84 protein-coding genes and 1 pseudogene (1 of these 85 cut by a window edge) are annotated in these 107140 nt (G+C 47.6%); 43 read left to right on the plus strand and 42 right to left on the minus strand.

Annotated features, from left to right (window positions below):
- From AAC052_RS07915 to AAC052_RS07930, 4 genes are all read right to left on the minus strand, one after another.
- Positions 1-398: the beginning of an SDR family NAD(P)-dependent oxidoreductase gene (locus tag AAC052_RS07915; RefSeq protein WP_339812338.1), read on the minus strand. It extends 565 nt beyond the left edge of the window; the window shows 398 of its 963 coding nt (coding positions 1-398); its start codon is at positions 396-398; its stop codon lies beyond the left edge, outside the window.
- On the minus strand, positions 395-1612 hold the full coding sequence (locus tag AAC052_RS07920; RefSeq protein WP_317491212.1) for a pyridoxal phosphate-dependent aminotransferase family protein: 1218 nt from the start codon (positions 1610-1612) through the stop codon (positions 395-397). The genes AAC052_RS07915 and AAC052_RS07920 overlap by 4 nt, the downstream gene beginning before the upstream one ends.
- Positions 1613-1773: 161 nt before the next feature.
- The gene (locus tag AAC052_RS07925; protein WP_339812340.1) at positions 1774-2175 is read right to left on the minus strand and encodes a hypothetical protein; all 402 of its coding nucleotides are present in this window, start codon (positions 2173-2175) and stop codon (positions 1774-1776) included.
- Positions 2176-2260: 85 nt separating this feature from the next.
- Entirely contained in the window at positions 2261-3871 is a 1611-nt protein-coding gene (locus AAC052_RS07930) for a capsule assembly Wzi family protein (RefSeq protein ID WP_339812341.1), read from the minus strand.
- A 492-nt stretch (positions 3872-4363) separates the two neighbouring features.
- On the opposite strand from AAC052_RS07930, the gene AAC052_RS07935 reads away from it, so the two are divergent.
- Complete coding sequence (locus tag AAC052_RS07935; protein ID WP_339812343.1) at positions 4364-5986, plus strand: cyclic peptide export ABC transporter; 1623 nt, start codon at positions 4364-4366, stop codon at positions 5984-5986.
- An 8-nt stretch (positions 5987-5994) separates the two neighbouring features.
- Here AAC052_RS07935 and AAC052_RS07940 read toward each other — a convergent pair whose 3' ends face one another.
- On the minus strand, positions 5995-7752 hold the full coding sequence (locus AAC052_RS07940) for a glycosyltransferase domain-containing protein (protein WP_339812345.1): 1758 nt from the start codon (positions 7750-7752) through the stop codon (positions 5995-5997).
- A gap of 70 nt (positions 7753-7822) precedes the next feature.
- Between AAC052_RS07940 and AAC052_RS07945 the strand changes: the two genes are divergently transcribed.
- The gene (locus tag AAC052_RS07945; RefSeq protein ID WP_339812348.1) at positions 7823-8734 is read left to right on the plus strand and encodes a hypothetical protein; all 912 of its coding nucleotides are present in this window, start codon (positions 7823-7825) and stop codon (positions 8732-8734) included.
- Between the two features lie 8 nt (positions 8735-8742).
- Complete coding sequence (locus tag AAC052_RS07950; protein ID WP_339812350.1) at positions 8743-9609, plus strand: hypothetical protein; 867 nt, start codon at positions 8743-8745, stop codon at positions 9607-9609.
- Here AAC052_RS07950 and AAC052_RS07955 read toward each other — a convergent pair.
- On the minus strand, positions 9606-10457 hold the full coding sequence (locus AAC052_RS07955; protein ID WP_317491218.1) for a sulfotransferase: 852 nt from the start codon (positions 10455-10457) through the stop codon (positions 9606-9608). The genes AAC052_RS07950 and AAC052_RS07955 overlap by 4 nt on opposite strands.
- Positions 10454-11650: a glycosyltransferase family 4 protein gene (locus AAC052_RS07960; RefSeq protein ID WP_339812353.1), complete on the minus strand. Its 1197-nt coding sequence runs from the start codon at positions 11648-11650 to the stop codon at positions 10454-10456. The genes AAC052_RS07955 and AAC052_RS07960 overlap by 4 nt, the downstream gene beginning before the upstream one ends.
- Before the next feature lie 17 nt (positions 11651-11667).
- On the opposite strand from AAC052_RS07960, the gene AAC052_RS07965 reads away from it, so the two are divergent.
- The 3 genes from AAC052_RS07965 (at position 11668) to AAC052_RS07975 (ending at position 14555) form a co-directional block, all read left to right on the plus strand.
- A complete protein-coding gene (locus AAC052_RS07965) occupies positions 11668-12813 on the plus strand; it encodes a glycosyltransferase family 1 protein (RefSeq protein ID WP_339812355.1) in 1146 nt (381 codons plus the stop codon).
- The gene (locus AAC052_RS07970; protein WP_339812358.1) at positions 12810-13532 is read left to right on the plus strand and encodes a hypothetical protein; all 723 of its coding nucleotides are present in this window, start codon (positions 12810-12812) and stop codon (positions 13530-13532) included. The genes AAC052_RS07965 and AAC052_RS07970 overlap by 4 nt, the downstream gene beginning before the upstream one ends.
- Before the next feature lie 72 nt (positions 13533-13604).
- Positions 13605-14555, plus strand: coding sequence for a fatty acid desaturase (locus tag AAC052_RS07975; RefSeq protein WP_339812473.1), 951 nt, complete (start codon positions 13605-13607; stop codon positions 14553-14555).
- Here the strand turns inward: AAC052_RS07975 and AAC052_RS07980 are convergent.
- The 3 genes from AAC052_RS07980 to AAC052_RS07990 form a co-directional block, all read right to left on the minus strand.
- A complete protein-coding gene (locus AAC052_RS07980) occupies positions 14552-15538 on the minus strand; it encodes an alpha/beta hydrolase (RefSeq protein WP_339812360.1) in 987 nt (328 codons plus the stop codon). The two genes, AAC052_RS07975 and AAC052_RS07980, sit on opposite strands and share 4 nt — an antisense overlap.
- Entirely contained in the window at positions 15535-16107 is a 573-nt protein-coding gene (locus AAC052_RS07985; RefSeq protein ID WP_339812361.1) for a hypothetical protein, read from the minus strand. The genes AAC052_RS07980 and AAC052_RS07985 overlap by 4 nt, the downstream gene beginning before the upstream one ends.
- Positions 16108-16251: 144 nt before the next feature.
- Entirely contained in the window at positions 16252-17070 is an 819-nt protein-coding gene (locus tag AAC052_RS07990; protein ID WP_339812364.1) for a LytTR family transcriptional regulator DNA-binding domain-containing protein, read from the minus strand.
- Between the two features lie 224 nt (positions 17071-17294).
- On the opposite strand from AAC052_RS07990, the gene AAC052_RS07995 reads away from it, so the two are divergent.
- Both AAC052_RS07995 and AAC052_RS08000 read left to right on the plus strand, forming a co-directional pair.
- The gene (locus AAC052_RS07995; RefSeq protein WP_317491226.1) at positions 17295-17945 is read left to right on the plus strand and encodes a Crp/Fnr family transcriptional regulator; all 651 of its coding nucleotides are present in this window, start codon (positions 17295-17297) and stop codon (positions 17943-17945) included.
- Between the two features lie 81 nt (positions 17946-18026).
- Positions 18027-19439 (plus strand): MBL fold metallo-hydrolase, encoded by a 1413-nt coding sequence (locus tag AAC052_RS08000; protein WP_339812366.1) that lies wholly within the window; start codon positions 18027-18029, stop codon positions 19437-19439.
- 182 nt (positions 19440-19621) lie between these two features.
- Here the strand turns inward: AAC052_RS08000 and AAC052_RS08005 are convergent, their stop codons facing one another.
- On the minus strand, positions 19622-20374 hold the full coding sequence (locus tag AAC052_RS08005; protein ID WP_152000291.1) for a GntR family transcriptional regulator: 753 nt from the start codon (positions 20372-20374) through the stop codon (positions 19622-19624).
- A 100-nt stretch (positions 20375-20474) separates the two neighbouring features.
- Here AAC052_RS08005 and AAC052_RS08010 point away from each other — a divergent pair, with 100 nt between their 5' ends.
- The 13 genes and pseudogenes from AAC052_RS08010 to AAC052_RS08070 all read left to right on the plus strand — a co-directional run bounded on the left by AAC052_RS08010 (position 20475) and on the right by AAC052_RS08070 (position 47288).
- A complete protein-coding gene (locus AAC052_RS08010; RefSeq protein WP_152000292.1) occupies positions 20475-21701 on the plus strand; it encodes an MFS transporter in 1227 nt (408 codons plus the stop codon).
- Between the two features lie 69 nt (positions 21702-21770).
- Positions 21771-23201 (plus strand): L-fucose/L-arabinose isomerase family protein, encoded by a 1431-nt coding sequence (locus AAC052_RS08015; RefSeq protein WP_339812368.1) that lies wholly within the window; start codon positions 21771-21773, stop codon positions 23199-23201.
- A gap of 30 nt (positions 23202-23231) precedes the next feature.
- Positions 23232-26456 (plus strand): TonB-dependent receptor, encoded by a 3225-nt coding sequence (locus tag AAC052_RS08020; RefSeq protein ID WP_339812371.1) that lies wholly within the window; start codon positions 23232-23234, stop codon positions 26454-26456.
- A 32-nt stretch (positions 26457-26488) separates the two neighbouring features.
- A complete protein-coding gene (locus AAC052_RS08025) occupies positions 26489-27922 on the plus strand; it encodes a RagB/SusD family nutrient uptake outer membrane protein (RefSeq protein ID WP_339812372.1) in 1434 nt (477 codons plus the stop codon).
- A gap of 163 nt (positions 27923-28085) precedes the next feature.
- Complete coding sequence (locus tag AAC052_RS08030; protein ID WP_339812373.1) at positions 28086-30629, plus strand: hypothetical protein; 2544 nt, start codon at positions 28086-28088, stop codon at positions 30627-30629.
- A complete protein-coding gene (locus tag AAC052_RS08035; protein WP_339812376.1) occupies positions 30623-32071 on the plus strand; it encodes a sulfatase-like hydrolase/transferase in 1449 nt (482 codons plus the stop codon). The genes AAC052_RS08030 and AAC052_RS08035 overlap by 7 nt, the downstream gene beginning before the upstream one ends.
- 31 nt (positions 32072-32102) lie before the next feature.
- Entirely contained in the window at positions 32103-34985 is a 2883-nt protein-coding gene (locus AAC052_RS08040) for a glycosyl hydrolase (protein ID WP_339812379.1), read from the plus strand.
- A 17-nt stretch (positions 34986-35002) separates the two neighbouring features.
- Positions 35003-36217 carry a glycoside hydrolase family 99-like domain-containing protein gene (locus tag AAC052_RS08045; RefSeq protein WP_339812381.1) on the plus strand — a complete coding sequence of 405 codons (1215 nt, stop codon included), beginning with the start codon at positions 35003-35005 and terminating at the stop codon, positions 36215-36217.
- 65 nt (positions 36218-36282) lie between these two features.
- Complete coding sequence (locus AAC052_RS08050) at positions 36283-39210, plus strand: glycosyl hydrolase (RefSeq protein ID WP_339812383.1); 2928 nt, start codon at positions 36283-36285, stop codon at positions 39208-39210.
- A 67-nt stretch (positions 39211-39277) separates the two neighbouring features.
- Positions 39278-42205, plus strand: a complete 2928-nt coding sequence (locus AAC052_RS08055) for a glycosyl hydrolase (RefSeq protein WP_339812385.1) — start codon at positions 39278-39280, stop codon at positions 42203-42205.
- A gap of 267 nt (positions 42206-42472) precedes the next feature.
- Positions 42473-44638, plus strand: a pseudogene (locus AAC052_RS08060) (glycosyl hydrolase); the annotation flags it as partial.
- Positions 44639-44641: 3 nt separating this feature from the next.
- Positions 44642-45328: a glycosylhydrolase-like jelly roll fold domain-containing protein gene (locus tag AAC052_RS08065; RefSeq protein WP_339812475.1), complete on the plus strand. Its 687-nt coding sequence runs from the start codon at positions 44642-44644 to the stop codon at positions 45326-45328.
- Between the two features lie 4 nt (positions 45329-45332).
- A complete protein-coding gene (locus AAC052_RS08070) occupies positions 45333-47288 on the plus strand; it encodes a sialate O-acetylesterase (RefSeq protein WP_339812387.1) in 1956 nt (651 codons plus the stop codon).
- A gap of 187 nt (positions 47289-47475) precedes the next feature.
- Here the strand turns inward: AAC052_RS08070 and AAC052_RS08075 are convergent, their stop codons facing one another.
- From AAC052_RS08075 to AAC052_RS08095, 5 genes are all read right to left on the minus strand, one after another.
- Complete coding sequence (locus AAC052_RS08075; protein WP_339812388.1) at positions 47476-47847, minus strand: VOC family protein; 372 nt, start codon at positions 47845-47847, stop codon at positions 47476-47478.
- A gap of 27 nt (positions 47848-47874) precedes the next feature.
- Entirely contained in the window at positions 47875-48408 is a 534-nt protein-coding gene (locus AAC052_RS08080; protein WP_317491240.1) for a DUF4199 domain-containing protein, read from the minus strand.
- A gap of 113 nt (positions 48409-48521) precedes the next feature.
- A complete protein-coding gene (locus tag AAC052_RS08085; RefSeq protein ID WP_339812391.1) occupies positions 48522-48950 on the minus strand; it encodes a LuxR C-terminal-related transcriptional regulator in 429 nt (142 codons plus the stop codon).
- Between the two features lie 29 nt (positions 48951-48979).
- Positions 48980-49396 carry a putative toxin-antitoxin system toxin component, PIN family gene (locus tag AAC052_RS08090; protein WP_339812394.1) on the minus strand — a complete coding sequence of 139 codons (417 nt, stop codon included), beginning with the start codon at positions 49394-49396 and terminating at the stop codon, positions 48980-48982.
- A 6-nt stretch (positions 49397-49402) separates the two neighbouring features.
- The gene (locus tag AAC052_RS08095; protein ID WP_339812396.1) at positions 49403-49627 is read right to left on the minus strand and encodes a hypothetical protein; all 225 of its coding nucleotides are present in this window, start codon (positions 49625-49627) and stop codon (positions 49403-49405) included.
- 158 nt (positions 49628-49785) lie between these two features.
- Here AAC052_RS08095 and AAC052_RS08100 point away from each other — a divergent pair, with 158 nt between their 5' ends.
- The 4 genes from AAC052_RS08100 (at position 49786) to AAC052_RS08115 (ending at position 56104) form a co-directional block, all read left to right on the plus strand.
- On the plus strand, positions 49786-50412 hold the full coding sequence (locus tag AAC052_RS08100) for a TetR/AcrR family transcriptional regulator (RefSeq protein WP_339812397.1): 627 nt from the start codon (positions 49786-49788) through the stop codon (positions 50410-50412).
- A gap of 86 nt (positions 50413-50498) precedes the next feature.
- Positions 50499-51890 carry a TolC family protein gene (locus AAC052_RS08105; protein WP_317491243.1) on the plus strand — a complete coding sequence of 464 codons (1392 nt, stop codon included), beginning with the start codon at positions 50499-50501 and terminating at the stop codon, positions 51888-51890.
- Positions 51891-51931: 41 nt separating this feature from the next.
- On the plus strand, positions 51932-52981 hold the full coding sequence (locus AAC052_RS08110) for an efflux RND transporter periplasmic adaptor subunit (protein ID WP_339812398.1): 1050 nt from the start codon (positions 51932-51934) through the stop codon (positions 52979-52981).
- 30 nt (positions 52982-53011) lie between these two features.
- Positions 53012-56104 carry an efflux RND transporter permease subunit gene (locus AAC052_RS08115; RefSeq protein ID WP_339812400.1) on the plus strand — a complete coding sequence of 1031 codons (3093 nt, stop codon included), beginning with the start codon at positions 53012-53014 and terminating at the stop codon, positions 56102-56104.
- Between the two features lie 43 nt (positions 56105-56147).
- Here AAC052_RS08115 and AAC052_RS08120 read toward each other — a convergent pair whose 3' ends face one another.
- The 4 genes from AAC052_RS08120 to AAC052_RS08135 form a co-directional block, all read right to left on the minus strand.
- The gene (locus AAC052_RS08120; RefSeq protein WP_339812402.1) at positions 56148-57980 is read right to left on the minus strand and encodes an STN domain-containing protein; all 1833 of its coding nucleotides are present in this window, start codon (positions 57978-57980) and stop codon (positions 56148-56150) included.
- Between the two features lie 58 nt (positions 57981-58038).
- Positions 58039-58983 (minus strand): FecR domain-containing protein, encoded by a 945-nt coding sequence (locus AAC052_RS08125; RefSeq protein ID WP_339812405.1) that lies wholly within the window; start codon positions 58981-58983, stop codon positions 58039-58041.
- Positions 58967-59458, minus strand: coding sequence for an RNA polymerase sigma factor (locus AAC052_RS08130; RefSeq protein ID WP_317491248.1), 492 nt, complete (start codon positions 59456-59458; stop codon positions 58967-58969). Before AAC052_RS08130 ends, AAC052_RS08125 begins: the two co-directional genes overlap by 17 nt.
- A gap of 75 nt (positions 59459-59533) precedes the next feature.
- Positions 59534-60712, minus strand: coding sequence for a DUF3179 domain-containing (seleno)protein (locus AAC052_RS08135; RefSeq protein WP_339812406.1), 1179 nt, complete (start codon positions 60710-60712; stop codon positions 59534-59536).
- Positions 60713-60776: 64 nt separating this feature from the next.
- Here AAC052_RS08135 and AAC052_RS08140 point away from each other — a divergent pair, with 64 nt between their 5' ends.
- The gene (locus AAC052_RS08140; RefSeq protein WP_317491250.1) at positions 60777-61361 is read left to right on the plus strand and encodes a Uma2 family endonuclease; all 585 of its coding nucleotides are present in this window, start codon (positions 60777-60779) and stop codon (positions 61359-61361) included.
- Between the two features lie 50 nt (positions 61362-61411).
- Here AAC052_RS08140 and uxuA read toward each other — a convergent pair whose 3' ends face one another.
- The 6 genes from uxuA to AAC052_RS08170 form a co-directional block, all read right to left on the minus strand.
- A complete protein-coding gene (gene uxuA / locus AAC052_RS08145; protein WP_339812408.1) occupies positions 61412-62584 on the minus strand; it encodes a mannonate dehydratase in 1173 nt (390 codons plus the stop codon).
- A gap of 147 nt (positions 62585-62731) precedes the next feature.
- Entirely contained in the window at positions 62732-63025 is a 294-nt protein-coding gene (locus AAC052_RS08150; protein WP_339812411.1) for a GIY-YIG nuclease family protein, read from the minus strand.
- 188 nt (positions 63026-63213) lie between these two features.
- Positions 63214-65478 (minus strand): alpha-glucuronidase family glycosyl hydrolase, encoded by a 2265-nt coding sequence (locus tag AAC052_RS08155; RefSeq protein WP_339812412.1) that lies wholly within the window; start codon positions 65476-65478, stop codon positions 63214-63216.
- Position 65479: 1 nt separating this feature from the next.
- Positions 65480-67480 carry a sialate O-acetylesterase gene (locus AAC052_RS08160; protein ID WP_339812413.1) on the minus strand — a complete coding sequence of 667 codons (2001 nt, stop codon included), beginning with the start codon at positions 67478-67480 and terminating at the stop codon, positions 65480-65482.
- Positions 67481-67725: 245 nt separating this feature from the next.
- A complete protein-coding gene (locus tag AAC052_RS08165) occupies positions 67726-70839 on the minus strand; it encodes an efflux RND transporter permease subunit (protein ID WP_339812415.1) in 3114 nt (1037 codons plus the stop codon).
- 4 nt (positions 70840-70843) lie between these two features.
- Entirely contained in the window at positions 70844-71902 is a 1059-nt protein-coding gene (locus AAC052_RS08170; RefSeq protein WP_339812417.1) for an efflux RND transporter periplasmic adaptor subunit, read from the minus strand.
- Between the two features lie 358 nt (positions 71903-72260).
- On the opposite strand from AAC052_RS08170, the gene AAC052_RS08175 reads away from it, so the two are divergent.
- From AAC052_RS08175 to AAC052_RS08205, 7 genes are all read left to right on the plus strand, one after another.
- Positions 72261-75608, plus strand: coding sequence for a transglutaminase family protein (locus AAC052_RS08175; RefSeq protein WP_339812418.1), 3348 nt, complete (start codon positions 72261-72263; stop codon positions 75606-75608).
- A gap of 73 nt (positions 75609-75681) precedes the next feature.
- The gene (locus AAC052_RS08180; protein ID WP_339812419.1) at positions 75682-78219 is read left to right on the plus strand and encodes a circularly permuted type 2 ATP-grasp protein; all 2538 of its coding nucleotides are present in this window, start codon (positions 75682-75684) and stop codon (positions 78217-78219) included.
- A 24-nt stretch (positions 78220-78243) separates the two neighbouring features.
- Positions 78244-79119, plus strand: coding sequence for a transglutaminase family protein (locus AAC052_RS08185; protein ID WP_339812421.1), 876 nt, complete (start codon positions 78244-78246; stop codon positions 79117-79119).
- Between the two features lie 70 nt (positions 79120-79189).
- On the plus strand, positions 79190-80038 hold the full coding sequence (locus AAC052_RS08190; protein WP_339812422.1) for a methylated-DNA--[protein]-cysteine S-methyltransferase: 849 nt from the start codon (positions 79190-79192) through the stop codon (positions 80036-80038).
- A complete protein-coding gene (locus AAC052_RS08195; protein ID WP_339812423.1) occupies positions 80028-80912 on the plus strand; it encodes a DNA glycosylase in 885 nt (294 codons plus the stop codon). The genes AAC052_RS08190 and AAC052_RS08195 overlap by 11 nt, the downstream gene beginning before the upstream one ends.
- An 85-nt stretch (positions 80913-80997) precedes the next feature.
- Positions 80998-81567, plus strand: coding sequence for a hypothetical protein (locus tag AAC052_RS08200; RefSeq protein ID WP_339812425.1), 570 nt, complete (start codon positions 80998-81000; stop codon positions 81565-81567).
- 817 nt (positions 81568-82384) lie between these two features.
- On the plus strand, positions 82385-83257 hold the full coding sequence (locus AAC052_RS08205; RefSeq protein ID WP_339812426.1) for a hypothetical protein: 873 nt from the start codon (positions 82385-82387) through the stop codon (positions 83255-83257).
- Positions 83258-83318: 61 nt separating this feature from the next.
- Here AAC052_RS08205 and AAC052_RS08210 read toward each other — a convergent pair whose 3' ends face one another.
- The 5 genes from AAC052_RS08210 to AAC052_RS08230 all read right to left on the minus strand — a co-directional run bounded on the left by AAC052_RS08210 (position 83319) and on the right by AAC052_RS08230 (position 86196).
- Positions 83319-83927, minus strand: a complete 609-nt coding sequence (locus tag AAC052_RS08210; RefSeq protein ID WP_339812428.1) for a pentapeptide repeat-containing protein — start codon at positions 83925-83927, stop codon at positions 83319-83321.
- 168 nt (positions 83928-84095) lie between these two features.
- The gene (locus AAC052_RS08215; protein WP_339812430.1) at positions 84096-84434 is read right to left on the minus strand and encodes a HepT-like ribonuclease domain-containing protein; all 339 of its coding nucleotides are present in this window, start codon (positions 84432-84434) and stop codon (positions 84096-84098) included.
- Complete coding sequence (locus AAC052_RS08220) at positions 84403-84732, minus strand: nucleotidyltransferase domain-containing protein (RefSeq protein ID WP_339812431.1); 330 nt, start codon at positions 84730-84732, stop codon at positions 84403-84405. The genes AAC052_RS08215 and AAC052_RS08220 overlap by 32 nt, the downstream gene beginning before the upstream one ends.
- A gap of 505 nt (positions 84733-85237) precedes the next feature.
- A complete protein-coding gene (locus tag AAC052_RS08225; RefSeq protein ID WP_339812432.1) occupies positions 85238-85507 on the minus strand; it encodes an Ada metal-binding domain-containing protein in 270 nt (89 codons plus the stop codon).
- A complete protein-coding gene (locus tag AAC052_RS08230) occupies positions 85504-86196 on the minus strand; it encodes a 2OG-Fe(II) oxygenase (RefSeq protein WP_339812433.1) in 693 nt (230 codons plus the stop codon). Before AAC052_RS08230 ends, AAC052_RS08225 begins: the two co-directional genes overlap by 4 nt.
- Before the next feature lie 198 nt (positions 86197-86394).
- Between AAC052_RS08230 and AAC052_RS08235 the strand changes: the two genes are divergently transcribed.
- The 10 genes from AAC052_RS08235 to AAC052_RS08280 all read left to right on the plus strand — a co-directional run bounded on the left by AAC052_RS08235 (position 86395) and on the right by AAC052_RS08280 (position 96241).
- A complete protein-coding gene (locus AAC052_RS08235) occupies positions 86395-87690 on the plus strand; it encodes an acetylxylan esterase (protein ID WP_339812435.1) in 1296 nt (431 codons plus the stop codon).
- Between the two features lie 225 nt (positions 87691-87915).
- A complete protein-coding gene (locus AAC052_RS08240) occupies positions 87916-88839 on the plus strand; it encodes an EamA family transporter (RefSeq protein WP_339812437.1) in 924 nt (307 codons plus the stop codon).
- Positions 88840-89265: 426 nt separating this feature from the next.
- Positions 89266-89706, plus strand: a complete 441-nt coding sequence (locus AAC052_RS08245; RefSeq protein WP_339812439.1) for a GNAT family N-acetyltransferase — start codon at positions 89266-89268, stop codon at positions 89704-89706.
- 31 nt (positions 89707-89737) lie between these two features.
- Positions 89738-90256 carry a DUF1572 family protein gene (locus AAC052_RS08250; RefSeq protein WP_339812440.1) on the plus strand — a complete coding sequence of 173 codons (519 nt, stop codon included), beginning with the start codon at positions 89738-89740 and terminating at the stop codon, positions 90254-90256.
- A 101-nt stretch (positions 90257-90357) separates the two neighbouring features.
- Positions 90358-91233 (plus strand): hypothetical protein, encoded by an 876-nt coding sequence (locus AAC052_RS08255; RefSeq protein WP_339812442.1) that lies wholly within the window; start codon positions 90358-90360, stop codon positions 91231-91233.
- Between the two features lie 255 nt (positions 91234-91488).
- On the plus strand, positions 91489-92034 hold the full coding sequence (locus AAC052_RS08260; RefSeq protein ID WP_317491273.1) for a gluconate 2-dehydrogenase subunit 3 family protein: 546 nt from the start codon (positions 91489-91491) through the stop codon (positions 92032-92034).
- A gap of 138 nt (positions 92035-92172) precedes the next feature.
- On the plus strand, positions 92173-93867 hold the full coding sequence (locus AAC052_RS08265; protein ID WP_339812445.1) for a GMC family oxidoreductase: 1695 nt from the start codon (positions 92173-92175) through the stop codon (positions 93865-93867).
- Positions 93868-94020: 153 nt separating this feature from the next.
- Positions 94021-94887, plus strand: a complete 867-nt coding sequence (locus AAC052_RS08270; RefSeq protein ID WP_339812446.1) for a sugar phosphate isomerase/epimerase — start codon at positions 94021-94023, stop codon at positions 94885-94887.
- A 231-nt stretch (positions 94888-95118) separates the two neighbouring features.
- The gene (locus AAC052_RS08275; protein WP_339812447.1) at positions 95119-95535 is read left to right on the plus strand and encodes a hypothetical protein; all 417 of its coding nucleotides are present in this window, start codon (positions 95119-95121) and stop codon (positions 95533-95535) included.
- An 88-nt stretch (positions 95536-95623) separates the two neighbouring features.
- Complete coding sequence (locus AAC052_RS08280; RefSeq protein ID WP_339812448.1) at positions 95624-96241, plus strand: class I SAM-dependent methyltransferase; 618 nt, start codon at positions 95624-95626, stop codon at positions 96239-96241.
- Between the two features lie 66 nt (positions 96242-96307).
- Here AAC052_RS08280 and floA read toward each other — a convergent pair whose 3' ends face one another.
- From floA to AAC052_RS08335, 11 genes are all read right to left on the minus strand, one after another.
- Positions 96308-97252 carry a flotillin-like protein FloA gene (floA, locus tag AAC052_RS08285; RefSeq protein WP_339812449.1) on the minus strand — a complete coding sequence of 315 codons (945 nt, stop codon included), beginning with the start codon at positions 97250-97252 and terminating at the stop codon, positions 96308-96310.
- Between the two features lie 220 nt (positions 97253-97472).
- On the minus strand, positions 97473-99752 hold the full coding sequence (gene bglX / locus AAC052_RS08290) for a beta-glucosidase BglX (RefSeq protein WP_339812450.1): 2280 nt from the start codon (positions 99750-99752) through the stop codon (positions 97473-97475).
- A 138-nt stretch (positions 99753-99890) separates the two neighbouring features.
- Entirely contained in the window at positions 99891-101147 is a 1257-nt protein-coding gene (locus tag AAC052_RS08295; RefSeq protein WP_339812451.1) for a hypothetical protein, read from the minus strand.
- Between the two features lie 130 nt (positions 101148-101277).
- Entirely contained in the window at positions 101278-101661 is a 384-nt protein-coding gene (locus tag AAC052_RS08300) for a VOC family protein (RefSeq protein WP_339812453.1), read from the minus strand.
- Between the two features lie 247 nt (positions 101662-101908).
- A complete protein-coding gene (locus AAC052_RS08305) occupies positions 101909-102295 on the minus strand; it encodes a type II toxin-antitoxin system VapC family toxin (protein ID WP_339812454.1) in 387 nt (128 codons plus the stop codon).
- The gene (locus AAC052_RS08310; protein WP_339812457.1) at positions 102295-102507 is read right to left on the minus strand and encodes a DUF2281 domain-containing protein; all 213 of its coding nucleotides are present in this window, start codon (positions 102505-102507) and stop codon (positions 102295-102297) included. Before AAC052_RS08310 ends, AAC052_RS08305 begins: the two co-directional genes overlap by 1 nt.
- 215 nt (positions 102508-102722) lie before the next feature.
- Complete coding sequence (locus tag AAC052_RS08315) at positions 102723-103469, minus strand: NYN domain-containing protein (protein ID WP_339812459.1); 747 nt, start codon at positions 103467-103469, stop codon at positions 102723-102725.
- A complete protein-coding gene (locus tag AAC052_RS08320) occupies positions 103438-103707 on the minus strand; it encodes a hypothetical protein (protein WP_339812462.1) in 270 nt (89 codons plus the stop codon). The genes AAC052_RS08315 and AAC052_RS08320 overlap by 32 nt, the downstream gene beginning before the upstream one ends.
- A complete protein-coding gene (locus AAC052_RS08325; protein ID WP_339812465.1) occupies positions 103704-105233 on the minus strand; it encodes a serine hydrolase in 1530 nt (509 codons plus the stop codon). Before AAC052_RS08325 ends, AAC052_RS08320 begins: the two co-directional genes overlap by 4 nt.
- A gap of 106 nt (positions 105234-105339) precedes the next feature.
- Positions 105340-106260: a beta galactosidase jelly roll domain-containing protein gene (locus tag AAC052_RS08330; RefSeq protein ID WP_339812468.1), complete on the minus strand. Its 921-nt coding sequence runs from the start codon at positions 106258-106260 to the stop codon at positions 105340-105342.
- Positions 106261-106540: 280 nt separating this feature from the next.
- Positions 106541-107107 carry a hypothetical protein gene (locus AAC052_RS08335; protein WP_317491286.1) on the minus strand — a complete coding sequence of 189 codons (567 nt, stop codon included), beginning with the start codon at positions 107105-107107 and terminating at the stop codon, positions 106541-106543.
- Positions 107108-107140 lie beyond the last annotated feature (33 nt).

Raw genomic sequence — 107140 nt, forward strand, 5'->3', positions numbered from 1 at the left:
TTTAACACACCGGAGGGGCCTCTGGCGGCCAGGGAGGATACATAGACAAACTTGCCTTTTGCTGAGAGCAGCCCTTGCTTTTCAATCAGCTTTGCAAACTTTACAGTAAGCACCTGATTCGTTTCGAAGAGCTTTTTAGGATCGAAGGCCTTTGTGAGCCCTGCGTTATGGATGATGAGGTCGAAAGTGCCATAGAGTTGTTTCAACTCCTCCATTTCTTTTTGCAGCAACTCTCCGGAGTGGTAGCTGAAAACGGTAGAAGGAACCTGCAGATTTTGCAGCTGGCTGGTGTCCGACGACTTCCGCACGCCAGCCACTACCTGATGCTTTTGACTAACAGCATATTTGACGATATGGGTTCCGATGAAGCCACTGGCTCCTATGACGAGGACTTTCAATGGGCAGCCATGTTCTTGTCCTGCAACGTTTCGATGCCAAGCTTTTTCATGGTGTTGTAGATTTTTTCGACTGCAATATCAATTTGTTCTTTGGAGTGAGACGCCATCAGGCTAAAGCGTATCATGGTGTCTTCGGGGCCTACAGCTGGTGGAATAACAGGATTGACGAAAAGCCCGGCTTTGAAGAGTTCGGTGGTGAGCTCAAACGTCTTCATGAAATTTCGGACGTAGATAGGTATGATGGGCGTTTCTGTCTTGCCAATATCGATACCGTAATCTCTGAAAAGTCTGTGAGCATGGTGTGTGTTTTCCCACAGCTTGGCTATCAGGGAATCGTCGCTTTCGAGCAAGTCCAGCACGGCAAGCACCGATGCCACTGTAGAAGCTGGCATACTCGCACTGAAGATGAGGGCCCTGGAGTGGTGCTTCAGGTAGTTGATGGTGTCGGCGTCTGAGGCCACAAAACCGCCAATAGATGCCAGCGACTTGCTGAAAGTACCGCCAATCAGATCGACTTCGTTGTCGAGACCGAAATGGCTGGAGGTGCCGGCACCGTTTTTCCCCAGCACACCAATGGCGTGGGCGCAATCGGTCATGATGGTGGCTCCGTATTTGTTGGCCAGCCGCACAATTTCAGGCAGGTTGGCAATGTCACCTTCCATGCTGAACACACCGTCGACGACGATGAGTTTCAGTTGCGAATCATCGCACATCTGGAGTTTTTTCTCCAGTGCGTCCATGTCGTTGTGCCTGAATTTCAGTTTTCTGGCAAACGATAATCTGCTGCCCTCTATGATGGAGGCATGGTCAAACTCATCGAGAATGATGGTGTCTTCTTTGGTGGTGAGGCAGGGGATAACCCCCAGATTTACCTGAAAGCCCGTGGTGTAAACCAATACCGCTTCTTTATTCAGGAACTTCGCCAGCCTGTTCTCAAGCTCCACATGGAGATCGAGTGTGCCGTTCAAAAACCTTGAACCCGCACAGCCGGTACCATACTTTTTTATGGCCGCCGCCGAGGCTTCCATGACTTTGGGGTGGTTAGTCAGGCCCAGGTAGCTGTTCGATCCGAACATAAGCACCTGATGACCGTCGATGGTTACTTCTGTGCCCTGCTCTGACTCAATAGGGCGGAAAAAAGGATACTGACCAAGTCTTTTTACCTTTTGAGGCTCCTGGTAAGTACTCGTACGTTTTCTCAATTTGTCATTCATAGTCTACAACAAACATTGTCACGGCTGGGCCTGTGAAGTAACACAATTAACCTACATCTTCCAATCAAAGGGTGTTGGGAGAACGAGAATAAACTGCATTTATAATCAGAAGAATGTTCATTTAAGGGTGCAGGCTCAAAGTTAGCAAAAAGTATTTACTCTTACTTTTTATAAATTTCATGTTTGTATTCGAAGGCGAGGCCCGCCGCCCCATTGCTGGAAAACTGGTGCATGTAGTCGATGCTTTCGTTGTTGTTAAACATTTCATACCGAATCTCCCAGAATCTGTCTTCTTTATAATCGTTGTTTTCGTACCCATTATAAAGCTCAACTTTTATAGTGTTCCGGCCTTTGGCCAGGTGCGGCGCCAAATCCACGTCAAGGCTAAGGTCTGGGTTGCCGTCAAACACTTTGCTGGTGAATAGTAGGGAGTCATTTAAGTATACCTTCACCTGGTTGTCTGCCTTATAAAACCGTATAAAATGACCCTTTGCCGCCTGCGGTGGTTGTGAGAAAACGAGCTGAGAGATCAGGCAGAAAAAGACAAAAGAAAATATTTTCATAATTCAAATTTATGAAAACATACAAGCATACGAAGTGCCAAACTATTTTGGCGCTGGCAAAAAAGGAGTTCTTAGCGCTATCTTATTAATTGTTAATGCGATACCTGAGGTTTAAAAGTGCCTGGAAATTTCTATCGCTGATGCCGTCGATAAAATACCGGTGGTAGTGTTTTGCATACTGTAGCTGGGCTTCTACTGTAAATTGGTCAAACAGCCGGTAGTACCTGGCCGAGTAGGCAAATTCAAACTCCGATGGGTATTTCAAGGCCCCGGCATACTCTCTGAGGATGTAGTCATCATTAAATCTTATTGCCTGTGCCGTGAGGCCGAACATGCTCTTGGTAGTGAAATACTGCGCCTGGAGCACATTCGTATTTGAGCCGGGGCCTATGCCTGCACCAATGATTTGGCCGTTTTGGGTATAGCCATGAGCGATGGAGTAGTGCACATAATAGGTAGGCGACGAGAATATGCTGACAATCTGGAGCTGGTTGGCGCTGAGTTTGGTGTTTTCGTAGTGGAGCTTAACGATATTTCCGTTGCTGAGTTCAAAAGCCTCGGTGATACCAAGCACAAAGGCGGAGGAGCGATCAGGGTTGCGGCCAAATTCTTTGAAGTTGCCCGGAAAATCATTTCTCGCATACTCGGTGTAGATTTCCAGCCCCAGTTCCGGACGATTCCAGCGGATGGTGACAGATGCCATTTGGTCGTATTCATCGTTGGTGATGATGCCGTTTAACGGGGTGTCGTATTGCCTTGAAGTATGCGCAAAAGCTGCAAAAACATCTTTCGCTCCCATGCTGCTTCTTTCCCAAAGCCGGTACATGACCCGATGGAGCCCCAGGTTCAATCCCTTCACGAAGCTCGGCTCATAACCGCCGGTGAAGCCGGTGATGTAACGGTGGTTATTGTTGGGATTGCTGTCATAGTAATCGGATTCCTGCAGCATACCCCAGAAAGCTTTGCCCTCCAGTCGTCCGATTTTGGTATCTATAGGCCTGTTGAAGCCGAGGTTGAATCGAGGTATGCCCGCCGCCTGCTGACTCATTAGAATGGGGTTGAAGGTGGCTGGGCCCCAAACTTCATTTTGGGTAGTGAAACCTGCTGCAATGCCCCGGTAAACGTATTTGACCTCTGACTGCCCCGGATCAATCTTGAAAAGGCTTTCGTCTCCATACCGTTCCACCTGGTCCAGCCTTTCGTAGAAAGGATACGAATATTGACTTTTGTTGTAAATAGGTTGCGGGATATCGATGGCGGCGTTCTGACTATAATGCACGATGGGCGACAAGGTGTAGCTAAAGTACCCATTTTCGCCGGTAGGAAGTTTGCCCATCACACCGGTAGTAAACCATGAATTAAGCCCTTTTCCATTCCAAACGGCGCCGTCGTTGTAGCTTCGGGGTGCGGTAGAATTGAATAAAGTGCCGAAAGAGGGATCGACCACAGAAAATTTGTCCGAACTGGTTGAAGGTACCAGGTAGTTATTCCATGGGTTCCAGCTAAGGGAGCTGTCAGGAGCGAAGTCTGTAATAATGGAAGGAAAGGTACCGATGGCCTCCTTGTCGAAATCATTTTTTAAGAGGAGTAGCCTATGGTACTCAAAATCCAGCGTGCCTGGCTGGAGTACCTGGCTGAAAAGGCTGGAGGAAGATAGAATGAAAAGTGAAAAGAGGCAGGTTTTTCCTTTATTCATGTGTCGTTTAGCTTAAGGTATAGCTTGGTAAAATGCAGGGTTACTTAGGTGTAATTTGTTTGGTTACTGGACTTTTTTGGCGATTTTTTTGACAACCATGGTTCCTGAATATGTTCTCAAACGTAGCAATTTATAAGCAATAATGAGCGTTTAAAATTTATGAAATTCACCTTATTTTTTAAGGTAATCTCTTTTGACAGAGCAAATGAATTCTCCGGTTTCTCAGCTATTGTTGCCATTTTTCAAAAATGAATACAAGATGCAAAGTACAGCCTTTGAGTTGGAATAAGTGACCCTTTTTTTGTCGCTTTTGTACCGCTGCGGCGAAATTTGCGCCTTTTCTGGGGCATCGTTTGTATGCCCCATTTCTAATTGGATGAATAACCTGGTGAGCTTCTGGCTGCCGGTTTTTTTGAGAAAAGGAAATTTTCTTGCCTACTTTGCTGCCTTGCTGCTGAGCGATAAGCGGCGTGTAGAACGAAAAGCCACTTAGTGAAACTAATCTACTCTTTACTTCTGACAAGCTGGAAAAAGCTGTTTTTTGCCATGCTGATGAGCATTGTGGCCGGAGGGTTGTATGCTTTGTCGATCAAGTTTCTTCACGAAATCATTACCAGCGATTCCGGGTTGATGCTGGTGTTTTATAAGCTCAATATCTGCATCATCGCATCCACTGCCATGTCCGTGTTCGCCGGACATTACCTCACCAAAGTGTATGAGGGCCAGGTATCTGACCTCCGTCTTTCCATATCAAAGAAAATCCTGAAGGCCGATTTTTTTCATGTGGAGCAGAACTCTCTTCAAATAATGCCTGTGCTGAATAACGACATCAATACCATTGGTGCGTTCATAAAAACGGTGCCTGATTTTTTTGTTTCAATTTCAAAAGTGGTGGCCTGTGTGGCTTATATGTTCTGGCTCTCATGGCAGCTTACGGCCTATGTGATGAGCATTTACGCCCTGGTGTTTCTGGTTTCGATGATTGTTTTTCCAAGGGTACATAAGCAGGAGAGGATGATCAGAGAGCTGAAGAATGACATTTTCGAGCATATCAATGGCCTGGTGAGAGGGCTCAAGGAACTGTCGCTCAATAAAAAGCACAAGTCTATTTACGTGCAGGATATTATGGGTCCCACGAGCCGCAAACACAGCGACAGTTTGACGATTCTTGGGACGCTGCACATATTCGTGACCAAGATTGGAGAGCTTATCGTCATTGTTTCGCTTTCGGTGCTGCTGATTAAATACAACGACATTGTGGTGATGGACAGCGGCTTGCTGTTAGAGTTTTTGACGGTGGTTATGTTCGTTTTGCCGGCACTGATTATTACGACGACTTTTCTTAATAACATAAAAAAGGTGGAGGTTGCCCTCAATGCGATCGGCAAGCTGGGAATTGAGTATCAGCCAGACAGTGAGGCAAAGCAGCAGCCGTTGAGCCCGATCGGGTCTCAACCGGATCCATTGATTGTTCTTGAAGATGTGGGGTTTGAATATGGTTCGGAAAGGGAAGCAAATGGGTTTCATATCGGGCCGTTTAATCTGACGATCAACCGTGGGGAAATAGTTTATCTCAGTGGGGGGAACGGTAGCGGTAAAACAACACTGGGTAAGCTGATTGTGGGACTTTATCGACCAAGCTCTGGGAAGATTTTATTTCAGGGACAGGAAATAGACGAACGGAAAAATGAAGACTATCGCAACCAATTCGCAGCGCTGTTCCCCGATTCCCATGTGTTTAGAGGGCTGCAGTACATTGACGATGGCTACCTTCAACAGCATGGCGAGCGACTTATCAAGATGCTCAATATTGAAGAGATTGTAAATATCAAGGATAAATCGCTGTCTACCATACGGGTGTCATCGGGGCAGCAGGGCAGATTGTCACTGTTGAGGTCGCTCCTGGAAGACAAAGAAATTTACCTGTTCGATGAGTGGGCGGCTAACCAGGATCCGCTTTTTAAACTGAAATTTTACGGTTCAATTATCCCGGATTTGAAGAAAGAAGGAAAGACTGTTATTGTGATTACCCACGATGAGTCCTATTTCCATATGGCCGATAGAATTATCAAGCTTGAAGATGGTCATGTGGTCAGACAGCACTCCGGCAAATAGGCGTTTGGCTAACTCACATCTCTGAGATCGAAGCATTCAGGGCATGGTTTTTTCAGCCCAAAGAGAAACGACCGGTAGGGGAATATGTTTCTGGTGTAGGGAAATTCCGATGGATAAAGTTTGTATTTGATGTTGTCCGTTTGGATCAAATCGTCCATACTGGACCCAAAGGCCAAAAATGTGCAGGTCGGATTATTTTCGAACCAAACGGGGCTGACGATTTTAGCCAGCATCCCACACATCATCATCACTACTGTGCCGTCTTCAAACCTTTGTTCAGCAAGTTCTTCGTAAAGCTCGTAGGAGTTCCTGAAGGGAACCCTCATGATGCGGGGCTCGTCCACTTCCAGTCCCAGCTTTTTGAGTACTGCCAGGTCCTGAAACTCGTTAAGGACAAAGAACAGCTTCCTGCCTCTCAATGCTCCCAGGATAGCTGGAAGCAGCGAGAGGTTATGGTGGATGGTCATCGCCGGCACAGTGAATTCGTCGGCTTGTCTGAGCTCCAGAGCCAGTGTTTTCAGCTCAGGATAGCAGGTGCCGCATGGAACTCCCACAAAGTAATTGTGCCTTTTGACTTTCAGGGCTGTCATCAGTCGCTCAGCCAGCACTGTAGAGTATATCTGCTGTTTTCTGCCGTACCATTTCGCTTCATTGTCTTTGTTAAGGTACTTTCTGATAAAAGTGATTTCTCCATCATTGAGATGAGAAAAACAGAAAGGCACTTTCTTTTCCAGGAGATCTCTCAAACGTGACGCACTTTCGTGGTAGCCGGGGCCATAATTCTTGCTGTATCTGAAAATCTGCGGCTGCGTCGACCTGCCTTTGTTGTACCGGTTGATCTGCAACAGGGTCACCAGCGATTGCAGGTAGGCCGCAAATGAAACAACAGCAGCCAGCGGCTTAAGAAGGCTCGTGGTATTGAATGTGTATTTGCCCTTTAATTGTTGCAGTAGCCTGCGAAAGTGTTCTCTCGATGCCGGGATGTGAACCACCAGTGGATGGGTGCCTGTGGCGGTGTTGTGCAGTTGATCCTTTTTCCAAACCAGGTCCCGGAAGATGGTTTGCTGCGATGCCAGTCCAAAGGTCTTCAGCAGCTTCCGCTCGTATTGGAAGAAGAGGAAGCTGTGCCTCTTTGACAGGAGGGGCCAGCTAACAGCGGTGGCTCGCCCGCCTGTGCAGGCAAAGAGCTGTTGCTTACGGTCAACTGCAATAGTGTAATCAGGCCTGAACGATTGGGAGCTGCAGTCGGCAAAAAAACGACTGAAGAGAGATTGATCGGATCTGATGGATGAAAGGACATCCTCATCTGAGAAGTCGATGCCATACAGCGCCTGTATATCCCCCAGCATTTGCTTCACATGTTGTGCCAGGCCAATGAAAGAACCAGAATTGAGGTAATCGTAGTGGGTGTTTCCACGGAAATAGTGTTTCCAGTAATAGTGCCTCAGTGTAGGCTCTCTAAAGTAAAAGTTGGCCTCTGCCGAAAAAATCACGTCAGTATTGAACTGTTCGTAAGCTTTTATCAGGCTTGCTTCTCCGTCCATGATGTCCACATCAAAAGCATCTACGATTAGCAGGCATTGTTTGTCATCAACATTGGTTTGGGAGAGATACTCTGACAGGTATTTTAATTTGATCGCATTTCGATCCCACTTTCCTCGCTGGCCCAACACTTCTAAAGGCAGACCTAATCTCTCACACGAATCCTTAAGTACACTTATTCTTTCATCTATTGTATCTGCAAAAGTCACTACCTTTAGACTCATCCTTTCTGCTCTTTTGCGGACAAAGTAAATGAACTTTAAGACATTTACCCGATGTAAATATTAGAAGCTGATGAGCAACTTAAAAGCCAGACGATTACGCAAATTTTGGAAAGCTCCTATAAACAGGAGGCTGGACGTCTTCGAATACAGGTATAAATCATCATATCCTTACCTTTCTGGTGACACTTTTCGTCAATTGGGTGAAGTGGTGATAGATAAGTCTAACAGGAATTCTGGCTTGATCCAGAGAACCGGGCCTGTAATAGTGTATGCTATGCAGACGAGACGAGGTGAGTTTCTTGACCAGTTTTTCGATAGTGTGCTGCCAGCGTTACGCCAACCATTTGTTTTGGTGACACACAATGGCATGACGCCAGATTGGGGGAAGTATGAACGGTGGCTGGAAAGTGAGCAGACGCTGGCCTGGTTTGGCAAAAACATGATTTATGATCACCCTAAAGCATATACGCTGCCATTGGGGGTTGTCAATCTACGTGACCCGCATGAAAGAGGCCGGACTAATCAGTTTTGGAACGAATTGCGGTCAAAAAAAACGGAGAAGGATATACTCTGTTACGTCAATATAGGGGTTGGCCATAAAAAGCAAGCGAGATATGAGAGCAGGTTGAGTGCCATGGAATTTTTTGCAGATAGGCAATTCGCTACAACCGTTGGGGAGCGCTCATGGAACCTGTATGCCGCCGAAATGAAGAGATCGAAGTTTGTGGTGGCACCTCCCGGCGAGGCGCTTGACACTTTCAGGCTGTGGGAGGCACTCTATCTTGGAGCGATACCGATTGTTACTTCCACGGCGCTTGACGCTTTTTACAGTAATTTTCCTGTGTGGATTGTAGATAGCTGGGAGGAAGTGACTGAGCAAGCACTTGAGAAAAAATGGGCAGAGCTTTCTCCCGGATTTGACAGTTGCCCGCAATTGTGGGCAAGTCATTGGTTTAAAAAGATCACGAGTTTTGTTGACTGATGGGGGCGGTGACAGAGGTTTTCAGATACCTTAAGCTGCATCTGGCAGGCTCAAAGGCCAGGGTACAAGGCGAAAGAGATGTGTCGGCAGGTGAAAATCGCCCACCAGTGTATATTTCTCTTTCTACCACACCTGAGCGCATCGCTAAAATCGGCCCTGCCATAGCGTCCGTAATGGACCAGACCTTGATGCCTGACAAGATATTCCTTTGCATCGCCAAAAAAAGCAAGAAAGGGCAGGCTTATAGAATTCCAGCCTTTTTATCGGGCAACCCCTTGGTGGAAATAAGTTGGGTAGAAAAAGACCTCGGGCCCGCCACCAAATGGTTTTATACCTGCAACGCTGATCATATCGCCAAAGGCAGCAACATCATCGTGCTGGACGATGATCAGGTGTATCCGAAGCAACTGGTGGAACACTATCTGCATTGCAGAAGGCAGTTTCCCGGAGCGGCTTTCACATTGCTGGGCTGGCCAGTGCCAACTACCGGGCGGCACACCGACAGGAAGTGTGTGAGTGCAGGGAAAGTTAGAATTCTGGGCGCCGACAATAGGATTGAAGTGACTGAGAGCCCCCGGCAGGTGCATTGCATGCAGGGGGCCTCCAGCTACATGATTACAAAGGGGATGCTTAAACCCACGGCCGATTACTTCGAGAAATATGAGGCAGCCAATTTTGCCGACGACATCCTGATCAGCGGGCTTTTGGCAGCCAGCCATGTGCCTGTGTATGTGCTGCCAGGCCCATTTCAGTTTATTCGGCTTCATTCTTTACGGATGATGAGGGCAGCTAGCTTGTACAATAACACCAATCGGAGTAGCGATTACAACGATCAGCTTTACATGCTTTTCGAAAAAAACTGGCCCGCTGTTTAGTAAATGTACGGGCTCAGCCGGTTTGATCGGTTGACAACAATCCTTAGCCCAAGGCAGCCAACCACCCGGGCAAATTTAAAGATATGCGTGAGGCTTGTTCGGTAGGTTTTTAGGTGGCTCCATCCATTAATCTTCCCAGCTGCTTTTATGTTTTTCACAAGGTGCCTCTCCCTGATAAAGTCCTTTCTCAACACCTCCATTGCGTATAGAAACAAGCGATCCCGTATGGATTGTTGAGACACCTCCGGATATACGACGCTTGCATGCTTTGCCTTGTTTTCTGCTTCCGTTACAATTTTCGACACCCACTCGGGATTTGATTTCTTGTCTTGCTTGTTGTCCCACTTGATTTCTAGCTGGATGTCGAGGTGTCGCATTAGCCGTTTCCATTCGTTAGGCCCGTCCTCGATGCTGATATGAATAAACCTGGGGTCATCCTTGAAAAAGTGTAGTACTCTTTTTCTGTAAATGAGCCAGTCAATCAATATTTGGCGGTAGACTGTTTTGCCCATGATCAATCTCGAAAGACGAACGATCGCTTTGTCATCCGACATGTGCCGCTCGTCGATATGACTGAACCAGTTAAACATGCTGAGAATCCAGCGGGATGGCTCCCGATCCAGCAGAACTATTTTTGCATCGGGAAACCAGGTGGTGAGGTGATGGAAATTGTGTAGGCTGCCATCGAGAAAGTAGTCAAACTTCGAAAAAAAGGCTTCGTTTGGCTCGGTTAGGTGAGAGTACACCCCGAAGTGAGGCGTATGGGTAACCCGAAGACCTTTTTCCTTCAAGGCATTGGTGATGCTGGTGGTGCCCATTTTTGAGGAGCCGATGAAGAATACTTTCATAGACTGTCAGGTGCCGGTTTGTGGAAAAGCTCGAAATAGGCTTGTGCCATGCTGTCCCATGTGAACATTTCCTTCTCGGTATTGCTTTTGAACAACTGACCAAGGTTTTTGAGCGCTTCTTTGTCGGCCAGCAGTTTGTCAACCGTCATGCCCCACGCTTCTGCATCGCCGGACGGCAGCAGCAAGCCATTGAAGTTGTCTTTTACTGCCGATGGAATGCCGTCTACTCTTGCTGCCAGGCAAACCAGCCCACTGATGGCCGCTTCCAGAGCTACGAGCCCAAACCCCTCGTAGTCACCGTCAACGTGCAAGTTGGGCATCACAAACAAATCGGCTTGCAAAAGCAGCTGATCAAGTTCAGCTTGGGGTAATTTTCCTGTAAATAACACTTTGTCTCTATAGGTCGGCTCTATCATAAGCTGGTCGAGTTCAAGGGCTTCCAGGCCAAAGCCAAAAAGGTGAGCGAGTTTCCTAAAGACAGATGCCGGAAGTAGTTTTGAAAACCACAATATGAGCTTAATGTTCTTTTCTCTGGGCCCAGCAATTACATAAAAGACTGGTGTTTGGGTTTGCGTCAGCACATTTTTTATGAACCAAACAAAGCCCTTCCGTTTAATAGGCCGGCCAATAGATACGATCAAAGATTTGCCGCTGAGATCCGTTTCACATCTTTCTTTGAACTGTGAGTAGATGGCTTCATTTTTTTGTGGGCTTGGCAGCGGCTCAAATCCATTGGGGATATAGTGCGCCCTGGCTGAGGGGATGCCTGCCTTGATGCATTCAAGCCTCGTCTCGTCACTCACTGCAATGACCCAGGCAAATTTTGATAGGTATTTTCGCAGCCAAAACTGGTATAAGGTCGACTTGAAGATGACATCGAGGCCATGGACTGTGGCAGCCATTTTTTTTCGGGTGAGCCAAAGCAGGGGGGTTAAAAACAGTGCCATGAGGCCGTCGTTGGCATGAATGACGGCTATGCGGGGGTTGCTCCAAACCTTGAATAAGCACCACGGAACAACCGAGATGAAAAATAGCGCTTTAGGGTATTTTCCACTAAAGATAATTTTGTGGACTCTTGTATATGATTGCAGATTTTTGATCAACTCATAGCTTTGCTTTTGCATGCCGCCAATGGATGGAGGATATTTGTGCGTAACAACAAGAACTTCGGAATCGCTTCGGCCTGCCAGCATGTGAGGTTTGTGGAAATATGAGCAAAGTTAAGATTGTATTTTTTATTGATGTACTCAAAAAGGATTTTGATGGAGTGTCTAACACCACCAACCAAATTGCCTATCGCCTGCCGAGGGACCTATTTGACGCCATCTTTATCACTCCTCTGCCGCCGGAAGACCCGGAGTTTCCCTTTCCTGTGTACAAGTGCCCATCGATAGACCTACCGCTTTATAAGCAATATAAATTGGCGCTACCCAAGCGAATGAAGGGATTGGAAGCGAAGCTCGACGATTTTGGCCCTGATATTGTGCATTGGAGTACCCCATCGGCACTGGGCTGGTATGCTGTTAACTATGCAAAAAAACGCAAGATTCCTGTGGCAACTATATATCACACGCACTTCACTTCCTATGTAGAATACTTCTTAAGGTTTGTACCTGGTATCGATAAGATTTCACCTCCGATAGCCCGGCGGCTGCTTTCGTTATACAAAGATTGCTCACTGGTGTTGGCGCCCACCGAAAGCATGAAAGCGTACCTGAATGTGTTGAGGGTAGATACTAGAAAAATAAGGGTTTGGGGAAGAGGGGTAAACCAGCATCTGTTCTCGCCTGATTTTAGAGACGAAACCTTTTTTACCCCATATGGCATCACCAACGAAAAGAAAATTCTTTTTGTCAGCCGACTGGTTAGTTACAAATCCACTGACAGCCTGATTGAGCTCTATAAGTTGCTTGGCAAAGGCCACAAGCTGATTATCACTGGCGATGGCCCTGATATGGAAAGACTTCAAAGTAAGATGCCAAAGGCGGTGTTTACCGGAAAACTCACCGGTGAAGCGCTTTCCAGGGTATTTGCCTCGGCCGATGTGTTCGTGTTTCCGTCGGTTACGGAAACGTTTGGTAACGTGATTCTTGAGGCGATGGCTTCCGGGCTTCCGGTGGTGGCGGCCAGGGCTGGTGGCCCGGCAGATATTATTGAAGATGGCATTACCGGTTTTTTGGCCGAACCAGGCAACACCAAAGAAATGTATGACCGGATAAAAGCATTGCTGGCGGATGATGAACTCCATGCAAGAATCCGGGAAAAGGCGATTTACTATGCCAGCCAGCAAAACTGGGACGTGTTGTGTCAGCGGTTGTTCGATTACTACAAAGATTTAGCGACAATCACCTCATGAGTCTGACCTTTAAGATACTTCAGCTAGCTACGCCAAACATCGATTCTTACGCTGGTTATAGTATTGCCTCTGTGCGGGGCTATGCAAAAAAACATGGTTATCAGCACTTGGTGCAACGCAGCCGGTTGGTTGACGATATGCATATCAACTGGACAAAAATTGCACTGTTGCAAAACGGCCTGGCCGAAAAAGACGTCGATTACGTGGTGCTTTTAGATGCGGATATTGTCCTCACAACTACCGCCCTGCCCCTGGAAGATTTTGTGAAGATGGGGAATGAAACAACCCACATACTGATGCCTGGCGACACGCCTTTGCTGGGAGGTAAAAAGCCTAACGCAGGGATGATCATTGTTAAAAACAGTCCCGAGGGGAGAGGCATTATTGACTATTGGCTGCATGCTGCCCGCCACGAAGGCAAGCACCTGGCAGATACCCACCCGAGAAATCAGCTGGTGTACTGGAATTTCGTGATGCCCAGATTCAAACCCCTTCAGTTTATTATTCCCAGGTCATTTGCCAGGAAGTATTACCCTGTTTACGATTACCTGCGACAGCGTGGAGGGTTTTTGTGGCACGTGACCCAAACCAACGAGGGGGTAAGAGAAAAGTATATGAAGAGGCTTTACGAGCAACATAGTCCCGAAATAAGCGACTTTCAGATCACTTTAGAAGCGCTGAAAGGAGCAACCGAAGGGGTGGTTAAGTTGGTTGGGTAACTAATAGTGCTTTTAGGCGCAGTTAAAAAAATGATTGTTTAGCTTTAGGAAACGTTAATTGAAGTTTCATTGGTGGAGATTGCCGGTTTGAAAAACACTCAATCATTTTACTGGGAAGAAAGCAGAGAACCTCACTTTCAGCGCAGAAAGCAAATATTGAATGAGGTGCCTGAGGTGAAGAAGCTTTTTGGGATCGATCCTCTCTTGAAATATAAAGCCATCTTCGTGCTGTTGTTGCAGTTGGCCATTCCCGTGTTTTTTCTACCAGAAAATCCATACCTGTTTGCCTTGTTGGTTGTTGTTGTCGGTGCCACACTTAGTCAAATTCTTTTTTTGGCTATTCACGAAATCACCCATGACCTGGCGTTTAAAAACCCGGCGCTCAACAATGTTTTGGCCATCATCGTCAACTTTCCTATTGTGTTTCCATTTAGTATGGCATTTAAGGTGTACCACGCCAAGCATCACTGGCACCAGGGCAAAGAAGGTGTAGATACCGATTTGCCCACCGATGGGGAGGCCCTTCTTTTCAAAGGCTTTTTCGGTAAGCTCATCTGGCTGGTGAATCAAATCCTGTTTTATGCTGTCAGGCCTCTTATGGTACACCCTATTAAACCCGACAAGTGGCAAGTCATTAACCTGATTGCTCAACTGGTGTTCGTGGTGGCGTTTTACCAACTGGCAGGTATTGCCGGTTTTGTTTATCTCATTTCCTCGCTGTTTGTAGCCGGCGGGCTTCACCCCATAGCCGGCCATTTTATTGCAGAGCACTATGTTTTCAAGGAAGGTCAGGAAACCTATTCGTACTACGGTTTCCTGAACAAGATTACTTTCAATGTAGGCTTTCATAACGAGCACCACGACTTCCCTAACATTCCCGGTAGTCGGCTGCCAAAGTTGAAGAAACTTGCCCCCAACCACTACGATCACCTCTATTCGCACACCTCATGGTCAAAGGTGCTTTGGCGTTTTGTGTCTGAAGAATCGATGACGCTTTACGCAAGGGTGAAGCGCAATAGCTAGTTGCTTTTCACGAAACTAAGGGCCGCTTCAATGAATTTGTCCTTCTCTGAAACAAATGGCTCATGCCAGGAGTCGTCGAACATGGTCCAGTCGACCGTAGTTTCTGTAAGCAGCGCTTCTGTCTCGTAGCCCACTTCAATAGGCACCACGCCGTCTTTTTTGCCCCAAAGAAACTTAACTGGCAAAGTGATTTTTGAAAGCTCGTCTGTCTTATCGAAAGTGAAAAGCACCTTTTCGCTGTAGTCTTTATAAGCCTTTCCATGGGCAAACTGTGACATCGCTGTGTTGGGTGAAAACAGCACGTAGTTCAACACAAACTTCTTGTTTTCGTAAAGAGACAAAGGGTTTCCGTTCAACTCAAGCATTTTGCGGTAGTAGTCCACCCAAACATCGTTCACAGTTGTGGCGTTGACGGGGTGGGTTTCAGCGAATTCTAATGTTTTATTGTCTTCCTGGGCAGCAGCTTCTCTAACCACCCATTCTCTCATAATTTCCATCCAGTGCAGGTTGCTAAAAGTACCGTTCACGACTAACAGCCCATCCACCATTTTCTGATTCTCGCCCGTGGTCAAAAACTGCCAGGCCAGCTCCACGCCGAAGCTGTGCGCCATGATGTAGATTTTCTTACCGGGATACTGTTGCCGGAGCAAACTCACTGCGAAGAATGCATCTTCGCCAAACTGCTCATAGGTGAGCGACGCAGGATCGGCATTGCCGGCGGAGGAGCCTGCAATGCGCTGATCCCAGTAGGCCACAGCTATTTCGCTTTCCATCCCCTTCAGGTAATAGCGGTAGCACATGGCACAATCACCAGGGCCACCGTGGAAAAAAATGACAATCTTGTCAGCATCGAGGTTGCCCCGTACCCAAATGGGCATGTCGGCTCCCTCGTTGCGGAGATAGAAGGTGTCTTTAACGTCAGTCGTATCGTCGCTACAGGCAAAAAGCGCCGAGCAAATCATAAGTATGAGTATCTTTTTCATTTTCTAACAGTGAGGGGTTTGCTGATGCCCGCTTCAAAGGCAATGCGAGTAAGGGAGGATTTGTTGTAGGGGACTTGTTTGAGTATGTGGAAGCGACAGAACCAGGCGAGCTTGGTCTGCTTCTGTACAGAGAGATCTTTTCCAAAGCCAACAAAGAGTGACGGCATAAAGGCTGTCCTTCCCGCAAGGTGCTTTCTTTCCAGTGTGCCTTCTTCCGACACTTCAAAAGTTTGGCCTTCGTAAAACGACCTGAAAAGCCCCGGACTAATGCCTGTTTCAAACAAGCTGCCTTTCTGGTTGACTGTTTTGTAAGAAACCTCCGGCATCACTATCACGCCAATGTGGTTGCCGGTATGGCGATATATGGCCAGCCCGGGTGAGAAAACCAAAGCACTATTTCTGGTTTTCTCCCTTCTGTTCGTTTTCTCCCAGGAATACAGCGGAAGGGAATAGGCCCCCTTTACACCATAATGAGTAAATGTTTCGCCGAAATACGAGAGCTTTGCTTCCTGAGCCCGAGCGGAAGAAAAAAATAAGAGGGCTACAGGCAAAAAAATGATTTTATGCATTGTAGTTGAGTTTTTGACTCAGATCAATACGGCGAATCTGCTGTAAGGGTACAGGGGATAAGTAGAATTTTCAGTGAAGTAGGGGGATTTGGGGCTGATATATGGAAATAATGGCGTGAAATAATGAGCTGTAAGGCGCCTGGGTCAATTGGCACCAATCCACTTTTTAAACTCTGAGGCCTTGAGTTGGCTGACTGCCAAAGATGCATCGGCCGCAGGATCAAGCTCTATGAGCAGTTTTCCGTTGGCTTCATTTACGAACGACCTGCACGACTTGCGATGAAGGATGAGCTGCCGGTTGGCCCTGAAATAATCAGTCTCGCTCAGGAACACGGATATCTCATCCAGCGTGTAGTTGACCGATAGCCGGGTGTTGTTGAAGGTGGTGATGTAAACAACGGAGTTTTTGATGAACACATTGGCAATATCCTGCAGGTCAATCGGGACATTTTTTCTTCCAATCATTCCTACAATAGACTTTTTCGATTCAAAAGAAGTGTTGCCTGCCGCCTGCGTTTTTGTTTTGCGGTAGAAGTAGTAAATAAGATAGTAGAGGTTGAATTGGGTGATGACAATTATTGTGAAGGGGAACTCGTAAGCGGGGAAAGAGGTGGCAGAGAGAGGTACCTGGTATTGTGCATAGAAATAGATCGCCACAAAGAAAATGCAGGCGACAGATGGAAGCGCAATGCCAAAAAAGACCTGAGTGAGAATGCGTGGAAGGGGCTTTTCGAACCAATCAAATTTTTGCTGAAGGAGCACTGTAACCATTCTGACATAGAGCCACAATGTGGACGTAAGCGTAAACACAAAAAGGGTGTCCGGCGCAAATGAGCTGTCCTGAAAAAGCTCGAACCAATCCTTTTCTGCTCCAATAGAAATGAACAGTTGAGAGACAAAAAGACTTACACCTAAAATATTCCAAACGTCGTGGCGAAGCGGGAGTATGTAGAGTGGTGTCATAGCAAGCAAAAATCGAACAAAAATCGCAACTTTAGAAAAATGTTAGTCAGGCCAGACCTGCGGTGCTTTATAGACTATCTTCCATTGAAGAATGCAAGTGTATTGTTTGCGCTCATTGGGAACGATTCACCTGATTACGATGGTTGTGTTGTGCAGTAAGTGCCGTCGCTTTTAGTATAAAGAAAAAAGACCGGGAGCATTGCTTTAGAAAAATAATAGTGTTGATGGATATAACTACAGAAAAACTTACCACGCTGTTTCCTGAAATGGAATCAGGCCTAAAAGAAGCCATATTGAGTGAAGGGCATGTGAAAAATGTTAAAGAAGGAGAATTACTCGTTAGCTCAGGCCAGTATATAAAGTCGGCAATGCTGGTGGTAGACGGCCTGGTGAAGGTGTCGAGAGAAGATGATGACGGTAAGGAGTTTCTCATGTACTATCTTGAGCCGGGGTCAGCTTGTGCGCTTTCACTCTTATGTGCCGCCCGAAGTGAAAAGAGTGCCATATCAGCCAAGGCTGTTTCCGATGTCACTATTATTACGGTTCCTTTTGTTTTGACCGAAACATGGCAAACCAGGTACAGAACATGGCATGAGTTTGTGGTAGCAACGTACAGAAAGCGATTTGAAGAGCTGCTTATTACCCTCGACAGTGTGGCATTCAAATCAATGGATGAACGCCTTGTTTTTTATTTGAAACGTCAGATGAAAGTGTCAGGAAAATTGCTGGCCATCTCACATCAGGAGATTGCCAATGACCTGAGCACTGCCAGAGAGGTGGTGTCGAGGTTGTTGAAAAAACTGGAGCAGTCGGGCGCCATTGTATTGAGCCGAAACCATATTGAAATCATTAACCTCGACAAAATTTTTGACTAGTTTTGCCAGAGTGATTATTGTCACTGAAGTCGGTCTTCCGCTGGTATACCTTTGCTGAATGAAATTGAAAAATAAACAACAATGATAGTAGAACAGATATACACAGGATGTTTGGCACAGGGTGCCTACTACATAGAGAGTGAAGGCGAAGCGGTTGTTATAGACCCATTGAGAGAAGTAGCACCTTATGTGGAGAAGGCCAAAAGAAGAGGAGCCAAAATTAAGTATGTGCTGGAAACCCATTTTCACGCTGACTTTGTTTCTGGTCACCTGGATCTCTCTAGAATAACAGGGGCGCCCATTGTTTTTGGACCGAATGCCAAGCCTAACTTTGAGGCGCATATTGCCAAAGACGGCGAAGAGTTGAAAATTGGTAAGGTAACACTTAAGGTGCTTCACACGCCCGGCCACACCATGGAGAGCACCACATATTTACTGATTGATGAAGAGGGTAAAGAAAATGCTGTCTTCTCCGGCGACACGCTGTTCATTGGCGATGTGGGAAGGCCTGATTTGGCTGCCAAGTCGCACCTGAGCGTGGAAGACCTGGCGGGGCATCTTTTTGACTCGCTGCGAAGTAAGATTATGACATTGCCCGATGACGTCATCGTGTACCCCGGACATGGAGCAGGCTCAGCTTGCGGAAAAAACATGAGCAAGGAAACCACCGATACGCTTGGCCATCAAAAAGAAACCAACTATGCCCTGAGAGCCAATATGACAAGGGATGAGTTCATCAAAGAAGTAACAGACGGATTGGCGCCTCCACCGGTGTACTTTCCGGAAAACGTGATAATGAATAAGATGGGATACGAAAGTGTGGACAAAGTACTGAGTCGTGGACTTCAAAAGCTTTCTGCTGAAGGCTTCGAAGCAGCAGCCAACGAAACGGAGGCGTTGGTGCTTGACACCCGTGACCCAAATGTTTTCTCAAAAGGATTCATTCCTAACTCTATCAATATAGGTATCGACGGTAGCTTTGCTCCCTGGGTAGGTGCATTGATCCTGGATATTAAGCAGCCGATATTGATTGTTGCGGAACCTGGCCGGGAAGAAGAGGTAGTAACGAGGCTGGCAAGAGTAGGATACGACAATACGATCGGTTATCTGGAAGGCGGTTTTGCTACATGGCAGCAAGCCGGAAAGGAAATTGATATCATTGATAATGTGTCGGCCGCTGATTTTTCAACTAAGTACAGTAAAGAGAAGTTGGAAGTGATCGATGTGCGCAAGCCGAGTGAATTTGCCGCTGAGCACGTGGAAGATGCTAAAAACCTGGCGCTGGATTTCATCAATGACCATATGGCCGACTTTGACAAAGAAAAGCCATTGTACCTTTACTGTGCTGGCGGGTATCGCTCAATGATTGCAAGCTCGATTTTGAAGGCCAGAGGTTGGGACAATGTCATCAATATTGAGGGAGGTTGGAAGGCAATAGAACAAACCAGTGTGCCGAGAACAGACTACGTTTGCCCTACCACGTTACAGAAGTAGGAGAGGTGTTAAAAGCAAAGTTATGAGGCTCTCTCAAAAGCCCAGATCAGGTGTCAGGTTGAGCTCGTCGAAACCTTGTTGTTAAACGTTCTCAAGCATTTCGACAGGCTCAATGTGACATTTTCTTCTTAATTAGGGCTTTTGAGACGCCCTCGTTGCTTTTTTTAGCTCTTCAAGGATACCTAGTCTAGCTCGTGCTTCGTGTTGATAGAGAATTTATATCTATCACCCCTGTATAGCGACCTTTCAATCTCAACAATTTTTCCGTCTTCGGAGAAGATAGCTCCATCAAGCATAAAGGCTGCCAGCGGCACTGTGTTCTCGAAGTAATTCTGTGGATCACCGGGAGACAGAATGACGGCCCCCATTGTTCTGTGAGCATTGCCCAGTTTAAGTTTATACTGATCTTCGTAAATGGCAATCAGCGGGTCTTTAAGCTCAATAAGGTGAATTTTTGGACAGGCAACCAGGGAAATGTATCTGGTCTCATCTTTCATTAGCGTATCATCGGCATATCTCAGGCGGTGGACCTTCAACACCGGGCCGTCGATCTTCATATGTCTGTTATCGATTTTAGATGACAGGCCACTCTCAAGGATTGTCTTTTCAAGAATAATATCTTTTGGCTTGAACCCCTCTTTGATCAGGTTGCCGTCGAAGCTGTTCTTCATGGCATCGAACGAACCAAGCACTCTGGTTACGTGCCTGTCTTCTGTTTTATTTAACACATAAGTACCTCTTCCTTTTATTCTGGTAGCCCATCCCTGTAATTCTACTTCGTGCAAACTCTTGCGGGCCGTAGTATTGCTCACGTTGTGCTCTTTGATTAATTCATTCTCTGAAGGCACCTTATCGCCAGGTAAAAGCTCGCCTGACTCTATTTTTTGAATGATTTCTTTGCTGATTAAAATGTACTTGGGGACTGGCCTTTTCATTACGCTAAGTTTGGCGGACAGCTAATTTGAAATTTTTTTTTGTCATATTAAAATTTACTTACTACATTAGGTTCTTTAACTTAGTGCGTTAAGGCACCCTATGAAAACTACAACAAAGTATTGGTGGGTCGTATTCCTGCTACTAATAGCTACGTCTTTAAGCTTCCTTGACAGGCAGGTGCTGTCCATTGTCATTATTAAAATAAAGGAAGATTTATTTATATCCGATGTCGAGTACGGATTCATCAACTCGGGTTTTCTGGCAAGCTATGCCATTATGTTTACCCTCGGCGGTGTACTTATAGATAAATACGGTAGCCGACTGGGTCTGGCCGTTTCGGTCGGGTTTTGGTCTTTTGCCACCGTACTGCACAGTTTTGCTGGCAGTGTATTCCAATTTGCTACCTTCCGGTTTTTGCTGGGCATAGGAGAGGGAGGATGTTTCCCTGGTGCGGTTAGGGCGGTTATTGAATGGGTGCCTAAAACAAAACATTCCCTTGCGAACGGCATTGCCATCGGTGGATCTGCGCTTGGTGCTGTTATTGCTCCACCACTGTGTGCATACTTTTTAGGGTTTTGGGACTGGCGCTACATATTCATAATGACTGGCGCTTTCGGGTTTGTTTGGTTAGTAGCCTGGCTTATCATTACAAAAAAGAATGAACTGGCAGAGGCCCCGTCAAAAAGTGAGGTAGCTGAAAATAGAAGCTTCAGCTTCATTAAAGTGCTCAAATCCAGGGAGGCATTGATTTTCATGGCTATGCGCTTTGTGCTTGACCCCATTCTCTATTTCTACATGTTTTGGATTCCCAAGTACCTGAACGAAAGTCACGGCCTTGCTGTAGACAAGATCGGCCAGTTGCTGTGGATTCCTTTTTTAGCGTTGGGCGTTGCGAATGTGACTGGCGGATGGGTATCGGACTTCATCTTTCAAAAGACGGCAAAAGAAGCATTTTCACGCCAGGTCGTCATGGGCTTTGCCGCCCTTATGACGCTGCCAGTTGCAGCCATAGGGCTTTTGGATTCCTATGTAGTTATCTTGGTGTTGGTTGGGCTGGCTTTCTTTGCCCATGGATTATGGATCACCAATTACATTACTTCGATTGGGGATGTGTTTGGTAAAACGGCTTCATCCACAGTTGTGGGGCTGTCAGGGAGTGCCGGCGCTTTGTCCTCACTGGTACTTAATCCTGTGATCGGACTTATTATTTCTACATACTCTTACGACTCAGTATGGATTTATTGCGGGCTTATGTATCCCGTTGTATTTATAGGTTATATGATTTTCACAGCAAAGAAAAAGTCAGCGGCTTTTACTGCCGCATAATTTTTTTTCAATTTTTAAATAGTGCGTTAAGTTAAAGTTATTAAGCGTTAAGAATTTTAAGACATTATTATGACAAGAATAGGGGTTTTCGGAGTAGGCTATGATAAATACTGGTCTCAGTTTGACGGACTGCTTGATGAATTGATGAGAAAGCAAGAAGTATTTATTGACAAAATAAAGTCTACGGAAGTCGAGGTGGTGGATTTAGGCTTGGTTGATAACCCGGAAAAAGCCTATTGTATGGTTGATAAGATAGGCCAGGCAAATTTGGATCTGATCTTCTGTGATATGCTGACCTATGCCACTTCGGGGACTTTCGGGATAATTATCAAGACCATTAATATTCCAATTGTGCTTGTGGCACTACAGCCATTGAAAGCGCTCGACTATTCAAAAGCATCCACCTATATGCAGTTGGTGAACGACGACATTTGTTCATTACCGGAGTTTGCAGGTGTGGCGGTTAGGATGGGGAAGAAGGTACCCGACATGATTATTGGTACTTTATTCGACGACCCTGAAGTGGATGCTGAGATTGAGGAGTATTGTCGGATTGCGAAGGTGTTGCACGACCTGAAAAGGGCCCATTTGGGACACATCGGTCATCCTATCAACGCCATGCTGGACATGCATTCTGATGCGACCATGCTGACGGCTTTTTTTGGTAGTCACATCGTGCAATGTGAGGCCAACCAACTAATGAAAAGCTACGATGAGGTAACTGAAAAAGAGATTGTTGCTTGCGAAAAGCAAATCCTTGATTTCTTCGACACACCAGATCCTGTTTCGGATCCTATTTCAATGAAGCTCAAGCCTGAAGACCTAAGGATTGCCGCAAAGGTTTGTGTGGCACTGGAAAAATTTGTGGTGTCAAATAAGCTTGACGGTCTGGCTTACTATTATGACGGGCCAGATGATAGTGAGCTTAGGAAGGTCTTTTCTAATCTGATCGTTGGAAATTCTTTACTAACTGCTAAGCACATTCCCATGTGTGGCGAGTCGGATTTAAAAACACTCATTGCCCTTCTGATTTTTGATCGGCTGTCGATTGGTGGAAGCTTTGCTGAGTTCCATCCGGTAGATTTCAAAGAGGGTTTTGTACTCGTAGGTCACGACGGGCCGCACAACATCTCCATTGCCGACGGAAAGCCAGTTTTACGCAGCCTGAAAAAATACCACGGCAAGCCTGGTCATGGGGCGGGAGTGGAGTTCAAAATCAAAGAGGGGCCCATTACCATGCTGTCGATCAACTCGACCTATGATGGCAAATTCAAATTCATCATCGCAGAAGGTCAGTCAGTGTCCGGACCGATACCGCCAACAGGCAATACAAACACCAGGGGATTCTTTGAACCTGATGTGAAAACGTTTTTAACCAGATGGATCAAAGAGGGACCAACGCATCACTTTGCGCTGGGTGTCGGTCACCACGCATCAACGCTACAGAAGATAGCGAATTACTTAAACATTGAATCGCAAGTTATCGCCAGCGATAAATAATAAAAGTTAAATAAACACATACTTATGACTATGAAAAACTACTTAGAGAATCTGGTTTTGATTAAGAAAGGAGTTTGTGAAAAGTACCTTTGCATGTTTGTTTTCGCACTGGCACTTCTCGCAGGATTTCCAACGCTTGCTCAAAATCAAAATGGTGCTTCCGGCGCTGGCAAAGTGTCGGGGGTTGTTGTTGGCTCCGATGGGATGGCCATTCCGGGAGTAAGCATTCTTGTAAAAGGTACCAGCTCAGGTACTATCTCTGACGCAGAGGGTAAATACACAGTGAATGTTGATGATTCAAATGCTGTATTACTTTTCTCGTTTATTGGATACCAATCTCAGGAGGTGTCGGTAGGCTCACGGCGGGTTATTGACGTGACCATGGAAGACGACTTCAAAGTACTTGGTGAGGTTGTTGTAACGGGATACGGTACTCAAAAGAAGAAAGACATTACGGGCTCTATCGCACGGGTAGATGGAAAGGATATGATGTTGCCATCCACGTCCAGCTTTGATCAGATGATCCAGGGAAGAGTGTCCGGTGTACAAATTTCGCAAACGTCGGGAGCTCCCGGAGGAAACGTCAACGTGCTGATACGTGGTGTAAGCTCGATTACAGGAGGAAATCAGCCGCTTTATGTTGTTGATGGTTACCCGATATCTACTGGTGGAAGCTCTGATTTTTCCTCTTACGCAGGAAATACATATTCATCATCAGGCATTGCCAGTAATACTCAAAGCAGGATCAACCCGCTTGCGTCAATAAATCCGGCAGATATTGAATCGATAGAAGTGCTGAAGGATGCTTCTGCAACGGCTATTTATGGTTCAAGAGGTGCTAACGGTGTTGTGATTATAACCACTAAAAGAGGAGCAGTAGGCAAGCCTACCATCAGCTTCGATATGTCGTATGGCCTACAGGAAGTGGCACATAAGCTGGAGATGATGAACTCAGCGCAGTATGCTGAATTTGTTGCTGACGGCAGAGACAACGCAAGAGTGTACGCTGGGGGGCTTGCGACTGACCCAAATGAAGTAAGGGCTGGCGCTCATTTTGTACGGCCTGAGTTTAGAAATCCATCATCCATCACGACTAATACCGATTGGCAGGATGTGATTTACAGAACTGCCCCCGTAGCCAACTATCAGTTATCAGCAACCGGCGGGTCAAACAATGTTAACTATTTCATCTCTGGCGGCTACTACGATCAAAAGGGAGTGGTTGAAACCTCAGATTACAAGAGGTTTAACCTCCGCTCAAATGTTGACGTCAATCTGACGGAGAGAGTCAAAGTTGGAACTTCGCTTTCAGGCTCTCACGGCTTCGGCAACTTCCCTAACACGGAAGGGCACTACGGAACTGGTGGCGTGATATCTCAGGCACTGGCTGCCGGACCAACGATACCAGTTTATGATGCTGACGGCAACCCTTACAACAGCCAGGCCGACGTAACCGATGGATTGGGATGGCTTCAGAATCCATTGAACCTCCTTGCAGGCTTTTCAGACAACAGAAAGGTGACGGATATATACAGTAACAATTTTATTGAGGTGACAATAGCCGACGGCCTTACTTTCAAAACTACAGCAGGTATCCAGTACAGTACCAACGATGCCAAAATCTGGAGATCGTCTCTTATCCCGAACTTCACCTCGCTCAACTATCCTTCCAATGCTGGTGCAACCAAAACGGAAACGATGAATTGGCTGAACGAAAATACATTGAATTACAAGCATATTTTCAATCAGAAACACAGCCTCGACGTGTTGGTAGGTTTTACTGAGCAGAAGGAAAGCTGGGACAGGTTGTCTGTTGGTGCCTCTGATTTCCCGACTGATAACGTAACCTTTGTTTCGGGAGGCATTGTCAACGCCGGAACTCATGTCATTTCTGAGTGGTCAATGGTTTCTCTTCTGTCGAGGGTGAATTACTCTTACGACGGCAAATACTTGTTTACAGGAACTGTTCGTAGAGACGGTAGTTCTCGCTTTGGCGCTAATAACAAATGGGGTACGTTTCCATCACTTTCTGTTGGTTACGTGATTTCCGAAGAGGACTTTATGCAATCGGTTAACTTCATCAGCAGCTTGAAGGTGAGAATGAGTTATGGACTTTCCGGAAATAACCAGATTGGAAACTACTCGCACATCGGACTTCTTTCCACTTCAAGGTATGTTCAAAACAATAACCTGGTGGCCGGATTGGTGCCGAGCAGCTTGTCAAACACTGACCTTACCTGGGAGAGATCGAAGCAGACAAACTTCGGCGTCGACCTGAGTATGTTTGATGACCGTGTTTCGGTAACCGCCGAGTTTTACAAAAACCTTAAAACAGATCTGTTGTTGGGAGTTCAGTTGCCAGCCGCTTCAGGTTTTACTTCCTCGACACAGAATATTGGTGATATCGAGAACAAGGGTATAGAGTTGTCCATTCAAACTGTAAACATCAAGCAAAGCAAATTTGAGTGGAGAACTGGTGTTACGTTCAGTAAAAATAGAAACAACGTATTGAGATTGGCGACAGAAGGTGGCCGGATTACCAATTCATCGTATCAGATTACACAGGAAGGTTATCCGATTGCCAGCTTCTTTATGCAAAATGCCATCGGTGTGTATAAAACTAACGAAGAAGTGACTGGCACACCCGTTATTCACCCCAATGTTCAGGCTGGTGATTTGATTTTCGAGGACGTGGACGGCAACGGCACCATTAACTCGAATGACAGAAAGATTGTCGGCGATCCATGGCCTGATTTTGTATGGGGATTGACCAACAACTTTACTTATGGAAACTGGGGGCTTGGTATCACTCTCAACGGTTCTCAGGGAGCTGAAACCTTTTTCCAGGCGGGAACTATCATCCTAAATAACGCAGGCGTTCAAAATCAGCTCGCCCTTGGCGACAAGAGGTGGAAGTCTGAAAGCGACCCTGGCGACGGATATCAGGGCAGAGCCATCAGGAATAACTATGCAAACGGCTTTGGCACATCGTCTCACTTCTTGTTTGACGCCTCATACCTCAGGATCAAGAATGTAAATCTTTCTTACAGGTTACCAAAAACAGCCATTTCAAAGCTGGCCCTGTCGAACGCTTCGTTTTACCTGAATGTAAGCAACCTGTACACTTTCACAGATTACCCGGGCTATGATCCTGAATCAAGTACTGCCGGTAACAATGTTGTCAATTCAGGGGTCGACTATCTCACGTATCCGCTTGCTCGCACTTATACCCTTGGTGTAAACGTGACATTCTAAATGCCGGAGAACAACCCTTTAAAAAAAGAATCATGAAAAAGACAATAGCAATATTTACTGTACTTATTCTCTCTCTGAGTTCTTGCAACGATTTTCTGGAACTAGAACCCGAATACGTTGTGAGCGAGACTGGATTTTATAAAACAGCTAAGGACTTCGACACAGCCTTAACTGGCGCATACTCTGGCCTTCAAGACCTGCACAACTTGTCGTTGTTGTACATCACCGAGCTTACTACAGACAATGCGGAAATACAATGGAGTTCCCCTACGACGGCTGAATCGGAGTGCGACGAGATGAACATGACACTCGCCAATTCGTTTGTAGGAGATGTTTGGAGCGATAGCTTCACCGCTATTTCAAGAGCCAACACCATTCTGTCAAAACTGGACGGTGTTGACATCAGTGAAGAACTGAAATCTCAATACAGAGGTGAGGCTCTTTTTCTGAGAGCTTACAATTACTTCAATTTGGTAAGGCTGTTTGGAGACCTTCCCTTGATCACCGTTTCGTTCAAAAGCCCTAAAGAGATAGCGGATTTTGACATGGGCAGAAAGCCGGCGAGTGAGATCTATAACTTGATTGTATCTGACTTAACTGCTTCGGCAGGTTTTCTGAAAGACGTTTCGGGGCTGAGCAAGTCGAGGGCTTCTGAGGGTGCTGCTTCAACGCTCCTTGGCAAAGTTTACCTTACCATAGGAGAACATCAGTTGGCCGCTTCCGTGCTCGAAGACGTGATGGGCATGGGGTATACGCTTGAGGACGACTATGCCGCTCTGTTCTCGCCAGGAAATGACGAGCTTGGAGAGTCTATTTTCGAGGTGAAGTACGTGTCAGGCAATGTGGGTGAGGGTAACAGGTTTTCATCTGTGTTTTTCCCAGCCCTTTTCAACCTGGGCATGTTTCCCGGCAATATGCAGGGCAACGGCCGAATTAACCCAACTTCAGATGTAGTCAGTGCTTACGAGACGGGAGATGCCAGAAGACCGGTGTCTATCGCCGACTCTGTGAGACTACTGGACGGTACTTATGGAGATTACCTTGCAGGATTGAAGTTCGTCGACTTTACTACCGGGATACTTGGCGATGGAGGTGTAAACTACACGTCGCTGCGCTATGCCGATGTACTGTTGATGTATGCTGAGGCACTTAACGAGCTTTCAAGAACTGACGATGCTCACGAGTATCTCAATATGGTGAGAGCAAGAGCCGACCTTGATGCTTTGGCAGGCCTTTCGAAAGCCGACTTTTCTCTGGCTCTGGAGAGAGAGAGAAGGGTTGAGTTCTTTAATGAAGGACATAGATGGTTTGATCTTTTGCGCACAGGCAGGTTACAGACAGTAATGAATGCCCATTTTGCAGCAAAGGGACAAAGTTTTACAGTTGAAAATTATGAGATGTTGATGCCAATTCCACAAAGAGAATTGGACATTGATGTGAATCTTGCCCAAAATGATGGGTATTAGCAAAGTAGGTAGGTAGGGTGAAGTCGTTCCAAAGACCTATGATGAGCTTAGCTTCCTTTTTGCGAGGCAAAAGTCTCATCATAGCTTTGGTCCGACCCTACAACCCCTGATAAGCAATTCAAGAGAGCTAGCTTCAGTCAAGCAATCGTAAAACAAATTTCAGATGATGAGTCGTTTAGTTGTGTTGGCCCTGGTGGGTTATATAATGGTTTCTTGTGGTGGAAGTCACGAGCAATCTCAAATGCTAGCGGATAGCAAAAACCTTGGAGTAAAGCGTTTCAATAATATTACTCTGGAGCTATCCCTTAAACCCTTCAAAAAGAATGATAAGCAATATATTGAAGAAGCGTGCAAAGAAATATTTGCTGGCTGGGGCTCATTGGTAAGGCATGCCGATACAGTGTCGCTGATGCTGTGGACGGCTGACGGTTCTGAAATACTGGACTATAGCGGAAGTCTCGATCAGCACTTGGAGTGGGCCCGGTACATTGGCAACCCTAACACCGAACATGAGGTCAATTCCGAACCAGGCAATGCGAACCTTTCGGTACACCAAAGAGCATTTACCTATCTTGAGGAAACGCCAGATTTTAACTACGGCGACCTAAAATACATAGTAAGCACGCTGAAGCGGGTTGGCGAAACTATGACCGGAAAACCGGTTCGTGTAGGGGCCACTTTTGATCCCGGGCCTGAATTTGCCAAGTCACCCTTCAAATATGAGAAGCACCCTGAGATATGCATGGGCTCTACCATGGGCTCAAAGACATTTGTGGTCTGCTATTCCACGCTAAATGAAGACGGCGATAGTTATGCCGGATTCCCCAATGGCATCAAGCAGGACACACCATTTGGCACCTTCTTCGGCAGCCAATCGCAACATTTTTTAACCGACCTGGGCTTCGACTACCTATGGCTTTCAAACGGCTTCGGCTTTGGTATGGAAACCTGGAGTGCCACAGGAGCCTTATTTGATGGAGAGAAATTCTATCCTGAAAAATTCAGCGATGTGCAGGATAAGATACTCAACTTCTGGACATTATTCAGAGAGCAATGCCCGGATTTCCGCATTGAAACGAGGGGCACCAACCTGTCCACAGGCATTGACCTGGCAGCGGATGGTGTCGATCTCAAAAGTATTTACAACGGAGGCTTCAATCTGCTGCCTCCTCCCAACTCGCCTTGGGCTGCTTTAAATGGCGATTTTGGTCTGGAGCTCGCCGGCTATATGTCACGAATAGCCGAGCTACCCGACGACCGCTACCTGTTCAGGTACTACACCCACGACCCATGGTGGGTGAACAGCCCCTGGCTGGATCGCTATGGCAGAGAAGCGCACGATATTTACCTACCGATGTCGGTTTCTACCATCAACAGCAAGGGTGAGGCCATGCTGCCAACCCATCTTAATTTCCTGACCATTGACGACTCGTATGGCAATATGCCTGTGCAGGTACCGGATGAGGTGACCCCGCACATTCTACAAGCCAGAAGAAATGCGCCCGATCAGGCGGGCCCTGTTGTTTGGGTATATCCTTTTGACGAATACCATGAATGGGCCTCTGTGCAGCCCGAAAGGTTGCCAGAGATCTACTATGGCGATTGGTTTATTCGCCAGGCTATCAACGAAGGTTTTCCTATGAACACGGTGGTGTCTACCGGAAACTTCAGCCAGATCAGAAAAGATGGAAAACCAACTTTTGATGAATCCGTGCTGGTGACAATTGTCCCCGATGCAGGAAGTGAATTGGAGCAGCAATTGATAGCCTTTGTGAAAGTGGGGGGACAACTAATGATCTACGGGCCGGTAGGAAATGGCAGTAAGGAATTCCTCGATTTTATGAATATAAAGGCTGAAGAGCCACTGGCAGGTGAATTTGCGGTGCAAATGGCCATGAACGGGGATAACATAGAAACCAAATCACCTATGGTGATGCAACATCCTGCTGATCTGTCTGGCGGAGGGATAGAAACGATGGTCGCTTCCACGGATAATTCTACAAAGGTACTGGCACAGGTGGTTCAGAACGGACAGAAGCGGGATGCCGTAGTGTACCGGCAAAACCCGGACTGGAAGGGCGGAGCCGTGTGCTATGTCCGTGGAACCAATTCTGTGTCATACAAAGGCGGTCACTTGTTGACTCCGGATGATTCCGAGAAATGGTTTTCAGGGCCCTCTTTGATGCGATTTGGTCTGGGTAAATTGGGTTACTCAATCACCTACGACAAAAGCAGCGGAGGCATAAAAGACCCTATCAACTGCATTTCACGGCACAACAATTCCTTCTTCTTCTCTGGCTACCTTCCTAATCTGACGGTGGAGCAGGCATTCAAGTTTCCTCAAGGTGCTCCCATCATCATCGGTTGGGAAACAGAACTGAAAAATGGAGCATCTACCTACAGGTTTCCAAAGTCATTTTTCGAAGAGAGCAGATTCTTTGTGGAGCAGGAAGATGGTGTGATTTCGTGCTTTGATATTCCTCTGGCGACGAAAGGCACCAAGCGTCGAATTCAATTGACTGGTTTGAAAAATGCGAAGGTTCGGTTTTATCCACCCACAGGAGTTGCAGGCGAATCGGTGAAAGTGGTTTTGAACTCCAGTTACCCATTTGGTAAAGGACAGCTGGAGGGGCAGAGCGAAGGAAAGTTTGGTGCAGATTACTATCTGTATGAAAATGTAACTGGTCAACTGGTCGTGTCATGGTGAAAAACACTATTCATATAAATTACTTGGTGTCACTGGAAGCATTTGCTGGCCTGCTTGTATCCGTTGCGCTGTTGCTGCTTTTCACTTTCGCAGTGAGTGGTTGTACTCAAACGGAAAAAAGGGATGAAGCTGCTAAGCGCCCGAACGTCATTGTCATTCTCACCGATCAGCACAACCCAAATGCAATAAGTGCTCATGGTAATAAGTACTTGAGCACACCAAATCTTGACTACCTGGTCAACAATGGGATAAGCTTTGCGAACTCCTATTGCACAACACCTGTTTGTGGCCCGTCCCGAAGCAGTCTTATCACCGGTTTGATGCCTCATAACACCGGCGTCGATTACAACGGTGATTCAATGAAGGACGGAGTCAAAAACCTGGGTCAAATACTTAGCACCGAAGGATACGAAACAGTATGGGCCGGGAAATGGCATATCCCGGGTTCTTATCCTCAGCAGAAAGATATCGACACTCTGGCGGGGTTCAAGGTTATCGACTTTTATGAAAATGATAAGCCCTGGGATTTGGGTGCCGATACTGACGGCCCTTTGGCAGATGCCACGGCAGAATATATCCAGCAGTACAGCGGAGAGAAACCATTGCTGATGTACGTGCAGTTCCACAACCCCCACGACATTTGCCATTTTCCGAGAAAGCCTGAGAACTACCCGAATGTTGGGCCAGATGTAGTGCTTCCGCCTTTGCCGGCTAATCATGCCATAGACCCGAACGAACCCGAAATGATAGCAAACAGTCGTTTCCGGGACCACTATGGTGATGAGCTGCTCTTGTCGCAGGGTAACGACGAAACCAGGTGGAGAAATTACCTGTGGTACTATTATCGCAACACCGAAATGGTAGATGCCGAAATAGGTAAAGTGCTGGATGCACTGAGAGCTAAGGGAATGGATGAGAACACCATCATTGTCGTCAGCGCCGATCATGGCGATGGCATGGCGGAGAAGAAATGGGCAGCTAAGTTGTCGTTGTACGACGGGCCTGCCAAAGTGCCGTTTGTGGTGTACTACAAAGACAAGGTAAAGGCGACTGGTGTTGACAATCAACTGGTAGTGTCGGGTGCAGACGTGGTGCCAACCATTCTCGATTATATCGGTGTAAACAGCAATATAGTATTTGACGGAGTCAGCCGAAGACCCTATATAGACTCGCATAAATATGACTCTGCTGACTTTGTAGTGACTGAGCTGGCCGTTGATCCATTTGATAAATCACTCACCGGCCGGATGATCCGAAACAATCGGTACAAATACAATTACTATTCAAAAGGCGAGAGAAATGAGGAACTCTTTGACATGGTAAACGACCCGCTCGAAATGAGCAATCTGGCAGGCAATGAGGATTATTTGTCTGTGAAGACGGAATTGAAGGGACAGCTAAAGAAGAGACTAACTGAGACAAAAGATCCCTTTCAGCTATGATTAAGCAACGAACGCATAGAAACACCCTAACATGAGAATGTTACTACTCATAGTCATAGCCTTTGTGGCGTTTTCTTGCTCTTCTGGTATGGAGTCGGGGCCCAGGGGCAACGCTGACTATGATCGGTTGGTAAAAGGGTTTCAAAATCCCCCAACCGAAGCCAGGCCTAAAGTGTATTGGTGGTGGTTAAACGGATATGTGGACACCCTGAGATTGAGGGAGGAGTTGCGAGCCATAAAGGAAATCGGGTTAGGCGGCGTGGATGTTTTTGAAATCGGGGTGCCTGCGTCCGAAAATGTGGGGCAGGCCATTCCTGCTGGCCCGGCCTTTATGGGGCCGGAGTTTCTGGAGACACTTAAGGTAGTAGTGGACGAAGCAAGAAAGCTGGAACTTGAGGTGGGAATGAACCTGGCGAGTAGTTGGAATGCTGGCGGAAGCTGGACAAAGCCTGAACACGCAGCGAAGACTATCTATATGTCAAAGGTGAAGGCACATTCGGGCAGTACCCGGATCAAGGTGCCTTTTCCGACGATTCCCAAGCTGGACCCACGAGGAAGGACTCGTGTGATAAAATATGGAGATGATGGAAAACCGGAATTTCGAAGGGAGATAGCAGTTTTGGCGATTCCTAAAGAGGCAGATACGCCTTTGGACACGACCAGAATTGTCAATGTGTCGGCGTTTTTTGATTCGGAGGCAGATGTCCTTAGCTGGGTCGTTCCTGAAGGTGAATGGGAAATCCATCGATACGTCTGCGCCAATTCGGGAGAGCAGCTTTTTATGCCATCAGCCCAATCGGTAGGCCCCATCATCGATCACTACGATTCATCTGCGACTCGTGCCCACCTTGAGTTCTTTGTTGACCAGATCAGACCGCTGGTTGACGATTTTGCTACTTCGCCCATCAAGTACTTTTACCTGGCGAGCTATGAAGCCAAAGACTTTGCCTGGAGCACCACTTTGCCGGAGTCCTTCAGACGAATGAATGGGTATGATATCGCCAAATTCCTCCCATTGCTTTTTGATAATAGCCTGTTTGATAAAGAGCTTGTCGAGCGGTTTCAGTTTGATCTCCGAATGACGTTGTCGGAGCTGATGATCAACAACCACTATCGCAAGGCAAAAGAAATTTCCAATAGTTACGGACTAAAGATCGCCTCAGAGGCCGGAGGCCCGGGGGTATACACCATTCCTGTGGAGGCACTAAAGGCATTGGGCTCACTCGATATTCCCCGGGGTGAGTTTTGGCACAGAACAACAAGAGTCGAAGATGGTGTCGATATTATCTGGTTGGTAAAAGAGATAGCAGCTGCCTCGCATATTTACAAAAGAGGCATCGTTGAGGAGGAAGCGTTTACGAGTTTCATCAACGACTGGCAGGAGGGGCCCGCTGACCTCAAGCCACTGGCTGACAAGGCATTCGCCGAAGGAATGAACAGGGTAGTGATTCATGGCTTTACGCACAATCCAAACGCTGAGGGTGTACCTGGTATCGGCTATTTTGCAGGCACTCATTTCAATCCCAAATCAGGCTGGTGGAAAGTGGGCCGTCCCTTTGTGGACTACCTCTCACGGATTTCCTACGTGTTGCAGCAAACGGATTTTGTTGCGGATGTGCTTTATTACTATGGCGACGATGTTCCCAACCTGGTGCCTCCAAAAAACACCCGGTTCAAAGTAGGCGATGGCTATGACTATGAGATCATCAACAAAGAAATTCTGCTAGGTCAGCTTACCGTTGAGAATGACAAATTGGTTTTACCCGGGGTTGGCTCGTATCACGCCCTCTACATAGGTGGAGCTGAGGCAAGCAGCTATGAGGTATTGGAAAAGCTGGCCGAATTGGCTTCAAAAGGAGCCATTGTTCTGGGAGAGAAGCCCGTGAGAACGGCCGGGTTGAGTAAAGACAATGAGATCGAAATAAAACTGACTGATTTTTCAGATAAAGTTTGGGCTCAGCCAGGGACGAACGTAAGGAGTGAAGAGGGGAAAATCTATTCCGGCATCTTACCCATTGAAGCACTTAAACAACTGAATGTCCCACCCGATTTTTCTTATCCCGAGAATGAGAATTCGAGCCTGGACTATATCCACTATCGGAAAGATGGTCTTGATTTTTACCTGGTTCGCAACACAACTGATCAATGGGTGAACAGTACATGCCGTTTTCGACAGGAGAATAAATCGCCTGAAATATGGGATCCGACGACTGGCGAGATAGCAGCAGTTCGAACCTTTGAGGAGGAAGGAGGGCAAGTGTCCCTGCCACTGTCATTGCCGCCCCACGGTGCGCAGCTAGTGTGTTTCACTCCACAAAAATCAAAGGCAGAGGGCCAGCCCTTACCTGATTTGAATAACGTCTCCTGGTTTCGCTACGAAAGTGACGGAATTTATGTAACTGCTGGCGTTCCGATTCTAACCGTCGACAAAGAGTGGACAGTAAAGTTTCCAAAAGGCTGGGGGGCGCCCGATTCGATGTTGCTGCCGGGCTTAGAACCTTTGACAAATAGCGACATCCCTGGTGTAAAGTACTTTTCAGGCACTGCCTCCTACACCACAAGTTTCGATTTCAGGAAGGGAAATAACGAAGCCAAAATTGTCATTCAGTTGGGAGACGTTTCCGAAGTGGCTGAAGTGTGGCTCAACGGACACTCCCTGGGTATTTCATGGACGCCACCCTTCCAGTATGATATCACTGATAAGGTAATAGTCGGTAAAAATGAATTGAGGGTGGATATCACCAACAATTGGTCTAACAGGCTGGTCGGCGATGCCATCACTGGCGAAAAGTTTACCACCACCAATATCAAGGTGGTGAATAGAACGAAAAAACTCGGTTGGGAGCATGTACCGTTGGTACCGTCAGGCTTGATCGGGCCGGTTGAGATATATGAAATGAAAGCGATACGATGAAAGTAAACGGAGAGGCCATGAGGTGCCAAATAAACTATTCGAGATTGATGAACAATGCCATGAAAGTACTGGCAGTGGTCGCTTTGTTTGCTTGCCAGCCGCCTGTTCAGGAAGAAAAAGAAGCTGCTGCCAGTGAACCTCAATATGATGTTGCTGCCTACGTTTGGCCGTCTTGCCACCACGATGAGCGGTTTGGCGACATGCTGTGGCCTGATGGGATGGGCGAGTGGGAGGTAATAAAAAAAGGAACACCACGATTCGAAGGGCACTATCAACCGAAGGTTCCGTTGTGGGAATATGAGCCGGACAATGACCCAAAGGTGATGGAACGCTGGATAGAGACTGCAACCGACTACGGCGTAAACACTTTCATTTTTGACTGGTACTGGTTCGGTGACGGCCCTTTTCTGGAGAGCTCACTCAACGACGGGTTTCTCAAAGCGAGCAACAACGAGAAAATGAACTTTTACCTGATGTGGGCCAACCACGATGTGAAGCAGAACTATTGGAATGTCCACAAATACAAGGACGTTGACACGTTGCTTTGGGATGGTGCTGTTGACCTGGTAAATTTCAAAATCATTGTGGACAGGGTGATCAATAACTATTTCAAAAAGCCCAACTACTACAAAATAGATGGTAAACCCGTCTTTTCCATCTTCAGCGTTGCAAACCTGGTAGAAGGACTAGGCGGGCTTGACGAAGCTGCGGATGCTCTCAACTATTTCAGGGAAGAAACGAAGAACGCAGGCTTCCCCGGGCTGCATATTCAGCTGATTAATTTTGGTGTTCCCAATGAAAACGCCCTTCAATCTATTAAAGCACTAGGGGCTAATAGCGTCACTAAATACAACTGGGGCGGCCCGCATCCAGAAGATTATGTCCAGTGGGGCGTTGAGTCGATGGACAAAAGGCAACAATGGGACGAGGCACTGGATATCCCGGTCTTCCCCAATGCTTCGATTGGCTGGGATGATTCACCGAGGTTTCCACACAAAGGAAAAGCGGACATCGTCCATTATAACAAAACACCAGAGGCTTTTGCGTCATTTCTCCAAAAATCGAAGGAATACTGCGATAGCCACCCAGAACAACCAAAGTTGATAACAATATTTTCCTGGAACGAATGGATTGAAGGCGGCTACCTTTTGCCTGATATGCTGTACGGCTACCAATACCTTGAAGCAGTGAAGAAGGTGACCTACGGGGGTTCGGAGAAGACTGGCCCATGAGAGACATTAAGGAATAACCACGGCGTCCTAAGCAGAGTCGGTTTGAATTATACACATACACTACTATGAAAACACGATTTTCGACATTTATTGCCCTTGGATTATTCGTTTGTCTTCAATGCAATTTTGCCGTTGGGCAAAGCACATCTGCCTACGAGCAGGTCAAGTCATCGTTTCAATCTCCACCCCAAAGCGCCCGACCCAAGGTTTACTGGTGGTGGCTCAACGGAAATGTGGACAGTGTTAGGGTGAAAGAAGAAATAGCCGCCATGGACAGAGCGGGGCTTTCGGGGTTTGATCTTTTTGAAACGGGTGTGCCTCCGGTAGATACAATGGTTGAAGCAGGGCCGGCATTTCTAAGCAAAGAATCCCTCAAGGTGATCAGGGTGGCGCTGGAGGAAGCTAAGAAAAGGAATATGGACGTGGGCTTCAACATGGCCAGCAGTTGGAATGCAGGTGGAACGTGGGTAACTCCCGAAAATTCCGCTAAATCGATTTATGATTCGAGAATAGAGGTAAAGGGCAAGTCGGGGGGCAATATAAAGCTCCCGTTCCCTCAGATTTCAAAAATAGATGCAGCTGGGAAAACAAGGGTAATTCAGTACCAACGAAATGGGAAGCCGGTGTTTTATCAGGAAGTGGCCGTTGTAGCCATACCGTTGAAAAATGGAAAGCCTGACTGGGATCCGGCAAAGATCGTTGAAGTTTCCAGCCAATTTGATCCGGAAAGTGAAAAACTGAACTGGACACTGACAGGTGACTGGGAGGTGCACCGCTACATCTGCTCCAATTCTGGCGAGCAGTTAAAGCGACCAAGTAAGTACTCCTCCGGCCCTATCATCGACCACTTCGACGCACAGGCCACCGAAGCCCATTTTCTTCATATTATCAATGTGCTGACAGAAGAAATGGGCGACTTGAGGAACACTGCGCTGAAAAACCTTTACCTGGCTAGCTATGAGGCCACCGGCTTTACGTGGACGACCACATTGCCAGCTGTGTTCAAGGCACTCACCAGCTACGAAATAAATAAATTCCTGCCCGTGCTCCTTAATCAGTCATCTTTCGAGAAAGGAGTTGTTGAAAAGTTTATGAAAGATTATCAGCGGACTTTGTCGGAGCTGATGATCACCAATTTTTATAAGAAAGCGAAGGAGGTAGCCAACGCACATGGTCTGAAAATCAATTCTGAAGCAGGTGGCCCAGGTATGCCGATGCACAATGTGCCCGCTGAGCCTCTCAAGGCTCTCGGTGCGCTTGACCTTCCCCGTGGTGAATTTTGGATCAACTACAATGCTTACAATGACCAGGGAGTAGATTTTCTGCGGGTCGTGAAGGAAGTGTCCTCTGCGTCTCATATCTACGGTAGGGGCATCGTGGAAGAGGAAGCCTTCACTTCATCTTTGAACTGGCAGGAAGGCCCGTTTGATATGAAGCCAACCGGCGACCGGGCGTTTTGCGAGGGCATGAATAGGGTGGTGATTCATGGGTTTAGCCACAACCCAAGCGGAATTGGTTACCCGGGCATCGTTTACCATGCAGGCACACATTTCAATGATAAAAGAATATGGCACCCGAAAATACGGCCTTTCACTGACTACCTGGCCAGGGTTTCTGCAGTGTTCCAGCAGACCGATTTTGTAGCCGATGTGCTATACTACTATGGGGATGCGGTGCCGAACTACGCAGGACCGAAAAATGGTCGTTTCATGGCTGGCCTGGGCTACGACTATGATGTCATCAATACTGAGATTCTTTTGCAGCTGAAAGTGAAGGATGGAAAGCTTGTATTGCCTACGGGTGGTCAGTACAACCTATTGGCGCTGGAGGATGAGGGAGACATTAACCCAGCAGTGTTGCTGAAAATAGAGGAGCTGGTAAGTGCAGGGGCTACTATCACCGGAGCCAAACCAAAAAAAGTATCGGACAGGCCAGGAGGAACGCCGGCCATGGCCGCTATGATTGATAAAGTTTGGAATCAAAACTCAAAGGCGAAAGTAGTGGCCGGAAAGCAGCCATTCGAAGTGTTGCAGGCCAACAACATTGGCCCCGATATCAATTATTCGGACATAGCGCTCAACACACTCGACTACATTCACTACAACAAGAATGGCCTGGATTTTTACTTCGTAAGAAACACCACCGACGAATGGGTGTCAAGGGAAATCAGCTTCCGGCAGCAGGCCAGGGTGCCGGAGATATGGGATCCAATAAATGGGTCAATTTCACCGGCAACCATCTACAATCAGAACGGCAAATACATTCAACTACCAGTTTCACTACCACCTATGGGCTCGACTTTTGTTGTTTTCAAGCCAGGAAAGCAAGAGGTGAAGTTCTCAAAAATTACGGGAACTCAACAGCATCCACCTATGCTCAACTACACACCCGATGGAGTGTTTGTGATGGAAGCAGGTGCTTTTGAAGTAAAAAAGCAAGACCAATCCTTACCCCTTATTAACAATGTAAATGTTGAAACCTTAACTGGAGCCTGGGAAGTATTCTTTTCTCTGGAATGGGGTGGGCCTGAAAGGAGGCTGTTTCCAGAGTTGAGCTCATGGACAGACTCTGAGGAAGAGAGCATAAAATACTATTCGGGGATGGCCAGGTACAAAAAGCCATTCTATCACGACGTCAATGCAACGCTCATGAAAGACCAACGGGTGTTTCTCGATCTTGGCGACCTTTCAAAAGTAGGTGAAGTGTGGCTCAACGGAGAACCGCTGGGAATCACCTGGGCAAAGCCTTACCGGTTCGATATTACCGACAAACTTAAAGCAGGCAACAACCTGGTGGAGGTAGAAATTGCCAACGTTTGGGCCAATCGTATCATAGGAGACGCCCGGACGGGTGGAAAGGACTATACTTATTCCAACGTGCTAACAACAACAGTTGTAGGTTTCGGTAGGCAGCGATTTTCTTGGGAAGAAACCCCGTTGGTAGAATCAGGCTTGCTGGGGCCCGTGCGATTGATTACTGTGAGCCCGCTGTAACAGGTGGGAAAAATTGAACCAATTGATTGAAATATTAACCCGATTTAGAAATATAACACGCTATATCATGAAGACACTCTTTTCTGTACTTATTGCCTTTGGAGCTTTGATTTGCTTTTCTTTTGATCAGGCCATTGCCCAAAACGCACCATCTTACGATCAACTAAAGGAAGGGTTCAAGTCGCCGCCTCCCGGGGCCAGGCCAAAAGTGTACTTCTGGTGGCTAAATGGTAAGGTCGACACCGTGCGTGTGAAAGAGGAAATTGCCGCCATGGATCGTGGAGGTATTTCTGGCTTCGATATTTTTGAGATTGGCGTTCGTGAAACTGACGATATGGTGGCAGCTGGTCCGGCTTTTTTGAGCGACGAGTCACTCAAGTCAATACGGGTAGCCTTGCTGGAAGCCAAAAAACACAACATGGATGTTGGCCTTAATTTGGCCAGCAGTTGGAACGCTGGTGGTTCGTGGACTACGCCGGAGAATTCGGCCAAGTCAATATATTTTTCAAGCCTCGATGTAAAAGGTAAGTCGGGCGGGACTGTAAAACTTCCTTTCCCGGAAGTCCCGGCAAAAGATACAAGAGGCAGGGCAAAAGCCATTGAATTTCAGAAAAACGGCAGGCCTGTTTTTTATACCGAGGTGGCTGTAGTGGGTATTCCGATGGAAAATGGACAGCCCGTTTGGGATCCGGCAAAGTTCGTTGATTTGACGTCAAAGTTTGATACCAAAAGCGACAAGCTAACCTGGGATTTGTCGGGTGACTGGCTGGTGCATCGCTACATCTGCTCCAATTCAGGCGAGCAATTGAAGCTGCCCAGTAAGAATTCAGTTGGCCCTATCATCGACCACTTTGATGCACAGGCCACGGAGGCGCATTTTCTCTACATCATCGGCCGTATTCAGCAAGCTATGGGCGATGACCTCAGCAAGACAGCCCTGAAAAGCCTTTACCTGGCGAGCTACGAGGCAACAGGCTTTGTCTGGACAACCACACTGCCACAGGTTTTCAAGGAACTCAACGGATATGAGATCAATAAATACCTGCCGGTACTTTTCAATGAAGAAAATTTCAGCGAAGAGGTGGTGAGCAAGTTTAAAAAGGATCGCCAGCGCACTTTGTCAGAATTGATGGTCACCAATTTTTATAAAAAAGCGAAGGAGATATCGAACAAGTACGGATTGAAGATCAATTCCGAATCGGGTGGCCCGGGTTTGCCTTTGCATAATGTGCCAGTTGAACCACTTAAATCGCTGGGAGCTTTGGACTTGCCGAGAGGGGAGTATTGGATCCATCACGATCGGTTCAATGAGCAGGGAATTGATATTTTGAGAATGGTGAAAGAAGTTTCCGCAGCATCGCACATTTATGGTCGGGGTATTGTGGAAGAAGAGGCCTTTACCTCCTTCAAACACTGGCAGGAAGGGCCGTTCGATATGAAACCGTCCGGCGACAGGGCTTTTGCAGAAGGAATGAACAGGGTTGTGGTGCATGGCTTTAGCCATAACCCGGCGGGCTACGGTTACCCGGGTATTGTGTACCATGCCGGCACCCACTTCAACGACAGAAGGGTGTGGTTCTCCAAAGTAAGGCCTTTCAACGACTACCTTGGCCGAATATCATTTGTGTTGCAGCAAACTGACTTTTTTGCAGACGTGCTTTACTACTACGGTGACGCCATCCCCAATTATGCAGGACACAAAAACAGCCGTTTTATGGTTGCCTCTGGCTATGACTATGAAATAACCAACACCGAGATACTGCTACAAACATCAGTCAAAAATGGAAAAGTGGTGCTGCCTACCGGAGCTGCGTTTAGTGTGCTGGCACTGGAGGACGAGGGAGAGATCAATCCCCAGGTACTACAAAAGATCGACGAGCTGGTTCGTGCCGGAGCCAGAGTGACTGGAGCTAAGCCCAAGAAAATATCCGACATTCCTGGCCGCACTGAGGCGATGAATGCTACCCTTAACAAACTGTGGGGTGCCGGGAGTCAAAAAGTACTCGATCAACAGCCGGTGACCGTGCTGGAGACGCTTGGCTTGGGGCCGGACATAGATTATGCGGACAGAACTGCTAACACGCTCGACTATATCCACTATAACAAAGCGGGGCTGGATTTCTACTTTGTAAGAAATACCACCGATCAATGGGTGTCGAGAGAGATAGGATTCAGACAGCAGGGCAAAGTACCCGAGATTTGGGATCCGGTATCTGGCTCGGTGCTGCCCGTTACCATTTACCGAGAGGATGGGAAGTACATCAGGCTGCCATTGTCGCTGGCACCCTACGGTTCAGCGTTTGTCACATTCAAACAAGGGAAAAGCACCGCCAAATTTGAGCAGTTAAACAGCCGGGGACTTTTCCCTCCTTTGCTGGATTACACTGCCAACGGTATTTTGGTGATGGAAGATGGCTTGTTCGAGGCTACCAAAGCAGGGCAGTCTACCCCGGTGACAAATATCACGAAACATCAACCGATCAGCGGAGCCTGGGAGGTGTTTTTCTCACAAGATTGGGGAGGCCCTGAACGAATAATATTCCCCGAATTGATCTCGTGGACGGAATCCGATATAGAAGGCATCAAATATTATTCTGGCGATGCAAAATATAAGAAGACCTTTCAGTACGATATCAACGCATCGTCCATGAAAAACCAGCGGGTGTTGCTTGACCTGGGCGACCTGTCAAAAGTAGGAGAGGTGTGGTTGAATGGAGTGTCGCTCGGTATTGCGTGGGCGAAGCCTTACAGGTTCGACGTGACTGATGTTTTGAAACCAGCCGACAACGTTTTGGAGATAGAAATTGCCAATACCTGGTCGAACAGGATCACCGGCGATGCTCTGACGGAAGGCAAGGACTACACCTTCACAAATGTTGAGATCACAGACATCTTCGGATTGAACAAGATCAAGACGCCGTGGGTGGAAGTACCACTAATCAGGTCAGGCTTGCTGGGCCCAGTCCAATTGATCACAGTTAGTCCGATAGAGTAATCGACTGCCAAAACTAAACTACCATGAAATAGCCATAAGAAATACCATACCCAACGGAATGAATAAAGGTATTTAAATAAGCAGTTTTCATTTCCAAAGGGATTTAGGCTATTCCATCTGGCCCCTAAAAAGTAAATTTTATACAGATGAATAGCCATAAGGAATACCATACCCACGGGAAATGAATAAGTGGATCGAAAAGCTAAATATTCATTCTCATTGGTAAAAGCTATTCCATGTGGCCGCTGAAAAAAAAATTATATACACATGAAAAACATACTTCATATCGCTTCTGCCACACTGTTTGCGGCCGTGCTGCTGCTCTTTGCATGTGAAACGCCAAAAACTGATGATGGGCTCGCTGAATTAAGACAAGGTTTTCAGAATCCGCCAGTCAAAGCCAGGGCCAAAGTGTATTGGTGGTGGCTCAATGGCTATGTTGACTCGGTAAGGCTTAAAACCGAACTGAGAGCCATCAAGGACGCTGGCCTTGGCGGCGTAGACATTTTTGAAATTGGGTTGCGACGAGCAAGTGATGAAAAAGGGATCATTCCTGCTGGCCCTCCGTTTATGGGCGATGAATCGCTTCATTTGATAAAATTGGCCCTTGATGAAGCTAAGGCCCTTGATTTGGAAGTGGGGCTCGGAGTAGCCAGTAGCTGGAATGCAGGAGGAACCTGGGTCGAACCAAAACATGCCTCCAAAACGCTTTACGCCTCTAAAACGCAGGTGAGAGGCGGGAATGAGGTGAAAGTAAAACTTTCCTTTCCGGAAATTACGCCCGACAGAAACGGGAAGCCCAGAAATATTGATTATCTGCCGAGCGGAAGACCAGTGTACAGTGAGGAAATCGCAGTGGTCGCTGTTCCAAAAGACGCCAAAAATTTAGGAGACACCTCCCGGATCTTTGACCTCTCCGCTCAATTTGATGCCGCTGCAGAAGAGCTAACCTGGCAGGCTCCTGAAGGAGACTGGAATATCTACCGATACATTTGTTCCAATTCTGGCGAACGGTTGATTGTGCCATCACCCAATTCGGACGGCCCCATCATCGATCATTTCGATTCAGCCGCCACCCGCATGCACATGATGTATTTCATCAACAAACTGAAGCCTCTCGTGGGAGATTTTAAGCAAAGTGCGCTCAAAAACCTCTACCTGGCCAGCTACGAAGCGAAAGAGTTTGCCTGGACGCCGACATTGCCTCAGATGTTTAAGAAGCTGCACGGGTATGAGATCAATAAGTTTATTCCTGCTATTTACGACGAGCAGCTATACGAGGAGAAGGTAAATGATGACTTTCAATTCGACTTTAGAAAGACATTCTCGGAGCTAATGATTCAAAATCATTACGCCAAATCAAAAGAGGTGTGTAACGCCCACGGACTTGAGATCATATCAGAGTCGGGTGGCCCTGGGCACATGCACCACATTCCGGTGGAGACATTGAAGGCTCTGGGGTCATTGGACGTGCCCCGTGGCGAGTTCTGGTACAACCGGGAGTATTACAAAGAAGACAGCGTGGTAGATTATATCTGGCTGGTCAAGGAAATTGCGGCTGCATCTCACATCTATCAGCGAAATATCGTTGAAGAAGAAGCTTTTACCAGCTATTGGGACTGGCAGGAGAGCCCGAAGGACTTGAAAATTATAGCGGATCGGGCGTTTTGTGAAGGCATGAACCGACTGGTGATCCATGGGTTTACGCACAACCCGTCAGAGTTTGGCTATCCCGGTATTGTTTATCTGGCGGGCACTCACTATAACGACAAACGGGTTTGGTGGCCCATGGCCAAAGCTTTTAATGATTACCTGGCCCGAAACTCTTACATACTTCAGCAAGCCAAATTTGTAGCCGATGTTTTGTACTACTACGGCGACGATGTGCCCAACCTGGTGCCACCCAAGAACACAAGATTCACGGCTGGCCCCGGTTACGACTACGAAGTAATCAATACTGATAAAATAAGCGAGTTGGTTGTTGAAAACGGTGAAGTTGTACTGCCGGGTGTTGGCAGGTACAAGGTACTGGCGCTTGGGAACAATACGGAAATGAGCCCTGTTGCGCTAGCCAAAATGAGAGATTTGGCTGCTTCGGGAGCCGTGATCGTGGGAGGAAAGCCCACCCGGGCAAATGGATTGGCTCGTTAGCCTGAGGCAACTCAGGAAATAGTGAGTGGATCGGACGAATTGTGGGTGAGCGGCAAGGTGAGGTCAAACCAAACCCCGGAGGAAGCCCTTAGAGGATTAGGGTTAGTGCCGGATTTCAGCTATCCCGATCAGGCCAGTGGAAAGCTGGATTTCATCCACTACACCAAAGGCGATGCAGATTTTTACCTCATCCGCAACACGACAGACAGCTGGGTGTCTGAAAAACTATCCTTTCGCCAACAAAACAGGGCACCAGAGTTATGGGATCCTAAAACCGGAGAAATGATGTCTATTCCGGTGTTCGAGGCGAGCGGCAACGTAACACTGTTGCCATTATCGATCCCACCTTACGGGAGCTACTTTGTGGTGTTCACTAATCAGCCAGCGAAATCTAAAGGGAGCATCGAAAATACCGATATTGTGTACACGCCGCATGGTTTCTACTCAAGGTCGGCAGGTGGCCCGACAAAGTCGACAACCATCGAAGGAGAATGGAACGTTTCATTCAACGAGGCATGGGGAGCGCCTGGCACAGCTGTTTTCCCCCAACTTACTTCTTGGACGCAATCAGAGGCCGATGGCATCAGGTACTACTCCGGAATCGGCACGTATGATAAGACATTCGAGTTTGCAGGCTCAGGTGGTGAGGCGAACCGAGTGTACCTTGACTTGGGTGACCTTGCTGAAATGGCGGAGGTAACGTTAAATAGTAAGCCAGTAGGAATTGTGTGGACGAAGCCTTATCGGCTTGATGTTACTGACATGATCAAAGAGGGGGCAAATACGCTAAGTGTACGGGTGGCAAATACCTGGTCGAACCGACTGACAGGTGATGCCATCACTGGGGAACAGTTCACGAATACCAACATTACCAATGCCAATAAGAACCTGACTCCGTGGAAGGATGTGCCGCTGAAAAAGTCTGGTTTACTCGGCCCTGTTCAGGTAGTTACCATCAGTCTTTCAAAATGAAAGTATGAATGGACGCCATCGCCATAGGATCATAGTAGCGGTTTGCCTTGCTGCTTGCATGGTTTTCGCAGGCCAGGCAATGGCTCAGCTGAGTTGCGCTCAGCTGTTCTCTGACAACATGGTGTTGCAAAGAGGAATTGAAATGACAGTCTGGGGCACTTCCGCCGCTGGCGAAAAGATCAGTGTGAAACTGGATGGCTTGATGTCTTCTGCATTTGCCGACGAAAAAGGGAAATGGCAGGTAAAGTTACCTGCTCACGAGGCTGGTGGGCCCTATCAACTGGAAGTGCAAGGATTGGATGAAAAACTGGCGTTTACCAATGTGCTTGTTGGCGATGTCTGGTTTGCTTCAGGTCAGTCGAATATGGAGCATCCCGTTGCTGGCTGGGAGTGGATACCGCATTCGGCGGTGAATAATTATGAGGAGGAGCTTACTGATACTAACTACCCAACTGTCAGACTATTCAAGGTGCCAAAAATGCCGTCTCCTGTTGAGCTGAGCGATTTTGAAGAATCGGCTTGGCAAGAGGCCAGCCCAGCGTCTGTAGCTGGTTTTTCCTCGACTGCATGGTTCTTCGCAAAGGAATTAAGCGGCGAGCTTAATGTTCCGATAGGAGTCATCGACGGCTCCTGGGGAGGAACGCCCATCAAGTCATGGATGAGCAGGGAATCGGCCAGCCAATTCAAACAGGATCTTGAAATTCCTCCAGCACCGGACGACTTTAACGAAAGAGCTTGGCGGCAAGCAGAGTTAATTTCACTTGACAATACGCTTGCCAGAAGACTTGCCATTAGTTTTCCTAATGAGGATGACCTGTCCAAGACAGCGACTGAATACAATGATACCAACTGGGGTGTAACTAATCCACTCGAAGAAGGCACATATTACGAGAATGTAGTTTGGTTGAGGAAAGAAGTTCAGGTTCCTGAAAAATTCACCAAAGGAGCGTTCAGGCTCTCATTGGGTTTTCTCAATCGGGAAAGTTGGATTTATCTAAACGGACAGGAACTTGGCTTTTTTTTGTACTCGCAACCTGTTGAAATGGGTATCCCGCCCGGATTGATCAAGCCCGGAAAAAATGTGGTAACGATTCGCATGGCCCAGCCTTTTGGTACGACCAAATTTATGGGGGATGCTGATGCCTATTTTCTCTCAGCAGCAAAGGATAAGCTCTCTATTCCCCTGGCTGAGGATTGGCGATTTAAAAATGAGAAACTGCTGGATTTTGGTTATATCACAAGTCATCACAACCAAACTACTTACCTCTACAACGGCATGGTGGCACCAGCTATCCATTATGGCATTAAGGGGTTCATCTGGTACCAGGGGGAGTCTGATGCTGGTCACGCCGAACTGTATGGGGAAATGTTTCCGTCGCTCATTACTGACTGGCGAAAAAAATGGGGGCTTGGCGAGTTACCATTCTTGTTTGTCCAGATTACCACTATTGAGCAAACCCACGAGTTCAGTAAGCCAAACAGCTCCTGGAGCTATTTGCGGCAGGTGCAGAAGGAAACGCTGGCGCTGCCCAACACGGGCATGGTTGTATCCATTGACTTGGGCGATCCTTACGATGTTCATCCGAAGACCAAGCGTGAATTTGGCCGCAGGCTTGCATTGCAGGCCTTAGATGTAGCTTACGATAAGGCTCTTGTGGCCAACGGCCCGTCTTACGAATCGTACTCACTTGATGGCAATACTGTGGTAGTCCATTTTGGCGAAGCCATCGAACTGAAGAAAAATAAGGTTGGCCTTGGGGCGAGCTTTGAAATAGCAGGTGAAGATGGAAAGTTTGTCGGAGCGAGTGGCAATGTTAAAGGGAGCGATTTGCACATTTCATCAAGTGAGGTCAGCCAGCCGAAGGCAATCCGGTTCGACTGGAGCAACGACCCTGAATACTATATCATTAATAAAGCTGGACTTGCTGCTTCTCCGTTTGTGCTTGAGTTGAATAAGTGAGCGCAAAATGGCATGGCTGCCAGGTGGTAATGGTTGGAAGCGAAGACTACAAAAGTTTTGGAATAAATGCTACCGCTAGCTACTAATGGAGGCTTTTGACAGTGCTTGATGCTTTTGCACTTTAGTAAACTTTTGTAGTCTGAAAGGAGCCGTGCCCACAGCGATAGCTGGAGGCACGCTTTTTAGATCAATTTATCAGCATCATATAAGCGCCAGCCGGGTCCTGAATCAGGCAGTAGAAGGTGTTCTCTCCAAATTTTCTTTTCTCTCCAATTACTTTTCCGCCAAGCTTTTCACAATTCTCCATGCTGGCATCCAGGTCTTCTACTTTCACATAGATCAGCCAGTAGGGGGGTAGGTTGGCATTTCCTCCCGCCTTTTTGCAAACGCCGCTCAGGAAGTTGCCTTCTTTGTCTTTCATCACGTAGTCCTGGTAGCCGCCCATGTCGAGGCCCTGCTTTTCCCAACCAACCACTTCTTTGTAGAATTCGCTAACACCTTCGTGGTCTTCCACAGTCAGGTCAAAGTGCATGATATGTCCAATTTTTTGCTCTTGCATGATTGTTTCTATTAATTGGTTTTTAAGTTAATCAGCAGCAGGAAGGAAGTTTTTGCTTCGAAACAGCGCAGCGCATACGAGTGATATGACCAGGCCTACCGGGAAGATTTCCAATAACGTCATGCCAAACCGAACGACTGGATTTTTGTAGTTTTCAGCCATAGCATCCATCGAAGCTGTCATTTCATCAATTTCAGCCTGCGAGGCGCCTTCATCCTTCATTTTTTCGATGTAGAAATTGGTGTAGTCGGTCATGAAGTCGGGGGCAACGGTGTTGTAGTATATTTCCCAGCCTATGCAATACACAATTCCTGCTACGAGAGTGATCGCCAGCCCTGTTAACAGGGCTTTTCCAAAGGTGATACTTCCGTCCAGGTATTTGTCTCTAAACGCCTTCACGCCAAAGAAAATCATCGACAAGGCCGCAATCATCGACACATAGCCGAGGACCATGCCGAGGTCGTAGTTTCCGTTCTCCTTGCCAATAGGCATGGTGAGGTACATAAGCACCACTACAATGGCACCTGCAATCAATCCGTAGGTAATAATTACTTTTCTCATAATTCTGTCATTTGTGATGTCTCAAAACAAGCGTTCAAAGGCATTTTTCCACTCATACTTTGGTATGAATTTATGAGTTCAGCCAATAATAGTACTAAAGTACGGGTAGTTTGCTACTGGATGAGGCTGAGCTCCTTTGCTTTTTGAACAGCCTGCGTCCGGCGCCTTGAGTCTAGTTTGGAAAATAGATTGGCGGTATGAGTTTTTACTGTGCTGAGGGAAATAAATAGTTTGTCTGCAATTTCCTGGTTCGAGAAGCCTTCAGCCATTAACTGTAATACTTGCAACTCACGCTGGCTGATCTCCAGTCTCCTGAGTTCGTCCTCGTTGAGGTGAAACTTTCGCTGTACGATAACGGTGGTTCGTCGTTTGCCTATTATTTTTCCTCCAGCCCAAACTCCGATCAGTACAAAGAGCAAGGCTACAGCGCCAACGTAAATCTCTAATGACAAATCCCGCACGAAGAACCTGTATTCCAGCATTTTCAGCAGGAACAGCAAGACTGCCATGCTTAGTCCATATATGACAATGGTTCGCTTCATAATTTGTCTATGGTGCCCATAGAATGCCCTCAGTTAACAGATGTGAGGAGTTGCTTAAAATCACCAATACCAATCACGTTTACTATTGGAAAACCAATGCTTTTCAATACTTCAAAGTGCTTGTCTTCTGTTACCAGATAGTCTGAGCTCCCGGCGACTGCGCAGTCCGAAAATTTGTTATCGTCAGGATCTGCATTTATTAGATTCCACTTAAAATATCGGGTGATGAAACTTGTGTTAACTGAGTTTTCGATAGAAAGGAGAACGTTGTCGGCTACTGACGAGCCCATGTGTTCGGTTATAATTTCCTGGTATTCGGAAAGTATTTCCGTTGTAACCAGGAGTTGGAATTTTTCCTTTAAAAATGCCTCATACACCCAATGGTAGGGTGATCTGTCAGAGACAGCAACGAGCAGAATGTTTGTGTCGAGTACAATTTTAAGCACAACCCTTTATTTGCTGTTAGGATAGTGGGTTCTCTTATGAGTCTTCAACAATTCTTCAGCTTTATTGTCTGACCAACTATTGTCATCCCATTTCTTGTTGGCTTCTGTGATCGCTTTTTTGCCAAAGAAATTAGTCAATAGCCTTTTTACCTCAAGCAAATCTTTCTCTGATACGTCGTGAGAGAATGTCTTGAGAAGCTCTATTTGTATGTTAGACAGCGAGTTACTCATCTGTAAATAGAAAGTGTTCTATTCAAAGTTAACAAAAGAAGAGAAAGTTTCTTCAGGATGTATAAACTTAACCTTATTGTAAGCGAAACAAATTTTAATATGAAACTTGTTTTACTTAACACCGTTAAGTATGTTTGTTCCGTTATTTGAAAAGTATCATGGGTATATCAGAGCGCAGAGAACGAGAGAAAGAAGAGATGAAGGAGTTGATTCTAAAAACGGCGAATAAGCTGTTTGCAGAACATGGTTTCGATAAAGTGAGCATGAGAAACATCGCCGATGCCATAGAGTACAGTCCCACGACCATTTATCTCTATTTCAAGGACAAGAATGAATTATTCTATGCTTTGCACCTTGAAGGCTTCAGGATGCTTGCATACGAGTTCAGGCCCTTATTGGAAGTGAAAGACCCAATGGAAAGAATGTATCAAATGGGTCTTCGGTATATCCGTTTTGCCATTGAAAACCCTGATTATTACCAGTTGATGTTCCTTGTGAAGGATCCTTTGTGTACCACCGAAACAGACGAAACCTGGGAGGCTGGTCACAATGCGCATGCCTTCCTTGAGCAAGTTGTTATTGAATGCCAGGAACAGGGGTATTTGCAGGGGATCACCATGAGGGCTGCGGCTTTGATGATCTGGAGTTTTGTCCATGGCCTTGTGTCACTTCAAATATGTGACAGAATGAAACTTTATCAGGAGGTGGAACGTGAACAGTACATCACTGATGCCTACGAGGCTTTCCAGTTGATGATTAGGAACTTTAAGTCGGTCGAAAAGTAGACGACTCCAAAATAATAGAGCCTGGTCAGGTCACCCTCCTGACCATTTTTTTGAACTTGCAGTTAACACTGTTAATTAAATAATGTATGTACATCAAAGTGACACTATTAACCAGCGTTTTGATTTTGATGGGTATGGCGACATCTGCCCGTCAAAGTGAGGTAACTGAGACAGGGGGAGTCCTGGATCAGTATGTGGCTGAGGCCCTTGCTGCCAACCTGACATTGAAACAGGAGAACCTGGCGTATGAACAGAGTCTTCAGAGTCTTGCACAATCAAAAGCACTTTTCATGCCTTCTGCGGGTATTAGCGCTACTTATTCGCTGGCGCAAGGGGGTAGGAAAATCAGCTTTCCCATTGGAGACCTGCTGAACCCAGTCTACACAACGCTGAACCAGTTGACCGATTCGCAGCAGTTTCCGCAGGTGAACAATGAGGAGATTCAGTTCCTGCCTAACCGCTTTCATGAAACCAAGCTACGGGTGGTTCAGCCGCTTTTCAATTCAGACATCTGGTATGGCTATAAGGCGCAGCAGCAAATGGTCACTGTGCAGCAGGCCAAAAGACAAGCTTATGAAACTCAGCTAAAAGGCACTGTGAGGGAGGCCTACTTCAGCTACCTTCAGTCTGTTGAGGCGATCAGAATTTATGAAAGCTCTTTGAACTTGCTCGATGAGCAGGTGCGTGTAACGCAAAGCTTTTTTGATGCACAGCTTGTGACCAAAGATGCGGTGTATAATGCCCAACTGGAAAGAAGCAAAATGGACACCCAGCTAAACGATGCCAGAAAAAATGAGCATTTGGCAAGGGCCTTCTTCAATTTTTTACTTAACAAAGAGCTTGATGCAGAGATTGAGGTAGACTCTCAATTTTCGGGTGATTTTGCATTGCCTCAGGCAATAGTCGAGAATAGCGGCAATCTTACGGAGCTCGCTTTGCAGCAGCGAAACGAACTGCAGCAGGTACAGCAGGCCCAGGAGGCGACTAATTACCTCGTCAAGCTGAACGAAGCCAACCGGATCATGCCCAACCTGGCCGTAATCGGTGATTTGGGCTACCAGGGATTTGACTACAAATTCAACGGCGATCAGCAGTTCAGCATGCTCATTTTCAGCCTGCAGTGGGATCTTTTTAAGGGGGGAGCCCGCAAGGCAAAATACCAGTCGGCAGTGTTGCAGAAAACAACGCTCGAAACCCAGGAAGAACAGCTGAAAAAGCAGATAGAACTACAGGTGATTCAGGCATACGAGGAAGCCCGCTCGGCAGCTAACAACCTTTCCAGTGCTGAGTACGCATTGAAAACCTCGGAAAGTGCTTTTAAAATCACACAGTCGAGGTTCCAGCAAAACCAGGTACTGCCGCTGGAGTTCCAGCAATCGCAACTGAACTACACAAACGCCCGCCTGAGCTACAGCATCGCCAAATACAACCTGCTCAAGAGCGTAAATGAAGTCGATAAAGTAATTAGCAGCTTATAGTCAATCCATTTTTTTAAGAAAGAGACTCAATCATCAATACCATGAAGAATTTCATTACTCCAACAATCATTATTCTGTCTGCATGGGTGCTGTCTGCCTGCACGCAGAACAAAGCATCTGAGATGCAAATAGACAAAAATGTGGTGGCGGTTCGCCTCGACAGTGTTAAGTCAGAGAAGGTGGCCAAGCCGGTTCGCACCAGTGGTTTGGTTTCCTCTGAAACGGAAAGCACGCTGGCGTTCAAAACGGGAGGCATCATTCAGAGAACCTATGTAAAAGTGGGTGATCGGGTAAAAAAGGATCAGCTTCTGGCTTCACTAAACCTTACCGAAATCCAGGCTCAGGTGGTGCAGGCTAAAAATGGCCTTGAAAAAGCCACCAGAGACCTTGAGCGTTTCAAAGGACTGTTGGCTGACTCAGCGGCTACGCTGGAGCAATTCCAAAACATCACCACTGTTTATGAAAATGCAAAGGAGAGCTACAGCATTGTCTCTTATAACCTTACTAACTCCCAAATCAGGGCTGGCTTTGATGGCGTAGTGCTAAAAAAATGGGCCAACGAAGGCGAGATGATCAGTGGTGGCAATCCAGTCTTTTCGCTTAGTGCCAGGAACCAGTCGACCTGGGTGCTAAAGGCGGGTGTGGCCGACAGGGATTGGGCCAGGCTTAACATCGGAGACAAAGCGGTTGTGCATTTCGACCACCTGGGAGACCAGGTCATTGAAGCTTCCGTCATCAGGTTGGCGCAGGGGGCCGATCCAATGAATGGCACCTATCAGGCGGAACTTCAGCTGGAAGTTGGAAAAGATCAGTTACTAGCCAATGGCCTTGTGGGGAGTGTTGTGATTTCTCCTTCAAAAACCCATCAGGTAAACCTGATACCGATCGAATCGATTATAGAAGGAAACGGCAGCCAGGCTTTTGTTTATGTGCCTGCAAAGGGCAATACGGTTAAAAAGCAGCCTGTGAGCGTTGCCTATTTTACCGAAAAGGATGTGGCTATCAGCAGCGGTCTGGAGCATACTGCTCAGGTAGTTTCGGCTGGATCTGCCTACCTCAATGAGGCGTCAACCATCATGGTAGTTCAATAATTTTTTACAGGAGAGCAAAGAACAACAAAAATGAAGATATCAGAATTCTCAGTAAAAAATTACCAGTTCACCCTTATCGTTTTTGCCATGGTTATAGGGTTAGGGCTGAACTCCCTGTTCAACATGCCCAGAGGTGAAGACCCGGAGTTTGAGTCGCCCAGTTTTGCACTGGTAGTGGTTTATCCTGGCACGAGCCCCGTGGACATGGAAGAGCTTGTGGTTGACCCCATCGAAAAGAAGATGAGCGAGCTGGAGGACGTAAAGAAAATCGTCAGTAATGTAGACGATGGCCTGGTAGTGATGCGCATCGACTATAAGTACGAAATTGACCCCGACGATGCCTACCAGGAAGTAATCAGGGAGATGAACACGGTGCAGCAGGAGTTGCCGGCCGACATATTCAGCATAGAAATTCGCAGGTTTACGCCTACAGATGTTAATATTCTGCAAATCGCTTTAGTATCCGAAACAGCTACCTACCGGCAGCTGGAAGCCCAGGCTGACGAATTGAAAGAGCGGCTGGAGGAGGTAAAAGCTTTGAAGAAAGTGGAAGGTTGGGGTTTCCCCGAAACAGCGGTGAAAATCTCGTTGAACCTGGAAAAAATGGCGGCGGCTCACATTCCATTGAACAATGTCCTCGGCGCCATTCAAAGTGAAAATGTAAACATGCCCGGAGGGAGCGTCAACGCTGGTACGAGAAGGTTCAATATCAAAACCAGCGGGAGCTATACCAGCCTGGAGGAGGTGCAAAACACGATAGTTTACTCAGCCGCCGATAAGGTGGTGTACCTGAAGGACATCGCCGACGTGGCTTTTGACTACGAGGAAGAAAACCACCTGACCCGGCTCAACGGCAAGAGAGCAGTGCTTGTGACTGCGGCCCAGAAGGAGGGACAAAACATTTTCAAAGTGCAGGAGGTCTACCAGCCTGTGGTAGATAAGTTTAAGGCAGAGCTCCCATCGAACATGGAGCTGGTTCAAAACTTTGACCAGGCTACCAGCGTCGATCGTCGACTCAGCCGTTTTGTGAAAGATTTCATCATCGCTATCCTTTTAGTGTCAATCACGTTGCTGCCACTTGGTTACAGAGCGGCCATTGTGGTGATGGTTTCCATCCCTCTTTCTCTCGCCATTGGCCTTTTCATGCTCGATACGCTGGGCTACACCATCAATCAGCTGAGCATTGTCGGTCTTATTGTGGCGCTGGGGATTCTGGTTGATGACAGTATCGTGGTAGTGGAGAATATTGAACGGTACCTTCGTGAAGGATATGGTAAAAAAGAGGCCGCCATTGAAGCCACCAAACAGATTGGTCTGGCAGTGGTTGGATGTACGGCTACGTTGATTTTCGCCTTTTTGCCTCTACTTTTCCTCCCTGAGGCGGCTGGCGACTTTATCCGTAACCTGCCCATGGCAGTGGTTACTACGGTGATTGCATCCCTTTTCGTATCGCTCACCATTGTGCCCTTCCTTTCCAGCAGGATATTGAAAACCCACACTTCTTCAGAAGGAAACATTTTTTTCCGTGCTTTGAAAAGATTGATTAGCGGCTCATACTCAAAGTTGCTGGACAAAGCACTCATGCGACCATGGGCTACCCTGGGCATTGCCTTTCTGATCTTTCTGGGTGCGTTGGCTTTGGTGCCATCAGTTGGCTTTAGCTTATTCCCGGCTTCAGAAAAGCCCCAGTTTCTGGTGAATATTGAAACGCCAGTGGGTACCAGCTTGCAGGAGACTGACAATGTGGCCCGGTACGTTGAAAAGGCGCTGGCGGAAGAGCCGACTATTACCTTCTACACTACCAACGTCGGCAAGGGTAATCCGATGATCTACTACAACGTGGTGCCAAAGGCCGAAGCTTCCAATTTCGCACAGTTCTATGTGCAACTCGAAAACGATATCAGGCCAGAAGAGAAAATTAAGACCATCGATGGATTGCGTGAACGCTTTCTATATTACCCCAATGCTAAAATTGAAGTGAAGGACTTCGAGCAAGGTCCCCCAATTGAAGCGCCCATTGCCATCAGAGTGTTTGGAGAAAACCTGGATACTTTAAGGAGCCTGACGCTACAGGTGGAGAAAATATTGAAGGATACTCCGGGAACCATTTATGTGAACAACCCGCTGGCCACTTTGAAAACTGACCTGCGATTCCGTATCAACAAGGACAAGGCGGGCATGCTTGGCGTGCCACTTGCTGAGGTAGATAAGGCTATTCGCATGGCGGTAGCTGGCCTTACCGTTGGTGACTTTACGGACGATAACGGCAAGGAATATAATTTGTTGGTGACCGTGCCGAAAGGCAGCATTACTGACATGTCAGTATTTGACAGGGTGTATGTGAATAGCTACAAGGGAGCATCGGTGCCCCTCAGTCAGCTGGCTTCGCTGGAGTTTGAAACGAGCACCAACCTGGTGAAACACTATGATAAGGAGCGGTTTGCCACGGTGACAGCTTTTGTGGAAAGTAACTACCTGGTGGAAGCCGTAACCCAGGAGGTAGTTGCCGATATGGATCAGTTTGATTTCCCACAGGGCTACACCTACAAAGCCGCAGGTGAGCAGGAGAGCAAAGAGGAAAGCTTTGGAGGGCTCGGTACCATTATTCTTATCACAGCCTTCGGCTTTATGGGCATTCTGGTGCTGGAGTTTGGCACCTTCAAAAGTTCCCTGATTGTGCTGTCGGTCATTCCTTTGGGAATTATAGGAGCAATACTCATGCTGTTGATAACAGGCTATACTTTCTCTTTTACAGCCACAGTAGGCTTGATTGCCCTTGTGGGCATAGAAGTGAAAAACTCAATCCTGTTAGTTGACTTCACTAACCAATTGAGAAGAGAAGGCATGGAACTCAATAAAGCGATTCGGGAAGCCGGTGAAGTGAGGTTTGTGCCGATAGTGCTGACGTCACTCACAGCCATCGGTGGTTTGACACCACTGGCACTGGAAGGGAATCCCCTGTACTCGCCATTGGCTATTGTATTGATAGGCGGATTGATCAGCTCAACGATCCTGTCACGAATTGTGACGCCGGTACTTTATAAATTACTGCCTCCAAGCATTGTGGTGGAGAAGAGGCCAACTCCGGAAGAAGGAATGGGGATGGTGCCAGTACCAGTATAAATCAGGTAAGCCTCCCGGTTCGTCAGAGCCCGGGGGCTTTTTACTAATCCATGAACTCCAAACTCATGGTTAAGCTGGGCCAGAATTTCCACACATAGTTGGGCTCGCTAATGGTAGCTACTTCCAGGTAAGAGAGTTTGTAGCTATTGAAGTTAGGCGTCCACCAGGCATTCACGCCTGCACCAATCACAAAGTACATCGACCAATCCATTTTTCTTCCATATACCAGATGGGGATTAAGCATCAGATTGAACGGCTGCTTGTCCACTCCATCAAAATTGACCCACGATACATTGATCCTGTAGTCTTTGAATGCCAATTTTTGAAAGTCGTGTGGGTTGAACAATAAGCCTTTGCTCACACCATAGCCCCAGGCTTGCTTTGGCCAGATCGATTGGTTGCCGGGAATGAAAAAGTTGCGGCTATAGAAAACCGTGTTGGCTATTCTCTCAGAGCCAGTGGCGATTCCAGCGTTAGCCTGAAACGTTTCGTTGGCCCAAACCCGACCTGTAATGCGGGGACCAACATTGACCAGTCCAAAGGCCCACCCTCTATTTTCTCCAAAAACGTTGACCAATCCAAATTGATGGCCAGCTGATTCCTTCGACACATTGACGAGGGCAAATTGCAAGCCATTGGATTTTTGAGCCTTGTTAAACAAACCGATTTGGTAGCCACCCATTCTATTGGAAAAATTGACGGAGCCCAACTGTAGCCCGTGGGTCTCAGAATCGACAGAATTGGGGCCATTCATACTTTTGTTTCTGTTCACCACGCCAATCTGCGCTCCGAAGAGATCTCCTCGGGCGTAGTTCACTGCTGCCAGCTGCACACCGGTGACAAAGCGGCCTGCGTAATTGAAGAAACCGGCCGTCTGCAGCCCGTGGAGATTATTAGCCGTCATATTCGCCACACCACTCAGCTGCCAGCCAACAACGCCGCTGCCCGCCATGTTGATGAGAGACGATGCCTGGAAGCCAGTGACCGACCCCGTTACCAGGTTAGCAAGTCCTGCTGCTTGTATACCAAGAAACGGGGATTTAAGCGCTTCGAGCTCTGCCCTGGTATAGCGTTTTTGCTGCTGCATGTCGCCGCCTACCACATTTAGTACGCCAGCCAGTTGAAAGCCATAGGTATTGCGCTTGCTGAAGTTGGAGAATCCGGCCAACCCAAAAATGTTGCTGCCAGCGGAATAGTCGACAGTAAGGTTGATGGAAATACCGTTGTAAGAATTTCCCGGATTGAGGCCGTTGGTACCAAGGCCCGGGGCCAGCGATACGTTGAAAAGCCGGTATTTAAAAAGTGCCTGGCTTTCCACAAGCTGCGACGGCTCAGCACTAGCCAGCAGCGTATTAGTTGAGTCTTTGGAAGCTTCCGGTTGTCCCATAAAAGCGTAGGGCATTGGTTCGTCAGAATAAACCGGAGTCAGTTGAACGGGCCTTCTTACGTCGGGCATGCTTTCATCGGACTCAGCTTGTTTTTCGATTGGAAAGAAATCGAGGTGTAACCGAAGTGTTGTATATTTTTGCTTGTCAAACAGCGAGTGGGAGGGGATGCTCTTTTTTCTGAAGTTGAGCTCTTTGTAGCCAAATGGCCAATCATAAGGATTCGGAGCAGGTTGCGTCTTAGGTTTGCCCGCTGTCACAGCTTTCGTCTTGTCCTCTGATTTTGGCCTGAGCAGCACGGTGCTGCCACTTATTGTGTATTCCAGGGATGTTTCAATGCTCAGCTTGTCCAGTGCTTCTGTGAGGGAGGCTGCTGTTTCTACGTTGCCTATTTGGCGAGTGGGCAAGAAGTTTTTGCTATAGAGGAAATTTATCTGAAACCGCTTGCTGATGTGCGTAAGAGCGGAATCGATTGAGACAGACTGCCCCATGGCTCTGAATTGAAACAGCATCAGAGCGAGAAAAATCAGGGCCCAGTCTATAAGCCTTTTAGCAACCACTGCCTTTAAGAATCACTTTACCATTTTGCATCTCATAGCTAATACTGAGTACGTATTTTAAAGCATCCAGCAGCTCTTCTAAGGTTGGGTGGTCAAATGTACCGCTAAACCGGCAATTGGAGATGACCGCCTCTTCGAAGGCAAACTCAACATCAAAGTATCCTTCTGCATCCTCCAAAAGCTTCTTCAAAGGTGCATCTTCGAACTGGAGCTGCCTGGTCTTCCAGGCAATCAGGTTGGGGTCAAACGACTCAAAACGCCGAATGGTATTTGACTGCTCATCATATACTGCCCTTTCTCCTGCCACCACAAAAACCCTTTCGTTCAAATTCCGGTCATGTGATGAGAAGGCGACTTTCCCTTCGCTCACTTCCAGTTCGACTTTGGCTGAGCCGGGGAGCCACCTGAGGTAAAAGGACGTGCCCAACACCTCCGTTGTTGCCTTACCGGTAAACACCTTGAAGGGACGTGCTTCATCCCTTTTCACGTCAAAAAAGGCTTCCCCTTCTAGGTAGACTAATCGGTCTGCAAAACCTTCCTGATACTTCAGACTGCCGCTTTTGTTTAGTGCGACAATGCTGCCGTCGCTGAGGTTGATTATTTTTTGATCAGTTTCAGTTTTGACCTCTACCCACAGAACAGGTTCAGCGTCTTTCGAAAAATAGTTGAAAAACACGTAGCCCAACAAAATAAGCAGAGCCAGTGAAGCTGCAATTTTGGCTGCAAAAAGAAAGGAGTGCCTTCCCTCCAGCTTTTCCAGAGGAAAGGAGGGAGGCGCCACTTTTCTTTCGGACTCAAAGAACCTAAATAAATCCTTTTCAGGATTTAACTGATTATCGCCAGTTTCCAGCAACTTTTCTTCATCCAGCGAAGTTTCGCCGTTGTAGAATTTTTCGAGCAATTCTTTTTGGTCGGTTTTATTGGTATTTTTCATACTGCTCTTTCAGTTTTTTTCTTGCCCTGGAAAGCACCACACGCACATTGTTGGGAGTCATGTCGGCTACTTCGGCAATTTCGTCAATTTCCAACTCTTCCACACCCCTTAGCTGCAGCACAAGCTGCTGGCTCTCAGGTAGCTGCCGGATAAGTTGTCTTACAAGATTCAGATGATCGGAGGCCTCAATTCTATTTTCATCAGTAGAATGTCCGTTGTCGTGAGACGCCTGAAACTCCACCGAATTGCGGCCCTTTTTTTTCAAGTGATCCAGGCACAAATTGCGGGTCATCTTCAACCCAAAAGCTTTTATGTTGTTGTAATCAGAGACTCGGTCACGCATTTTCCATAGCCGCAGAATGATTTCCTGGGAAATGTCCTCGGCATCTTCATCGTTGTTCATAAGCCACCTGGCAAGCCTGTAGAAGGGCTGCTGCAGTGGTACAATAGCTGATTTAAATTCTTCCCGGGTCATTCGATAAAATGACGACTAACTAATACGATAATTACAGGGTGTTAAAAAGAATTTCTGATTTGTGCGCACTGAAGGTTATGGATAACGATAGGTTCGGGTTCGATGATGAAAAGTTTTCCAGGAATGCCAGAACTCCTGATAGGCCGGAACCCATTTCAGTTGAGCACCAGAAAGCATGCCACGCACACACTCACCCTTCCAATTCCATTCTGAACCAGTGTTGTTGTCTATGATAAAGTTCGTAGTGTCGCTGAGCGAAAATACCAATGTGTCACGTTCCCAGGCGTGAAACGAAAGACTGTCAGGCTCCAGGGCAACAAGCAGGCTCGTGGAGGAAATGGTGTCGTTGATCAGTCTGGTTTTAATCAATTCATTCCAGTCATAAGCCTTTGCTTTCTCATCCAGCGTCACGCCAATAACCCAGGACTTATCGGCCCACGAAGCCGTATCTCTCCCGGTCAACTTGCTCTCTGAGGTGCCTTCATCGTAGTTTTTTAAATTTTCATACTTCTCCAGAAAGGCTGTGTCGGGTTGAAGCACCAGTGATTCTGGGTATTTATTTAGCCAGGCACCGAGCGCCATTTGTTCGGAAGGAAGCTCGGGGAGGGTGGTGCCTGTAAGTGGCCCTGCAACGGCCTCTCCGTTTACCTGTCGCCACCATGACCGGGTGCGGCTGTCTTCAAACATGGCGTTGAAGTGATCCATGCCAACTAAACGAAATGTTTCAGGAGTCCCATTAACTTCGGGAGAGAAGATGCGTCCCGTTCTACAGACGGTACAATAGGTGACAATAACGGGCGTGCCACCAACTGTGTCTCTCACCTGATGATGGTAACCAATGTTCTCTATGGGGTAAGCTTTGGACTCGCCATTGATTTCTACGCCGAGCACCAGATCAGTCATCTCATAGCCCGTTTGGCTGGCGGGCACAAATGAAACGGTATTGGGTTGGTAGAATATTTTATCAGCCAGCATTCGAAAGTTGACGGCATAAAAAACGCCCAGGTACAGAACTATGAAAGTACCAATCAGCAACTTGACTCTTTTTTTGCCTGTTTTGAGAAAATGCCAGGCAGGATAAGCGATCATTAAAAGCCCCGCTAAGCGAAAATAGCCAATGTTAAAAAACATGAAATAAGCGAAGTCAATACTGTTCATCTGCTGACTCCCAGGAAATGGCATGATGAGGTATACTTTCAATATTTCGGCTACGATTAGCGTAAAAAATCCGAGAACAAGCAGGAGGGTTTTCATAACTGCATCGGTGAATAAAAGCTTTAATTTGATTAACTTAGTTGAACCAAACAAATGTGGCTTTATGCTTAGCGAGTACACTATAGGCGGAAAATGGGTTGAATCCATGACAGACGAGGAGTTTTACACCTTTTGTGTGGAAAACGAGAATATTAAGTTTGAGCGTGAGCCCGATGGTCAAATTGTCATTATGTCACCTACAGGATTCAACACGGGGCGCAGGAATGCCAAAATTATTGTCCAATTGAGTAATTGGAATTCAACGCACAGTTTGGGGGAAGTTGTTGATTCAGATACCGGCTTTTACCTCCCAAACGGGGCTATGCGTAATCCTGACGCTGGCTGGGTTAGTAATGAAAGGTTAGCCTCAATATCCAAAGCTGAACTGGAAAAATTCCCTCACCTCGTGCCAGATTTCATCATAGAGCTGGTGTCAAAGAGTGACTATCCTAAAAACCTCGACGCCAAGATGAAGGAGTGGATTAACAATGGCTGCCGCCTTGGCTGGCTGATTGATCCCTTTAATGAGACTGTGACTATTTACTCTCCCGGCCGGGAACCAGAAGTTATTAAAGGATTTGATAAAAGTGTGAGTGGGGGAGCGGTACTGCCAGGGTTTGAGCTCGATTTGAAGGAATTGAAGGTATAAAAATGGAAACTGGCCTGGTTACCAGTTTCCATTAATTGATCAAAATGAACTTATTCCAGATTTCTGGAAACCCCCAGTTCCAACCCTCTCAACTCAGCCAGGCCTCTTAACCTGCCAATGCCAGTGTAGCCAGGGTTGGTTCTTTTATGCAAGTCATCAAGCATTTGATGACCATGATCGGGCCGCATAGGGATGGATACCTTACGCTTTCTCATTACCTGCACAATTTCTTTTACCACAGCATACATGTCCACATCCCCATCGAGGTGATCTGCTTCAAAGAAGTTGCCTTCTTCGTCTCGTCTGGTACTACGCAGATGCAGGAAGTGGATATGGTCACCCAGCCTCTGCACCATGCCGGGAAGGTCGTTGTCGGGGCGAACGCCGTAAGAGCCAGTGCAGAAGCACAGCCCATTCGCTGGAGATGGGGCGGCGGAAATCAGGTCCAGGGCATCTTGTTCCGTGCTCACAATCCTTGGCAGGCTCAGAATAGGATATGGGGGATCATCGGGGTGGATGGCCATTTTCAATCCCTCGGCTTCTGCCACGGGTACCACCTGCTGGAGGAAATAGAACAAGTGCTGCTTCAGTTTGGCCCTATCAATTCCTTCATAGGTTTTAAGAGCACTTAATATCTGAGGAACGGTAAAGCTTTCTTCACTGCCTGGTAAGCCCTGTAGCGCATTGCTGAAAAGCATGTCTTTTTCAGTTTCGGACATCGAGCTGAAACGCTTCTTGGCTTTGCTGATTTCGTCCGCCGTGTAATCTTTCTCGGCGTTGGGCCTTTTGAGCATACAAAGGTCGAAGGCGATGAAGGCTGACTTTTCAAACCTCAGTGCCTTGCTGCCATCGGGCATAGTATAGGCCAGGTCGGTTCGCATCCAGTCGAGGATGGGCATGAAGTTGTATGTGACGACTTTCAGTCCGCACTTGGCTACGTTCTTAAGGCTTACTTTGTAGTTTTCGATATGCAGCTTGAAGTCGCCTGTATGCTTTTTAATGTCTTCCGACACAGGGAGGCTTTCGATCACTGTCCAGGTAAGACCAGCTGCTTCTACTTCCTTGCGGCGCCTGGTGATTTCTTCCACCGTCCAGATGTCACCAACTGGTACATGATGCAGGGCCGTTACCACGCCCGTGCATCCGGCTTGTCTGATATCTGATAAGCTAACCGGATCTTTGGGCCCGTACCAGCGCATCGTTTGTTCCATTAAGTAGGCCATAACAGTATTTTAGCGTTCAAATGTATTAGGGTGTGAAGATGATAAAATAACGAATAACAAGCTCCAAAAAAGAAGAAAATCCTAACCGCAATGTCAGACTGAGCCTGTCGAAGTCCTGTCGAAGTCCTGTCGAAGCTCCATTTCTCATCATTTACCAGAGCTGTTTTTGGAAAGCTCTTTTAAAGCTCCCCAATCCTGTTTCATAAGGGCTTCTTTTTTAGCCCTGCTCCAACCTTTTATCTGTTTCTCAAAAGCGATGGCCTTGTTGACATCGCCAAAGTGTTCAGTAAACACCAACTCGACTGGCCGTCTTTTGAATGTGTATGATTTGGTGTCGTATCCAATTTTATGTTCGTAAAGCCGCCGGTCGATATCATTCGTTACGCCTGTGTAGTAGCTACCGTCAGCACATTTAAGAATATAGACAGTGTATTGATTCATGATACTCGTTTTCTATAACCGCTCTTGTCGCCCTTCGACAGGCTCAGGATGACAAGAGCTACTATTCGATAATAAGTCAACGATCCGCTCAGGATGACAAGAGCTACGATCCGATAATGACCCAACGATCGGCTCAGGATGACACTAGCGATAGACTCAGTGTGATAACAGCGGCATCACCTTATTGTCTACCCCCTCCCTGGTGCATAAGGAAACTTCAAGTCCATATAATACTCCAGCGTTTTGTCACTTTTCTCAACGCCTTTTGGTAAAGGCCTTTTCGAGAATGTCTGAAAGTACAGCAGGCAGGAATTTCTCCACCACACCGCTTCCTGCTCCTGAATGGACAGCAGCATATTCACATGGTCCCACCGCTCTTTGTCGACGATAGCCTCCTGCTCTTTCCATTTTTGCTGCATTTGCCTCACCTCGTCAACGCCTTGCTGATAATGAAGAGCGATTTCGTCCCACAGTGTTTTACCCGACTTCATTTTGAAGTCCCAGGGCAAATGGTGAAACCAAAGCAGGTCGATGTCGGGGCAGGTTTTTGGGTCAGCCCAAACTTTCGCTGCCAACGGCGCATATTGTTCGAGTGCATTGCTGCCGGTTGCGGTACGGTCGAAGCCGATGCCTGCCGAGTCGGCCTTGTGATAATAAACAGACGTCCAATCGGCACGAGACATCTTGCTCACCCAGGGGCCTGGCCCGTAGTGATGCCCTGCTCCCATGATGTGGTGCAACCCAAGTGGCGTGCTGTAATTCACTACAGTCTCCCTTGAGGTCAACATCATTTCTCTCATGGTCTCTACGAATGTTGGGTCGTTGGTGAATGTCATTTTGAGCCACTCGTTGGCAATGTGGGCCGAGCTGAGCTCGTGGTTCCACGCAATGCGACCGAAGGCAAACCAATTGGCTTGATGGAATGGATGCCCCGTCCAGTTGCGGTCGTTGCCAATATTGGTAACGCCTGCAATGCCTGAGATTGCTTGCCCGTCAAGCGTGCCATCTACCACTTTGGCGACCGTGGCCACTCGTACCGGTTCCACCTGGCTGGCAGGAACAGGCGGCCGGTCGGTGGGTCTGGGATTTCTGAGGTCGGGTGCTTTTAGTGATTGAGAGGGAGTTGGGTTTGGACCTTTGGCGTAGGTATCTGCATCAAGGGTTTCTTTGAAAAGTGGAGCGAGGTAGCAGAGGTTAGTGGCCTGGCCAAGGTATTCCTGGGTGATCTGAAACTCTGCCATAATCGGTGTCTTCGGCATGGCACCAAACAAGGGATGGAATGGCTCTCTTGGCTGAAAGTCAATGGCACCGTTTTTTACCTGCACCATCACATTCTTTCTGAAAGTACCGTCCAGTGGCTTGAACTCGTCGTAGGCCTGTTTGGCCCTGTCGACAGGCTGCTCATTGCTATAAACGAATGCCCGCCACATCACGATGCCGCCATGAGGTGCCACTGCATCTGCCAGCATATTAGCGCCGTCGGCATGGCTGCGTCCGTAGTTCTGTGGTCCCGGTTGCCCCTCAGAATTGGCTTTCACCGTGAAGCCGCCGAAGTCGGGGACATAAGTCATAATTTCTGTTACTTTGTCTTTCCACCACTGCCGCACTTTAGGGTCGAGTGGGTCAGCAGTTTCGAGGCCGCCAATTTCTATGGGGGCACTGAAACGGGCGGTGAGGTAGACTTTTAGGCCATATGGGCGGAATACATCTGCCAGCGCCTTTACCTTTTCGAGGTACATAGGAGTGAGCACTACCGCTTTGGCGTTGACGTTGGTAATGGCTGTGCCATTGATGCCAATGGAAGCGCACGCACGGGCGTAGTCCACATAGCGGGGGTCGATATAGCCCGGCAGGAGGTGCCATTTCCAGAGCGAAAACCCAGCATAGCCACGCTCTACAGTCTGATCCAAATTATCCCAGTGATTGAGGATGCGGTGCTGGATTTTTGGCGAGTCAGTGATTGTGAACTCATTATCGAGCGGCTGATGCGTCTGGATCAATCTTAGCAGGTGAAACGTGCCGTAGAGCACGCCCACTTCTGAGTTGGCGGCGATGACCAGCGCATTAATCCCTCTAACCTTCCTGTTAGAGATCAGGTAGCCTTCCTGGCCCACGCTTTTCAGCTCTTCTGTCAGGTTGAGCCCAGCCACAATGCTGGAACCTTCTGGCGTGCCAGCGATGATCCAGCCCGTTTTTCCGAAAGGGCTGCCAAAAGCGATTGGCTTATCGAGAAGTCCCGATAGTCCATTGTTGAGCTCGGTTTTGATCGCTTCAAGCGTAGGGGAGTAGCCTTCCACTACATAGCCGGTGATTTGCCTATTGTACCTCTCCCATACCCCCCTGTCTTCAATGGGTTGATAGCGTAACCACAGATCATAGCCGTCTTCAGCTTGTCCTGCAAAGCTCGCCAGCACAAACGTCAGTAGCAGGTAAATTTCTTTTTTCAACTTCACGTTACTTTGTTTTAGAGTTAAAGGGAACGGCAGGTAGGCCTGCTCCATTGAATAAATTCGGCTCGCAAGCTTCACACCAGCCGTAGCGAACGGCTGCTGGAGTGGTAACTTTGGCAGACCAGGCAATCAACTGGCTGTCTTTTACTTCCGTTTTTGCTTCAACGAAATTACCATCGGCACCGGCCACCTCTACAAAGCCGGGCTCTCCTTTAAACTGAAGCCCCTCTGCATGGCTGAAATTAACACTCACTTTATTTCCTTCAATTGTCATCGACTCATACATCGGGCCGGAATATTCAGTGCCGATGCCATAATCCTTTGCCAACGCCCACAAAGCGAGTCTTTCTCCAACATCCTTCTTGTTGGCAGGATGAATGTCCGTCGGGTTCCCCACGTCCATAATCACTGCCATACCAGTGTTCTCTAAAGCGAGCGTGCTTGTTTGTGCATCTCTGAGCTGAGCGGCCAGGTCATCGTTTCTGCCGTATTTGTAGGGAGCAATTTGAACGAAATAGAAAGGGAAGCTTCCAAGCCCCCAGGCATCCCGCCAGTTTTTGATCATGGTGGGGAACAAGGTTCTATATACTTCAGCAGCACCCACATTTGATTCTCCCTGGTACCAAATGGCTCCTTTGATGCCATAAGGCACCAGCGGATTGATCATGGCATTGTACAAGGTGGTGGGGGAGTAGGCTGTCAACTGCATGGCTGGCTTTTCGGACGGTTCAAGCACATCTTTGGCGATGGGAACAACACTGCCACTGAAAATACTCTCGGCCACGGGCTTGGCTTTCCACTCACCTTTCAGGCTGATGAGGAATTTGTCAGCAGCTACCGGCCTGATCCCGATATCATCTGAACCGTAAATACCGCCGCCGCCTGCTGTGTCAAACACTTTTACGGCCACCACGTTTGTTCCTTCTTTCAAAAGTCCGTCTGGAATGGCATAGACTCTTGCTTCCTGGTACTTGCCAGTTTCTTCAATCGCCCCAATCTTAGTGCCATTGACATACGTAATGTCCATGTCGTCAATACTTCCAAGGTACAGCTCGAGCGATTTAGAGGATGCTTGCTTTGCCGTTAGCTGAAATGATTTCCTCAACCAGGCCACACCGTCAAAGTTACCCATCCACTGGCGCTCCCAAAGGCCAGGTACACTCAGACTCTTCCATTTACTGTCATCAAAGTCAGGTGTTTCAAAGCCGCTGTCGTCGAATGATACATTTGCAAATGGTTTTTCCGCATTCAGGTCAATGGCCGTCTTTTCCAGCTTGTCGTAGGCTGTTTTTACAGAGTCATAATAAGCGGCATAACCTTGCAGCGTTTTCGATGTGCCTTCATAAGTTGGCACCTTGTCGAGGTAGGCAGCCGTAGTCCAGGCCTGAGCGGGGGTGCCTCCCCAACTGGTATGAATGATGCCAATCGGAACGCCGGTATCAGCATTGAGCTTTTTGGCAAAGAACCAGGCGGTGGCTGAAAAATCACCAGCATTTTGTGGGGTAGCTACTTTCCAGGAACCTGACACAGTATCAAGAGGTGTAAATGAAATGTTTCTCTTCACAGTGAACATCCTTATTTCCGGGTAATCTGCCGCAGCTATTTCGGCTTCGCTGTTGTCGATGGGGTTGTTCGTCCAGCCTTTCAGTGGCATTTCCATATTGGACTGCCCCGATGCTACCCAAACTTCGCCTGAGAAAACATCATTCAGCGTAATCACCGAATCACCTCTGGAAATGGTTAGCTGGAAAGGGCCGCCTGCTTCTGGTGTAAGGAGTTTGGCCTGCCATTTGCCATTCTCGTCGGATATGGCACTGACTTCCTCCCCCCAACTACCTGCCAGCCTCACTTCTGACTTCGGATTGGCAATGCCCCAAATGGCGTTTTCTTTTTTCTGCTGTAGCACCATATGGTCTGAGAACAGGGGTATCAGCTGAAGAACAGGTGGTTCCTGGGTGCATGAGATGGCAATTACGGCCAACAGAAGTAGTTTAACTTGTTTCATATTAGGTAGGTAGGTTCCAAAATATGAAGATAGGATATTCTTCTACAGCTTCACAAACAATGGAGCACAACGGTTAAGAAAGAGAAAGGCAGGCAAATGGTTAAAATATGCTTACCAGGTCAGCGAGCTGTCTTTTGCCAGGAGAGTCAATGAGAAGTATATCCGAACCATACTATGACTTTTGCTCAATTAAGTAGGTGGCTCTTCATTAGCAAAAGAGCCACTGGAGAAGGGCAAACTTTACATTATAAATTAGCTGCGATCTTGCGATGTCTCTCCATTCTTTCGGCAGCCTTTACCTCGGGGTCAAATGTCCGTTTGCTGGAAATGTAGGAGTAGATGGCTGGGATGATGTACAATGTCAGGAAGCTGGAGATAATCATTCCGCCTACAACGGCCACACCCAGACTTTGGCGGCTGCCCGCAGCTGATCCGATAGAAAGAGCGATGGGTAGAATGCCGAGGATGGTGGCAAAGGTTGTCATCAATATGGGTCTGAAACGGGCATGAGCCGCTTCAATCACCGAATCGAGCCTGGTGACGCCCTCAGCTTTTCGCTGGTTGGCGAACTCCACAATCAGGATGCCGTTTTTGGTCACCAGGCCCACCAGCATAATGATGCCAATCTGGCTGAAGATGTTCAACGTAAGATCCATGACGTAAAGGCTGAGCAAGGCCCCCGCCATAGACATAGGCACGGTAAAAAGGATGATCAGAGGATCGACGAAGCTTTCAAACTGAGCAGAAAGCACGAGATAAATTAGCACCAGGGCCAGCATGAAAGCGAATAACAAACTTGACGAGCTATCGGCATATTCTTTCGATTGCCCGGCAAGCTCTGTTTTGAAGTTGGCTGGTAATATTTCAGCGGCCACTTCATCCATGGCCTTGATGCCATCTCCAAGTGTTTTTCCGTCGATGATGCCAGCCGATACTGTGGCAGACACATAACGGTTATACCGGTAGATGGCCGCAGAACTCACCGATTCCTCATAGTAAATCAGGTTGTCGAGCGATACCATTTCGCCTAGGCTGTTTCGTACATTGATCGCTTTTAGATCAACCGGCTCGTTTCTGTTCTCTCTTGAGAGCTGCCCTATCACCTGGTATTGCTTGCCTCCCATGATGAAGTAGCCGTAGCGCTGCCCGCTGTACGCAAGCTGAATGGCTCTGGCAATATCAAACACTGGCACATGCAGCTCATTGGCCTTCTCACGGTTGATGCGCAGCTTCAGCTCGGGCTTGTTTACTTTGAAGTCGCTGTCCACAAACTTTAGGTCAGGGTGCTCCTGTGCGGCATTGAGAAACTTCGGCAGCATCTCAATCAGGCTTTCTACGTCAGGAGCCTGAATAACATATTGTACTGGTAGTCCGCCGAATCGGGCTCCGATGGTTGGCGGCTGCGCAGGGAAAGCCCTCACGGCCGTAAACTGTTCAAAGCCTTTTGATATTTGCTTGAATATCTCGTCCTGCGACCGTTCTCTCTCACTTGCATCCACCAGGAAGATGTTTTCAGCGCCGCTGTTTACCGGACTGAAGGCACCGCCTCCGGGGATCACGGCCGTAAGAGCAACAGTAGTTCTCACCTCCGGTACGTTGTCCAGCACCCAGGCGTCCAGCTCTTCCATGTACTTGTCCATGTACTCAAACGAAACTCCCTCGGGAGCCTTTACCGAGGCACGAATGATACCCCTGTCTTCCAAAGGTGCCAGTTCTGACTTCAATTGAGTGCCAAAGAAAGCGATCATGCCAAACATCAGAGCAACTACGACGAACGATAGCCACCGATACTTCATAAATGCCGCCAGACTTTTGGCATAACCTGCACCCAAGCCCTCATAAAACTTCTCAGTTACAGCATAGAAACGGGAAGGCTTGCTGTGTTTTTTCAGCAAAACTGCACACATCATCGGCGACAGCGTGAGCGCCACGAGTGCCGACACAAGAATGGAGCCCGCCAGCACCACACCAAACTCCAGGAACAAACGGCCTGTCAATCCCTGCATGAAAATGATCGGGATGAATACTGATACGAGCGTTATAGTCGTGGAAATAATGGCGAAGTAAATTTCCTTTGATCCCTGTATGGCCGCCTGGAAAGGAGGGATGCCTTGTTCTACTTTGGCAAAGATGTTCTCCAGTACCACAATGGCGTCGTCGCACACAAGGCCGATGGCCAGTACAATTGCTACCAGGGTGAGCACATTGATGGAGAACCCGGCAATGTACATGATGAAGAACGACGAAATAATGGAGATGGGGATGGCGATTACCGGAATGAAGGTCGACCGCCAGTCACGCAGAAAGGCGAAAATCACCATGGTCACCAGAATAAAGGCGATAAGCAGCGTTTCCTCTACTTCCTCAATGGACTTTCTAATGGGCTTGGTATAGTCGTTGGCTACCCTTATTTCAATGTCGGCGGGTACCTCGTCCTTCATGGCATCCAGCCTTCTGTAAATCTCGTCGGCAATCTCAATTTCATTGGCGTTGGGCTGCGGCTGTATACTCAGCAGCAGGCCTTTAGCGCCATTGCCCCGAAAGTTGGTTCGGTCATCTTCGCTGCCTAGCTCGGCAAACCCTAAGTCCTTGAACCTGATCTGTCGGCCACCTTCCGATTTGATGATCATGTTGTTGAACTCTTCAGGTGTTACCAGTCTGCTATCGGTGCGGATGGTTAGTTCTGTTTTGTCCCCCTCAATCCTGCCTGTGGGCAAGTCGATATTCTCTCTTTTCAAGGCAGCCTCAATATCCTGGGGCACAATGCGGTAGGCCGACATTTTTACCGGATCAATCCAAAGCCGCATGGAGTACTTTCTGGCACCCCTCACATAGGCGCCACTCACGCCGGGAACTGTCTGGATTCTTTCTTTCAGTACATTCTCCGCAAAATCGGTCAACTCCAGCATGTTGCGGCTGTTGCTGATGATGGTAAGAAACATCACCGACTGTGAGTTGGCGTCGGCTTTGTCTATGATAGGTGGATCAGCTTCTGGAGGAAGGCTCCTTACCGCCCTCGATACCTTGCTGCGGACGTCATTAGCTGCCGCTTCTATGTCTACATCGAGATTGAACTCAACAGTGATGATACTTGCCTGCTCTCTTGAAACCGATGAAATGGTGCGCACACCTGCTATACCGTTAATGGCTTGCTCCAGCGGCTCGGTGATCTGAGATTCGATCACGTCGGGACTGGCACCAGCATAGGTGCTGGTAACAGTGACAATCGGGGGATCGACTGCGGGAAATTCCCTCGTGCCAAGAAATGAGAAGCCAACCACTCCAAAGAGCAAAAGCAAGATGGAGAGCACTACAGCTAGTACAGGCTTACGAATACTGGTTTCAGAAATACTACTCATTTACTTAATCGTTAGCAACAACAGGATCAATCACCAGACCTTCTTTCACTCGCAGCAAGTTGGTCGTCATCACCGTGTCGCCTTTGCTCAGGCCGGAAGTGATTTGTACCGAATTGCTGGTCCTCAAACCAACAGTCACCGTGGTTTGCACCGACTTCCCGTTCCTTACTGTGTACACAGTATAACCCGAAAGGTTAGGGATAAGCGCCTGAGAAGGCACCAAAAGTGTGTTTTCTTCGCCACCTATGGGCACAGTCACCGACGCAGACGAACCTGGCACCAGCATAAAATCTTTGTTTTCGGCAACGGCTCTTACAAAGAGACTTCTCGTTGTCTGGTCAATTTTTGGGTCAACCACGTTAACAGTGCCCTCATAGGTGCGGCTATCATTTTCGACCGTAAATGTGACCTTGTCACCCGACTTTATCTTGCTCGCATATTTTTCCGGAAGCGGAAACTCTATTTTCACTTTGCCCATGTCCTCCAGGTGGACGAGCGTTGTGTTTGGGTTCACGTAGGCGCCCGGACTAATCCTTCTTATCCCTGTTTTGCCATCAAAAGGTGCCAAAATGCCTGTTTTCCCTATTTGAATTTGAATCAAATCGATTTCTGCATCAAGCACTTCCTGGGAGTTCAATTCGTTTTCGTATTCCTCACGACTCACCGCCTCTGCTTTGTAAAGCGCTTCCATCCGCTTTACAGATGAGCTTACAAAGTTCTTACGAGCTTCCAGTATTTTCAATCGCCCCTGTAGCTCCGAGTCGTCGAGTTTGAAAAGGAGTTGTCCTTTCCTGACCAACTGGCCTTCTGAAAAGTTGATCCTTACCAACCGACCTGCCACTTCACTGGCAACCTCTACTTCTTCATTGGCATATATGGTCCCCAACACGTTGACCATTTCTTCCAGCGTGGTGTCTTTCACAAGAATTACCTCAGCCGCCAATCCTTTGCTTGGCGAGGTGACGGCAACAGGCGCTACTGCCTCTCCATTTCCGTTACGTGTGAGAAAGAATACCAACCCTCCGGCCACTACAATAACTGCGATTATTAGAATTTTCTTCATTACCCCGATTAAAACAACTTGAGCACAAATAGACGAGAAATTGGGGCCAGTTTGTTAAGAAATTTTAAGGATGGTAAAATATGGTAAGCGATAGCAAAATATTGTGATGAGTATCCATTGTGATTGCTTGCACTCAAATCCATCTCACTTTATGAAGTTTTCAATAAAATAACAATTTAGTTATTTATTTCCGTGTAAAATGTCTATTTTTAGTGATAAATTTAAAAATTAGCAATCCCCTTTTTCTTCTTCTGCCAAGGCCTGTAAAAGCGCAGGTGCTCAGCAAAACATTAAATGAGAGATTTGCCTTTTATTAATGGTTTCAGCCACTAAATTGAGCCAAACTTAGGTGTAAAATATGTCCGTAAGAGTTGCCATCCGCCACTATACTAGTTACAAGTACGAAAGACAGATCGAACTTTCGGCACAGGTGATCAGGCTCAGGCCTGCCCCGCATTCCCGCACAATGATCAAAGGATATTCCCTGAACATTGAGCCAAAAAACCATTTTATCAACTGGCAGCAAGACCCTTTCGGTAATTATCTGGCCAGGATCGTTTTTCCTGAAAAGGTGGATCATTTCATTGTCGACGTGGAAGTCATCGCCGAGATGGTCGTCATCAACCCGTTCGATTTTTTTGTTGAAGAATATGCAGAGAAGTTTCCTTTTCAATATGAGGCGTCGCTTCAAAAGCAGCTGCAGCCTTATTTGGAGGTGACTGAGAATGATGCAGTTCTGAACGACTGGATAGCGAAGGCAAAGCAGAGGATCACAAAGGACATGATCACTGTTGACGTGCTGGTGATGCTCAATCAAATGCTCAGCCAGGACATCGCCTACCGGATCAGGATGGAGCCCGGCGTGCAAAGTTGCCAGGAGACACTAACGCTAAAGTCTGGCTCCTGCAGGGATTCCGCATGGTTGCTCGTTCAGGTTTTGCGCCACCTGGGGCTGGCTTCACGCTTTGCCTCTGGTTATCTGGTGCAGTTGAAGGCTGATCAAAAATCGTTGGAAGGCCCGTCGGGCCCTGAGGAGGATTTCACCGACTTGCATGCCTGGACAGAGGTGTACATACCCGGCGCTGGCTGGGTCGGGCTCGACCCCACGTCGGGGCTATTTGCCGGTGAGGGACATATTCCCCTGGCCTGTACACCCGATCCACAAAGTGCAGCACCAATTTCCGGGGCTGCCGAGGCAGTGAAAACCGAGTTTCACTTCGAAAACAAAGTCACCCGTATTCACGAAAGCCCAAGGGTGACCAAGCCTTACTCTGATGACCAGTGGAACCAGATACTGGCCATTGGCGATCAGGTCGATGCTGAGTTCGTAGCTAACGATGTGCGGCTGACCATGGGAGGAGAGCCCACCTTTGTGGCCATGGACAACAACGAGGCACCCGAGTGGAATACTGATGCCGATGGGGAGCACAAACGCAAGCTGTCCAACGAGCTCTTTCACAAGCTGAAAGACCAGTTTGGCAATGGTGCGCTTATGCAGTACGGGCAGGGTAAGTGGTACCCCGGGGAGCCGTTGCCACGATGGAAGCTGGCTTGTTTCTGGAGGAAGGATGGTCTTCCACTTTGGCACAACGACAAGCTCATGGCCGACCTAAGCAAAGACTATAAGCTCATGCATGAAGATGCAGCCAAATTCATCAATACGCTAACGCAGTCTCTCCACCTCGATCCCGCAAATATTCACCCAGGCTACGAAGACCCCTTTTACTTTGCTTGGGAGGAAAGTCAGGTGCCTGTCAATGTCGACCCGCTCATGAAGGACCTGAAGTCTTCGCTGGAAAGACAAAAGCTGGCTGAGCTGCTTAGCCAGGGCATGGACAATCCCGTAGCCTTTACCATACCGCTTCAGTGGGATTTTGAAAGTGAAAACTGGCAGAGCTGTCGTTGGGAGTTTAGAAGGAAGCACTTGTTCCTTATCCCTGGCAATTCTCCGGCGGGGCTTCGGCTTCCGCTAAAATCGATTCAACACTTTGATGAGGACAAGCTGGAAGTGAGGCCTGAAAGAAGCCTTTTCGAAGAAGTAAATGCACTACCAGCTATTGGTGATGTGAAAGCGGAGTTTGTAAAAGAAGGAAAGGGCTTTAACAACGATAAAGTAATTTTTAAAACTGCGCTCGGTGTGGAAATCAGGCAGGGGAAACTGTTTGTGTTTTTGCCTCCGGTGACTCACTTTGAGCATTATATGCTTTTGGTCTCAGCCATTGAGCAAACGGCCGAAAAGCTACAGCTACCCGTACTGATTGAGGGGTACGACCCACCGTCCGACAACAGAATTCAAAAGCTGATGATTACGCCAGATCCTGGCGTAATTGAAGTGAACATTCATCCGGCTTCTTCATGGAAGGAGCTCAAGGATAATTACGACATCCTGTACCAAAAGGCGGCAGAAACCAAACTGATGACCGAGAAATTCAATCTCGATGGCCGTCACACCGGTACCGGCGGAGGTAATCACGTCACCCTTGGTGGGGTAACGCCAGCCGACAGCCCGCTGCTTCGCCGCCCCGACGTGCTCAAAAGCTTTATCACTTACTGGCAGCACCATCCGGCACTTTCATACCTTTTTTCTACACAATTTATTGGGCCAACCAGCCAGGCACCGAGGGTGGATGAAGGCCGGGACGAAATCCTTTACGAGCTGGAGTTGGCCTTTCAGCAGGTGCCCGACATGAAAGAGGACGATGTACCCTATTGGCTGGTAGACCGAATCTTCCGCAACCTGCTGGTAGACATCACAGGCAACACCCACCGGGCGGAATTTTGCATCGATAAGCTCTATTCACCGGATTCTTCCTCCGGCAGGCTGGGTATTCTGGAATTCCGTGGCTTCGATATGCCTCCCCATTACCGCATGAGCATGGTTCAGTTCCTTTTGATCAGAACGCTGCTGAGCTGGTTCTGGAAGACGCCCTACAACCACAAGCTGGTGCGCTGGGGCACATCGTTGCACGACAAGTTTATGCTGCCTCACTATTGTTATAAGGACATGACGGAGGTGGTGAACGACCTCAAGAATGCCGGGTACAACTTCGATGTGTCCTGGTTCGATCCGTTCTTTGCCTTCCGCTTTCCCTTCCTGGGCGAACTGCAGGTCGACGATATTCATGTGGAGCTCAAAATGGGCATCGAGCCGTGGCATGTGTTGGGTGAGGAAATGTCCAACTCCGGCACCGCTCGTTTTGTCGATTCTTCATTGGAAAGGCTACAAGTGAAAATTACCGGATTGACCGAGTCCCGCTACAAGCTGCTTTGCAATGGTTTTGCCATTCCGTTGAAGAATACTGGTACTCAGGGCGAGTATGTGGCAGGCATCCGCTATCGGGCCTGGGCACCTCCATCGGCACTGCATCCCACGCTGGGAGTCGACACTCCTCTGGTGATCGATATCTACGACACATGGACGAAAAAGTCGGTGGCGGCTTGTCAGTACCACGTGGCTCATCCTGGCGGCAGAAACTATGCGACCTTCCCTGTGAATAGCTATGAGGCGGAAGCGAGAAGGGTTTCCCGCTTCTTCGACTTTGGGCATTCTATCAATATGGTGGAGCCAACGGTAATGCAGCCTCAGGCGGCTGGCCGGTTTGTGACCAAAATCAACATCCTGCCCACTTATGATATAAAAATAGAGGAAGTTAATCAGGATTATCCTAACACTATGGACCTGAGAAGGTACAAAGGGCGAAAATAATGCTGTGCCTGCCACCGCTATAATATCTTCACAAATCAACTTTGGAATCACAAAAAATTGGTGAGATTTGGCGATGATTAAATCGTACCTGGCAGACAGAACGAATTCCAATGAGCCGTTCTTTGATGAGATGACCACGCCCGATGGCAAGGTGTGGCCTCACTGGGAAAAGCTGGCCAATGCCTATGAAAAGCTGGGCATTGAGCGGATGGAGCAGCGGAACAAGGAAGTGGGGCAGCAGCTCAGGGAAAATGGGGTGACCTACAATGTGTATGGCGACCCCAACGGGATGAACCGCCCGTGGAATCTCGACCCGGTTCCCATGGTGTTCAGTCAGAGCGAATGGGAGGTCATAGAGAAAGGCCTTTCTCAAAGAACCGAGCTACTCAATATTATCCTTTCAGATATCTACGGTGAAAGAAAGCTGATCAGAGAGGGGTTGATTCCTTTCGAAATGATTTATAACCACCAGGGTTTTCTCCGCCAGGTAGATAAAATTCGCATACCCGGGCCCCAGCAGCTGGTGCAATACTCGGCCGACCTTGCCCGTGGCCCCAATGGAAAAATGTGGGTGCTCCACGACCGAACCGATGCTCCTTCCGGAGCAGGGTATTCCCTGGAAAACAGGGCTGCCATGACCAGGGTGTTCCCCGACATGATCAGGGAAAACCAGGTAAGGAAAATCTCGTCTTACTATCAAACGCTCAAGAACACGCTCTCAACACTGTCGTGGAAAAACAAGGAGAACCCGAGGATTGTGATGCTTTCTCCCGGCCCTTCGAACGAGACATTCTTTGAGCATGCCTACCTTTCTTCTTTCATGGGCTTCACCCTGGTGTTTGCTCAGGACTTGACCATGAGCGACGGCTACATCTGGCTGAAAACGCTGAAGGGCCTGGAGAAGGTGGATGTGATTGTAAGGAGGGTGGACGACGTATTTTGTGATCCGCTTGAATTCAGGGCCGACTCGCACTTGGGGGTCGTTGGGCTTATGGAGGCGGTGAGGCAGAAAAACGTGATGGTGATCAATCCCCTTGGCTGCCGCATCCTCGAAAACCCTGGTTTGATGGCGTTTTTGCCAAAACTAAGCAGGAACGTATTGCAACAGGAGTTGATACTGCCGTCGGTAGCGACCTGGTGGTGTGGACAGGAAAAGGAAAAGAAGTACGTCCTGGAGAATATCGATAAGCTGATCATCAGGATGATCTACCGAAATGACAAAAATAAGTCGGTGTATGGAGGGGAGCTGAGCAAAAGGGAAATTGAGCAGCTAAAAGAAGAAATCAAGGTCAGGCCGTACCTCTTCGTTGGGCAGGAAATGGTTGATTTTTCAACTACTCCGTCGCTCATTGACGGAAAGCTGGAGGCTAGAAATGCTGTATTCAGAAGCTATGTAGTCGCCGATTCTGAAAACGAAACCTACTACGTCATGCCGGGAGGGCTGTCACGCAGCTCACCTAAAAAAGGTGTTTTTATTGTTTCTAACCAATCGGGAGGTATTAGTAAAGACACCTGGGTGCTGGGTCATGCCAAAGAGCAGGTGCAGGTGAATAGGCCGCCTGTCATTGTGCAGCAAACGGAGAACATATTACCAAGCCGAACCGGAGAAAATCTGTTTTGGCTGGGGCGCTATTTGGAGCGGACTGTCAGCACCATCAGGCTGATGAGGATTGTGCTGCGAAAGTTCAATGAAACGGACGATGAGGTCAACATCGAGCATGATCAAACCCTCGTTACACTGCTGAAGGGGCTTACTTCCCTCACAAGTACGCAGCCGGGCTTTCACGACAAAAGGGTACTCAAAGACCCCGAAAAGGAGCTCTATTCATTGGCCATTGATCAAAACCGATTTGGGTCACTCGCTCATTCGCTAAAGTCTTTCCTGTCTAATGGCTATGCCATCAGGGACCGACTCAGTCTGGATACCTGGCGTATCCTGGATTTGATTTCTGAGGAATGGGAGATTATGAAAATGAATGGCACCAACCTGAGAGGAATCTATCACCGCCTTGATCATTTGATTGTGCATATGATGGCCTTCAACGGCCTCAATATTGACAACATGACCAGGGAGTCTACCTGGAGGCTGCTTAATATAGGGCGTTTCATTGAGTCGTCTATTGGCACCTGCCTGATGCTGCAGGCTACTTTGTCGGCCAAATCCACTTCTGATCAGGAAAAATCGCTCATCGAGCTGATTCTGATGAGCAACGAAAGCCTGGTGACCTACCGGTACCGCTATCGGTCCAACCTGGAAGTGCTGGGAGTACTGAACTTGTTGCTGGCCGACGACAGAAATCCCCGGGCCATTGTGTACATGATTGAACGTATCGATGATCACCTGAAGCAATTGCCGTCTTTGGGCATTGGCACCGGTTTAAGCCCGGCCCGAAAGAAGCTTTTGGAAGCCCTATCAAAAGTCAGGCTTGTTGATCTCGATGAGTTAGCCGAACTGAAGCCCGACGCTGACACACGCAAGGAATTAAAGCAGTTCCTGGGCGATATCATTCAGCTCTTGCAGCAAGCTTCCACTTTGATATACGAAAGCTATTTCAGTCACACCCAAAGCCAGTATGGTTTTGTTAAAGCCAACAGGTTGCCAGAGATTTAAGGCAGCACATTCCTAACGAATGAAATGAAATACAGAGTCACCCATATTACGAAATACGATTACCAAACGCCCACGGCGCTGTGCCACAATATTGTGGTTCAAAGTCCGGCCCGGCTTCCTTTTCAGCAGGTGAAATCGTATAGGTACAATATTTTCCCCGAGCCCAATTACCTGGCTACCCGCAAAGACTTTTTTGACAATGAGTTCATGTATTTTTCGGTGCAAAAAACACATCAGAAACTGCTGGTGGAGTCGAAAAGTGAGGTCGAAATAGGGATGCCTGCCTGGGCGAACCTTGACTCAAAGCAAACCGAACCCTGGGAAGACGTGGTGAGCTGGTTGCAAACCACCGATGCCATGAACGATATTCGCCAGTTTTACCTGGAGTCTACACATGTGAGCTTTATACCCGGGGTAAAAGAATACACGCTGGAGTCGTTTACACCCGGCAGGCCTGTGATGGATGCCATGCTTGATCTCAACAAGCGGATCAATAAAGATTTTAAATTCACGCCTGGCTTTACCGACATCAGCACCCCTTTGGAAGAAGTATTTAAACACAGAAAAGGTGTTTGTCAGGACTTTGCCCACTTTTCCCTTGCCTGTGTGCGGTCTCTTGGTTTGGCCGCAAAGTATGTGAGCGGTTATATCGAAACGATTCCCCCTCCCGGCAAACCCAAGATGGTGGGTGCCGATGCCTCCCATGCATGGAATGCAGTCTACATTCCCAGCATTGGTTGGGTAGAGTTCGATGCTACCAACAATTTGCTTGTTAAAGATCAGCACATCAGAGTGGCTTTTGGGCGTGACTTTGCCGACGTGGTGCCGCTGAAGGGCATTGTTTATAGCAATGGAGGCCAGAAAATGGTGGTGACGGTAGATGTGAGCCGACTTGGGTAGAGGCAAAGTCAGCAAGTTTCGGGTTTCTATACAGATGGCTTTACTGTTTTTTTGAGTAAATTTTGAAGCCATGAACGATTACCAAAGAATTGCCAAAGCCATTGAGTTCATCAGTGAGCATTTCAAAGAGCAGCCTAAGCTCGAAGCAGTAGCCGATGCTGTGCATCTGAGCCCCTTTCATTTTCAACGCATGTTTACCAGTTGGGCTGGCATAAGCCCCAAGAAATTTCAACAGTTTCTCAGTCTCAACCTCTCCAAGGAGCTGATGAAAACTGGCGATGTGCCGCTGAGCGAGGTCGCCTACGAAGCAGGTTTCTCTGGCTCCAGCCGCTTGCACGATCTTTTTGTGACCATTGAAGCCATGACGCCCGGTGCTTATAAAAGCAAAGGTAACTGCCTGAACATCAATTACAGTTTTCACGAATCTCCCTTTGGTGGGCTGATCGTTGCTTCTACCGACCTGGGCATCTGCAAGCTCGAGTTTGTGCCCACGCCCGAAGAGGGACTGGCCCTGCTGAAATCAGAGTGGCCCGAGGCGGTATTGACAGAGAACGCTGATGCTAATCAAGCCGCTGTGAATCAAATTTTCGGAGTCGGTGAGGCGAGCCAGCAGGCCATTCAACTTAATTTGAAGGGGACCCCATTTCAGGTCAAAGTGTGGGAAGCATTGCTCCGCATTCCCGAGGGCCAGCTGAGTACTTACCAGCAAATTGCCGACTATATTGGCAACCCAAAAGCATCAAGGGCAGTAGGGTCTGCCATAGGCAGCAACCCAGTGGCCGTACTGATCCCCTGCCATCGGGTGATCAGAAGAGATGGCGGCATTGGCGGCTATCATTGGGGCAACGACCGCAAGCTAAGCCTGATTGCCTGGGAGAAGGTGCGAACCATGGCAGAAGAGGAGATGCATGCCGCTTAGTCTTTCTATTCCAACACCAGAAAACTTTAGTTTCAAAGAATGCCTGTGGTTTCTCGACAGGGGCTTTGATGACTGCCTGCACAAGGTGAAGGGTGGGTCGGTTACCAAGCTTTTGAGAATTGGAGGTCAAGGGCATTCTCTTTTAAGCATCAGTGAATCGGATGGTGCACTTCGGGTGGATTTGCTGAAAGGTGAGGCCAGGGAATCGGAGATTGTCAGTTACATCACCGAGTGGCTGCATTTGAAAGGGGACGTTGCGCCGTTGAAAGCCATTGCCCGGCAAGACGCTGACCTTGAGCAGTTGGTTGAAAAATATTGGGGGCTTCGTTTGATCTCCATCCCCGATCTTTTTGAAGTGCTTTGCTGGAGCATTATTGGCCAGCAGATCAACCTGACATTTGCCTACAAGCTCAAAAGAAGCCTGGTGGAAGCCGTTGGCGAAAGCGAAACCTACGAGGGGGAGACCTACCATGTTTTTCCCACCCCGAAGCAGGTGCTCAAGCTGTCTTTCGACGACCTGAAAGGCATGCAATACTCATCTCAAAAGGCCAGATACCTGCACATAGTAGCCGAAGCCTTTCTCGCAGGTGAGGTCTCTGTAGAAAAGCTTTCTTTGCTAGAGAGCACACCGGAGATGCTGAAATGCCTCATGAGCCTGAAGGGCGTAGGTGAGTGGACGGCCAACTACGTGGCCATGAAATGCCTGCGCAGGGCCGATGCCATTACCTATGGCGATGCAGGGCTCCTCAACGGCTACAAGCAGCTGAAAGGCCTCGATAGGAAACCAACCAGAGAAGAGCTGGAAGACTTTTTCCGGCAATTCCCAGGATGGGAGGCCTACATTGTGTTTTATATCTGGAGGTCGCTGGCCTGAAATTAATTATTTTCTTAGTTTTAGGGATAAAATATTTCTTTTAAGGCACAAAGAGCACATTGTGTATTTATTTTATATTTGATATATGAAATATTGCTTCTCATTCATTTTCATTATTGCAGTCTTCTTGGTTGGTTGTCAGGATGAGGAAGGACTTCCGGAGTACTCACCACGGACTACGACAATAAAAGATGTGCCGCCCTCGGTTGATTACGACATGAATGGAGATGGTATAAATGATTTTGCCGTCCAATATGGCATGCTTATCTGGGATGGGGTTAATAGTTCAGGTACTGGGTTAACTGGACGGATTCGTGCCCTGGGCGAAAGTGCTATCTTTGGGAGAAGTGGAGAAACCGAGCTCTTTCTGCTGCCAGGTGACACTGTTCGGCGCTTGGCGCTGGTTCCGGAGATGTGGGATAATTACAGCCCTGAAATTGTGTCAATCACCGATGCACCATATAACGTTTGGGAAGACGAGTGGACTATTAGGGGTAAAAGTGAACAGGGTTTCAGCTATGTCGGAATCAAGTTGAGAGACAATGGGCTTTTTTCGGTTGGGTGGTTGAAGATTCAGGCTGACAAGGAAACAGGAGATATTAAAATTATTGAATGGGATTTTCGTGCTGAGTCGGAAATTGTCATAGACAGGTGAGTGAGGCCAAAACAGCGAGGGCGGGACTACAAAAGTTTGGTGTCTCAGTCGGTTTACGCTTTCCCAAAGTGGCTGCCAGCCGATCAGCTTTGCTGTTGACAAGCAAAACTTTTGTAGTCTGGGCGTCACCGGCTCCCCCTCCCACGGGGTTAAAAAACCACTCTCCTCTTCTCCCAAACTGGCCTGATTTTCGTATACTCATACACACAGGAGCGTTTACCTCAATTTTTGCCTCTTTCTCACCAAACTCTTTCCGTCTTCAGTTTGGTGCGCACAAATAGCTCCTATGGTGCCCAGCACTTACTACCTATGCTGCCTAGCACTAACTATGTGTGGTGCGCACCACAGCCTCCTGTTAAGCCCTTATCACACCTATCATAAGCGCTTATCCGGAACGAAGCAACGCCTTTACTACCTATATGATAAGGGCTTATGAGGTAGTGACACAAGCGCTTGTCTACCACTTGGATAAGCGCTTAACAGGTAGTGGGACATGCGCTTAACAGGTAGCCGCAGTAGCTAGGGGAGACCCTTGCGGCTGATGGGGAATGTGGCCGGATCGCAGATGGTTCGATAGTGGGGCGGATTGAAGTCCTGAACAGCCCGGTTTATACACACATTACTACCAAACATTCGATCAGCAAAGAAGCCCGTTGGATAGCTAGGACATTTAGCGCCAAAAATATATGTTTATAATGGGCAAGCATCCAGGAATTTTTCTCAATGGCCACCTGTGACTATATTGAATATAAACGCTAGTGGTGGGACTGACTGGGGTCTATATAACGGTTGTGTGGTATTTGACTAAAGAGAAAATATGGATAAATTAAAAATAATATTTTCATTTTTTACAAAAGAAAATATTTCAATTACTCTGTTAATAATATATTCAGTTAGCTTTATTAATTACTATTTGTATTATAAAAGCTTTAGTATTCCTATTTTTAATTATTTAGCTGTTGCAGATTTAGTGTATTTTACGCTGGAGTATGTTTTTCAAATAGTGTTAATAATATTACTGTATGAAATATCTTTTTTCATCGCATTTTCTTATTTATGGATAATTTATGAGAGAATTGTGCTAATCAGAAGAAAAAAATTCTTTTACTACTTGGGTTTAAATAAGAGACAAAAAGAAAGGATTACTGATTTATTTGAAAAGCCTTTTAAAAAAGGATTAGCAAGTAGTAAAATGATAATCGCACTAATTGGGATCTTTTTTATTGGTTTTTTTCCAAATAAATTGCTTTTCATTCCTGCATACTTTGTGTATTTCGTTTATCTAATAGGTGTAATATCTGATGAAAGGATGCTAAACATTTCGATACCAATGGCGATAGTCATAATAATACTTTGTATGCTTATTTCTACTTTATTCAATTCATACACAAAAAGATTTGAAAAAGATGAGTATTCAATTTCGTTCATTGAGAATAATGAATTTATTACAACCGAGAAATGTAAAGGCAATTTAAATTATTTGGGAGAAACTTCTACTAACATCTTCTTATACGATATTGACAACAAAGTGTCTAGGATTTATAATAAGTCAAAAATTACCAGCTTTGAGATTCAGAACACAAATAATTTGGATTTTTTTATTATAAAAATAAGAGACTCATATCCATTTAAAATACTTAGAGAGATGCTAAATGAACAAAATACGCCACACAACACTTTGTATAAGTAATGGCGATAAGCAAGGCTGAATCTTTTTGAAAGTCAGGTAAATCAAACACTTCTTTCTCCTCTTAGGGCATCACCAAATTGAATACACTTGCTAGGTCGGCGCCAGCAAGATCAGCCCCTTGAAGATTAGCTCCTGTAAAATTCGTTTTCGCAAGTTTAGCTCTTATAAGTTTAGCTCCTGTAAGATCAACACCTACAAAACATGCATTAGTGAGATTAGCTTCAGTGAGATTGGCATTCGTAAGGTGAGCTCCTTCAAAATCCGCTCCGGTCAGATCCGCTCCGGTTAAATTAGCGCTAATTAGATTAGCGCCTGTAACATTTGCTTCCCGAAGAATAGCTCCTGTTAGATCAGCACCTGTAACCTTGGCGTCCATAAGGGTAGCTTGCGTAAGATTTGCATGTTTGAGATTAATGCCTTCAAGATTTTGTAGCCAAAAATTAGCTACTTTCAGATTAGCTCCAGTGAAATTGGCTCCAGTGAAATTAGCTCCAATAAAATTAGCGCCTTCAAGGTTGGTTCCTGTAAGATTGGCACCGCTTAAATTCACAGAGAAAAAAAGTAGTCCGCTTAAATTTAGTCCGCTTAAATTTAAACCGCTCAGATTAGGTTTACTAGCCAAATCACGGTGTAGGAGTTTAAATATGTCTTCTCTGGTTAATTTTGTCATAAGGTTTTAGTTTAATGGGTAAAAACTTGCTCCCCATGCTGGTTCCGGTGGCCGGAGTGCTCCTGCTAGCCCCGGCACTGAAAGCTGCGCTGCTGCGAGACTTTGGTTCGTACCAATGGCAAATGTGAGCGACCTGCGCCTCCAATAAAAACAGTCCCCAGATTAAGCTTAAGTGCTCTTCAGTAAAGCCTGAATTTCGGCCTTTAATATTGGAATGTGCCGGACAATGGCTCCCCAAACAATTTCGTCGTCTATTTTATCATAACCATGGATGACTCGATTTCTCATCCCAATTATTAACTCTGTGCTTGAAATCTTGATATCAGGATCAATCTTCATGAGTTTGTTCAATGCTTCGCCAATGATTTCAAACTCCCTTTCCACGGCCCTTCTGAGCATCTTGTTGGACTTATAGGCAGTAAAGCTCCTTTCGGAACCAAGATAATCTTCAATTGACCCAACTGCAGTATTTATATCAAGCAACAGCTTTTTTATCTCTATTTGCACTGTAGACTAGTTTTTTTATTTTGTCGACCGATTCGATGAAATAAGGATTGGAGAGCGAGCGGGTAGTTGTGAGATCAACTTTTCTGCCGAATAAGGCCTCAAGAGCAAAGCAAAACTGGAAGTAATTGTCGGTGTAGTCTCCGAAATCCATAGGCTGGAACTCCACCAGAAAGTCAATGTCGCTGCTGGAAGTGAAGCGATTGGTGGTGACTGAACCAAAGACATAGAGATTTTCCACCCTGTGCTTTTTGCTAAGAAGGGCTAATTTGTCTATCGCCTTTGTGATAATGGGGTTCATAAGTAGCTATAAAGATACTAAATGATCTGTAAATGTGAGCGCTTTGGCTAACTCCATCGAGGGCAAACGCATTTAAAACTATTTAACTTTGAAATTCTTCTTTTTACCCTAGCCCTAAAGGGAAAGAAGAATTTCAAAGCTGTTTCACCCTTAAGGGCCGGGGTAGAAAAACAGCTTTGAAAATAATTTATCTAATTTGTTTTAAATGCGTTTGCCCTGTAACTCCATCTAGTCCCAGCACAGATCGCTGATGCGAGACTTTGGCTTATAGAAATGGGGTTGGGGTGAGGTGGAAACTCCGAAAAACGGTTGTTGCGAAGCTGTGGATAAATCGCTTCCTTAGACAAATCACTATCAGCTGTGGCAATCTGTCTGAACATGCAGCCTGATCTAACAGATTGCCATGTCACGAATATTCTCATCTCACAATTGGCATTTACAGTGTGACTCGCAATAACCGGGCAGGTGATGTTTACTGCTTCCGCATGTCAGGTGATTAACAAATTCAATACCCGTCTACATTCCCCTTCCACCTTCCATACTCCTCCCGCATACAGTGCCCGCAGGGCCGGAAGCCGAGCTGCTGGGCTTCTGTTGCATCCAAAAAGAATACCCTGTTTGCTGGTTTCATCCTTTTGCCTGACGGGCAGCTAAGCTGGCCGTAGATTTTCAGTTGGGCGTTGCCACCCAGCGTTACTTTGCCTTGCCTGATGAGAGCAGAAAGCTGACGGCTCCGGGCGAAGTGGGTGCTCCCCAGGTCTGTATGCCGGATCATTTGGCGTCGTGCAAAGGAATGCCCAGCGTCATCCGGTGGCCGGAGTGCACCGTGCTTACGCCGTGCCGCATCTGCACCCTGTAGTAGCCTTTGCTGCCCATCACGGGACGCTGGCTGGTAGCAAATATGATCAGGTCGCCCTGCTTTGGTGTGAGCGATACAGCCTTTGATTGCGCTCTTGGCCTTTGTTCCACCAAAATAAACTCACCCCCCTCATAGTCCCAGCCGGGCTGCTTGAGAAAAAAGACCGGCTGAAAAGGGAAGTTGACATCGCCATACAGGTCCTGGTGAAGGGTGTTGTACCCGCCATCGCCGTATGTCAGCAGCAGGGGAGTAGGTCGGCGCTGTCCTTTGTCATGGCAAAGCTGGAGGAAGTCAGCATGGGCCTCAGGGAATGTCAGATTGAGCCGCAACGCTTTGCTCCAGAGATTGGCCGCAGGCACCAGCATTTCGTAGAGCTGTTGCCGAAGTGACTGTAACTGGTCAGGCAAAGGATAGTTGAAATACTTGTACTCTCCCTCTCCAAACCTGTAGCGGGCCATATTGATGGTGGTTCTGAACAGGCCTGGTTCGGCGTACCAGGCCATTATTGCTTCACACTGCTCCTGAGTCAGCACACTTTCTAGGTGGACAAATCCCTGCGAAAGCAAGGTGTGTTGCAGACTGTCGGCAGTCACAGCTAAATTCATGACTTGCATATGAAAAGGGTAAAAGAGTTAGCACGTTTCTAAGATTCAAAATTACCCTGACCCTGTGCACGTGGCAATCCGATTCTTGCGCTCCTGGTTTTGGGGGATGTCAGCAGGTGATAAACAGCTCCCTTGCTTCGCAGAAATCAGGTTGCAATACATGGGTATTTGTGCTTTCTTCACATAAAAACACATCCTATGTCACTTCTCAAGCATCTTCGTATTGGCTTCACTTGCGTTGTCTTTTTAGTTGCCAGCGCCGCTTTGGCACAAAAAGTTGTCATTACGCCCGACAAGGCTGACGGTGTTTATAAAGTAGGTGAAACCGTTACCTGGAAACTTAACTGCGCCGAGGATTGTGACTCTGTTCGATACGTGCTGAAAAAAGGAGGCCTGACCGATATCCAGCATGATGATGTTTCCTTTGACAAGGGTACTCCTCAGGTGAGCTATACCTTTGATGCGCCCGGCACCATGCTGCTGGAAGTGAGCTGGGGAAAAGGCGGATGGGGAAACAGAAGTGTGGGAGGGGCTGTGGCCAATCCGGATCAAATTGCCCTGTCTGCCGAAAAGCCAAAAGACTTTGATAGTTTCTGGAACAAGCAGCTCAAGCAGCTTGAAAAAGTACCTGCAAATCCTGTGCTCGAAAAAGGAGAAAGCGGCGTAGACAATGTCGACTACTGGAAGATTTCCATGGACAACATCAATGGCAGCCACATTCAGGGGCAGCTGGCCAAACCATCTTCAGGAGAGAAGTTTCCAGCGTTGCTTATTGTGCAGTGGGCGGGTGTGTATCCGCTCGACAAAGGCTGGGCCGTGAACCGGGCGAAGGATGGATGGTTGACGCTGAATATAGAAGCCCATGACCTGCCCATCGACGAACCCAAGGATTTTTACAAACAACAATCCGATGGGCCATTGAAAAATTACCCCGCTATTGGCAACGAAAGCCGTGAAACGAGCTACTTTCTGCGCATGTATCTTTCCTGTTACCGGGCAGCGCAATACCTCACCGAGCGCCCCGACTGGAATGGCAAAACGCTGGTAGTGATGGGCGATAGCCAGGGTGGGCAGCAAACCCTGATGACGGCTGGTTTCCATCCCGCCATTACCGCCGCCATTGCGCTGGTGCCAGCTGGCTTCGATATGCTGGGCCCGGATGTAGGAAGAAAAGGAGGGTGGCCCCAGTGGTATGGCAGCACCGATGGCAAAGACCCTGCAAAAGTGCATGAAGCCAGCCGCTACTATGATGTGGCCAACTTCGTTACCAATATCAAATGCCCGGTGCTGGTAGGCATCGGTCTGCTCGATGAAACCTGTCCTCCGGAAGGGATTTTAGCAGGTGTCAATCAGCTCACCACACCCAAGCAGGTGATGATCCTGCCCACCTCTGGCCACCAGGATCGCAACGGTTCTCAGGAGCCTTTCCGAACCCAGCGTGACAAGGTTTGGCTGCCTGCGCTGCGTGACGGCAAAGGAGCGCCGGTGCAGTAAAGTCCACGCTGAAAAAGTTACTTTTCATGGAGGTTGTCTGGTCTGAGCGCCGGGATATAATCCCGGGGTACGTTTGCTAGCGTGAGGATGGAATGGAATACCGTGGTATTGGACCAGACTGTTTTTTTTATCGCCGACTCCTGAAATTACCGACTGGCGTTGCGCCATTTATTTGTCGATTATTCGTAAATCGCTCTCTTATTTTTTCGGGCTGCAGCCGCACCAATGAAAACACAGACCAAGGCGTATCTTGCACTGACATTTATCTGCATCGTATGGGGTACTACCTACCTGGCCATGCGGGTGGGTGTGTCTCAATTTCCAGCGTTTGCCTTTTCAGCCATCAGGCAGACGATTGCAGGTGGTGGACTGCTGCTGTTTGTCTGGTTGTCAGGCAAGGGTGGCACTATCAATATCGCCTATCTCAGAAAGCACGCCTTTATCGGGTTTATGATGATCACGCTTGGCAACGGCCTGGTGGGTTGGGCCGAAATGTTTATCCCGAGCGGATTGGCTGCGCTTATTTGCGCCATGATGCCCGTTTGCGTGGTGCTGATCAACCTGGCCAGCAAAGCCGAGGAAAAACCCAATGCACTTATTTATGCAGGTCTGCTGTTTGGGGTGGGAGGCTTGATGCTCGTATTTAGAGAACATGTTGCCGACCTGGTGAACCCCGACTATAGAATGGGCATTTTGCTCACGTTCGTCGCCATCATTGGCTGGTCGTACGGTAGTGTGAGTATCCGACGGTATGGTAAGCCCGAAAGTCCGCTCATGAACGCTGGTTTTCATTTGTTTTTTGGAGGCATTGGTATTTGGCTGTTCAGCTTTGCATTCGACGACTACACCCGGTTTTCAATGGTCGACTGGCAGGGAATGTCGGCGCTTTTGTATGTGACAGTGTTTGGCTCGCTTGGTGCTTTTGTCTGCTATCTCTATGTTTTGCAACATTTGCCCGTTGGGCTCGCTTCCATATATGCTTACGTCAATCCACTGGTGGCCGTATTGCTTGGCTGGTGGATATTGGATGAAAAGCTGAATGCCCTCATTGCTTTGGCGTTCGTGATAACAGTTGTTGGCATTTTTATGGTGAACAAAGGCTATAAGGTGAAGGCATACAAAGCGCTTTCAAAGCCAGCCGCTACCTGAGGGAGCAGATCAGGTTGTTACATCGGCGGGGCAAACGCATTTAAAACTATTTATCTTTGAAATGCTTCGTTTTGTCCTAATCCGCTTACTAACGGAAAAAGAAGAATTTCGAAGCTGTTACGCCAGTCAGGCTCTCACTTAAGGGCCGGGGTAATGCTATTAAGTCAAGAGCATTTTGCAATCATAAGGCCTAAGGGGGCCTGCTAATGGTAATCCATACGCCCTTTAGGGTAAGGGGTGAAATCGAAATTGGGAGACTGAACCTCTTAACTTAATAGCATTGAGGATTCCCGGCTAGGGGTTGAAAAACAGCTTTGAAAATAAATTGTCTAATTTGTTTCAAATGCGCTGGCCCCGGCCACTTCTTCTGGAAAAGAATCTCAGGTTGTTTAATTTGCTACTTTGAGACAAAGAGAACACACCGATATGGAAATAAGAAAAGCCAGGCTGAATGATCTTCAGCACCTTACTCCACTTTTTGATGGCTATCGCCAGTGGTATGGCCAGGAAGCAGCCCTTGAAGCAGCGGGGCAATTCCTGGAAGAACGACTACTGAATGGGGAAAGCGTCATTTTTATGGCTTATGTGGAAGGTATAGGCGCAGGGTTTACTCAACTTTATCCATTGTTTAGCTCAGTCACCATGGAGCGCCTTTGGTTGCTCAACGATTTGTATGTAGACAAGAAATTCCGACGCATGGGCATAGGCGAGGGACTGCTGAAAGCCGCTCAAGCGTTCGCCCAAGAAACGAGGGCCAAAGGACTTACGCTGGAAACGCAAGTGAGCAACCTGTCGGCACAGCGGCTGTACGATAGCACGGGGTTTAAGAAAGAAGAGGACTTTTATCATTATTTCTGGAAGGCTTAGTTTAGCCGCAATTAATTAAATATCACTCACGATGAGTTACTTAACTTCTGTAAAAAAGGAATTCCTGCGTTACAAAAGCCTGGGCGACAAGGCGATGGCCCAGGTGGCAGACGGAGCGCTGCACTGGCAGCACAACGAAGAAAGCAATAGCATTGCCACAACGGTGAAGCACATTTGGGGCAATATGATTTCCCGCTGGACGAATTTCTTAACCGAAGACGGCGAGAAGGAATGGCGGCAGCGAGACCAGGAGTTTGAGGAAGACAAAGCCACCAGGGCCGAAGTACTTGCCAGATGGGAGGAAGGCTGGGCTTGTCTTTTCGCAGCACTGGATGCATTGAAGGAGGAGGATCTCAGTCGTACTGTCTACATTCGGGCAGAGGCGCACACGGTGATGGAGGCCATCAACAGACAGCTGGCGCACTATCCTTACCATGTCGGGCAAATCGTTTACCTGGCCAGGATGCAGGCTGGAGACAAATGGACAAGCTTATCCATTGCCCGAAATAAGTCGGATGAATTCAATAGAGAGAAATTCGGGAGAAAATAAAGACGTAAAATTCTATCTTTCAGCGAATTCCCTGTGACGCAGCGGTCATAATTCGTATCTGGAAATTTTTACTTTTCCCTTGTCGGCGCTATTTTAGAATAATGGAACGCCAAAGGTTTCTTTCGCTTTCGATCTGCATCATCCTTGGCAGCTACGGAGTTTTTGCCCAGCAAACGGGTGTGGTCGACTACCCAACGCTCGGCATCAGGTTCTCCATTCCCGACGGATGGAAGGGAGCGGAATCGGGAGAGGTGTTTCTGATGGGTTCAGATACCAAGCCGGGTCTCTTGATACTGATGACCCATCAGGAGTCGCAAATCCAAAACCTTAAAGCACAAGCAGAAGCAGGTCTGGTAGATGAGGGCATTAACCTGCAGAAGTCAGGAGATTTTGAAAAAGTGGGATCGGAAGGGATAGGTGCGGAGTTTTCCGGCAATATCCAGGGAACAAAGGCCAAAGCCTATATTGCGGCAGTTGTCAATCCGTTTGGGACGGGCGTGACAGTGGTAGCTGCTACTGATGTGCCCAACTATTCTTCTCTTTACAAACAACTGGCAAAGGAAATTGCCGGAAGTCTGCAGTTTTCTCAGCCCAAAGAGCCTCCGGTCACTGAAGAGTGGCGACAAACGCTGCAGGGAGCCAAGCTTACCTACCTCAATTCGTATTCCAGCTCAGGCTATGATTCCTATGGCGGCTACAGCGACCATGAGGAGATTTTATTGTGCGGCAACCGCTTTACGTTTTATAAAAGCAGCAGCATGTCCATCGACACTGGCGGGGCCTATGCCAGCAGTGCAGGCAATAGCAACAATGCAGGAAACTGGACAGTGGCCACAAGTGGGGCTGGCGTGCCACTGCTCCGTCTTCAGTACGACAATGGAACGATATCGGACTACGAGCTGGAGTACAAGGAGACGAAGACCTACCTGAATGGCTATCGGTACTTTCGCACCTATGACCACGGGGAGTGCAGGTAGGGTGCACCGTCGCAACACACAGACCTTCTGTCATTCGCTATCAACCTTTCGAATATTTGACCGGCAAAAATTCTTCAAAGAGATAATATCTGGGTAGATTAGTTCACTTGATTTATGGTTTTTCAAAAATGCTGTTGCTGTTCCCGAATGAGTTAGGGCTTTTCCGGGAGCAGGCAACTTGCTCGCCTGAGTAGCACTGATGTGCGGTTTTTGAAATTGTATGGTTTATTATATTTCCCTTTAAGATACCTACTTATGAACAGACGAAGCACCCTCAAGGGTCTGCTTGCCGCTGGCGGTGCCATTGCGGGCCTTTCCCTGGTGGAATGGAAATGGCATATTGTGGAAGATGCCCTCCACCCCAGGTTCTACACTCGCAAAGAAGAGGAGCTTTTTAGCTCAATTGCGGATACCATTATTCCTGCCGGAACCCCGCCTTCAGTGCCAGGTGGCCCAGCCGAGCCCATCGGTGCGCTCTCAACCGGTACCGATAAATTTCTAATGAAGCTTCTCGAAAAATGCTACGAGAAAGAAGACCAGGACAAACTGCGGCTTCAGATGGCAGCGCTAGAAAAGTCGGCCGAGGATACTTACGGGGAGTCGTTCGCTGACTGCACACAGGAGCAGCGGGTTGAACTGCTAATGACAAGGTCGAATTCGGAAGTGGAGGAAGAGAAAGAATTCTTCGACTTTATGAAAGACCAAACCATCCGTGGCTTTACCACCACACAGGTAGTTATGACCAACTACCGAGACTACAAAGTGGCACCGGGTCATTTCTATGGATGCGCCAGTGTTTGATTCTAAAATTCCAAAAGACAAAAACCAAAACACAAATAAATCTCAAAAAGCAAATCACCAATACCAATTCGTTTCGAATTTGACCTTTGGTGCTTAATTGAATTTTGATGCTTGCGATTTGTGATTTAACCAACAGTTATGTTACAAGATTCTAAAGATAAACGTACCTACGACGCCATTGTGATTGGCTCAGGAGCCAGCGGAGGCTGGGCTGCCAAAGAGCTGTGTGAAAAAGGATTGAAGACACTGGTGCTTGAAAGAGGCCGGGACGTAAAACATATCAAGGACTATCCCACAGCTTCCAAAGCCCCATGGGACTTCGAATTCCGTGATAGTGTGCCCATTGAGAAGCGAGTAGGTTACGGCAATGCACGGTTCCTCAGAGAATCATCGCTGCCGTTTGCGCTGAAGGAGGATGAGCAGCCCTTTATTCAGGAAAAGCCTTTCCGCTGGTTCAGGGGATACCATGTAGGCGGCAAATCACTGCTGTGGGCCCGGCAAACCCAACGCTGGAGCGACTATGACTATGAAGGCCCGGCCCGGGATGGTTTTGCGGTAGACTGGCCCATCAGGTACAAAGACGTGGAGGAATGGTATACCTACGTGGAGAAATTTGCAGGTGTTTCGGGCAATAGGGATGGCCTGGCGGTGCTGCCCGACAGCGAGGTAATGCCGGCTTTTGAGCAAAGCTGCATAGAGCAATACTTTCAGGAAAGCATTAAGAAAAACTATAGCGACAGGGTGATGATCCAGGGGCGGTGTGCTCATCTCACCGACCCTCAGCAAATCCATATCGATCAGGGCAGAGGCAAGTGCCAAAACCAAACCATGTGCAACAGGGGCTGCATTTACGGAGGCTACTTCAGTAGCAACGCTTCCACTATTCCCTGGGCCATGAAAACGGGCAATATGACCATGAGGCCCAACGCCGTGGTGCACTCGGTTATTTATGATGATGCGAAAGGCAAGGCCACCGGTGTGCGTGTGATCGACGCTGAATCGAAGGACATCATAGAGTTTTATGCCCGCATTATCTTTGTGAATGCGTCCACGCTGAACAGCAACGCCATTCTGCTGAACTCCACGTCGTCGAGGTTCCCCATGGGACTCGGCAACGACAACGGCATCATGGGCAAGTACATAGCCTGGCATAATTACCGGGGCAAAGGCAATGCTGAGTACGAAGGCTTCCAGGACAAACGCACCGACGGGCGCAACCCTGATCACTCCTATATTCCACGATTCAGAAACGTGCACAAGCAAGAAACCGACTTCCTGCGTGGCTATGCCATAGGCATTGGCGGGGGCAGGGGGCAGCGCTCCGACACCAGCATGATTGGCGATGAGCTGAGAGACAACCTGCTGGACAGGGAATATGGCAACTGGAACATCAGCAGCTGGATGATGGGAGAAACGGTGCCTGTTGAAAGCAACCACGTGCGACTGAGCCGGGACATGAAGGACAAATATGGCATTCCTCAGCTCATTGTGTCTGTGGAGTGGCAGGAAAACGACGACAAAATGGTGCAGGATTACCTGGAGCAGCAGCAGGAAATGTTCGAAAAGGCCGGCTTTATCAATGTGAGAGTGAATGACAGCCATTCGCTTCCCGGCTCGGATATCCACGAAGTGGGCGGCGTGCGCATGGGAAGAGACCCTAAAACGTCACTCCTCAACGAGTGGAACCAGCTTCATGCCTGTAAAAATGTGTTCGTGTCAGACGGCGCTTGCATGACTTCCACGGGAACGCAAAACCCAACACTTACCTTCATGATGCTGACGGCCCGTGCCGCTAACCATGCAGTAGATGAATTGAACAAACTGAATTTGTAGCATGTGGTGTGCACGGGTGGTGCCCACACCGTGTCATATCGCCCGATGAATTAATGGAGCAAGTCGAAGGCTGAGATTCTTGAGCGGTAGACGTAATATCAGGTGGTGGCATCACATTTATGGAATTGAAAACGAATAGTAAATACACTTAAAATGAAAAAACACCTGATAGCTTTCATTATTCTTTTTGTCGCCTGGCAACTGCCGCACCCAACGCAAGCCCAGAAAAAGGGCGATCCGTTGTACACCGCACCGCTGGGCGTGCAGGCCTACACGTTCCGCAAGAGCTTCCCTAAGGGAGTAGAGGCTACTCTGGACACCATTGCCTCGCTGGGCTTTACCGAGCTGGAAGGCGGAGCGCCTGCTGGCATGACAGGCGAAGAGTACAGAAAATTGTGTGAAGCGAGGGGCATCAGCATTCCCGGCACTGGCACGGGCTATGAGCAACTGGTGAAAGACCCTCAGGCCGTAGCCGACAACGCCAAAGCCCTGGGCGCCAAGTTTGTGATGTGCGCCTGGATCCCCCACAAAAGGGCTGAATTTAACCTCGAGAATGCCCAAAAGGCAGCGGAGGATTTTAACAGAGCAGGCAAAGTGTTGAAAGAAAATGGCCTTACTTTCTGCTACCACGTGCATGGCTATGAGTTTCAACCTTACGGAAAAGGCACGCTGATGAACTATATCATTGAGAACACTAACCCTGAGTACGTGTCTTTCGAAATGGACATTATGTGGACGCATTTTGGTGGTGGAGATCCGGTGAAGCTCCTGAAGAAATACGGCGACCGCTGGAGACTGCTGCACGTAAAAGACCTGAAAAAAGGCACGCCGAAAGACTTGACAGGTGGTACGGGTCAGGAGAATGACGTAACTCTTGGACAAGGAGAACTCGACATTCCGGGAATACTCAGGGAAGCTAACAAAATAGGCATCAAGCACATGTTCATTGAAGATGAGAGCCTCAATCCAATGCTGCAAGTGCCTCAAAGCATTGCCTACCTGAAGAGCTTAAAATATTGAAACACAGTGGTGATGAAAAAAGAGGCCTTCGCCTCTTTTTTCATTTCTAAGTGCTACAAGCGTTGCATTAACTCCCCCAATGGAGTCCCTGAAGGCACCATTGCGACCGGTTTTGGAAGGGTATGTTGTTCTGGGCAATGTTGCTCAACCTTTGTCTCTTTTTATCTCTAATGATTTAAAGTAAATTGATGTAGCCATTGATGATGAATTTGAAACGCTAACCTGATTACCATGAATCCGATCCTTAAAAACATTATATCAGTTGTCATCGGTGTTGTAATTGGCAGTATCGTGAATATGGGCATTGTGATGATCAGCGGGTTTGTTATACCTCCTCCTGAAGGTGCCGACGTAACGACCATGGAAGGGCTACAAGCCTCGCTGCATTTATTCGAGCCAAGGCATTTCATTATGCCATTTTTAGCCCATGCTTTGGGAACATTGGCAGGAGCAATGCTGGCCGGTCTCATTGCTGCCAACAACAAGATGAAATTTTCTGTAGGCATTGGTGTTTTCTTTCTGGCGGGTGGCATCACAAATGCCTTCATGCTGCCAGGCCCTATCTGGTTTGCGGTTTTGGATATGGTGGTTGCCTATATTCCGATGGGTTTTATAGCCGGGAAAATGGCTGTGAGATTGACAAAGTGACTAGCCTTTCGTAACACCATCTTTCGCAATATTTTGCAGGGGAGCTATTGAGTGATCGCCGGGAAAGGAAAGGCCAGATAGTAAAACAATGACAGATCCAAAAGAGATTGTTAGAGAGGGTTATGATAAACTTTCTTCGGACTATAGAATACATTTCGCCGCATCTCATGAAGCTAGTTATGAACCGTGGCTGAATAGCTTTGTTCAATACTTGAAGGCCGATGATAAGATCCTGGAACTGGGCTGTGGAGATGGTCTTCCAGTTGCCCGGTTTTTAAGTCAGCGTCACCGGTACCTGGGAGTTGAAATTTCGCCAGCGCAAGTGGCACTGGCCCGTGCCAATGTTCCGGAAGGTACTTTTGAAGTAGCAGATATGACAAAACTGTTTTTACAGACGGGGGAGTTCGCCGGTATTGTGGCCTTGTACTCTCTCATTCACGTGCCCATTGAGCAGCAACCTGCGCTGATTGAAGCAATGTATATTTGGTTGCAAGCTGGGGGATGTGTTTTAGCAATAGTAGGAGCGAAGGCCTGGACTGGTATAGAAAAAGACTGGATTGTTGCCGGCACAACCATGTACTGGAGCCATGCGGATAGCAACACCTACATCAAATGGTTTTCTTCAGCAGGGTTCACAATAGAAGAAACAAAATACATCCCTGAGGGAGACTCTGGGCATACATTGATCATTGCCAGAAAGACGTAACTATGGTATCGATCTCCCCTCTGGTAGTGTTTCCCGAAGGTGATACCGACGATTTAGTTGCTCTTATTACTTCTTGGCCGCTGCTGGTTTCTTTGCTGGCTGGTCTTTCTTAAAGTCGATGCCCGCCACCAAATTACCTGTTCTAAATGCTCCTGAAAGGGCTGCCGGAATTTGTGCTTCCGCCAGAATCACTTTAGCACGTGCTTCCTGAATACGGGCAATCATTTCCTGCTCGTTGGCGACGGCCATGGCCCTGCGCTCTTCAGCTTTGGCCTTGGCAATGCTCAGGTCGGCAGAAGCCTGGTCGATTTGCAGCATGGAACCAATGTTTTGTCCAATATCGATGTCGGCAATATCGATTGAAAGGATTTGAAAGGCTGTACCAGCGTCAAGGCCATTTTCCAGCACCTGTCTGGATATGCTTTCGGGGTTTTCAAGAATGAACTTATAGCTGGTGGCCATACCAATTCTTGAGATGATTCCCTGGGCCACTCTTGCTTTGATGGTTTCTTCACCAGCACCACCCACAAGCTGCTGCAGGTTGCTTCGCACTGTAACACGGGCAACAGCAATGAGCTGAATGCCATCCATTGACACAGCTGTGATGGCAGGCACAAGCACCATATAAGGCGTTACAGATACCTTTACCGCATCCAACACGTCTCTACCAGCCAGGTCAATGGCAGTAGCTTGCTTAAAATCAAGTTTGAGGTTGGCTTTGTCGGCCATGATCAACGCCTTGATAACAGCGACCAGGTTGCCTTTGGCCAGGTAGTGCGTTTCCAGCATTTCGACGGAAATATCGGGAATGCCAGCTTTTGCAGCCAATATCATCGATTTGACGATTAGCCCCGGCGGCACCTTGCGGAATCTCATAAAAACAAGCGTCATCAGATTAACTCTGACACCCGAAAACTGCGCTGTAATCCACAGACTAATAGGGAAGATGTATAAGAGCAGCCAGAGGCCGACAATAATAACACCGATGGTAATGAGTAGTTGAACAGGCATTTGAGTTGATAGATGGGGTTGAGCGGTGGCGACTATTAGCCAACTGCCTTTTTAATAAATGATACCCTGAAAGATAGGTATTATTTATTGGCTACTCCTTTCAGTAGAGTTAAATAGTTTCTCTCCGGCCGTATAAAAATCGCAGCGACCTAAAAAATAGAAGCCGGGACACCTTTCCTGAACAAAGCATCCCGGCCCATTATGACGGAATCGTGACCATTTACTTCTCAGTGAACCTTGTGGAAAGTCCACCGACGGAGCTTCCACCCACTGTTATTTCATATTCTCCTGGTTCCACAATGAAGTTACCTTCATTGTCATAGAAGCCTAATTCCGCCTCTCCCAGCGTAAAGCTAATCTGTTTGCTTTCTCCAGCCTTGATCATCAGTTTTTCAAACCCTTTCAGCTCTTTCACCGGTCGGGTAACGCTGGCAGCAATGTCATGGAGGTAAAGCTGTACTACCTCTTCTCCATCTAGCTGGCTGGTGTTGGTTACCTTTAAATTAACGACCACCTTACCCTTTTCGGGCTGGCTTACTTGTAAGTCGGCATAGTCGAAGTCGGCATAGCTCAGGCCATAACCGAATGGATAAAGCGGGTCATTGGCCTCATCGGAGTAGTGCGACCAGAACACGATGCCATTGCCAGCGTCATTGGGTCGGCCGGTACGCTTGTGGTTGTAGTAAATGGGTACCTGGCCAACACTGCGGGGGAAAGACATGGGCAGCTTTCCGCTGGGGTTGTAGTCGCCGTAAATCACCTGTGCTATAGCATTGCCACTTTGGCTGCCTAAATGCCAGGCCTGTACAAGTGAGGGCACTAATTTAGACTCCCTGCTGAGGTCGAGAGGACGGCCGCTCATGGTAACGAGCACCACGTTTTTGTTTGCTTTTGCAACAGCTTCCAGTAGTTCGGTTTGCACTCCCGGCAGGGTAATATCAGTGCGGCTGCGGCCTTCGCCCGATTGAAAGCCATTCTCGCCCAATACAATGACAACCACATCGGAGTTTTTAGCAGCCTGTACTGCTGCCTGGAATCCGCTTTTGTTAGTTTCGTTGATTTTCACTTCCATCAGAAAGGTCGCAGGCTCTGTCACAAGGTCAGCGCCTTTGCTGTAGTTGTACTGGTTGCCGACATATTGCTGCAGGCCTTCCCATACCGACACTGCCGTGTTGGCATCGGCGCCGCCCCTCCAGCTGCCAATGGGGCTGTCTTTGTCTGTGGCCAGTGCACCAATCACGGCGATTTTCTGACCAGTCTTTTTTAGCGGCAGTAAGTTGCCATCATTTTTGAGCAGCACGACGGACTTTTTCGCCATGTCCAACACGCCCGACACGTGGTCGGGGTGGCCGGTCAGGTCTTTCTCTCTTTGCTCGTCGCAGTAGCGGTAAGGGTCATCAAAAAGCCCTAGCTCAAATTTCACTTTCAGTATTCTCCTCGCAGCGTCATTGATCAGTGCCACGTCTACTTTGCCAGCGTCAACCAGCCCTTTCAGTTCTTTGACGTACAGGTACGACTCCATGTCCATATCTGAACCAGCCAGCGCAGCCAGTCTGGCGGCCTCGGAGCCATTGGCAGCATAGCCATGAACGATCATTTCACCTATAGAGCCCCAGTCGGAGACAACAAAGCCCTCGAAGCCCCACTTGCCTTTGAGGATGTCTCTCTGGAGCAGGCTGTTGCCAGTGGCGGGAATGCCATTGAGTACGTTGAACGCATTCATGAAAGTGCGTGCCCCTGCATCGGAAGCCGCCTTGAATGGGGGAAGCACCATGTTGTAGAGTGTGGAGGTGCCAATGTCAACGGTGTTGTAGTCACGGCCACTTTCGGAAAAGCCGTAACCGGCAAAGTGCTTAACGCACGCCGCTATCGTTAGCGGATCGGCCAGGTTATTGCCCTGGAAGCCATTGACCCGTGCCACCGCTATTTTGCTGCCGAGGTAGGGGTCTTCGCCTGCACCTTCCATCACCCGGCCCCAGCGGGCGTCCCGGCCAATGTCCACCATGGGGGCAAAGGTCCAGCTTATTCCAGCTGCCGCTGCCTCTACGGCGCCGATGTGGGCCGCTTTTTCGATGGCCGCTAAGTCCCAGCTCGCCGCCTCGGCCAGCGGTATGGGGCTCATGGTTTTGTAGCCATGGATCATGTCGAAGCCGATGATGAGGGGAATACCCAGCCGGGTTTCCTCCACCGCTATCTTCTGTACTTTCCTCACTTCAGCCACGCCACGCACGTTTAGCATCGAGCCGACGAGGCCTTTTCTGAGGTTCTCGTATTTCATGGCGGCATCGCCTTCGGCGGGCACAGGGCCCGTTACGTCCCAGAAGCCATTGTACTGATTCATTTGCCCTATTTTTTCTTCCAGGGTCATCAACGCCATCAGGCTATCGACTCGCTGGTCGACTGCGCTTGAAGGTTTTGACGATGAGGTGGAGGAATTGTCGGGTTGGTTGCAGGCCACCATCGCCGTTGCGACAATGACCATGAGTATTATCTTTCTCATAGGAGTGTGTTTTGGAAACAAATGTTGAATGAGGCTGGTGCCTCTTTTTGTTTGTCCAAGGTACACTTTGATGAAAACGCAGGAACGTACGGACGTCAGCAAAAGAACTGACATTCATCACCTAATGTGGGTGTGGTTTTATTTCATTTTCTCAATAGGCGTGCTGGCTTTTGAGTTTGAAATCAGCACAGCATAGTCGATGAACGCTGTGGTCGACTTTCCCTTTACGTCGTCGCCGTTCGATGCCTCATCCTTCATCACCACTTCGATCAAGTCGGGTATGCCGTTGGCGTAGGGAGTACCCTGGCCATTGAGCTTGAACAGTGTGATGTCGGATATCCGGGTTTTCTTGAGGTTTTTTATTCCCAGAAAGTATTCCTTCCTGTAGTCGCCAATGCAAAATCCTCCTTCAGTTATATGGGTTTTGTATCCTTTGTCATCGTATTCCACCTCCCAAAGCACCCGGCTTTTGGTAAGGTAGCCTATAATGGAAATGACTTCTTCCCTTGCGTAAATGCCGTTTTCGATGAGCATGGTGAAGAATGACGCATTTCCTTTCTCGCCTTCTCTGTCTTTCTCCAGGTGAAAGAAGCCAAAGCGAGCGAATTGTGGTTTGTTTTTGAAGTCGTACAAATCGCTTAGCCCGACATAGTTGTCGTAGATCGTTTCTCCCCTCTTCGACGAGAAAACCTCAAAAGTCACTTTCAGATTGCGGATCAAGTGGTCAAATATGAATGGATCGTTGATGCCCTTGCTGAAATCATCCGGAGTTGCTTCATAAGTTGCCACAAATGCTCTGAGGATGGCTTTTGAGTCACTGTCATAATAGGGCGAATAGTCGGTGGTGTCGGCCTCCAGCATGTTAGCTACCCGATCCAAAGCAGGGCTTTCAACAACCTGTCGATCGATGAGTTCGAGCAGGAGCTTGCAGGTGTATTTGTAGGTCACTATCAAATCAATACCTACCACGGTCAGTTTGTCTTCTGCCGGGAGTTGGTCGTTGAGCTGCTTTAGCGCTGTCCACTTGTTGTAGGTTTCCACCGTTTTGTCCTGCGGCACCCTCACGCCGTAATGAGTGACCAAATCCTTCAGTAAAACCGTGTCACCTGAGGCCAGGTAGCTGTTGAAATAATGGGCAATGGCGAAATCGGTTTCGGGCAGGTAGTAGCTGATGCTGCCGGTTTTTGTGAACGACTGAAGCAAGGCTATTTCAGTGATTTCTGTCTTTGCGCTGCCGTGGTAGGCCCCGAAGCCTATGATTTTGAAGTCTGCTTGTGGAAAATTGAATTCGTTAGTCAGTAAGTCATAACGATTTTCCTGTAAGTGCTCTTTTTTTGACTGAGCCGATAGGTTGAGTGTGATCACCAGCGCAAGGGCAGTTAACGTCTTGGTCATTCGAACTTTTTTGTGCTAAGGACTCTGGTGTGTGTTTACCGTTGCATGGCACCGCTAAATTAATCTACAGTGCATTCTTTTCTAGAGCACTGCTAAAAAACTTCCTTTCTGGCTGGTTTTTACACCCTACTCAAGTCGTAATCTCAACCAAATTGCCATCAGGGTCGGCTACCACGCTTTCATAATAGCCATCGCCCGTTGTTCGTGGCTCGCCAATAATCTCAAAGCCGTCTTTTCTTAGCTGCTCAGTGAGTTGATCCACCTTTTCCTTCGAGCCGACACTCATGGCCCAGTGTATCAGCCCTTTTCTATAGGCATCTCCGGGGTGCTGTTCTACCTCTGGCCTGGCCATGATTTCGAGCCTGGCGCCTGAGTCAAAAGTAAGGAAGTAAGAAGTGAATTGCTTGGTGGGGTTGTGGTATTTTTCGCTAGCTGTGGCGGCGAAGTAGGTGGTGTAAAAGTCTTTTAGCTCTTCAAGCTTTGTCGTCCAAACGGCGATGTGTTCTATTTTCATTGGTAAGCGTACTTGATTTATTTCGTAAATAAATAGGTCTGATGTTTTTCTTGCCTGACTCTCTTTTTTTGATGTCGAAAGCTTTAGTGCTTTTGATAAGAGAAGACAGTTTTGAATACTTATAGTTCCTGGGATCAAAGTCCGTCTTTTTCTTGATCAAGTAATTGCCCAGCGAGCCTAGAAAGGCCAAGCCGCTGTCGTCGGAGATTTCATCCACACTTTCTATGAAGGCCTTTATCAGCTTTGCTCACCAAATCACCTCAATTCTACTATATAAACGGAAGTTAGGATCCTTGGATATCACTTTAAGGTTTTCTGAAATACCCTGAGCGATGATAACCCTGTCAAATGGGTCTTTGTGGTGGTTTTCCAATGTTGACAAGCCGATGAGGTGGTCGAAGTCAAGTGGTAGAATTTCAAAGCTGTTCTTTATAATTTCTTCTTTCAGATTTGAAAGAGGTATGCCCAAAGTTAGTTTCCCAAGGCTTATCTTAATTGCAATCTCCCAGATTGAAGCAATGCTAACGAATTTTTTTGTGGCAGAATCCTCAATGGTAGTGCGGGCAGTTGTTGAAAGTTGGTCGTCTCCACCCAAAAACCAAAGGAATGCATGAGTGTCCAACAAATGACTCATTACATGTAATCATTGAACACGTCCAAAGGAGCGTCAAAGTCTTCTGAGAGCTTTATTTTACCTTTGAGACTTCCAAATACAGGCTTGTGGCTTTTTCCCTTCTCTTTTTTTGATTTTTTCTGAATTAGAAAGTCTATAAAATCGGAAGCCTCCTTCTTTAAATCGGGGGGTAGCGTCTCGAGTTTTGTATATAGCGTTAAGGCTGCCATCATTTATTTTTATAACACAAGTTAAATCATTCTAGCTAATCAGCCAATACTTTGTAATGGTGGATGATGCCCTATTTTCATCCAAAGTGACTTCAGTGGTTTAACGTAATAATACTCAAACTGGTTAACTGTCTTGAGCCTCACTGTTGATCGATGAAGCTTCCTCGGGCTGATTCACCCAGTTGGATGCCGAGGGGTTGAGTTACCTCAATAGGCAATTACTTATTTTTCAAATAAATATGCTTGATGTTTTTCTCGCCTGATTCTCTGGCTTCAATGATGAAGGCATTCGTGCTTTTGATAAGGGGAGATAGCTTTGAAAACCCATAATTCCTGGGGTCAAAATCTGTCTTTTTCTTGATCAGGTAACTTCCCAGCGAGCCCAGGAAAGCCCAGCCGTCATCGTCAGAAATTTCATCCACGCTTTCCTTAATCACTTTTATTAGCTCCTTATCTACTTTGCTGACCGACGAAGGCTGAGCTTTTCGTTGACTCTTTTGATTGGGCTTTTCATGTGATTCAATTGCCTGCTCCTTCTTCAATATTTCGATGTAGATGAATTTGTCACACGCCGTGATGAATGGGCGGGGTGTTTTCTTCTCCCCAATGCCAATGACAAACATGCCTGCTTCCCGCAAACGTGTGGCGAGGCGTGTAAAGTCGCTGTCGCTGGACACAATGCAAAATCCGTCGACTCTTTTAGAGTAAAGCAAATCCATGGCATCAATGATCAGGGCGCTGTCGCTTGAATTCTTGCCCTGTGTATAGCTGTACTGCTGGATGGGAGTGATGGCATTCTCGAGTAATACATTTTTCCATCCCGATACCGTGGGTTTTGTCCAGTCGGCATAAATACGCTTGATGGTGGGATTGCCGTATTTGGCAATTTCGTCGAGCATTTCTTTGATGTGTGCATAAGGCACATTGTCTGCGTCAATGAGTACTGCAAGCTTGTCGTCCTTCATAGGGGATGTGTTTTTTTTGTGATTGGCAAGGCTGCTGACTCCGACTAGTCTGCATTCGCAGGCTGCCGACGATCAGCTTTTGTTTCAGTTTAAGAATAGTGCCGGTGCGGAAAGATACCAATTTTTCACGGCGGTGGGTCATCAGCGGATCAAGCGAGGCAAACGCCTGATAGTAAGTAGAACCAATAGGGATTGGTGGGCGGTATTTTACACTTTCTGCACATTTTACTGGCTTCATTTTTTAGTGTTTACCAAATCCACCTCGTCAAAGAAGATGTCGCCGTTGGGTACGTCGAAGTGCAGGCCGGTTACTTTCATGTTGTTGTCGATTTTGAACTGGAGGGTGCCGAAGTCAAACCAGGCTTGTGGCTCCCGCCATTTGATCTCCCAGGTGTCGTAGTGCCAGTGCACCAGGTCGGCTGTTAAGCCCGGATTGTCCTCCATATAAAACCAGAGTTTATCGTCCTGTTTTACCACTACCACATTGCCATGCATGCCTGCCCAGTAGGTGCCAGCATATTTTTCAAGCGACAGGCTGGGTTTTGTACCGCTCACCCTTGCTTGCCTTCTTTGTGCTATGTCGTCGTAATGGCTCTTGTTGTTGTTGTTTCGTGCCAAAGCCTCTGCTGAAAAGTCTTTTGTTTCTGCCTTGATGTACTGGTTGATGATGTAGTAACACAGTGGAGAGGCAATCCCTTTCATGCTGTTGGTGAGCACCACCACCCCGAGGTTTTCATCGGGTACCATCATCATATAGGAGTACATGCCGTCGTAGCCGCCGCTGTGGGCTACCAATTGTTTGCCATAGTAATCGCTCACACCATAGCCAAGGCCATAGCCGGAAAAATGTTTCCCTGGTGTGGCTGCTCTGGCCTGCTCCGACACAACGAAATTATTGTGCGGCGTCCAGAGCCTGTTTTGCTGTTCTTTAGCGATGATGGTTTTTTGGCTTGTTTTGCCGCCATTCAGGTTCATGATGGTCCATTTGGCCATGTCGTCGGCGCTGGAAATGATGCCACCGGCAGCGCCCATGTTGTCCCAGTTTACCCACGGAATGGGCTCGTTGTTGCCGACAGCATCAGGTTTATGTGGGGAAGCATAGTTGTCTTTGGCTTCTAAATCATCGGTGGATGTTACAGTGCGATTCATGCCCAATGGTGCTATGATTTGCTTTCTCACGTACCCATCCCATGGTAGACCTGAAGCGCTTCTGATGACCTCGCCAGCTGCGATGAACATGAGGTTGGAGTAGCCGTATCCGTTACGAAACTCATAAGCCTGGGGCACATATTTCACCTTCTTTACCACATCTTCGGCGGATAAGTTGGCCTTGTACCACATCAGGTCACCGCTGAATGTACCGAGGCCCAGCCTGTGGCAAAGCAGGTCTTCTACCGTAGCATGCCGGGTGGTATAGTCGTCGTACAATTCAAAGTAGGGGAGGTGGTCAATCACTTTATCGTCCCAGTTGAGCTTGCCTTCTGCAACTAGTTGCCCGATGGCCGTTGCCACAAACGCCTTGGTATTGGAGGCGATGGCGAACAGAGTTTCGCTGTCCACCGCCTCTTTGCCGCCTGCTTCCTTTACTCCGTAGCCTTTGGAAAGCACCACTTTGCCATCTTTAACGATAGCTACTGCAATGCCTGGTACATTCCAGTCTTTCTGCGCTTTGGCGATGTATTTATCAAGATCGGCAACCTTCGGCTGTGCTGTCGCAACAGAGCATGAGAAGACGAGGAGCAGGAAGATGTATTTGAATTTCATAGCAACGAGCATTGGTTGCTATGAAATTAGGAAAAAGTTTTAACACACGGAGAGGGGGGTGGGGGCGGCTTCGCACGATTTCGATGTCTGCCTTGCGCAATCGGCGCTATCTCAGAAACTTATCAATGATCTCCGCCGGGAAGATGCCCACCGGGCCTTCGTAGATGCCAGCGTTGCCACCAATGTCAGTAACTTCTACCGAAATAACATTCTCGCCCTCCCAGTTGATAAGCTCAGGGGGGATGGGGTAGTCCCGGTAGGTTTCCCATGAGTGCGACTGACCCAGGGGCCTGCCGTCGTTTGTTGCGCCAATTAGCTTTCCATTCAGGTACACCTTATCGAAGTCGTCGATTTTACCAAGCAGGAGCACCAGTGGCTTGTTCTTCAGCTTAGCATCCATTTTGAAGTGCTTGCGATAGTAGAAGGTGCTTTCCCAGTGTTTTTTGCCTTTGGTGTGCAGGAAGCCGGGTACCATAATCACCCCCCATTTTTTATCGTCAAAGTTGGCGAGCTTCCATTGAGACTCATAGCCTTCTGCAAACTTCCATACTCCCTCCAGCCTCATTCCCTGATCGAGCGAGCTCCACGACGCAAAAAGACCGATGTCACCGCTGACAATGCCGCCGCTGTGGATGGTGTCAAATATCCGGACTGAAATGACATTCTCTCCATTCAGGTTCAGGAATTCTGAAGGAATGTAATACCATCGCTTGGCATTGTAGGCGGTACTGAATTGAGGAGGGAAGCTACCAAAAAAACCGATAAGATGGCCATTGACAAATACCTGATCAACATCGTCGATATAGCCAAGGTTGAGGTAAATATTGTTGAATTTGGCTACTTCGCTGCCATCGAATTTCTTTCTATACCAGGCGTAGCCATCATAGCCGTTGAAGCCTTCCGACTCCCATTCCGACGGCGCATAGATAGTTTCCCACTGGCTGTCATCGTATTTGGGCTTTGCCCAGTCCATGTTGTCACCAATATGAAATTTCCAGCTGCCTCGAAGCGATACCACTTTTTGCATGTTTCTTCCTTGCGAAAAAACTGAAGCAGAAAATAGCAGAAGGCAAATAGTCGAAATGTATCTAGCGCTATGCATCAGGTGATCTGTTTACGGTTCACGAACATACCAGATGTTCATTTTTCTCACCCAGGACGAGCAATATCTATGCGTTTTTCTTTTTTTCAAAGAAATTGACCCTGGCTTTCAATGGATTGTTGTAAAACTTTGTCATCTAAAAAATCCCGCTTGAGACTAGCGGGACTTTCTCCAAACAACTATTAAACTAAATTTTTAGAAAATGTTACATCGATACCCTCTTGGAGCTGTTGCTGGAAGAGACTTCGAACGTAAAGCCTTTAGAGCTGATGCCTGAAAGGTCGAATACTTTGCTGAAGCCCTTATTGAAAGTGATGCTTTCGCTATGTACCAGTTCACCGGTTTGGTCAAATATGCCTATAGTGGCACCATGACTCTTCGGGTCTTTATACACCAACTGGTATTTGCTGCCACCTAGTTGGTTAACGCCCATCTCTTCAAGCTCTTGCACCCTGGCCATGAGAGTAAATTCGCCATCTTTGTCGGACACTACTATCTGATAAGTGCCAGGGCCGAGATCTTTCATATTATATGGGCGCTTAAAGCCTCTTTTGTTGTCTATGCGATCTACCCGGAGTACATGCCCCGCTTCGTCAAGTATTTTTACTTTGACGATGCCTGGAGTGGCGTCGGCGTAGATCAGGTTATACCTGCCTTCAACTTGTGAAGGAATGAGAGCGGCTTTGGATGACTTGTCTCCATTGCCTTCTGCCAATGTCGCTGTGCTCATAGCTGCTACGAGCATTGCGCTTAAAATGATAGTTCTTTTCATGAGTTTCTGAATTTAATTGACTTGTTGTTGAAT

It is taken from the genome of uncultured Imperialibacter sp., assembly GCF_963974565.1.
Taxonomy (GTDB): domain Bacteria; phylum Bacteroidota; class Bacteroidia; order Cytophagales; family Cyclobacteriaceae; genus Imperialibacter; species Imperialibacter roseus.

Excerpts from the sequence above, each read along its gene's own strand:
- AAC052_RS07920 (WP_317491212.1), bottom strand. The coding sequence starts at position 1,612 with ATGAATGACAAATTGAGAAAACGTACGAGTACTTACCAGGAGCCTCAA.
- AAC052_RS07925 (WP_339812340.1), bottom strand. The coding sequence starts at position 2,175 with ATGAAAATATTTTCTTTTGTCTTTTTCTGCCTGATCTCTCAGCTCGTT.
- AAC052_RS07930 (WP_339812341.1), bottom strand. The coding sequence starts at position 3,871 with ATGAATAAAGGAAAAACCTGCCTCTTTTCACTTTTCATTCTATCTTCC.
- AAC052_RS07940 (WP_339812345.1), bottom strand. The coding sequence starts at position 7,752 with ATGAGTCTAAAGGTAGTGACTTTTGCAGATACAATAGATGAAAGAATA.
- AAC052_RS07945 (WP_339812348.1), top strand. The coding sequence starts at position 7,823 with ATGAGCAACTTAAAAGCCAGACGATTACGCAAATTTTGGAAAGCTCCT.
- AAC052_RS07955 (WP_317491218.1), bottom strand. The coding sequence starts at position 10,457 with ATGAAAGTATTCTTCATCGGCTCCTCAAAAATGGGCACCACCAGCATC.
- AAC052_RS07960 (WP_339812353.1), bottom strand. The coding sequence starts at position 11,650 with ATGCTGGCAGGCCGAAGCGATTCCGAAGTTCTTGTTGTTACGCACAAA.
- AAC052_RS07965 (WP_339812355.1), top strand. The coding sequence starts at position 11,668 with ATGAGCAAAGTTAAGATTGTATTTTTTATTGATGTACTCAAAAAGGAT.
- AAC052_RS07970 (WP_339812358.1), top strand. The coding sequence starts at position 12,810 with ATGAGTCTGACCTTTAAGATACTTCAGCTAGCTACGCCAAACATCGAT.
- AAC052_RS07980 (WP_339812360.1), bottom strand. The coding sequence starts at position 15,538 with ATGAAAAAGATACTCATACTTATGATTTGCTCGGCGCTTTTTGCCTGT.
- AAC052_RS07985 (WP_339812361.1), bottom strand. The coding sequence starts at position 16,107 with ATGCATAAAATCATTTTTTTGCCTGTAGCCCTCTTATTTTTTTCTTCC.
- AAC052_RS07990 (WP_339812364.1), bottom strand. The coding sequence starts at position 17,070 with ATGACACCACTCTACATACTCCCGCTTCGCCACGACGTTTGGAATATT.
- AAC052_RS07995 (WP_317491226.1), top strand. The coding sequence starts at position 17,295 with ATGGATATAACTACAGAAAAACTTACCACGCTGTTTCCTGAAATGGAA.
- AAC052_RS08000 (WP_339812366.1), top strand. The coding sequence starts at position 18,027 with ATGATAGTAGAACAGATATACACAGGATGTTTGGCACAGGGTGCCTAC.
- AAC052_RS08005 (WP_152000291.1), bottom strand. The coding sequence starts at position 20,374 with ATGAAAAGGCCAGTCCCCAAGTACATTTTAATCAGCAAAGAAATCATT.
- AAC052_RS08010 (WP_152000292.1), top strand. The coding sequence starts at position 20,475 with ATGAAAACTACAACAAAGTATTGGTGGGTCGTATTCCTGCTACTAATA.
- AAC052_RS08015 (WP_339812368.1), top strand. The coding sequence starts at position 21,771 with ATGACAAGAATAGGGGTTTTCGGAGTAGGCTATGATAAATACTGGTCT.
- AAC052_RS08020 (WP_339812371.1), top strand. The coding sequence starts at position 23,232 with ATGAAAAACTACTTAGAGAATCTGGTTTTGATTAAGAAAGGAGTTTGT.
- AAC052_RS08025 (WP_339812372.1), top strand. The coding sequence starts at position 26,489 with ATGAAAAAGACAATAGCAATATTTACTGTACTTATTCTCTCTCTGAGT.
- AAC052_RS08030 (WP_339812373.1), top strand. The coding sequence starts at position 28,086 with ATGATGAGTCGTTTAGTTGTGTTGGCCCTGGTGGGTTATATAATGGTT.
- AAC052_RS08035 (WP_339812376.1), top strand. The coding sequence starts at position 30,623 with ATGGTGAAAAACACTATTCATATAAATTACTTGGTGTCACTGGAAGCA.
- AAC052_RS08040 (WP_339812379.1), top strand. The coding sequence starts at position 32,103 with ATGAGAATGTTACTACTCATAGTCATAGCCTTTGTGGCGTTTTCTTGC.
- AAC052_RS08045 (WP_339812381.1), top strand. The coding sequence starts at position 35,003 with ATGAGGTGCCAAATAAACTATTCGAGATTGATGAACAATGCCATGAAA.
- AAC052_RS08050 (WP_339812383.1), top strand. The coding sequence starts at position 36,283 with ATGAAAACACGATTTTCGACATTTATTGCCCTTGGATTATTCGTTTGT.
- AAC052_RS08055 (WP_339812385.1), top strand. The coding sequence starts at position 39,278 with ATGAAGACACTCTTTTCTGTACTTATTGCCTTTGGAGCTTTGATTTGC.
- AAC052_RS08065 (WP_339812475.1), top strand. The coding sequence starts at position 44,642 with ATGTCTATTCCGGTGTTCGAGGCGAGCGGCAACGTAACACTGTTGCCA.
- AAC052_RS08070 (WP_339812387.1), top strand. The coding sequence starts at position 45,333 with ATGAATGGACGCCATCGCCATAGGATCATAGTAGCGGTTTGCCTTGCT.
- AAC052_RS08075 (WP_339812388.1), bottom strand. The coding sequence starts at position 47,847 with ATGCAAGAGCAAAAAATTGGACATATCATGCACTTTGACCTGACTGTG.
- AAC052_RS08080 (WP_317491240.1), bottom strand. The coding sequence starts at position 48,408 with ATGAGAAAAGTAATTATTACCTACGGATTGATTGCAGGTGCCATTGTA.
- AAC052_RS08085 (WP_339812391.1), bottom strand. The coding sequence starts at position 48,950 with ATGAAGCGAACCATTGTCATATATGGACTAAGCATGGCAGTCTTGCTG.
- AAC052_RS08095 (WP_339812396.1), bottom strand. The coding sequence starts at position 49,627 with ATGAGTAACTCGCTGTCTAACATACAAATAGAGCTTCTCAAGACATTC.
- AAC052_RS08100 (WP_339812397.1), top strand. The coding sequence starts at position 49,786 with ATGGGTATATCAGAGCGCAGAGAACGAGAGAAAGAAGAGATGAAGGAG.
- AAC052_RS08105 (WP_317491243.1), top strand. The coding sequence starts at position 50,499 with ATGTACATCAAAGTGACACTATTAACCAGCGTTTTGATTTTGATGGGT.
- AAC052_RS08110 (WP_339812398.1), top strand. The coding sequence starts at position 51,932 with ATGAAGAATTTCATTACTCCAACAATCATTATTCTGTCTGCATGGGTG.
- AAC052_RS08115 (WP_339812400.1), top strand. The coding sequence starts at position 53,012 with ATGAAGATATCAGAATTCTCAGTAAAAAATTACCAGTTCACCCTTATC.
- AAC052_RS08120 (WP_339812402.1), bottom strand. The coding sequence starts at position 57,980 with ATGGGGCAGTCTGTCTCAATCGATTCCGCTCTTACGCACATCAGCAAG.
- AAC052_RS08125 (WP_339812405.1), bottom strand. The coding sequence starts at position 58,983 with ATGAAAAATACCAATAAAACCGACCAAAAAGAATTGCTCGAAAAATTC.
- AAC052_RS08130 (WP_317491248.1), bottom strand. The coding sequence starts at position 59,458 with ATGACCCGGGAAGAATTTAAATCAGCTATTGTACCACTGCAGCAGCCC.
- AAC052_RS08135 (WP_339812406.1), bottom strand. The coding sequence starts at position 60,712 with ATGAAAACCCTCCTGCTTGTTCTCGGATTTTTTACGCTAATCGTAGCC.
- AAC052_RS08140 (WP_317491250.1), top strand. The coding sequence starts at position 60,777 with ATGCTTAGCGAGTACACTATAGGCGGAAAATGGGTTGAATCCATGACA.
- uxuA (WP_339812408.1), bottom strand. The coding sequence starts at position 62,584 with ATGGCCTACTTAATGGAACAAACGATGCGCTGGTACGGGCCCAAAGAT.
- AAC052_RS08150 (WP_339812411.1), bottom strand. The coding sequence starts at position 63,025 with ATGAATCAATACACTGTCTATATTCTTAAATGTGCTGACGGTAGCTAC.
- AAC052_RS08160 (WP_339812413.1), bottom strand. The coding sequence starts at position 67,480 with ATGAAACAAGTTAAACTACTTCTGTTGGCCGTAATTGCCATCTCATGC.
- AAC052_RS08165 (WP_339812415.1), bottom strand. The coding sequence starts at position 70,839 with ATGAGTAGTATTTCTGAAACCAGTATTCGTAAGCCTGTACTAGCTGTA.
- AAC052_RS08170 (WP_339812417.1), bottom strand. The coding sequence starts at position 71,902 with ATGAAGAAAATTCTAATAATCGCAGTTATTGTAGTGGCCGGAGGGTTG.
- AAC052_RS08175 (WP_339812418.1), top strand. The coding sequence starts at position 72,261 with ATGTCCGTAAGAGTTGCCATCCGCCACTATACTAGTTACAAGTACGAA.
- AAC052_RS08180 (WP_339812419.1), top strand. The coding sequence starts at position 75,682 with ATGATTAAATCGTACCTGGCAGACAGAACGAATTCCAATGAGCCGTTC.
- AAC052_RS08185 (WP_339812421.1), top strand. The coding sequence starts at position 78,244 with ATGAAATACAGAGTCACCCATATTACGAAATACGATTACCAAACGCCC.
- AAC052_RS08190 (WP_339812422.1), top strand. The coding sequence starts at position 79,190 with ATGAACGATTACCAAAGAATTGCCAAAGCCATTGAGTTCATCAGTGAG.
- AAC052_RS08195 (WP_339812423.1), top strand. The coding sequence starts at position 80,028 with ATGCCGCTTAGTCTTTCTATTCCAACACCAGAAAACTTTAGTTTCAAA.
- AAC052_RS08200 (WP_339812425.1), top strand. The coding sequence starts at position 80,998 with ATGAAATATTGCTTCTCATTCATTTTCATTATTGCAGTCTTCTTGGTT.
- AAC052_RS08205 (WP_339812426.1), top strand. The coding sequence starts at position 82,385 with ATGGATAAATTAAAAATAATATTTTCATTTTTTACAAAAGAAAATATT.
- AAC052_RS08210 (WP_339812428.1), bottom strand. The coding sequence starts at position 83,927 with ATGACAAAATTAACCAGAGAAGACATATTTAAACTCCTACACCGTGAT.
- AAC052_RS08220 (WP_339812431.1), bottom strand. The coding sequence starts at position 84,732 with ATGAACCCCATTATCACAAAGGCGATAGACAAATTAGCCCTTCTTAGC.
- AAC052_RS08225 (WP_339812432.1), bottom strand. The coding sequence starts at position 85,507 with ATGATCCGGCATACAGACCTGGGGAGCACCCACTTCGCCCGGAGCCGT.
- AAC052_RS08230 (WP_339812433.1), bottom strand. The coding sequence starts at position 86,196 with ATGAATTTAGCTGTGACTGCCGACAGTCTGCAACACACCTTGCTTTCG.
- AAC052_RS08235 (WP_339812435.1), top strand. The coding sequence starts at position 86,395 with ATGTCACTTCTCAAGCATCTTCGTATTGGCTTCACTTGCGTTGTCTTT.
- AAC052_RS08240 (WP_339812437.1), top strand. The coding sequence starts at position 87,916 with ATGAAAACACAGACCAAGGCGTATCTTGCACTGACATTTATCTGCATC.
- AAC052_RS08245 (WP_339812439.1), top strand. The coding sequence starts at position 89,266 with ATGGAAATAAGAAAAGCCAGGCTGAATGATCTTCAGCACCTTACTCCA.
- AAC052_RS08250 (WP_339812440.1), top strand. The coding sequence starts at position 89,738 with ATGAGTTACTTAACTTCTGTAAAAAAGGAATTCCTGCGTTACAAAAGC.
- AAC052_RS08255 (WP_339812442.1), top strand. The coding sequence starts at position 90,358 with ATGGAACGCCAAAGGTTTCTTTCGCTTTCGATCTGCATCATCCTTGGC.
- AAC052_RS08260 (WP_317491273.1), top strand. The coding sequence starts at position 91,489 with ATGAACAGACGAAGCACCCTCAAGGGTCTGCTTGCCGCTGGCGGTGCC.
- AAC052_RS08265 (WP_339812445.1), top strand. The coding sequence starts at position 92,173 with ATGTTACAAGATTCTAAAGATAAACGTACCTACGACGCCATTGTGATT.
- AAC052_RS08270 (WP_339812446.1), top strand. The coding sequence starts at position 94,021 with ATGAAAAAACACCTGATAGCTTTCATTATTCTTTTTGTCGCCTGGCAA.
- AAC052_RS08275 (WP_339812447.1), top strand. The coding sequence starts at position 95,119 with ATGAATCCGATCCTTAAAAACATTATATCAGTTGTCATCGGTGTTGTA.
- AAC052_RS08280 (WP_339812448.1), top strand. The coding sequence starts at position 95,624 with ATGACAGATCCAAAAGAGATTGTTAGAGAGGGTTATGATAAACTTTCT.
- floA (WP_339812449.1), bottom strand. The coding sequence starts at position 97,252 with ATGCCTGTTCAACTACTCATTACCATCGGTGTTATTATTGTCGGCCTC.
- bglX (WP_339812450.1), bottom strand. The coding sequence starts at position 99,752 with ATGAGAAAGATAATACTCATGGTCATTGTCGCAACGGCGATGGTGGCC.
- AAC052_RS08295 (WP_339812451.1), bottom strand. The coding sequence starts at position 101,147 with ATGACCAAGACGTTAACTGCCCTTGCGCTGGTGATCACACTCAACCTA.
- AAC052_RS08300 (WP_339812453.1), bottom strand. The coding sequence starts at position 101,661 with ATGAAAATAGAACACATCGCCGTTTGGACGACAAAGCTTGAAGAGCTA.
- AAC052_RS08305 (WP_339812454.1), bottom strand. The coding sequence starts at position 102,295 with ATGAGTCATTTGTTGGACACTCATGCATTCCTTTGGTTTTTGGGTGGA.
- AAC052_RS08310 (WP_339812457.1), bottom strand. The coding sequence starts at position 102,507 with ATGATGGCAGCCTTAACGCTATATACAAAACTCGAGACGCTACCCCCC.
- AAC052_RS08315 (WP_339812459.1), bottom strand. The coding sequence starts at position 103,469 with ATGAAGGACGACAAGCTTGCAGTACTCATTGACGCAGACAATGTGCCT.
- AAC052_RS08320 (WP_339812462.1), bottom strand. The coding sequence starts at position 103,707 with ATGAAGCCAGTAAAATGTGCAGAAAGTGTAAAATACCGCCCACCAATC.
- AAC052_RS08325 (WP_339812465.1), bottom strand. The coding sequence starts at position 105,233 with ATGAAATTCAAATACATCTTCCTGCTCCTCGTCTTCTCATGCTCTGTT.
- AAC052_RS08330 (WP_339812468.1), bottom strand. The coding sequence starts at position 106,260 with ATGCAAAAAGTGGTATCGCTTCGAGGCAGCTGGAAATTTCATATTGGT.
- AAC052_RS08335 (WP_317491286.1), bottom strand. The coding sequence starts at position 107,107 with ATGAAAAGAACTATCATTTTAAGCGCAATGCTCGTAGCAGCTATGAGC.